Source organism: Allobosea sp. GW822-FHT05A11 (assembly GCF_058800455.1).
Map to the genome: position 1 here is coordinate 225,028 of NZ_JBXAMI010000003.1, position 109,370 is coordinate 334,397.

Annotated in this window: 111 protein-coding genes, 1 tRNA gene, 1 pseudogene and 1 riboswitch (2 of these 114 only partly in view); of the genes and pseudogenes, 58 read left to right on the forward strand and 55 right to left on the reverse strand. The window is 66.8% G+C overall.

Features of this window, described 5'->3' with window-relative positions; translation table 11 throughout:
• Positions 1-134, reverse strand: the 5' end (the start) of a protein-coding gene (locus tag AC1RLU_RS10605; protein ID WP_492795474.1) for a ChbG/HpnK family deacetylase. 700 nt of this gene lie to the left of the window's left edge; the window shows 134 of its 834 coding nt (coding positions 1-134); the start codon lies at positions 132-134; the stop codon falls past the left edge of the window.
• A 194-nt stretch (positions 135-328) separates the two neighbouring features.
• On the opposite strand from AC1RLU_RS10605, the gene AC1RLU_RS10610 reads away from it, so the two are divergent.
• Complete coding sequence (locus AC1RLU_RS10610; RefSeq protein WP_244492697.1) at positions 329-1,360, forward strand: glycosyltransferase family 2 protein; 1,032 nt, start codon at positions 329-331, stop codon at positions 1,358-1,360.
• 6 nt (positions 1,361-1,366) lie between these two features.
• The gene (murJ, locus tag AC1RLU_RS10615) at positions 1,367-2,893 is read left to right on the forward strand and encodes a murein biosynthesis integral membrane protein MurJ (RefSeq protein WP_492795476.1); all 1,527 of its coding nucleotides are present in this window, start codon (positions 1,367-1,369) and stop codon (positions 2,891-2,893) included.
• On the opposite strand, the gene AC1RLU_RS10620 is transcribed toward murJ, so the two are convergent.
• The 4 genes from AC1RLU_RS10620 to AC1RLU_RS10635 form a co-directional block, all read right to left on the reverse strand.
• The gene (locus tag AC1RLU_RS10620) at positions 2,894-3,871 is read right to left on the reverse strand and encodes an NAD(P)H-dependent flavin oxidoreductase (RefSeq protein ID WP_492795478.1); all 978 of its coding nucleotides are present in this window, start codon (positions 3,869-3,871) and stop codon (positions 2,894-2,896) included. It lies immediately after the preceding gene.
• Positions 3,872-3,888: 17 nt separating this feature from the next.
• Positions 3,889-4,761: a branched-chain amino acid aminotransferase gene (locus AC1RLU_RS10625; protein WP_061964739.1), complete on the reverse strand. Its 873-nt coding sequence runs from the start codon at positions 4,759-4,761 to the stop codon at positions 3,889-3,891.
• 126 nt (positions 4,762-4,887) lie between these two features.
• Positions 4,888-5,205 (reverse strand): AzlD family protein, encoded by a 318-nt coding sequence (locus AC1RLU_RS10630; protein WP_091855850.1) that lies wholly within the window; start codon positions 5,203-5,205, stop codon positions 4,888-4,890.
• Entirely contained in the window at positions 5,192-5,923 is a 732-nt protein-coding gene (locus AC1RLU_RS10635) for an AzlC family ABC transporter permease (protein WP_492795481.1), read from the reverse strand. Before AC1RLU_RS10635 ends, AC1RLU_RS10630 begins: the two co-directional genes overlap by 14 nt.
• Before the next feature lie 111 nt (positions 5,924-6,034).
• Between AC1RLU_RS10635 and AC1RLU_RS10640 the strand changes: the two genes are divergently transcribed.
• The gene (locus tag AC1RLU_RS10640; RefSeq protein ID WP_492795483.1) at positions 6,035-6,643 is read left to right on the forward strand and encodes a 4'-phosphopantetheinyl transferase family protein; all 609 of its coding nucleotides are present in this window, start codon (positions 6,035-6,037) and stop codon (positions 6,641-6,643) included.
• A gap of 10 nt (positions 6,644-6,653) precedes the next feature.
• Here the strand turns inward: AC1RLU_RS10640 and AC1RLU_RS10645 are convergent, their stop codons facing one another.
• The 8 genes from AC1RLU_RS10645 to pheS form a co-directional block, all read right to left on the reverse strand.
• The gene (locus AC1RLU_RS10645) at positions 6,654-7,394 is read right to left on the reverse strand and encodes a TerC family protein (RefSeq protein WP_061964747.1); all 741 of its coding nucleotides are present in this window, start codon (positions 7,392-7,394) and stop codon (positions 6,654-6,656) included.
• Positions 7,395-7,422: 28 nt separating this feature from the next.
• Entirely contained in the window at positions 7,423-8,127 is a 705-nt protein-coding gene (locus tag AC1RLU_RS10650; RefSeq protein ID WP_492795484.1) for a TerC family protein, read from the reverse strand.
• Between the two features lie 30 nt (positions 8,128-8,157).
• Positions 8,158-9,234 carry a tartrate dehydrogenase gene (locus AC1RLU_RS10655; protein WP_492795486.1) on the reverse strand — a complete coding sequence of 359 codons (1,077 nt, stop codon included), beginning with the start codon at positions 9,232-9,234 and terminating at the stop codon, positions 8,158-8,160.
• Positions 9,231-10,133, reverse strand: coding sequence for an alpha/beta fold hydrolase (locus AC1RLU_RS10660; RefSeq protein WP_492795487.1), 903 nt, complete (start codon positions 10,131-10,133; stop codon positions 9,231-9,233). Before AC1RLU_RS10660 ends, AC1RLU_RS10655 begins: the two co-directional genes overlap by 4 nt.
• A 237-nt stretch (positions 10,134-10,370) precedes the next feature.
• The gene (gene pheT, locus AC1RLU_RS10665; protein ID WP_492795489.1) at positions 10,371-12,794 is read right to left on the reverse strand and encodes a phenylalanine--tRNA ligase subunit beta; all 2,424 of its coding nucleotides are present in this window, start codon (positions 12,792-12,794) and stop codon (positions 10,371-10,373) included.
• A complete protein-coding gene (locus AC1RLU_RS10670; protein WP_492795490.1) occupies positions 12,791-13,216 on the reverse strand; it encodes an ASCH domain-containing protein in 426 nt (141 codons plus the stop codon). The genes pheT and AC1RLU_RS10670 overlap by 4 nt, the downstream gene beginning before the upstream one ends.
• Entirely contained in the window at positions 13,206-14,387 is a 1,182-nt protein-coding gene (locus AC1RLU_RS10675; RefSeq protein ID WP_492795491.1) for a ceramide glucosyltransferase, read from the reverse strand. The genes AC1RLU_RS10670 and AC1RLU_RS10675 overlap by 11 nt, the downstream gene beginning before the upstream one ends.
• A 28-nt stretch (positions 14,388-14,415) precedes the next feature.
• Positions 14,416-15,498, reverse strand: coding sequence for a phenylalanine--tRNA ligase subunit alpha (gene pheS / locus AC1RLU_RS10680; protein WP_492795492.1), 1,083 nt, complete (start codon positions 15,496-15,498; stop codon positions 14,416-14,418).
• A 122-nt stretch (positions 15,499-15,620) separates the two neighbouring features.
• Here pheS and AC1RLU_RS10685 point away from each other — a divergent pair, with 122 nt between their 5' ends.
• On the forward strand, positions 15,621-16,397 hold the full coding sequence (locus tag AC1RLU_RS10685; RefSeq protein ID WP_492796203.1) for an LOG family protein: 777 nt from the start codon (positions 15,621-15,623) through the stop codon (positions 16,395-16,397).
• Positions 16,398-16,564: 167 nt separating this feature from the next.
• Here the strand turns inward: AC1RLU_RS10685 and rplT are convergent, their stop codons facing one another.
• Complete coding sequence (rplT, locus tag AC1RLU_RS10690) at positions 16,565-16,939, reverse strand: 50S ribosomal protein L20 (RefSeq protein ID WP_061964765.1); 375 nt, start codon at positions 16,937-16,939, stop codon at positions 16,565-16,567.
• A 28-nt stretch (positions 16,940-16,967) separates the two neighbouring features.
• Positions 16,968-17,168, reverse strand: coding sequence for a 50S ribosomal protein L35 (gene rpmI, locus AC1RLU_RS10695; RefSeq protein WP_061964767.1), 201 nt, complete (start codon positions 17,166-17,168; stop codon positions 16,968-16,970).
• 269 nt (positions 17,169-17,437) lie between these two features.
• On the opposite strand from rpmI, the gene AC1RLU_RS10700 reads away from it, so the two are divergent.
• Entirely contained in the window at positions 17,438-18,463 is a 1,026-nt protein-coding gene (locus tag AC1RLU_RS10700; protein WP_061964769.1) for an amino acid ABC transporter substrate-binding protein, read from the forward strand.
• A gap of 61 nt (positions 18,464-18,524) precedes the next feature.
• On the opposite strand, the gene AC1RLU_RS10705 is transcribed toward AC1RLU_RS10700, so the two are convergent.
• A complete protein-coding gene (locus tag AC1RLU_RS10705; RefSeq protein ID WP_113587497.1) occupies positions 18,525-19,733 on the reverse strand; it encodes an MFS transporter in 1,209 nt (402 codons plus the stop codon).
• Positions 19,734-19,835: 102 nt separating this feature from the next.
• Here AC1RLU_RS10705 and AC1RLU_RS10710 point away from each other — a divergent pair, with 102 nt between their 5' ends.
• Positions 19,836-20,432: a TetR/AcrR family transcriptional regulator gene (locus AC1RLU_RS10710; RefSeq protein WP_061965584.1), complete on the forward strand. Its 597-nt coding sequence runs from the start codon at positions 19,836-19,838 to the stop codon at positions 20,430-20,432.
• Positions 20,433-20,491: 59 nt separating this feature from the next.
• Here AC1RLU_RS10710 and infC read toward each other — a convergent pair whose 3' ends face one another.
• Together infC and AC1RLU_RS10720 are read right to left on the reverse strand one after the other, a co-directional pair.
• Positions 20,492-21,034, reverse strand: coding sequence for a translation initiation factor IF-3 (infC, locus tag AC1RLU_RS10715; RefSeq protein ID WP_061965586.1), 543 nt, complete (start codon positions 21,032-21,034; stop codon positions 20,492-20,494).
• Positions 21,035-21,142: 108 nt separating this feature from the next.
• Positions 21,143-22,360, reverse strand: a complete 1,218-nt coding sequence (locus AC1RLU_RS10720; protein WP_492795493.1) for a glycosyltransferase family 4 protein — start codon at positions 22,358-22,360, stop codon at positions 21,143-21,145.
• A 107-nt stretch (positions 22,361-22,467) separates the two neighbouring features.
• Here AC1RLU_RS10720 and AC1RLU_RS10725 point away from each other — a divergent pair, with 107 nt between their 5' ends.
• Positions 22,468-23,244 (forward strand): alpha/beta hydrolase, encoded by a 777-nt coding sequence (locus AC1RLU_RS10725; RefSeq protein ID WP_492795494.1) that lies wholly within the window; start codon positions 22,468-22,470, stop codon positions 23,242-23,244.
• An 18-nt stretch (positions 23,245-23,262) separates the two neighbouring features.
• Here the strand turns inward: AC1RLU_RS10725 and AC1RLU_RS10730 are convergent, their stop codons facing one another.
• From AC1RLU_RS10730 to AC1RLU_RS10755, 6 genes are all read right to left on the reverse strand, one after another.
• Positions 23,263-23,529, reverse strand: a complete 267-nt coding sequence (locus AC1RLU_RS10730) for a BQ00720 family protein (RefSeq protein ID WP_061965588.1) — start codon at positions 23,527-23,529, stop codon at positions 23,263-23,265.
• Between the two features lie 111 nt (positions 23,530-23,640).
• Positions 23,641-24,069 (reverse strand): Hsp20 family protein, encoded by a 429-nt coding sequence (locus tag AC1RLU_RS10735; protein WP_061964777.1) that lies wholly within the window; start codon positions 24,067-24,069, stop codon positions 23,641-23,643.
• A gap of 187 nt (positions 24,070-24,256) precedes the next feature.
• A tRNA-His gene (locus AC1RLU_RS10740) sits at positions 24,257-24,333 on the reverse strand.
• A gap of 150 nt (positions 24,334-24,483) precedes the next feature.
• Entirely contained in the window at positions 24,484-25,356 is an 873-nt protein-coding gene (locus AC1RLU_RS10745) for a phasin family protein (protein ID WP_492795495.1), read from the reverse strand.
• Between the two features lie 96 nt (positions 25,357-25,452).
• Positions 25,453-25,848: a phasin gene (locus AC1RLU_RS10750; protein ID WP_061964781.1), complete on the reverse strand. Its 396-nt coding sequence runs from the start codon at positions 25,846-25,848 to the stop codon at positions 25,453-25,455.
• Positions 25,826-25,999: a hypothetical protein gene (locus AC1RLU_RS10755; protein WP_162260061.1), complete on the reverse strand. Its 174-nt coding sequence runs from the start codon at positions 25,997-25,999 to the stop codon at positions 25,826-25,828. Before AC1RLU_RS10755 ends, AC1RLU_RS10750 begins: the two co-directional genes overlap by 23 nt.
• Before the next feature lie 73 nt (positions 26,000-26,072).
• Here AC1RLU_RS10755 and AC1RLU_RS10760 point away from each other — a divergent pair, with 73 nt between their 5' ends.
• Positions 26,073-29,039, forward strand: coding sequence for a sensor histidine kinase (locus AC1RLU_RS10760; protein ID WP_492795496.1), 2,967 nt, complete (start codon positions 26,073-26,075; stop codon positions 29,037-29,039).
• A 60-nt stretch (positions 29,040-29,099) separates the two neighbouring features.
• Here the strand turns inward: AC1RLU_RS10760 and mgtE are convergent, their stop codons facing one another.
• Positions 29,100-30,467 carry a magnesium transporter gene (gene mgtE, locus AC1RLU_RS10765; protein WP_061964785.1) on the reverse strand — a complete coding sequence of 456 codons (1,368 nt, stop codon included), beginning with the start codon at positions 30,465-30,467 and terminating at the stop codon, positions 29,100-29,102.
• A gap of 334 nt (positions 30,468-30,801) precedes the next feature.
• Between mgtE and AC1RLU_RS10770 the strand changes: the two genes are divergently transcribed.
• From AC1RLU_RS10770 to AC1RLU_RS10800, 7 genes are all read left to right on the forward strand, one after another.
• Positions 30,802-31,464 carry a glutathione S-transferase family protein gene (locus tag AC1RLU_RS10770; RefSeq protein WP_492795497.1) on the forward strand — a complete coding sequence of 221 codons (663 nt, stop codon included), beginning with the start codon at positions 30,802-30,804 and terminating at the stop codon, positions 31,462-31,464.
• A gap of 81 nt (positions 31,465-31,545) precedes the next feature.
• A complete protein-coding gene (locus tag AC1RLU_RS10775) occupies positions 31,546-32,481 on the forward strand; it encodes a DMT family transporter (protein ID WP_244492698.1) in 936 nt (311 codons plus the stop codon).
• A gap of 180 nt (positions 32,482-32,661) precedes the next feature.
• The gene (locus tag AC1RLU_RS10780) at positions 32,662-33,648 is read left to right on the forward strand and encodes a LysR family transcriptional regulator (protein WP_492795498.1); all 987 of its coding nucleotides are present in this window, start codon (positions 32,662-32,664) and stop codon (positions 33,646-33,648) included.
• Positions 33,645-34,163, forward strand: a complete 519-nt coding sequence (locus AC1RLU_RS10785; RefSeq protein ID WP_492795499.1) for a tripartite tricarboxylate transporter TctB family protein — start codon at positions 33,645-33,647, stop codon at positions 34,161-34,163. Before AC1RLU_RS10780 ends, AC1RLU_RS10785 begins: the two co-directional genes overlap by 4 nt.
• A gap of 3 nt (positions 34,164-34,166) precedes the next feature.
• The gene (locus AC1RLU_RS10790) at positions 34,167-35,678 is read left to right on the forward strand and encodes a tripartite tricarboxylate transporter permease (protein WP_492795500.1); all 1,512 of its coding nucleotides are present in this window, start codon (positions 34,167-34,169) and stop codon (positions 35,676-35,678) included.
• A 65-nt stretch (positions 35,679-35,743) separates the two neighbouring features.
• Entirely contained in the window at positions 35,744-36,718 is a 975-nt protein-coding gene (locus tag AC1RLU_RS10795; RefSeq protein WP_492795501.1) for a tripartite tricarboxylate transporter substrate-binding protein, read from the forward strand.
• Positions 36,719-36,959: 241 nt separating this feature from the next.
• Entirely contained in the window at positions 36,960-37,391 is a 432-nt protein-coding gene (locus tag AC1RLU_RS10800) for a DUF1236 domain-containing protein (protein WP_492795502.1), read from the forward strand.
• 105 nt (positions 37,392-37,496) lie between these two features.
• Here AC1RLU_RS10800 and upp read toward each other — a convergent pair whose 3' ends face one another.
• The 6 genes from upp to AC1RLU_RS10830 all read right to left on the reverse strand — a co-directional run bounded on the left by upp (position 37,497) and on the right by AC1RLU_RS10830 (position 44,393).
• Positions 37,497-38,138 carry a uracil phosphoribosyltransferase gene (gene upp / locus AC1RLU_RS10805; protein ID WP_061964799.1) on the reverse strand — a complete coding sequence of 214 codons (642 nt, stop codon included), beginning with the start codon at positions 38,136-38,138 and terminating at the stop codon, positions 37,497-37,499.
• 40 nt (positions 38,139-38,178) lie between these two features.
• A complete protein-coding gene (locus AC1RLU_RS10810; RefSeq protein WP_492795503.1) occupies positions 38,179-39,396 on the reverse strand; it encodes a URC4/urg3 family protein in 1,218 nt (405 codons plus the stop codon).
• A 25-nt stretch (positions 39,397-39,421) separates the two neighbouring features.
• Positions 39,422-40,684 carry a GTP cyclohydrolase II gene (locus tag AC1RLU_RS10815; protein WP_492795505.1) on the reverse strand — a complete coding sequence of 421 codons (1,263 nt, stop codon included), beginning with the start codon at positions 40,682-40,684 and terminating at the stop codon, positions 39,422-39,424.
• Positions 40,685-40,787: 103 nt separating this feature from the next.
• A complete protein-coding gene (locus AC1RLU_RS10820) occupies positions 40,788-40,949 on the reverse strand; it encodes a Thivi_2564 family membrane protein (RefSeq protein ID WP_091855869.1) in 162 nt (53 codons plus the stop codon).
• Between the two features lie 217 nt (positions 40,950-41,166).
• On the reverse strand, positions 41,167-43,476 hold the full coding sequence (gene glyS / locus AC1RLU_RS10825) for a glycine--tRNA ligase subunit beta (protein WP_492795506.1): 2,310 nt from the start codon (positions 43,474-43,476) through the stop codon (positions 41,167-41,169).
• A complete protein-coding gene (locus AC1RLU_RS10830; protein WP_061964804.1) occupies positions 43,476-44,393 on the reverse strand; it encodes a glycine--tRNA ligase subunit alpha in 918 nt (305 codons plus the stop codon). Before AC1RLU_RS10830 ends, glyS begins: the two co-directional genes overlap by 1 nt.
• 256 nt (positions 44,394-44,649) lie before the next feature.
• Between AC1RLU_RS10830 and AC1RLU_RS10835 the strand changes: the two genes are divergently transcribed.
• The 3 genes from AC1RLU_RS10835 to AC1RLU_RS10845 all read left to right on the forward strand — a co-directional run bounded on the left by AC1RLU_RS10835 (position 44,650) and on the right by AC1RLU_RS10845 (position 45,761).
• Entirely contained in the window at positions 44,650-44,919 is a 270-nt protein-coding gene (locus tag AC1RLU_RS10835) for a hypothetical protein (RefSeq protein WP_492795507.1), read from the forward strand.
• 128 nt (positions 44,920-45,047) lie between these two features.
• Entirely contained in the window at positions 45,048-45,299 is a 252-nt protein-coding gene (locus tag AC1RLU_RS10840) for a hypothetical protein (RefSeq protein ID WP_492795508.1), read from the forward strand.
• A gap of 156 nt (positions 45,300-45,455) precedes the next feature.
• Positions 45,456-45,761: a hypothetical protein gene (locus AC1RLU_RS10845; protein ID WP_082617199.1), complete on the forward strand. Its 306-nt coding sequence runs from the start codon at positions 45,456-45,458 to the stop codon at positions 45,759-45,761.
• Here AC1RLU_RS10845 and AC1RLU_RS10850 read toward each other — a convergent pair.
• The gene (locus AC1RLU_RS10850) at positions 45,752-46,537 is read right to left on the reverse strand and encodes a tRNA1(Val) (adenine(37)-N6)-methyltransferase (protein ID WP_492795510.1); all 786 of its coding nucleotides are present in this window, start codon (positions 46,535-46,537) and stop codon (positions 45,752-45,754) included. The genes AC1RLU_RS10845 and AC1RLU_RS10850 overlap by 10 nt on opposite strands.
• The gene (locus tag AC1RLU_RS10855; RefSeq protein WP_091855874.1) at positions 46,530-46,754 is read right to left on the reverse strand and encodes a putative signal transducing protein; all 225 of its coding nucleotides are present in this window, start codon (positions 46,752-46,754) and stop codon (positions 46,530-46,532) included. The genes AC1RLU_RS10850 and AC1RLU_RS10855 overlap by 8 nt, the downstream gene beginning before the upstream one ends.
• A gap of 255 nt (positions 46,755-47,009) precedes the next feature.
• On the opposite strand from AC1RLU_RS10855, the gene AC1RLU_RS10860 reads away from it, so the two are divergent.
• Positions 47,010-47,945, forward strand: coding sequence for a polyprenyl synthetase family protein (locus AC1RLU_RS10860; RefSeq protein WP_492796205.1), 936 nt, complete (start codon positions 47,010-47,012; stop codon positions 47,943-47,945).
• 57 nt (positions 47,946-48,002) lie between these two features.
• On the opposite strand, the gene AC1RLU_RS10865 is transcribed toward AC1RLU_RS10860, so the two are convergent.
• The 3 genes from AC1RLU_RS10865 to AC1RLU_RS10875 form a co-directional block, all read right to left on the reverse strand.
• Positions 48,003-48,878, reverse strand: coding sequence for a 4-(cytidine 5'-diphospho)-2-C-methyl-D-erythritol kinase (locus tag AC1RLU_RS10865; RefSeq protein ID WP_492795512.1), 876 nt, complete (start codon positions 48,876-48,878; stop codon positions 48,003-48,005).
• A 26-nt stretch (positions 48,879-48,904) separates the two neighbouring features.
• Positions 48,905-50,671 carry a tetratricopeptide repeat protein gene (locus AC1RLU_RS10870; protein WP_244511888.1) on the reverse strand — a complete coding sequence of 589 codons (1,767 nt, stop codon included), beginning with the start codon at positions 50,669-50,671 and terminating at the stop codon, positions 48,905-48,907.
• A gap of 472 nt (positions 50,672-51,143) precedes the next feature.
• Entirely contained in the window at positions 51,144-52,823 is a 1,680-nt protein-coding gene (locus tag AC1RLU_RS10875; protein ID WP_492795513.1) for an electron transfer flavoprotein-ubiquinone oxidoreductase, read from the reverse strand.
• Positions 52,824-52,995: 172 nt separating this feature from the next.
• Here AC1RLU_RS10875 and AC1RLU_RS10880 point away from each other — a divergent pair, with 172 nt between their 5' ends.
• The 4 genes from AC1RLU_RS10880 (at position 52,996) to ypfJ (ending at position 57,384) form a co-directional block, all read left to right on the forward strand.
• Complete coding sequence (locus AC1RLU_RS10880) at positions 52,996-53,826, forward strand: uracil-DNA glycosylase (protein ID WP_492795515.1); 831 nt, start codon at positions 52,996-52,998, stop codon at positions 53,824-53,826.
• Between the two features lie 116 nt (positions 53,827-53,942).
• Entirely contained in the window at positions 53,943-55,373 is a 1,431-nt protein-coding gene (locus AC1RLU_RS10885; RefSeq protein WP_492795516.1) for a cytochrome ubiquinol oxidase subunit I, read from the forward strand.
• A gap of 11 nt (positions 55,374-55,384) precedes the next feature.
• On the forward strand, positions 55,385-56,389 hold the full coding sequence (gene cydB, locus AC1RLU_RS10890) for a cytochrome d ubiquinol oxidase subunit II (protein ID WP_492795518.1): 1,005 nt from the start codon (positions 55,385-55,387) through the stop codon (positions 56,387-56,389).
• 107 nt (positions 56,390-56,496) lie between these two features.
• Positions 56,497-57,384 carry a KPN_02809 family neutral zinc metallopeptidase gene (ypfJ, locus tag AC1RLU_RS10895; RefSeq protein WP_113585551.1) on the forward strand — a complete coding sequence of 296 codons (888 nt, stop codon included), beginning with the start codon at positions 56,497-56,499 and terminating at the stop codon, positions 57,382-57,384.
• Between the two features lie 177 nt (positions 57,385-57,561).
• Here the strand turns inward: ypfJ and AC1RLU_RS10900 are convergent, their stop codons facing one another.
• Positions 57,562-57,687, reverse strand: a complete 126-nt coding sequence (locus AC1RLU_RS10900; RefSeq protein WP_274532843.1) for a hypothetical protein — start codon at positions 57,685-57,687, stop codon at positions 57,562-57,564.
• A gap of 149 nt (positions 57,688-57,836) precedes the next feature.
• Positions 57,837-58,322 (reverse strand): hypothetical protein, encoded by a 486-nt coding sequence (locus AC1RLU_RS10905; protein WP_492795519.1) that lies wholly within the window; start codon positions 58,320-58,322, stop codon positions 57,837-57,839.
• A gap of 232 nt (positions 58,323-58,554) precedes the next feature.
• On the opposite strand from AC1RLU_RS10905, the gene AC1RLU_RS10910 reads away from it, so the two are divergent.
• The 4 genes from AC1RLU_RS10910 (at position 58,555) to AC1RLU_RS10925 (ending at position 62,861) form a co-directional block, all read left to right on the forward strand.
• Positions 58,555-59,640, forward strand: a complete 1,086-nt coding sequence (locus tag AC1RLU_RS10910) for a PA0069 family radical SAM protein (protein WP_082617202.1) — start codon at positions 58,555-58,557, stop codon at positions 59,638-59,640.
• A 188-nt stretch (positions 59,641-59,828) separates the two neighbouring features.
• Positions 59,829-60,440, forward strand: a complete 612-nt coding sequence (gene rnhB, locus AC1RLU_RS10915) for a ribonuclease HII (RefSeq protein WP_492795521.1) — start codon at positions 59,829-59,831, stop codon at positions 60,438-60,440.
• A 388-nt stretch (positions 60,441-60,828) separates the two neighbouring features.
• Entirely contained in the window at positions 60,829-62,031 is a 1,203-nt protein-coding gene (locus AC1RLU_RS10920) for a site-specific DNA-methyltransferase (RefSeq protein ID WP_142114944.1), read from the forward strand.
• Between the two features lie 101 nt (positions 62,032-62,132).
• The gene (locus tag AC1RLU_RS10925; RefSeq protein ID WP_492795523.1) at positions 62,133-62,861 is read left to right on the forward strand and encodes a peptidoglycan-binding protein; all 729 of its coding nucleotides are present in this window, start codon (positions 62,133-62,135) and stop codon (positions 62,859-62,861) included.
• A 5-nt stretch (positions 62,862-62,866) separates the two neighbouring features.
• On the opposite strand, the pseudogene mutY reads toward AC1RLU_RS10925, so the two are convergent.
• A pseudogene (gene mutY / locus AC1RLU_RS10930) lies at positions 62,867-63,904 on the reverse strand (A/G-specific adenine glycosylase); the annotation flags it as partial.
• 86 nt (positions 63,905-63,990) lie between these two features.
• Between mutY and AC1RLU_RS10935 the strand changes: the two are divergent.
• The 9 genes from AC1RLU_RS10935 to AC1RLU_RS10975 all read left to right on the forward strand — a co-directional run bounded on the left by AC1RLU_RS10935 (position 63,991) and on the right by AC1RLU_RS10975 (position 72,813).
• Positions 63,991-64,488: a DUF721 domain-containing protein gene (locus AC1RLU_RS10935; RefSeq protein WP_492795524.1), complete on the forward strand. Its 498-nt coding sequence runs from the start codon at positions 63,991-63,993 to the stop codon at positions 64,486-64,488.
• 91 nt (positions 64,489-64,579) lie between these two features.
• The gene (locus AC1RLU_RS10940; RefSeq protein WP_061964837.1) at positions 64,580-65,200 is read left to right on the forward strand and encodes a DsbA family protein; all 621 of its coding nucleotides are present in this window, start codon (positions 64,580-64,582) and stop codon (positions 65,198-65,200) included.
• Positions 65,201-65,368: 168 nt separating this feature from the next.
• Positions 65,369-68,824, forward strand: coding sequence for an AAA family ATPase (locus tag AC1RLU_RS10945; protein WP_492795525.1), 3,456 nt, complete (start codon positions 65,369-65,371; stop codon positions 68,822-68,824).
• A gap of 322 nt (positions 68,825-69,146) precedes the next feature.
• Positions 69,147-69,575 carry an AtpZ/AtpI family protein gene (locus tag AC1RLU_RS10950; protein WP_162260062.1) on the forward strand — a complete coding sequence of 143 codons (429 nt, stop codon included), beginning with the start codon at positions 69,147-69,149 and terminating at the stop codon, positions 69,573-69,575.
• Between the two features lie 42 nt (positions 69,576-69,617).
• On the forward strand, positions 69,618-70,382 hold the full coding sequence (locus AC1RLU_RS10955) for a F0F1 ATP synthase subunit A (protein WP_061964843.1): 765 nt from the start codon (positions 69,618-69,620) through the stop codon (positions 70,380-70,382).
• A 65-nt stretch (positions 70,383-70,447) separates the two neighbouring features.
• Positions 70,448-70,675: a F0F1 ATP synthase subunit C gene (locus AC1RLU_RS10960; RefSeq protein WP_038360954.1), complete on the forward strand. Its 228-nt coding sequence runs from the start codon at positions 70,448-70,450 to the stop codon at positions 70,673-70,675.
• 90 nt (positions 70,676-70,765) lie between these two features.
• Positions 70,766-71,377, forward strand: a complete 612-nt coding sequence (locus AC1RLU_RS10965) for a F0F1 ATP synthase subunit B family protein (protein ID WP_492795528.1) — start codon at positions 70,766-70,768, stop codon at positions 71,375-71,377.
• Positions 71,378-71,388: 11 nt separating this feature from the next.
• Positions 71,389-71,865, forward strand: a complete 477-nt coding sequence (locus AC1RLU_RS10970) for a F0F1 ATP synthase subunit B family protein (RefSeq protein WP_142114938.1) — start codon at positions 71,389-71,391, stop codon at positions 71,863-71,865.
• A 144-nt stretch (positions 71,866-72,009) separates the two neighbouring features.
• The gene (locus tag AC1RLU_RS10975) at positions 72,010-72,813 is read left to right on the forward strand and encodes a dienelactone hydrolase family protein (protein WP_492795530.1); all 804 of its coding nucleotides are present in this window, start codon (positions 72,010-72,012) and stop codon (positions 72,811-72,813) included.
• Positions 72,814-72,819: 6 nt separating this feature from the next.
• Here the strand turns inward: AC1RLU_RS10975 and AC1RLU_RS10980 are convergent, their stop codons facing one another.
• The 7 genes from AC1RLU_RS10980 to AC1RLU_RS11010 form a co-directional block, all read right to left on the reverse strand.
• Positions 72,820-74,079, reverse strand: a complete 1,260-nt coding sequence (locus AC1RLU_RS10980) for a L,D-transpeptidase family protein (RefSeq protein WP_142114936.1) — start codon at positions 74,077-74,079, stop codon at positions 72,820-72,822.
• A 125-nt stretch (positions 74,080-74,204) separates the two neighbouring features.
• Positions 74,205-75,776: an aminomethyl-transferring glycine dehydrogenase subunit GcvPB gene (gene gcvPB, locus AC1RLU_RS10985; protein WP_492795531.1), complete on the reverse strand. Its 1,572-nt coding sequence runs from the start codon at positions 75,774-75,776 to the stop codon at positions 74,205-74,207.
• Entirely contained in the window at positions 75,776-77,116 is a 1,341-nt protein-coding gene (gene gcvPA / locus AC1RLU_RS10990; RefSeq protein ID WP_091855889.1) for an aminomethyl-transferring glycine dehydrogenase subunit GcvPA, read from the reverse strand. Before gcvPA ends, gcvPB begins: the two co-directional genes overlap by 1 nt.
• 160 nt (positions 77,117-77,276) lie before the next feature.
• On the reverse strand, positions 77,277-77,651 hold the full coding sequence (gcvH, locus tag AC1RLU_RS10995; RefSeq protein ID WP_061964856.1) for a glycine cleavage system protein GcvH: 375 nt from the start codon (positions 77,649-77,651) through the stop codon (positions 77,277-77,279).
• 35 nt (positions 77,652-77,686) lie between these two features.
• The gene (gene gcvT, locus AC1RLU_RS11000) at positions 77,687-78,841 is read right to left on the reverse strand and encodes a glycine cleavage system aminomethyltransferase GcvT (RefSeq protein WP_492795534.1); all 1,155 of its coding nucleotides are present in this window, start codon (positions 78,839-78,841) and stop codon (positions 77,687-77,689) included.
• Positions 78,842-79,001: 160 nt separating this feature from the next.
• A riboswitch (glycine riboswitch) is annotated at positions 79,002-79,095 on the reverse strand.
• A gap of 74 nt (positions 79,096-79,169) precedes the next feature.
• Complete coding sequence (locus AC1RLU_RS11005; RefSeq protein WP_492795535.1) at positions 79,170-79,781, reverse strand: hypothetical protein; 612 nt, start codon at positions 79,779-79,781, stop codon at positions 79,170-79,172.
• Positions 79,778-80,287, reverse strand: a complete 510-nt coding sequence (locus tag AC1RLU_RS11010) for an invasion associated locus B family protein (protein ID WP_492795536.1) — start codon at positions 80,285-80,287, stop codon at positions 79,778-79,780. Before AC1RLU_RS11010 ends, AC1RLU_RS11005 begins: the two co-directional genes overlap by 4 nt.
• 359 nt (positions 80,288-80,646) lie before the next feature.
• On the opposite strand from AC1RLU_RS11010, the gene coxB reads away from it, so the two are divergent.
• From coxB to AC1RLU_RS11070, 12 genes are all read left to right on the forward strand, one after another.
• Entirely contained in the window at positions 80,647-81,525 is an 879-nt protein-coding gene (coxB, locus tag AC1RLU_RS11015) for a cytochrome c oxidase subunit II (RefSeq protein WP_492795537.1), read from the forward strand.
• A gap of 19 nt (positions 81,526-81,544) precedes the next feature.
• Positions 81,545-83,167, forward strand: coding sequence for a cytochrome c oxidase subunit I (ctaD, locus tag AC1RLU_RS11020; RefSeq protein WP_091855893.1), 1,623 nt, complete (start codon positions 81,545-81,547; stop codon positions 83,165-83,167).
• 143 nt (positions 83,168-83,310) lie between these two features.
• A complete protein-coding gene (locus AC1RLU_RS11025) occupies positions 83,311-84,255 on the forward strand; it encodes a heme o synthase (protein ID WP_061964866.1) in 945 nt (314 codons plus the stop codon).
• Positions 84,252-84,425 carry a cytochrome c oxidase system small membrane protein gene (locus AC1RLU_RS11030; RefSeq protein ID WP_170843302.1) on the forward strand — a complete coding sequence of 58 codons (174 nt, stop codon included), beginning with the start codon at positions 84,252-84,254 and terminating at the stop codon, positions 84,423-84,425. Before AC1RLU_RS11025 ends, AC1RLU_RS11030 begins: the two co-directional genes overlap by 4 nt.
• Positions 84,425-85,036 (forward strand): cytochrome c oxidase assembly protein, encoded by a 612-nt coding sequence (locus tag AC1RLU_RS11035; protein WP_061964868.1) that lies wholly within the window; start codon positions 84,425-84,427, stop codon positions 85,034-85,036. Before AC1RLU_RS11030 ends, AC1RLU_RS11035 begins: the two co-directional genes overlap by 1 nt.
• 53 nt (positions 85,037-85,089) lie before the next feature.
• Positions 85,090-85,953 carry a cytochrome c oxidase subunit 3 gene (locus tag AC1RLU_RS11040; protein ID WP_061964870.1) on the forward strand — a complete coding sequence of 288 codons (864 nt, stop codon included), beginning with the start codon at positions 85,090-85,092 and terminating at the stop codon, positions 85,951-85,953.
• A 144-nt stretch (positions 85,954-86,097) separates the two neighbouring features.
• On the forward strand, positions 86,098-86,472 hold the full coding sequence (locus AC1RLU_RS11045; RefSeq protein WP_113585700.1) for a DUF983 domain-containing protein: 375 nt from the start codon (positions 86,098-86,100) through the stop codon (positions 86,470-86,472).
• Positions 86,469-87,233: an SURF1 family protein gene (locus AC1RLU_RS11050; RefSeq protein WP_061964872.1), complete on the forward strand. Its 765-nt coding sequence runs from the start codon at positions 86,469-86,471 to the stop codon at positions 87,231-87,233. The genes AC1RLU_RS11045 and AC1RLU_RS11050 overlap by 4 nt, the downstream gene beginning before the upstream one ends.
• A gap of 71 nt (positions 87,234-87,304) precedes the next feature.
• Positions 87,305-88,720, forward strand: a complete 1,416-nt coding sequence (gene thrC, locus AC1RLU_RS11055; RefSeq protein WP_492795540.1) for a threonine synthase — start codon at positions 87,305-87,307, stop codon at positions 88,718-88,720.
• Between the two features lie 77 nt (positions 88,721-88,797).
• Positions 88,798-90,057 (forward strand): M16 family metallopeptidase, encoded by a 1,260-nt coding sequence (locus AC1RLU_RS11060; RefSeq protein WP_244511918.1) that lies wholly within the window; start codon positions 88,798-88,800, stop codon positions 90,055-90,057.
• Between the two features lie 6 nt (positions 90,058-90,063).
• Positions 90,064-90,663, forward strand: a complete 600-nt coding sequence (locus tag AC1RLU_RS11065) for a GNAT family N-acetyltransferase (protein ID WP_061964876.1) — start codon at positions 90,064-90,066, stop codon at positions 90,661-90,663.
• A 77-nt stretch (positions 90,664-90,740) separates the two neighbouring features.
• A complete protein-coding gene (locus AC1RLU_RS11070; RefSeq protein ID WP_492795542.1) occupies positions 90,741-93,680 on the forward strand; it encodes an EAL domain-containing protein in 2,940 nt (979 codons plus the stop codon).
• Between the two features lie 115 nt (positions 93,681-93,795).
• On the opposite strand, the gene AC1RLU_RS11075 is transcribed toward AC1RLU_RS11070, so the two are convergent.
• Complete coding sequence (locus tag AC1RLU_RS11075) at positions 93,796-94,407, reverse strand: YqgE/AlgH family protein (protein ID WP_113585658.1); 612 nt, start codon at positions 94,405-94,407, stop codon at positions 93,796-93,798.
• A 261-nt stretch (positions 94,408-94,668) separates the two neighbouring features.
• Here AC1RLU_RS11075 and AC1RLU_RS11080 point away from each other — a divergent pair, with 261 nt between their 5' ends.
• Positions 94,669-95,532, forward strand: coding sequence for a protein-disulfide reductase DsbD domain-containing protein (locus AC1RLU_RS11080; protein WP_170843303.1), 864 nt, complete (start codon positions 94,669-94,671; stop codon positions 95,530-95,532).
• Positions 95,533-95,585: 53 nt separating this feature from the next.
• Entirely contained in the window at positions 95,586-96,071 is a 486-nt protein-coding gene (locus tag AC1RLU_RS11085; protein ID WP_492795545.1) for a peroxiredoxin, read from the forward strand.
• 435 nt (positions 96,072-96,506) lie between these two features.
• Here AC1RLU_RS11085 and AC1RLU_RS11090 read toward each other — a convergent pair whose 3' ends face one another.
• Entirely contained in the window at positions 96,507-96,845 is a 339-nt protein-coding gene (locus AC1RLU_RS11090) for a hypothetical protein (RefSeq protein ID WP_492795546.1), read from the reverse strand.
• A 172-nt stretch (positions 96,846-97,017) separates the two neighbouring features.
• On the opposite strand from AC1RLU_RS11090, the gene AC1RLU_RS11095 reads away from it, so the two are divergent.
• Together AC1RLU_RS11095 and AC1RLU_RS11100 are read left to right on the forward strand one after the other, a co-directional pair.
• On the forward strand, positions 97,018-97,248 hold the full coding sequence (locus AC1RLU_RS11095) for a hypothetical protein (protein ID WP_492795548.1): 231 nt from the start codon (positions 97,018-97,020) through the stop codon (positions 97,246-97,248).
• A 73-nt stretch (positions 97,249-97,321) separates the two neighbouring features.
• Entirely contained in the window at positions 97,322-97,771 is a 450-nt protein-coding gene (locus AC1RLU_RS11100; RefSeq protein ID WP_492795549.1) for a GNAT family N-acetyltransferase, read from the forward strand.
• A gap of 3 nt (positions 97,772-97,774) precedes the next feature.
• Here the strand turns inward: AC1RLU_RS11100 and rnhA are convergent, their stop codons facing one another.
• Genes rnhA through ispH form a run of 3 tightly spaced genes read right to left on the reverse strand, consistent with a single transcriptional unit; the run spans position 97,775 to position 100,183 of the window.
• Positions 97,775-98,227: a ribonuclease HI gene (rnhA, locus tag AC1RLU_RS11105; RefSeq protein ID WP_142114924.1), complete on the reverse strand. Its 453-nt coding sequence runs from the start codon at positions 98,225-98,227 to the stop codon at positions 97,775-97,777.
• A complete protein-coding gene (locus AC1RLU_RS11110) occupies positions 98,224-99,189 on the reverse strand; it encodes a homoserine kinase (RefSeq protein WP_492795552.1) in 966 nt (321 codons plus the stop codon). Before AC1RLU_RS11110 ends, rnhA begins: the two co-directional genes overlap by 4 nt.
• Before the next feature lie 22 nt (positions 99,190-99,211).
• Entirely contained in the window at positions 99,212-100,183 is a 972-nt protein-coding gene (ispH, locus tag AC1RLU_RS11115) for a 4-hydroxy-3-methylbut-2-enyl diphosphate reductase (RefSeq protein WP_142114923.1), read from the reverse strand.
• Between the two features lie 202 nt (positions 100,184-100,385).
• On the opposite strand from ispH, the gene AC1RLU_RS11120 reads away from it, so the two are divergent.
• The 3 genes from AC1RLU_RS11120 to AC1RLU_RS11130 are packed head-to-tail and all read left to right on the forward strand — an operon-like array spanning position 100,386 to position 104,581.
• The gene (locus AC1RLU_RS11120) at positions 100,386-102,251 is read left to right on the forward strand and encodes a monovalent cation:proton antiporter-2 (CPA2) family protein (RefSeq protein ID WP_091855906.1); all 1,866 of its coding nucleotides are present in this window, start codon (positions 100,386-100,388) and stop codon (positions 102,249-102,251) included.
• On the forward strand, positions 102,248-103,651 hold the full coding sequence (locus AC1RLU_RS11125; RefSeq protein WP_492795553.1) for an MATE family efflux transporter: 1,404 nt from the start codon (positions 102,248-102,250) through the stop codon (positions 103,649-103,651). Before AC1RLU_RS11120 ends, AC1RLU_RS11125 begins: the two co-directional genes overlap by 4 nt.
• A gap of 36 nt (positions 103,652-103,687) precedes the next feature.
• On the forward strand, positions 103,688-104,581 hold the full coding sequence (locus AC1RLU_RS11130; RefSeq protein ID WP_492795554.1) for a DUF937 domain-containing protein: 894 nt from the start codon (positions 103,688-103,690) through the stop codon (positions 104,579-104,581).
• Between the two features lie 86 nt (positions 104,582-104,667).
• Here the strand turns inward: AC1RLU_RS11130 and AC1RLU_RS11135 are convergent, their stop codons facing one another.
• Positions 104,668-105,030 (reverse strand): DUF1127 domain-containing protein, encoded by a 363-nt coding sequence (locus tag AC1RLU_RS11135; RefSeq protein WP_061964908.1) that lies wholly within the window; start codon positions 105,028-105,030, stop codon positions 104,668-104,670.
• Between the two features lie 177 nt (positions 105,031-105,207).
• Here AC1RLU_RS11135 and AC1RLU_RS11140 point away from each other — a divergent pair, with 177 nt between their 5' ends.
• Positions 105,208-106,089, forward strand: coding sequence for a LysR substrate-binding domain-containing protein (locus AC1RLU_RS11140; RefSeq protein ID WP_061964910.1), 882 nt, complete (start codon positions 105,208-105,210; stop codon positions 106,087-106,089).
• Positions 106,090-106,093: 4 nt separating this feature from the next.
• On the opposite strand, the gene AC1RLU_RS11145 is transcribed toward AC1RLU_RS11140, so the two are convergent.
• The 3 genes from AC1RLU_RS11145 to AC1RLU_RS11155 form a co-directional block, all read right to left on the reverse strand.
• Complete coding sequence (locus AC1RLU_RS11145) at positions 106,094-106,273, reverse strand: Flp family type IVb pilin (protein WP_061964912.1); 180 nt, start codon at positions 106,271-106,273, stop codon at positions 106,094-106,096.
• 96 nt (positions 106,274-106,369) lie between these two features.
• Entirely contained in the window at positions 106,370-107,749 is a 1,380-nt protein-coding gene (locus tag AC1RLU_RS11150) for a glutamate--cysteine ligase (protein ID WP_492795557.1), read from the reverse strand.
• A gap of 166 nt (positions 107,750-107,915) precedes the next feature.
• Entirely contained in the window at positions 107,916-108,662 is a 747-nt protein-coding gene (locus tag AC1RLU_RS11155) for a 16S rRNA (uracil(1498)-N(3))-methyltransferase (RefSeq protein WP_492795559.1), read from the reverse strand.
• Positions 108,663-108,867: 205 nt separating this feature from the next.
• On the opposite strand from AC1RLU_RS11155, the gene AC1RLU_RS11160 reads away from it, so the two are divergent.
• Together AC1RLU_RS11160 and ubiA are read left to right on the forward strand one after the other, a co-directional pair.
• Positions 108,868-109,335 carry a hypothetical protein gene (locus AC1RLU_RS11160; RefSeq protein ID WP_061964918.1) on the forward strand — a complete coding sequence of 156 codons (468 nt, stop codon included), beginning with the start codon at positions 108,868-108,870 and terminating at the stop codon, positions 109,333-109,335.
• Positions 109,336-109,353: 18 nt separating this feature from the next.
• Positions 109,354-109,370, forward strand: partial view of a 4-hydroxybenzoate octaprenyltransferase gene (ubiA, locus tag AC1RLU_RS11165; RefSeq protein WP_113585671.1) — the start only. 949 nt of this gene lie beyond the right edge of the window; 17 of the gene's 966 nt are visible here — the first part of the coding sequence; the start codon lies at positions 109,354-109,356; the stop codon falls past the right edge of the window.

Here is a 109,370-nt window from a genome sequence, read left to right on the forward strand (position 1 = left end):
CGGCGCCAATGCGGGCGGTTGGTCATCGCCCCGGTCGCGGTGAGCTTGCCGCGTTCGAGAAGGTCGAGGATGGCGCGGCTGACGCCGTCCGTCAGGGCGAAATCATCGGCGCACAGGATGAAGCCCTTCGCCATCGCGCGTATCGTCCCTCGTTGACCGGGCTCGCGCTATAGCGCGATGCCTTCCCGATGGGAACGCGCCGCCATAAAGTCGCGCGTTTTACCAGGGCAGTTTTACCGTGCCGGACTTGTCGCCCGGCAAGCTTTGCGGTTCTGTGCGTCGCGCCTCGCCAGAGAGGCGTATGCACCCGCAGTTTGAAAGGTCGTTCGTGACGGATATCGGGTCTCAGCCGGTTCAACGTACGCCTCGGGCCTCCCGCTGGCCCGAACTCTCGATCGTCGTGCCCGTGCACAACGAGGCCGATAACCTCGCCCTGCTCGTCGAGCGCCTGCGCACGGCGCTCACCGGGGAGGTCGCGTCCTGGGAAATCGTCTTCGTCGACGATGGCAGCCGCGATGAGACCCTTGCCGTGATCCGCGACCTAAATGCGGCCGACCCGCGCATCAGCGCCGTCTCGTTCAGCCGTAATTTCGGCAAGGAGATCGCGATCGCAGCCGGGCTCGACCATGCGCTGGGCGATGCCGTCATCATCATGGACGCCGACCTGCAGCATCCGCCGGAGACCATTCCCGCCTTCCTCGCCAAATGGCGCGAGGGCTATCTCAACGTCTACGGCCAGCGCACCGACCGCGAAGGCGAGACCCGGATGAAGCGCGGCTTCGCCAAGCTGTTCTACCGCATCTTCGGCTATTTCGGCGAAACCCCCTTGCCCGAGGGCGCCGGCGACTTCCGCCTGCTGGACCGCAAGGCCGTCGATGCCCTGCGGGCGCTGCCGGAGCGCGCCCGCTTCTCGAAAGGGCTCTATGCCTGGGTCGGTTTCCGCTCGGCCGGCGTGCCCTTCCATGTCGCCGAGCGCGAGCACGGCCAGTCCAAGTTCAAATACCGCAAGCTGTTCTCCTTCGCTTTCGACGGCTTGTCCTCCTTCTCGACCGTACCCCTGAAGATCGCGACCTGGTCCGGCGCGATCATCGCGGTGATCGCAACGCTGTCGGCGGTCTATTTCATGCTGCGGACGCTGCTCTTCGGCACCGACCTGCCCGGCTTCCCCTCGCTGATCGTCTCGATCATGTTCTTCTCGGGCATCCAGCTCGTCTCGCTCGGCATGATCGGGGAATATGTCGGGCGCATCTTCGCGGAGGTGAAGCGCCGGCCGCTCTATCTGATCGGCGAGCGCGTCGGCTTCGACGCCCGCACCGTCGACCACCCGCGCGGCGACGCCCTGCCGCCGCTGATCCGCTAGGCCTTCATGCTCAGAAACATCCTGTCGGTCGGCGGCTACACGCTGATCTCGCGCATCACCGGCTTCGTGCGCGACATCGCGCTCGCGGCTGTGCTGGGCGCGGGCGCGACGATGGACGCCTTTTCCGTCGCGCTGCGGCTGCCCAATCATTTCCGGGCGATCTTCGGCGAAGGCGCCGTCAACCAGGCCTATGTGCCGACCTATGCCCAGATCGCCGAGAAGGAGGGGCCGGAAGCGGCCAGCCTCTTCGCCGACCGGCTCTTCACCGTCCAACTGATCGTGCAGGTCGTGCTGCTGGCGCTCGCCTTGCCCCTGATGCCCTGGCTGGTCAGGCTGCTGGCGCCGGGCTTCGCCAAGGACCCGGCGGTGTTCGAGCTCGCGGTCGCGCTGACCCGGATCACCTTCCCCTATCTGCTGTTCGTGACCATGGTCACGTTCCTCGGCGCGACCCTCAATGCCGTCGAGCGCTATGCCGCCTTCGCCGCCGCGCCGATCCTGCTCAATGTCTTCATCGTCGCCGCGCTGGCCGTGCCCTTCCTGTTTCCGAGCGCAGCTCATGCCGCCGCCTGGGGCGTCGCGATCTCCGGCGTGGCGCAATGGATCGTGCTCTATGTCGCCGCCAGGCGGGCCGGCGTGTCCAGCAAGCTGGTGCGGCCGCGGGCGGATGCCGGGGTCCGGCGCTTCCTCAAGATGTTCGGGCCGGCCGTGATCGGCTCGGCCGGCGTGCAGATTTCGATCTTCGCCGATACGATCATCGCCTCGCTATTGCCGCGCGGCGGCTATGCGGCGCTCTACTATGCCGAGCGGCTCTATCAATTGCCGCTCGGGCTGATCGCCATCGCGGTCGGCACCGTCGCACTTTCGGCGATGAGCCGCGCCATCGCACGAGGCGACGATGCGGCCGCCAACCGCGCGCAGAACCGCGCCATCGCGATCTCGCTCGTCGCCAGCGCGCCCTTCGTCGCGGCTTTCGTCGCCGTACCGGAATTGATGGTCGCAGGCCTGTTCCAGCGCGGCGCCTTCGATGCGCAGGCGAGCGCGGCGGCGGGTGCCGTGCTCTTCGCCTATGCGCTCGGCCTGCCGGCAATCGTGATGATCCGCGCGCAGGTCTCGGCCTTCCAGGCGCGCGGGGACACGACGACCCCGATGCTGATCGCGCTCGCGGCGATCGCCTGCAACCTCGCCCTCAAGCTCGTGCTCTGGCGCGACTGGGGCGCACCGGGGCTGGCGCTCGCGACCGCGGCCGGCGCCTGGGTCAATCTGCTGACGCTGTTCGTGCTGGCAAGGCGGCGTGGCTGGACCGAGCCGGACCGGCGCCTGCCGGGCTTCGCGGCGATCGTCTGCGCTGCGGCGGCGATCTGCGGCTTGCTGGCCTGGTGGGGCAAGCCGCTGGCACTGAAGCTCACCGCCACCCTGCCCTTCGAGCCGCTGCTGATGACGGTGCTGCTGGTGTCCGGCGTCGCGGCGATCGTCTACGCCGTGCTTGCGGGCGGGCTGCTGAAGGCGACGGGCCTGCTCAGACTGCTGCGCTGATCAGGTGAGGAAGCGCTTCGCCCCGCCGAGCAAAGCTACAGCCTCCGCCACCATGCGCTCGACGATATCGCCGGCACCGGGAATGTCCGAGATCAACCCCGCGGCCTCGCCGAAGATGACGGCGGCCTTGTCGGGATCACCGGTCATGAAGGCCTCGCGATAGGCAGGCCCCTCGGTGGCAATGGCGTCCTTGAGCGCAGCATCGCGACCAGCCCAGCCGGCGATGAAGGCGTTGTCGGAGACGCGGATATCGAAGGGTTTCGGCCAATCAAGCTGGCGGGCGATATCAGGCAGCGAGGAGCGCACGGTCTGGTCGCCTGTCGCGGCGATGGCCGCGGCATGGTGGCGCTCATGCACCATCGCCTCGCGGCTCGCCCAGAAGCGCGTGCCGGCGAGCACGCCATCCGCGCCGAGCATCAGCGCAGCGGCGAGCCCTCGCCCGTCGGCGATGCCGCCGGCAGCAACCAGCAGCGTATCAGGGCTTTCACGAGCGATGAGGTCAGCCACCTCGGGCACGAAGGGCAGCGTCGCGCGGCTGGCACCATGCCCGCCTGCTTCAGTGCCCTGCGCAACGATGATCGCAGCACCGGCCTCGATGGCCTGACGGACATGGGCGAGCGTCTGGCACTGGCAGATCAGGGGCACGCCCGCCGCTGCGATCTCCGCAGAGAAGGGGCGCGGATCGCCGAAGGAGAGCATCAGGGCGGCCGGCTTGTGAGCCAGCGCCTGCGTCAGCAGCTCAGGCTTCCTGGCCATCGACCAGGTGATGAAGCCGCAGCCGACCTGCGTATTGCCGGCGGCAGCGAATTCCTGCGCGATCCAGCCGGCGTCGCCATAGCCTCCGCCGATAAGGCCGAGGCCGCCGGCGCGGGTGACCGCCGCGGCCAGCGCCCCGCCGCCTGCCAGCGCCATCGGCGCCGACAGGATGGGGTGGGCGATGCCGAGGCGTTCGGTCAGTCGCGTGGCGAGGCGCGCCATGGATCAGGCCTTTCGGCTCAGGCGGCCTTCGGCTTGCTGTGGGCGTAGTCCATATAGAGCTCGCGGGCGCGGCGGAAGAGCGGGCCCGGCTGGAGCGTGCGGTTGTCGATGCGGGTCACCGGCATGCACTTGGAATAGTTGCCGGACATGAAGATCTCGTCGGCCTGCTCGAAATCCTCGTAGCGCAGGCTGCATTCCTCGACCGGGATGCCGCTCTCGCGCATGAGCTTGATGACGCGCTGGCGGGTGATGCCGTTCAGGAAGGTGCCGTTCGGGACCGGGGTCTTCACGACGCCGTCCTTGGCGAGGAAGATGTTCGAGGTCGCGGTCTCCGCGACATTGCCCTGCATGTCGAGCACCAGCGCGTTATCGAAGCCGGCGGCCTTCGCCACCTTCAGCACGCGGGCATTGTTCGGGTAGAGGCAGCCCGCCTTGGCGTCGGTCGGGGCAGTCTCGTAGCTCGGGCGGCGGAAGGCGCCCTTGGTCACCGAGAAACCGGCCGTCGGCTGCGGCATCGCCGCCTCGAACAGGCAGAGCGCGAACTGGGTCGATTCCGGATCTGCCATGATGGTGGAGGGACCATCGGCCTCGCCCCAATACATCGGCTTGACGTAGATCGCGGTGCCCGGCGCGAATTTCTTGACGCCCTCGAACATCTTGCCGACGATGAAGTCCGCCTCGACGGTCGGCTTCAGGCCGAGCGCCGTCGCCGAGCGGTTCACGCGGGCGGCGTGCAGGTCGATATCCGGCGCGACGCCGTCGAAATAGCGGCCGCCATCGAAGACCGAGGAGGCCTGCCAGAGCACATGGCTGCGCGGACCGACGATGCCGGGATTGCCCTCATGCCAAGAGCCATCGAACCAGGTCCACGTCTGAGAATACCATGCCATGACGGCGCTCCATTATAGGCGATTTAACTCAGCCGCACCGTCCTCCCCCTACCGCCCGCCGTCAACATGCCGCGACGCATATCGCGATGACGGGATGTGATGGAAGCGATCGGCCCGCGTGATGGATCAGTAGCCGAGCGCGCGCAGACCGGAGATCGCGGCCATGCCGACAAGCAGCGCCAAGAGCTCGCTGCGCCGCAGGATCATGGTACCGACCGCCGCGAGAAGCGCGAGCGCCGCAGCCCAGCCCAGTCGCTCGATCAGCGGCAGCACCGTCGCCACCACGATCGAGCCCGGCAGGGCCGCAAGCCCGCGCCGGACATGGGGCGTCAGCGGGATGATGCTCATCAGGGCCACGCCGGAGATGCGGCAGAGATAGGTCGCCGCCGCCATCGCGGTGATGGCGATGAGCGGGCCCCAGGTGCCGAGGTCAGGCAGCGTCATCGCGGAACGCCCCCGTGATCGCGCCGGCAAGCGAGCCGACGATGATGAAGGCGTAGCCATCGACCAGCCGGGCCGTGACCAGCGCGACGAGGCCGGCGACGACCCAGGGCACCATGCCGCGCTTGCCGCGCCAGAGCGGCACGATCATCGCGGCGAAGAAGATCGGCATGACCAGGTCGATGCCGTAGCGGCGCGGGTCGCTGACCAGCGCGCCGAGCATGTAGCCGCCACCGGTCGCGATCACCCAGACCAGCCAGAGCGCCAGTCCCGCGCCGACCAGTACGCCGAGATCGCGCCCACCCTCGGCCCGGTAGCGCGTGCCGATCAGCCAGTTGGCATCGGTGAAGAAGAAGAGATGGAAGGCATTGAGTGCCTTGGGATATTTCGCGAACCAGGGTTGCAGCGAGGCGCCCTGCAGCACCATGCGCGCATTGACGGTCGCGGTGACCACGGCGATGCCGGCGATGGCGCCCCATGTCCATTCGGGACGCCACAGCTCCAGCGAAACCAGCTGTGCGACGCCGGCATAGACGAAGCCGCTCATCAGCAAGGTCTCGAACAGGGAGAGCCCCTTCGCAGCCGCGGCCGCGCCGAAGGCGACGGCGAAGACGACGATGCCCGGCATCAGCACGGAGACTTTGCGCAGTCCGAGCATCATCCCGGCTGCGGTGATCGGCGCTTCGCCGGCGGCCGGCGGCATGTTTGGTTCGGCTGACATCTCTCTCCAGAAGCGGAAAGCCCGCTTGAACGTCAACGCGCATGAACAGCGCGGCTGCATGAATTCCGCGCAGGACGCGACAGCATGCGGCGGGAGCACTACAGATGGGCCATGCACTGGTTCGACAACGCCGATGCCATCGCTCCTGCCCTGCCCGCGATCTGGCTCGTCCGGACGGGCGTCAATCCGCGCAACCTGACCGAACGCGCAGCGCTGCGGCGCGGCACCGCGCGGCAGGTGCTGGCGCGCCAGCTGGGTTGCCGGGAAGACGATGTCGTCATCGATCACGACAAGGCCGGCCGGCCGCTCCTTACCCTCCCTGAAACGCCAGGCCTTCACGTTTCGCTGGCGACGCGAGCCGGAGGGGTCGCCATCGGTCTGGCACAGCATCCGCTTGGGGTGGACGTCGAAAGCGTCGAGGCCAGAGCCATTGCGCCGCTCGACCTGCTGCATCCGGACGAGCGGCGGTTTCTGGACGCGACCGCCTCCGCCGTTCGTCCCCTTGCCTTCGCCCGGCTCTGGGCCGCGAAGGAGGCTTATGTGAAGGCGCTCGGCACCGGCTTCGTCCGGCCACCCGAGAGCTTTTGCGTCTCGCTGCCGTCAGAGACGCGCTTCAACGTCTTCGATCCGCTGTCGAGAACGGATCACCAGGGTGAACTCCGTCTCATGAAAAACGGCGGCCAGGATGTCCTGGCCGCCGCTGCGATCGTTCTCGATTGACGCCTGAGGCTCAGCCCGGCTGGTCGGCCGGCTTCTTCTTCAGGACATAGCCGACGATGCAGACGAAGACCGCGCCGATCACCGCCGCCGCGTAGTGCGGCACATTCGCCGGGCCGATGCCGAGCGGGCTGACGTCGGTGGGAACCGGCACCACCCAGGTCGACCAGTTCGCCTGCAGCCAGCGCAGCACCGCGATGTCGCCGAGGATCATCTCGGCCGCGATCCAGCCGAGCAGCGCGGCGCCGAGCCAGACCAGGATCGGGAAGCGCTCGATGATCGAGGTCAGGAGCTGGGCGCCCATGATGATCAGCGGGATCGAGAGCAGCAGGCCGAAAACGAAGAGCTCGACATGTCCGCGCGAGGCGGCGGCAATGGCGATGACATTGTCCAGGCTCATCACCGCGTCGGCGATGGCGATGGTTCGCACGGCCTTCCAGAGGCTTTCGCTCGCCTCGATGTTACCGTGCGCCTCCTCCTCGCCGACGGCGAGCTTGATCGCGATCCAGAACAGCAGGATGCCGCCGATCACCTTCAGATAGGGCACGCCGAGCAGATAGGTCACGACCAGCGCGAAGAGGATGCGCAGGCCGACCGCCGCACTGGCACCGAGCCAGATGCCGACCTTCCTGCGGTTCTCCGGCAGCGAGCGGCAGGCGAGCGCGATGACGATCGCGTTGTCGCCGGAGAGCAGCAGGTCGATCCAGATGATCTGCAGCAGCGATACCCAGAAGGTGGAGGAGGAAAAATCCATCGTTGTTCTTGCCCTTTTTGCCGGATGGTCAGTGGGCCGGATCGGGCCGGCGCGATTTGATGAGGTAGCCGAGGCCGACCACGAGCAGGGCGCCCAGGATCGCGGCCGGGTATTCCAGCTTGTGCAGCAGTTCCTCGCCGAAGCGGGCGATCAGCCAGGGGTCGCTCTCGAACATCTCGCCCGCGACCCAGCCCAGCAGCGCCGCACCGGCCCAGACCAGGATCGGGAAGCGCGTCAGCAGGTTCGTGATCAGCGAGGCGCCGAGCACGATCAGGGGGATCGAGATGACGAGACCGGCGATCAGCAAGGGAATCGAATCCTTGGCGACGGCGGCGATCGCCAGAACATTGTCGAGGCTCATGACGATGTCGGCGATGGCGACCGTCTGCACCGCCTTCCAGAGCTTGCTGCTGGCGGTGATCGAATCCTCGTCCTGACCTTCGTCCTCGACGATGAGCTTCACCGCGATCCAGATCAGCAGGCCGGCACCGACGATGCGCAGGAAGGGCGTGTTGAGCAGCGAGGCGATCAGCACCGTGAAGACGACGCGCAAGACCACCGCGACGCCGGCGCCGAGCGCGATGCCCTTGGTGCGCTGCGCCGGCGCCAGCGCCCGGCAGGCGAGCGCGATGACGACGGCGTTGTCACCCGAGAGCACGATATTCAACAGGATGATCTCGGCCAGCTTGCCCCAGACAAGCGGGTCGACAATGGAAACCGACGACAAATCCATGTCTTCAAACCTTTAAGTTCAAATTCCTGCTCAAAGCGCCTGCTCGACCGCCTTGCCGGCGGCTTCGGTACCCAGCGTGCCGCCAAGATCCCGCGTGCGCGTCCGGGCATCGCCGAGCGCGCGCTCGATCGCGGCCTCGATGCCCTTCGCCGCCTCGTGCTCGCCGAGATGGTCGAGCATCATCGCACCCGACCAGATCATGCCGACGGGATTGGCGATGCCCTGCCCGGCAATATCGGGCGCCGAGCCATGGACGGGCTCGAACAGCGAAGGATGATCGCCGGTTGGATTGATGTTGCCGGAGGGCGCGATGCCGATCGTGCCGGTGCAGGCCGGGCCGAGATCGGAGAGGATATCGCCGAAGAGGTTCGAGGCGACGACGACGTCGAAGCGGTCCGGATTGAGCACGAAATGCGCGGTCAGGATATCGATATGGTACTGGTCGACGGCGATATCCGGATAGCTCTTCGCCATCTCCTTCACCCGTTCGTCCCAGTAGGGCATGGTGATCGAGATGCCGTTCGACTTGGTGGCCGAGGTCAGCTTCTTGCGCGGACGGCGCTGCGCCAGCTCGAAGGCGTATTTCAGCACGCGGTCGACGCCGACGCGGCTCATCACCGTCTCCTGGATGACGATCTCGCGCTCGGTGCCGGCATACATGCGCCCGCCGACCGAGGAATACTCGCCCTCGGTGTTCTCGCGCACGACGAAGAAATCGATATCACCGGGCTTGCGATTGGCGAGCGGACCAGGAACGCCCGGCATCAGGCGGACGGGGCGCAGGTTGACGTACTGGTCGAACTCGCGCCGGAACAGCAGCAGCGAGCCCCAGAGCGAGACATGGTCCGGCACCTGCTGGGGCATGCCGACGGCGCCGAAATAGATCGCGTCATGGCCGCCGATCTTCTCTTTCCAGTCGTCGGGCAGCATCTTGCCATGCTTGGCGTAGTAGTCGCAGGAGGAGAAATCGAACTGGTCGAGGCGCAGCTCGAAGCCGTATTTCTTCGAAGCGGCCTCGAGCACCCGCAGGCCCTCGGGCATGACCTCCTTGCCGATGCCGTCGCCGGGGATCACGGCGATGCGGTAAACGCGGTTGGTCCCGGTCATGCGGTTTCTCCGAAGAAGGCCTTGAACTCCGCGGCGACGAGATCGGGGACCTCCTCCGCGAGATAGTGACCACCCGGCAAGGCATGGCCGCGCACATCCTGCGCACGCTCGCGCCACAAGGCCAGAGGGTCGAAGCATTTCCCGATGATGCCGCGCTCGCCCCACAGCGCCAGCAGCGGACAGGCGAGCTTTCGGCCGCCATCGGCATCGTCATGGGCGATGTCGATCGTCGCCGCCGCGCGATAATCCTCGCAGCTCGCATGGATCATCGCAGGATCGCGGAAGCAGCGCAGATATTCGGCAAGCGCCTCCGGCTCGAACAGACGCATGTCCGAGGCGCGCCGGCTCGTCCAGTAGAAATCCGGATCGCTCTCGATCATGCGCTCCGGCATCGGCGCGGGCTGGATCAGGAAGAACCAGTGCCAGTAGGCGCGGGCGAAGGCATCGGTGGTGTTGCGATACATCTCGCGCGTCGGCGCGATGTCGAGGGTCGCGAGCTTCAGCACGCGCTCGCCATGGTCGAGTGCCAGACGATGCGCGACGCGGGCGCCTCGATCATGCGAGCCGACGAAGAAACGCTCATGCCCCAGCGCGCTCATCACCTCGGCCATGTCCTGCGCCATGGCGCGCTTCGCATAGGGCGCGTGATCGGCGGCGGTCGGCGGCTTGCCGGAATCGCCGTAGCCGCGCAGGTCCGGGCAGATCAGGGTGTAACGCTCGGCCAGCAGCGGGGCGACCCGGCGCCACATGATGTGCGTCTGCGGATAGCCGTGCAGCAGCAGCAGCGGCAGCCCCTCCCCGCCCGTCCGCACGCGAATCCGCGCGCCCGACGTCTGAACGTCGAGCAGGCGAAAACCGGGGAACAGATTGTCCGTGGCGGGACGTTCGGTGAGAACCATAGGACCGCGAAGATGCAAGAATGCGTCAGCGCTTACCCCGAAAGCGCGGGGATTTCGCGCACGGATTATTACACAATCCTGATCAATGGTTGGAAGGACCGATGGCCCGCGGCGTCATTCTCGGGCGCCGCGAAGCGGTGACCCGAGAATCTCCAGCCGAAACGAGCGCGGGAGCCTCATCCGGCACGAGATGCTCGGGTCAGGCCCGAGCATGACGCGCGTTATTGGATGACGCTATCAGCCCCGCAGAGTCGCGCCGTAGCGCTTGCCGATCTCGGCGACGATCTTGCTGCCGACGGCTTCGATCTCGGCCTCGGTCAGCGTCTTCTCGGTCGGCTGCAGCGTGACCGCCAGCGCGACCGACTTCTTGCCGGCCTCGACGCCCGCGCCTTCATAGAGATCGAAGACACCGACATTGGCGATCAGCGCGCGGTCGGTGCCCTGCGCCGTCTTGACCATGTCGCCGGCCGCCACGGCCTTGTCGACGATGAAGGCGAAGTCGCGCGTCACCGGCTGGAAGTCGGACAGCGCGAGCTTCGGCTTGACCTTGGTCGGCTTGGCCTTGGGCAGCGGCAGCGCGTCGAGATGAATCTCGAAGGCGACCAGCGGCCCCTTCACGTCGAGCGCCTTGAGGATCTTGGGATGAACCTCGCCGAAGGCGCCGATGACGCCCTTGGGGCCGAACTGGAGCGTGGCCGAGCGGCCGGGATGGGCCCAGGCCGGACCGCCGGCGACAATCTGGAGACCGCCGGTCGGAATGCCGAGCCCCGAGAGCAGGCCGAGCACGTCCGCCTTGGCATCGAACAGGTCGACGGTCTTGGCGCCACCATCCCAGCGGCGGCCGGTGCCGTCGAGACGGGCACTGCCGCGGCGCAGGCCAGCCGCCGCGATGAGCTGGCCTTCCGGCTCGTCGCTCTTGAAGATCTGGCCGACCTCGAACAGCGCGACATCGGGATAGCCGCGATCGGCGTTGCTCTGTGCGCCACGGATCAGACCCGGCAGGAGCGAAGGCCGCATGTCCGAGAGATCGGCCGCAATCGGGTTGGCGAGCGCGAGCCTGGGCGAACCACCGCCGAAGAGCTTGGCCTGATCATGCGAGATGAAGGACCAGGTCACCGCCTCGACGAGGCCGCGCGCCGCGAGCGTGCGCTTGGCGATGCGCGTGCGCTTCTGCAGCACAGTGAGCACCGGCTTGATCACCTCGCCCTTGATGCGCGGCAGCGGCGTCGAGGCGACGCGATCGAGGCCGGCGATGCGCACGATCTCCTCGACGAGATCGGCCTTGCCGCCGACATCGGCACGCCAGGACGGCGGCGCCACCTTGACGCGGTCGCCAGCGCCCGAGACATGGAAGCCGAGCGAGGTCAGCGCCAGTTTCATTTCCGCCTGCGGCAACTCCAGCCCCGTCAGGCGCTTGACCTCGGACCAGGGGAAGTCGATCGCGCCGGGGCTATCCGGCAGGTCGCCGACGAATTCCATCTCGGACGCTTCGCCGCCGCAGAGCTCGATCACCAGCGCGGTCGCGAGGTCGAGGCCGGGGCGTGTGAAATCGGGATCGACACCGCGCTCGAAGCGATAGCGCGCATCCGAATTGATGCCGAGCGCACGGCCGGAGCGGGCCGTGTTCAGCGGGTCCCAGAGCGCGCTCTCGATCAGCACGTCGGTGGTCGCCTCGCTGCTGCCCGAGGCTTCGCCGCCCATGATGCCGGCAAGCGATTCAACGCCGTGCTCGTCGGCGATCACGACCTGCTCGTCGGTCAGCGTATAGGTCTTGCCGTCAAGCGCGAGGATGGTCTCGCCGGGCTTCGCGCGGCGCACTGTGAGGTTGCCCTTCACCTTGGCGGCGTCGAAGACGTGCAGCGGCCGGTTGCGGTCGAGCGTCATGAAATTGGTGATGTCGACCAGCGCGTTGATGGGGCGTAAGCCCACGGCGCGCAGGCGCGCCTGCAGCCAGTCCGGCGAGGGGCCGTTCCTGACGCCGCGCACCAGCCGCAGCGCGAAGGCCGGGCAGAGCTTCCGGTCTTCCTCGGCGAAATCGAGCGTGACCTTGACCGGGCACGGGAAGGAGCCGCGCACCGGCTGGATGGCCGGCGACTTGAGCTTGCCGATGCCGGCGGCGGCAAGATCGCGGGCGATGCCGGCGACGCCGAGCGCATCGGCGCGGTTCGGCGTCACCGCGATCTCGATCACGGCATCGTCGAGGCCGGCATAGGGAGCGTAGGGCGCACCGACAGGTGCATCGGCCGGCAATTCGATGATGCCGTCGTGATCGTCGGAGAGCTCGAGCTCGGCTTCCGAGACGAGCATGCCGTTCGATTCGATGCCGCGGATCACGCCCTTGCCGAGCGTGACCTTCTTGCCGGGGATATAGCTGCCCGGCGGCGAGAACACGCCCTTCATGCCGGTGCGGGCATTCGGCGCGCCGCAGACGACCTGAACGGGTTCGCCCGCGCCGGTATCGACCATGCAGACGCGCAGGCGATCGGCGTTCGGATGCTGCTTTGCCTCGATGACATAGGCGATGGTGAAGGCGGAGAGCGCCGCCGCGCGATCCTCGATCGCCTCGACCTCGAGGCCGACGCGGGTCAGGGCATCCGTGATCTCCGCAACGGAGGCGTCGGTATCGAGATGCTCTTTGAGCCAGGAAATCGTGAACTTCATGCGTCTACGTCCATCGGGGCGAGCACTTCCACCAGACGGAAGCGTTCGCAAAGCAAGGGCATGTCGGGGCTGAAGACACCGATGCGCCGAAAATAGGTTTCGTGGGCGTCCCGCCAGAAGGCCAGGGAGCGGTCGCCCTCCCCTTCGTCGAAGGCGAAGGCCTCGTCAACTTCGTCGAAGCGCCGCTCGATGAGTTCGAGCGTCTCGATGACGCAGACGGCCCGTCCGGTGCCGTCGAGCACGACCCAAAGCTCGTTCAGCTTCGGGCAATCGGGCGCATCGAGAGTGTTCACCGTCGCGATCTTGCGGCCGCTGACGACCAGCGCCGCGAGTTCGGTCGCCAGCTCCGGACTGTCGCCGAAGGAAAAGCTCGGACAGCCGCGATAGCGCTCCGGCAGGGACGCGGTCAGGTCAACGGCCATCGCGCCCTGCCTGTGCCGGTGCAGCCGGCACCGCATCGTTGAGCTTGTTGGCGCCGTCGGTGCGGATCTTCATGGCGTTGCCGCGCCAGCTCACCTCGCCCCCGACGAAGGCATAAACCCAGATGCCGGGAAAGGCGATGTCGCGCGCCAGCATGGCGAAGGGCGAACGCCAGTTCAGGAACCAGCCGACGCTGGCCGAGAGCACGATATCTCCGGCATACCAGACCAGCAGCACAAGCAACGGCGCCAGCCAGACCGGCAGGCCGAGAGCGGAAGCCCCGAAAGCGGCCAGCAGAGCCGCCAGGAAGGGCGTGGCCAGAATTTCCAGCGCAAAGAAGGGCAGGAAGGTCACGCGCCGGAGCCGCGCCCAGCGGAACTGGCGCTGCACGGCGTCCCTCAATCGGCGCCGGCCGAGCGGCTGCTCGAAGGGCTGGCCGACGAGATGGACCTGCCGGCCGGTATTGCGCACCAGCTTGGTCGAGGCCGCATCCTCGGCGATCTCGGCACCCAGCGCGGCGATGCCGCCGTTCGCGTCGAGGAAGGGCTTGTTCCAGAGCATCGACTTGCCCTGCGCGAAGCCGAGGCCCAGCGCCTCGCCGACATATTGCCAGCGCGCCTGGAAGGCGTTGAGGAAGGCGCATTCGACTTCGGCGCCGAAGCATGCCGGCCGGGAGCCGGCCGGCGTCGAGCAGACCAGACCGGTCGTCGGCTGCCAGGCGGCCAGCATGCGCTGGATATAGTCCTTGGGCATCAGCACGTTGGAATCCGCGAGGATGACCCAGTCGGTCGTTGCTGCCTCCCAGCCGCGCACGCAGTTGTTGAGCTTGGGATTGGCGCTGACGGGTACATCGCCAACGATCAGGCGGATCTTCTCCGCGCCGTGGATGCCGATCAATTCCTCGATCAGCGGGATGATCGGGTCATGCGCGTCGGCGACGCAGAAGATCGTGCTGTAGCGGGGATAGTCGAGTTCGAGACCGGAGACGGCCGTCTCGCGGCTGAAGGCCTCGATGCCGCGCACCGGACGGACGATGGTGACCGGCGGCAAGGTATCGAGCAGGGCCGAGCCTTGCAGGGGCCGGCGTAGCCGCCAGAGCGCGATGGCCTGGCTGACCAGGTTCATCACGACCAGCAGCACGGCGATCGTCGCCGCCCAGCCCGCAGGCGTCATCGCGCCCTCCCCTCTCCGGCCCGTGCCGTCACGAGGAGAGGCCGCCCGTCAGCGTCGGCAGGTCGAGCGGACGGAAGCCGTAATGGGCGAGCCAGCGCACATCCGCCTCGAAGAAGGGGCGCAGGTCCGCCATGCCGTATTTCAGCATGGCGATGCGGTCGATGCCCATGCCCCAGGCGAAGCCCTGATAGATCTCAGGGTCGAGCCCGCAGTTCTTCAGCACGTTCGGGTGGACCATGCCGCAGCCGAGGATCTCCAGCCAGTCGTCGCCCTCGCCGAAGCGGATCTCGCCGCCCTTGCGCGAGCACTGGATATCGACCTCCATCGAGGGCTCGGTGAAGGGGAAGAAGGACGGGCGGAAGCGCATCTTCACGTCGTCGATCTCGAAGAACGCCTTGCAGAACTCTTCCAGAACCCATTTCAGGTGGCCGAGATTGGCCGACTTGTCGATGACGAGCCCCTCGACCTGATGGAACATCGGGGTGTGGGTCTGGTCGGAATCGTTGCGATAGGTCCGGCCCGGGCAGACCACGCGGATCGGCGGCTCCTGCGCCAGCATGGTGCGGACCTGCACCGGCGAGGTGTGGGTGCGCAGCAGCTTGCGCTCGCCATTCTCATCCGGTGCGAAGAAGAAGGTGTCGTGCATCTCGCGCGCGGGATGGCCGACCGGGAAATTCAGCTTGGTGAAGTTGAGGTCGTCGGTCTCGACATCCGGCCCTTCGGCGATGGCGAAGCCCATATCGCCGAAGATCGCGGTGATCTCCTCGATGACCTGGCTGATCGGATGGATGCGGCCGCGCGCTTCCGGACCCTCCTGCACGGGCAGCGACACGTCGACGCGCTCGGAAGCGAGCCGGGCTTCCAGAGCGGCCTCGCCCAGCGCTTCCTTGCGGGCCGCGATGGCGCCCTGAACCCGATCTCGCAGGCCGTTGATCTGCGGGCCCTTCTCCTTGCGCTCGTCCGGCGTCATCGCGCCAAGCGTCTTGAGCAGCGCCGATATCGAGCCGGATTTGCCAAGCGCGGCGATGCGCAGATCCTCGACGGCGGCTTCGTCGGCGGCAGTATCGATCGCGGCGAGGACGTCGCGTTCCAGAATGGCGATATCGGTCATGAATTTAAGTCGCAAGCGTTTGAAGGCGTGGGAACGGGCGCGTTCTAGCGGGAACGGCCGGCTTATGCCAGAGCGAAGCGATGCTTTGCCGAAACGGCTGAGTTCCGTCGATGCCGATGCCGATGCAGGAGGATGCCTTGCCCGATAACACCGCCCAGAAGGATTCGCCGTCCTATCGGCTGGCCGCGCTCGACCCCGACTTCATCCTGGGCGATTCGACCCGCGGCGCCCGCTTCATGCTGGAATACCAGAAGGCGGAGGACCAGCTCAGGGCGCGTGGCGTCGTCTCGACCATCGTCGTCTTCGGCTCGGCGCGGGTGCGCGAGGGCAATCCCTGGTACGAGGCCGCCAGGCAGTTCGGCCACATCGCCTCCGAACGCGGCGGGGCGCTGCAGGATGGGGAGGCCGGCCGCCATCATGTCATCGCCACCGGCGGCGGCCCCGGTATCATGGAAGCCGCGAACCGCGGCGCGACCGAAGCCGGCGCGATCTCGATCGGCTTCAACATCACCCTGCCGCACGAGCAGGAGCCGAATGCCTGGTCGACTCCGGATCTGACCTTCCTGTTCCACTATTTCGCGATGCGGAAGATGCATCTGGCGATGCGGGCCGCGGCGCTGGTGGTGTTTCCCGGCGGCTTCGGCACGCTCGACGAACTGTTCGAGATCATGACGCTGGTCCAGACCGGCAAGATGGGACGAGTGCCGATCGTGCTCTACGATTCCGGCTACTGGAAAGGCCTGCTGAACCTCGATGCGATGGCCGCGGCCGGCTTCATCCGGCCCGATGACCTCAAGCTGTTCAGCTACGCGGATTCGCCCGAGGAGGCTTATGATCGGATCGTCGAAGGCGCCGGCGAAGGCTGGAACCCGCCAAAGAACGGCAGCGTGCAGACGTAACACGCGCTGTGCCGTCATGGTCGGGCCTGTCCCGACCATCCACGTCTTCGCCGGTCAGAGGGTGTTCGAGACGTGGATGCTCGCCACAAGGGCGAGCATGACGTTGGAGCCAAAGAAAAAGGCCGGCGTCACCGCCGGCCTTTTCCAATTCAGCGATGCAAGGCTGCTCAGGCGGCCTTGGCTTCGGCGCCCAGCACGCCCTTGACCGTCTCGACCACGGCAGCGAACGAGGCTGCATCGTCGATGGCCATGGCCGACAGGGTCTTGCGGTCGAGTTCGATGCCCGACTTGATCAGGCCACCGATGAAGGCCGAATAGGTCAGGCCGTGCTCGCGCACCGCAGCGTTGAGACGCTGGATCCAGAGCGCACGGAAGGTGCGCTTCTTGTTCTTGCGGTCGCGATAGGCGTACTGCATCGAGCGATCGACGGCCGCCTTGGCGGCGCGGATCGTATTCTTGCGGCGGCCATAGAAGCCCTTGGCGGCCTTGAACGTCTTCTTGTGCTTGGCGTGGGCTGTTACGCCCCGTTTCACGCGAGCCATGTCATGATCTCCGGAATGTCAGGTGGCGTCAGCCGTTGGGAAGGAAGAACTTCTTCACGTTGGCCGCATCGCCCTCGAACAGGACGGTGGTGCCGCGGTGATTGCGGAGCTGCTTGTTGGTCCGCTTGATCATCCCGTGACGCTTGCCGGCCTGGGCGTACATCACCTTGCCGGTTCCGGTGATCTTGAAGCGCTTTTTAGCGCTCGACTTCGTCTTGATCTTGGGCATTTGAGCTCCTCAATGGTCGTGGCTGCGCGTCTTTCGAACGCGTTGCCAATGTCTTGCTTTCAGGAAGCAAAGCACGATCGCCACGGCAGCCCTTATCAGCCGGGCGATCGAAGGCCGGGCCTATCGCAGAAAATGACCGCTATTGCAAGTGCGAAGCCGGCAATAACCGGTGAGGCTGCCCGGAAAAGCAGCAGCCCTTCGTCTGCCTTCTTCAAACGATCGTCACGCCGTAAGGTCAACAGGCGTGTTCCGCATCTGGAGACAGTTCCGTGAAGAAGCTTCTGCTCAATCTCGCCGCAGGCCTTGCCCTGACGGCCGCCGCCTCCGCTCCCGCGCTTGCCCAGTCGACGCTCGACAAGATCAAGGCGCGCGGCAACATCATCTGCGGGACCAGCGAGGGCGTGCCCGGCTTTTCGCTGCAGGACAATGGCGGGGTCTGGAAGGGCTTCGACACCGATTTCTGCCGTGCTCTGGCGGCGGCGATCTTCAACGACCCGAACAAGGCGAGCTATCTCTCGCTGTCGAGCAAGAACCGGCTCGTCGCGCTGCAGAGCGGCGAGATCGACGTGCTCGCCCGCACCACGACCTGGACGCTCGGCCGCGACATCGGCCAGGGCCTCACCTTCACCGCCGTCAACTACTATGACGGGCAGGGCTTCATCGTGCGCAAGAAGCTCGGCGTGACCAACGTCAAGGATCTCAACGGCGCCTCGGTCTGCGTGGCGCAGGGCACCACGACGGAGCTCAATCTCGCCGATTACGGCCGCACCAACGGCATCAAGTTCGAGACCGTCGCCTTCGCCACGCTCGACGACACCGTCCAGGCCTACGAGGCCGGCCGCTGCGACGCCTATACCACCGATCTCTCGGCGCTGTCGGGCACCCGCAGCCGGCTCAAGGACCCCGAGGAGCACATCCTGCTGCAGCAGGTCATCTCCAAGGAGCCGCTCGGCCCCTGGGTGCGCAAGAACGACGCGGCCTGGTTCGACCTCGTGCGCTGGACGGTCTTCGCCCTAATCAATGCCGAGGAGCTCGGCGTGACCCAGGCCAATGTCGAGGAGATGGCGAAGTCCTCGCAGAATCCGGAAATCCGCCGCATGCTCGGCAGCGAGGGCAAGTTCGGCGAATCCCTCGGCCTCAGCAACGACTGGGTCGTGCGGATCATCAAGGCCGTCGGCAATTACGGCGAGAGCTTCGAGCGGCATTTCGGCGCCAATACCCGCACCTCGCTGCCGCGAGGCGTCAACAAGCTCTGGACCCAGGGCGGCCTGCAATACGCCCCGCCGATCCGCTGAGGTCGGACCGACTGAAACCGGGCCGCTCCTTTTGGGGAGCGGCCCTTGTCGCCGGCGGCTCTCAGGCGGCTTCGCAGACCAGGGTTTCGGCGCGTAGGCCGAGCAGGCGGCTGTAGCCTGCAAGGACCACAAACAGCGCCGCAGCCCCCGCCCCCACCGAGATCCAGAAGCCGCTAGGTGCGCCGAAGGCATCGATCAGCACGCCGGCGGCCGAAGCGCCCGCGGCCATGCCGATGCCGATCCCGGTGATGCCCCAGGTCATGCCCTCGGTGAGCTGGCGCGGCGGCACCAGACGCTCGATCAGGCCCATGGCGATGATGATCGTCGGCGAGACCGCCGCGCCCGCCATGAAGAAGACCAGCGCCAGCGAGGCGAGCCCGGTCACGGCGAGCAGCGGCAAAGTCGTCGCTGCCGCGAGCGCGACCGCCGCGAGGAATTGCGTGGCGAGCGAGGCCCTGAGCCTGAGCGCCCCGAAGACGAGGCCGACGATCAGCGAACCTGCCGCATAGACGGCGAGGACGAGGCTTGCTGCCGCCTTCTGGCCCTGCGCTTCCGCGAAGGCGACCGCGGTGATCTCGGCCGTGCCGAAGATCGCGCCGATCGCGATCATGGCGAGCACGACGACCTGGACGCCGCCGAGCCGGATGACCGAGGTATCCAGTCCTGCGATATCGGCGCGAACCGGGGGCTCGGTCCGCCGCTGGGCGCAGAGCAAGGGCACGCCGACGACCAGGAAGATCAGGGCGGCGAGCGGCCCCGCTTCAGGAAACACGCTGACGCTGAGCCCGATCGCGACGATCGGCCCGACGATGAAGATGACCTCGTCGACCACCGATTCGAAGGCGAAAGCCGTGCGCAATTGCGGAGTGTCGCGATAGAATTCGGTCCAGCGCGCCCGGACCATCGCGCCGATGCTCGGCATCAGGCCGGCGAGCAATGCAAAGACGAAGAGCAGCCAGCTCGGCGCGCCCGCCCAGGTCGCGACCATCAGCCCGCCGAGCGCCAACGCCCCGGCCGCGGCAGCGGGCATCAGCACGCGACGCTGGCCGTAGCGGTCGACCAGACGCGAGACCTGCGGCGTGATCAGCGCGCTGGCGAGCGCGAAGGTCGCGGCCACCGCGCCGGCGATCGCATATTCCCCGCGTCGCTCCGACAGCATGGTGACGATGCCCAGCCCGACCATCGAGGCCGGCAGGCGGGCGATGAAGCCGGCGGAGGAAAAGGCGAAGGCGCCAGGCGCCTGGAAGATCTCGCGATAGGGGTTAGGCATGGCTCGGACCGGATAAGGCGGACATACGCCGCGTATGTCAGTGGGTAATTGCATACGCCTCGTATGTCAATTAACATACGGGGCGTATGTGAAGAGGATATGATGGCCCGCAGACTTCGTGCCGACATGATCGCGGAAACCCGCGCCAGCCTGATCGCCGCTGGGCGCGAGGCGTTCGGCACGATCGGCTATGCGGCAGCCTCGATGGATGAGCTGACGGCGGCAGCCGGGCTGACACGCGGCGCGCTCTATCACCATTTCGGCGACAAGAAGGGCTTGTTCGCCGCCGTGCTCGATCAGATCGATGCGGAGATGACGGTCAGGCTGCGCGCGGTCTCGGCCAGGGCCGAGGATCGCTGGACCGGCTTCCGCGACGAATGCGCCGCCTATCTCGCCATGGCTCTGGAGCCGGAAATCCAGCGTATCACGTTGCGCGACGGGCCGGCCGTGCTCGGCGACCCCTGGAGCTGGCCGATCCAGAACGACTGCATCCGGATGATGACCCGGGGTCTGGACGAGCTCGTCACCGAGGGCGTGCTGGCGCCGCTCGATCCCGAGGCCGTGGCGCGCCTGATCTTCGGTGCGACCCAGCATGCGGCGCAGTGGATCGCGCATGCGCCGGAGCCGGAGGCGGCCCTGAAAAGCGCGACCGACGCCTTCGACGCGATGCTCGACGGCCTTCTGAGCAAGCCGACATGAAAAAGGGCGCCCGAGGCGCCCTTTTTCTGCATCTCGCCTGAGAAGCGATCGCTTGCGCCTCAGCGCGGCGCGAGCACCATCACCATCTGGCGGCCTTCGAGCTGCCAGTCGCTCTCGACCTTGGCAACCTCGGCGGTATCGACCTTGACGCGCTCGAGCACCTTCACGCCGAGATCCTGATGCGCCATCTCGCGGCCGCGGAAGCGCAGGGTGACCTTCACCTTGTCGCCTTCCTCGAAGAAGCCGTGCATGGCCTTCATCTTGACGTCGTAGTCATGCGTGTCGATGCCGGGACGCAGCTTGATTTCCTTGATCTCGATGGTGCGCTGCTTCTTGCGCGCCTCCGAGGCCTTCTTCTGCTCGAGAAAGCGGAAGCGACCGTAATCGAGGATCTTGCAGACCGGCGGAACGGAGTTCGGGGCGATCTCGACAAGGTCGAGACCGGCATCCTCGGCGAGCTTCAGCGCATCGAAGAACGAGACCACGCCACGGTTGGCGCCGGTATCGTCGATGAGCTGAACATCACGCACTCCGCGAATGTCGCGGTTCGAGCGGGGACCTTCCTTGGTCGGGGTCGGGGCAGCGCGGTACGGACGACGAATGGGGTATTCTCCTGTATCTGGCGCGCTTCGCGCCGTTGTTGCAGACACATTGCACAATGATGCGCGTTGTCAATGCATGACACCGCGATGGCGGGCATTCCCGCCGGCTTAGCCTCCGAGCAGCGCGCAGTAGACGTCGAGCGTCTCGGAGACCATCGCCTCCAGCGAGAAATGCCGCTCGACATGCACCCGCGCGCGTCGCGCCAGCGCATCCCTGGCGGATGGCCGGAGCGCCAGCGCCTCGTTCAGGCCGGCCGCGAGAGCCGGAGCATCACCCGGAGGCACGCGCCAGCCGGTTCGTTCACCAGGCTGGGCCTGCGGCGGTGCCAGAACCGTCTCGGGCACGGCGCCGAGATCCGAGACCACGACGGGTGTGCCCATCGCCTGCGCTTCGACCGCAACGCGACCGAAGGCTTCGGGGTCCGTCGAGGGCACCGCGACGACTGCCGCCGAAAGCATCGCCGCCGGCATGTCGCTGCAGTGGCCGACACGCTTCACACGGCCCTCGAGACCGGCCTTGGCGATCAGCGCATCGAGTTCCTTGACGTAACCGTCCCTCCCCTGCGCATCGCCGGCGAGGATGAAGGCCGTATCGGTGTCCCCGCCGTCGCGCATGATGCGTGCGGCCTCGATCAGGACGCGCTGGCCCTTCCAGTTGGTGAGGCGACCGGGCAGCAGCACGATGCGCTGATGCGGTTCGACGCCCCAGGCGTTGCGCAGGGCCTGCACCCGCTCCGCCCCGACCGCAGCCGGCGCGAAGGCGGAGAAATTGGTACCGCGATTGACGACCCTGACGCGGTCGCCAGCGACCGGATGCTTCGCCATGATCAGGCCGGCGGTATAGGCGGAGTTGGCGATGACGACGTCACCGCGCGCCATCACCGAATTATAGAGCGTCTTCACCGTCGAGCGGCTGTTGTAGGAGCCGTGATAGGTGGTGACGAAGGGCAGCTTCAACAGCCTCGCCGCGCCCAACGCGACCCAGGCCGGGGCGCGGGAGCGGGCATGGATCAGCTCCACCCCTTCCTGCTTGCAGAGCAGTGCGAGCTTGCGGATGTTGAGGAGCATCGCGACCGGGTTCTTCGAGGCCGCCGGGAACGGCAGCCAGACCCCGCCCTTGGCCTGCAACTCGGCCACGAGGCGCCCGCCTTCGGTCGCGACCAGCGCACGTGCGCCGGCATCGGTCAGCCCCTTGGCGATATCGACGGCAGTGCGCTCGGCCCCGCCGGCTTCCAGCTCGGGAATGATCTGCAGGATCGTCCGCCCCGCCAGCGGATGCGTTTCGGTCGAAGGCAGTGAAAGGTGGGCACCCGGCTTGAAGGACATTCGCTCTCGGTCTGGACTTTCGTAAACGAGGGCGAATATGCCCCTATCGGTTGCTAGCCGCAGCCTTTAATCGCCGCGGCCGGATGATTCGTCACAGGAGATTTGCCTTGGAGCGCCAGCCGCCGCAATGGCTCGAGGTCGGAGACGGCCCCACGAAGCGCCGCCTCGCCTATCTCCTGCAGGAGGGAACCGGCGCCCCGATCGTCTGGCTCGGCGGCTTTCGCTCCGACATGCGCGCGACCAAGGCCGAGGCTCTGGCGGAGTGGGCCCGCACCAACGGCCGGGCCTGCCTGCGCTTCGACTATGGCGGCCACGGCGAGAGCGATGGCGATTTCGGCAGCTTCACCCTTTCGGACTGGCTCGACGACGCGATCGCTGCGATCGAAAGCCAGTGTCGTCAGCGCCCGATCCTGGTGGGCTCGTCGATGGGCGGCTGGATCGCGCTGCTCGCGGCACGCCGCCTGTTCGGCACACCCATGCAGCCTTCCGGGCTCGTCCTGATCGCGCCTGCGGTGGATTTCTCCGAGGACCTGATGTGGGCGCAGATGCCCGATTCCATCCGCCGGACGATCCTCGACGAGGGCGTCTGGCTGCGGCCTTCGGAATACTCGCCCGATCCGACGCCGATCACCCGCGCCCTGATCGAGGACGGGCGCCGGCACCTGATGTTCGGCGGCGAGATCAAGGCCGGCTGCCCCGTGCATATCCTGCAGGGCATGCGCGATCCCGACGTGCCCTGGCGCCAGGCGCTGAAGCTGGTCGAGCATCTCAGCGGCGACCCGGTCGTGCTGACGCTGATCAAGGATGGCGATCACCGCCTGTCCACGCCGGACGATATCGTGAGATTGCAGTCAGCGGTCGCCGGGATGGCGACCGCGCCCTGAAGATCGGAATGGCCGGCGTCAGTGGACGCTGACCATCCTCAGATCATGCTCCCAGGCATTGGCCGTGGCGGCCTCGCGCGAATCCGTGACGAGGATCGGAGCACCGTCGGCCGAGAGCAGGGTGAAGAGCTGCAAGCCGGACTCGATCTTCGGCGCCTGCGGGAAAATCCGCATCAGCTCGTCCGAGCTCATCGACTTGATATAGGCGACCTCGCCAGCACCGAGCGCGGCGAATTCCGCGGGGGTCAGCGGGTTGGTCTGGATAAGATTGCTGTCCTGTTTCATCGCGCCCTCCTTCAGAGCAGTGCGAATGCGGTTCTGATACTGCGCCTTCAATTATGAACAGATGCGAAAACCGCTGACGCATCCTTCAAAAGCTGGACGGGTCTCCGTCCTCTACTCCCGGCTCATGATATCGATACGCCGGATGAGCCGTTCCGGTTCCGGCCTAACGAGATCAATCGCCAACAGGCCATTCGACAGATCGGCGCCGAGAACCTGCATGCCGTCGGCCAGCAGGAAGCTGCGCTGGAACTGACGGGCAGCGATGCCGCGGTGCAGAAACTGGCGATTCTTGTCGTCGCCCTGGCGGCCACGGATCGTGAGCTGGTTCTCCTCCAGCGTGATCTCGAGCTGTTCCCGGGCGAAGCCCGCGACGGCCAGCGTGATGCGCAGGCGATCGGGCTCGTCCTCCGTCCGGGTCAGCCGCTCGATATTGTAGGGCGGGTAACCCTCGCTCGCGCCCTTGGCGACGCGATCGAGCGCACGCTCGATATCGTCGAAGCCGAGCAGGAACGGGTGAGACAGGCTAGGCGTACGCGTCATCGCTCCAGGCCCTCGAAAGGCGCCTCACAGACATCGGGACCCGCCGCCGGCAGCACCCCGCGGGCGAAAGGCGAACCCTTCCGCTTGAACAAGATATGGCGAAGAGCAGAGGCCGCTTCAAGAGGAGCGGCCGGTAGCCGGCAACCCGTCAGGCGAGGCGGAATTCCGACGATGTCCGGAAGGAGAATGGTACAGCCACCCCGGCTTGAACGGGGGACCTCTAGATCCACAATCTAGCGCTCTAACCAACTGAGCTATGGCTGCCCGTACCGAGGGCTTCGCGACCGGCCGCCGCGGCGGGGTCGTCAGCGGCGCGGACCCTAGTGCCGAGTCTCGGCTTTTGCAACCGCGTAATTCAACTCCCGCTCCGGAAATTCGGCGCAGCGATGGCGCGCGCCGAATCCGGCCGCCGGATCAATCCTTGCGCAGGGCCGCGTTGGCGGTCCGGGCGAGCTCCTTCAGGTGCTCGGCATAGGATTCGTAACTGCGGCGCACCGCCTTGGCCTGCAACGCGATCGCCTCCGAGGCGCTGTTGCTGCGCGCCAGCGTCTGCGCGTCGCCCAGCGTCGCCTCCAGCTCGGCGCAGGCATGGTCGAGCATGCGGGCCTGCAGGGCTCCGAAGGCACGTGCCATGGTCAAGGCCTGGCTCATCGCGGTCGCTGTAACGACGGCAGCCGCTTCGGGCGGGCGCGGCAAGGGCAGCGAATCGAGCGAAGCGGGCTGCGGCGGCGCCTTGGAGGCCGGCGCGGGAGCGGGTTCCGCCGGCTTTGCGACCGGGGCGACCGGCGCAGCCGCGACAGGCGCCGACTTGGCGACGACGGGCTTGGTGACGGCGGGCTTGGCGGGTGCCGTCTCAGCGACTGCTGGCTTGACGAGCGCCGGCTTCACTTCGGCAGCTACAGCCTTGGACACCGCTGCGGCAGGCTTGATGGCCTTCGCGGCAACCTTCGGCCCCGCGACCTTCGCGACAGGCCTCTCGACGCGGATCTTGACCGGCGCCGCCTTCTTCGGGGTGCTCGCGACGGCGGGCTTGGCCAGAGGAGCCGGCTTGGCCACGGGAGCATGCTTGGCCGCTGCGACCGGCGACGGCGCGGGAGCGGTGACCTTGACGGGCTCGGGCTTGGCCGGAGCAGCGGTGACGGCAGGTTGCGCGGGAGTGGCAACCTTCGGCCTCTCGGCTTGCGCGGCAGCGGGTGGCGTCGCGGCGGGTGCAGGCGTCAGCGCCTTCACCGGGGACAGGCTGACCGGAACCTTGGACTTGGTCCGGGTCGGAGCAGGCTTGACCATGGCGGCTCTCCTTCAGCGGCAAACGGCGAAGGCCGGACCCACGCGGTCCGGCCGAAAAAGCGGCATCGGCGCCATCAGGCGCCGAATCAGCAGGCCTCAGCGACCCTTGGTCGCCTTGCTGACGGTCTCGGCGGCCTTGGTCGCGGCATCCTGCGCGGCGGTGCCGAGATCCTTGATCTGGCTCTGGAAGGCGGCGACCTGCGACTTCAGGAAGTCCGACTGGTGCTGCATCACCTCGGTGAGATCCTTCGACTTCACCAGCTTCTGGGCGAAATCGAACGCGGCCGCGACATTGTTCTCGGCATAGGCGATAGCCTTGCGGGTCGCGTCCTGCGTGTTGGCGCGGGCGTTCTCGGCTGAGCCATGGGCATTGTCCACAGCCTTGTGGGCAGCGCCCATGAAGCCGTCAAACGCCTTGCGGGCCTGCTCGACGCTGCGCTCGGCGAACTCGCGCATTTCTGTGGGCACTTCATAAGGCAGCTTGCCGTTCATCGAATCCTCCTGTCGTGTGGTGATCCATCCCTAGATCATTGTGCACTGCAATATCATTGTTGCGCTGCAATGACAACAGCGTGACAATTGGCGACAGCCGCCATGTTAACGCTGTTTCCATGAGAAGCGGGAGAGCGATCTTCGGTTCCATGGATTTGCCGCCGTTTGGGGTCTATTAAGGCTTTGTTAGGCATAACGGGCGCGGATCGAACGAGCAGGCAGGCATGAGCGAGGCCGGAGAGGACTGGGCGAGGTGGAGCATGGCAGCGGCTGAAGACGCAGCCCTTGCAGCCTTTGCAGCCGGCGGCGCCCTGCTGCTGTGGGACCCGGCTGCCGAAAAGCCGCATTTCGCCAATGCCGCTGCACAAGCGCTGCTCGGCGGGCAGACGAGCCTGCCGGCACCGACCCGGCAGCGCCTGAACCTGCTGGCCGGCGGCATGGCCTCCGCCAACGGCATCCGGCTGGAGCGCCTGCGCCTGACCGCAAGCTTCGCCGCGGTTCCCGTCACCTGCGGCAGCAAGCTGGTTTCGCTCCCCGACGGGCGCTCCGTTCTGGCCATCGCCGTGCAGGCCTCCGAGCTGCGCCGCCTCGGCGTCGCCGTTCCGCAGGCCGCCCCCGCCGAAGCTGCGCCGGTCGCCGCCCCCGCCCCGGCTGCGCCCCAGGGCGAGGCCCCTGCGCCCGCCAGGCCGGCCATGGTCCGCTTCCTCTGGCAGAGTGATCGTGAGGGCAGGCTGACCAAGCTCTCCGACAATATCGCCACCCTGACCGGGCAGGCGGCTGCGGCCAGGCTGATCGGCCAGCGCTGGCATGACCTGCTCGGCTCCGTCTTCGCCGACAGCGATGGCGGCCTGATCGACCGTTTCGCCAATCCCGCGACCTGGAGCGGCCATGGCCTGCTGTGGCGCACCGATTCGCCGGGCGAGGCCGCGCCGGTCGAGCTTTCCGGCGTGCCGGTGCTCGATGCCGGGCGCCAGCTCGCGGGCTTCCGCGGCTTCGGCATCGCCCGGCTCAACGAGCGCTGCCCGTTCCCGATGCCCGAGGCGAAGACCGCGGCAGCGGACGCGCAGGTCGAGGCGGAACAGGATGGTGCGACCGCCGAAGCCATTCAGGATGACGATGCGCAACCTGCGGCCGACCTTGCCGCTATGGAGGAAGCTCCAGCCGCATGGCCTGTCACCGAAGACTTGATCGCGGCCACTTCGGCCGACGAGGAAGTCCCGGCGGTCAGCATGTCCGAGGCGGACGATCTTTCGAATCTGCCAGAGGACGACCGCGAGGAGGAGGCAGACGAAGCCGCCGCCTCGATCGATTTGGACCAGCCGCAGGACGATGTTGCGGCAGAGCCTGCTTCCGAAGCGCCCGCTGCACCAGAGCCCGAGCGTCTGCCCGGCAAGATCGTGCCGCTGCGCAACGGGCATCTGACCGCGATCAGACCGGTGCTCGAACCGTCGAAGGCGCATCTGAGCTCGGCCGAGCGCAACGCCTTCCGCGAGATCGCCAAGGCACTGGGCGCGCGACTGGCCGGCGATGACGAGCCGAGCACGCCGCGCCTGCCCCCGGTCGCGCCATTGCAGGTCAAGGACAAGGAAGAGACCCCGGCGGCGAAACCGGTCGCGGAGGCCGAAGCGGCTTCCGCCCCGGCGCGCCATCGCAATTCCCACGCCGACGTGCTCGACCGGCTGCCGATCGCCGTTCTCGTCAATCGCGGCGACGAGGCGCTCTATGCCAACCGCACGCTGCTCGAGCTGCTGGATTATGCCGATCTCGCCGACCTGAAGGCCGGCGGCAAGGTCAGCCGCCTGATCAAGGAAGCCGCCCGCGCCGATGGCGGCACGATGACGCTGCTCGACCGGCTCGGCCATCTCGTCAGCGTCGACGCCGTGCTGTCGAGCGTGAGCTGGCAGGACGAGCCGGCGACGCTGATGGCCTTCCGCCATCCCAATGGCGACGGCAGCGACGTGCCGGTGCTGACGCCGGAAGAGGCTGAAGAAGCCGAGCTCGCGGCCGAATTCGCGGCGGAGGAAGCCGAATCGGCGGCGCGGGTCGAGGCGCTCCGGCTCGATGCCGATGCGCGCGATGCCCGCATCGGCGAGCTCACCGCCATGCTCGACACCGCGACGGACGGCGTCGTCACCGTCGACGATCGCGGCCGCATCCTGTCGCTGAACAAGGCTGCCGAGGCGCTGTTCGGTTACGACCAGCGCGAGGTCACCGGCGAATTGTTCACCCTGCTCTTCGCCAGCGAGAGCCACGCGCCGGCGCTCGACTATCTCGAAGGACTGAAGGGCGGCGGTGTCGCCTCGGTCATGAATGACGGACGCGAGGTGCAGGGCCGCGTGCGGCAAGGCGGCAAGATTGCGCTGTTCATGACGATGGGCCAGATCGCCCATGGCAACGAGCCGCGCTTCTGCGCCGTGCTGCGCGACATCACCGCCTGGAAGAAGACCGAGGGCGAGCTGGTCGATGCCCGCAAGGCGGCGGAGATGGCGAGCGCGCAGAAATCCGACGTGCTCGCCAAGATCAGCCACGAGATCCGCACGCCGCTCAATGCCATCATCGGCTTCGCCGAGGTGATGGCGGAAGAGCGCTTCGGGCCGATCGCCAACGAACGCTACAAGGAATACCTGCGCGACATCCACCAGTCAGGCGGCTACGTCATCAGCCTGGTCAACGACCTGCTCGACCTCGCCAAGATCGAAGCCGGCAAGCTCGATCTCGACTTCGTCAGCGTCAACCTGAACGAGATCGCGCTGTCGACGGTGTCGCTGCTTCAGCCGGAGGCGCAACGCGGCCGCGTCGTACTGCGCTCGGGGCTGTCACCGAAGCTGCCGCCGGTCGTCGCCGACGAGCGCTCGATCCGGCAGATCGCGATCAACCTGCTCTCGAACGCGGTAAAGTTCACCGATGCCGGCGGGCAGGTCATCATCTCGACCGCGCTCGGCGACCAGGGCGAGGCGATCCTCAGGGTCCGCGATACCGGCATCGGCATGGACGACGACGAGCTCCGCCTCGCGCTCGAGCCCTTCCGCCAGGTCCCGACGACGCGGCGCGCCGGCGGCACGGGCCTTGGCCTGCCGCTGACCAAGGCGCTGGTCGAGGCGAACCGCGCGGCGATGGCGATTACCAGCGTCAAGAAAGAGGGCACGCTGGTCGAGATCACCTTCCCGCCGCAGCGCGTGCTGGCGAGCTGATCGAACGGCGACATAGACACTAAAAAGCCCGGGACCGATGTCCCGGGCTTTTTCATTTGGTCAAAGCAGCGTCCCGGTCAGGATGAGCGCCGCCACGCCGAAATAGATGACCAGGCCGGTGACATCGACCAGCGTCGCGACGAAGGGCGCCGAAGCGCTGGCGGGATCGAAGCCGAGCCGCTTCAGCGCGAAAGGCAGCATCGAGCCGGCGAGCGAGCCGAAGGTAACGATGCCGACGAGCGCGCCGCCGACCGTTGCGGCGATCAGCATCCAGTGCGGCCCGTAATCGTAGAAGCCGAGCCATTGCCACGCGACGATCCGGGCGACGCCGATCACGCCGAGGATGCTGCCGAGCGTGAGGCCGGTCGGCAATTCGCGCAGTGCGATCCGCCACCAGTCCTTCAGCGTGACCTCGCGCAGCGCCAGCGCCCGGATGATCAGCGAAGTCGCCTGCGAGCCGGAATTGCCGCCCGAGCTCATGATCAGCGGGATGAACAGCGTCAGCACGATCGCCTTCTCGAGCTCGCCCTCGAAGAACTGCATGACGGATGCGGTCAGCATCTCGCCGACCAGCAGGATCGAGAGCCAGCCGGCGCGCTTGCGGATCATCGCGACGAAGCCGATCTCGTTATAAGGCTGGTCCAGCGCCTCCATGCCGCCGAGCTTCTGCACGTCCTCGGTCGTCTCGGCAATCATCGCGTCGATGACGTCGTCGAAGGTGACGATGCCGATGAGCTGCTCTTCCGCGTCGACGACAGGCACCGACAGCAGGTCGTATTTGGTGATGAGGCGCGCCACCTCCTCGCGATCGATTTCCGGAGTGACGCAGATCGGCTTGTGCGCCGGTACGACCGACTCGACCGGCGCCTCCGGATCGCCGCTGATCAGGCGCCTGAGCGAGACCGCGCGCACCAGCTTGCGCGTCACGGAATCGAGCACGTAGATCGCGTAGACCGTCTCGCGCGAGCGCTCGACGCGGCGGATATGGTCGAGCGTCTGCTGCACCGTCCAGTTCGAGGGCACGCTGACGAACTCGGTCGTCATGATCGAGCCGGCGCTGTGCTCGGGATAGGCCAGCAGCTTCTTGAGATCGGAGCGGGTCTGGCGATCGAGACGCCCGCTGACGCGCGCGCGCGTCTCCTCGTCGAACTCCTGGAAGACGTCGGCCGCCCGGTCCGCCGACATGGCGGAGAGCAGCGCACCGGCGCGCTGGTCGGGCAGCAGCGCCACCGCCTCGGCGGCGGCGGTGAGCTCGGGTTGGTCGAGCACCTCGACGGCACGTTCGAACGGCAGTTCGGCCAGGACATGCGCGATGGTCGCGTCGTCCTGGTCGTTCAACGTCTCGACGATGTCGGCGACGTGTTCCTGCGCCAGCGTCTGGGCCAGCGTCACGGCAAGGAGGTCCGTCGTGGCGGCGGTATCGTTCATGGCTCTATTCCTTGCGATCGGGCCGTCGTGGCCGGATCGCAGGCGAGCCGGGGGACCCGGTCAGGCGCGCGAGGCGGCGGCGGACGGCTTCGACTGTCGGCTGGGACTGTCGCTTGGCATCGGGTCGGGGTTTCCTGTGAGCAGCCGGCCGCAGGGGCCGGAGGCACGAGGCCAATGCACCCGCAAAGCGCCCGCGTCAAACGGTTTTTACCTCGCTCGCGGGCCGATCATTGGCATTGGCCGATGCGGCCTGCCCGGCCTATTGTCTCAGGTGACGAACCGGCGCTTTCAGTCGGCCTCGTCGCCGTCCGCCCTCTCTCGCTGGATTCCGCCGATGTCCCTGACCATCTATGGCTGTTACCGCTCGCGCGCGACGCGCGTCATCTGGCTCGCCAACGAGCTCGGCCTGCCCTTCAACCATGTGCCGGTGATCCAGGCCTATCGCCTGCCCGATCCGAAGGCGCCGGGCGTGCCGCTGCACACCCGCAGCGCCGATTTCCTGAAGATCAACCCGAACGGCCATATCCCGAGCATCGACGACAACGGCTTCAAGCTGCACGAATCGCTGGCGATCAACCTCTATCTCGCCCGCAAGCATGGCGGCCCGCTCGCTCCGAAGGACGCGCAGGAGGAAGGGCTGGCCGTGATGTGGTCGCTCTGGGCCGCGACCGAATGCGAGAGCCATGCGCTCAACCTGCAGTTCCATCTCGCCGCCTATCCGCCGGAGAAGCGCAAGCCTGAGCTGGTCGAGGCTGCGCTCGCCGCCCTACCCGGTCCCTTCGGCGTGCTCGACAAGACGCTGGCCGAGAATGGCGGTTACGTGATGGGCAACCGCTTCACCGTCGCCGACATCAACGTCGCGGAGGTGATCCGCTACGCCAAGCCGGCGACGCAGCTCTTCGACGCCCATCCGCGCGTGAAGGCCTGGCTCGAAGCCTGCCAGGCGCGCCCGGCCTTCCAGGCGATGTGGCAGGCGCGCGACGCCGAAGCTGCCTGAGCGCGCAGAATCCGGGTGGCCGGGCCTTGCCCGGCCGCCTACTGACGCGGGATGACCCGGCCAGCGAGCAGAGCTTCCGCCATGACACCGCCGACCTCCGCTCCCGCGCTGCGCATGGGCCCGTTCGAATGGTTCCTGCTGATCGTCCTGTCGATCCTGTGGGGCGGCTCGTTCTTCTTCAACAAGCTGACCGTTGCGGAATGGCCGCCCTTCGCCGTGGTGCAGGTGCGCGTCGGCCTCGCGGCACTGGCGCTGCTTCTGGTCGTGCGAATCGCAGGCCAGTCGATGGCGGTCGGGCGCGAACTCTGGCTCGCCTTCTTCGGGATGGGCATCCTCAACAACCTGATCCCGTTCAGCCTGTTCCTCTGGGGCCAGCAGCAGATCGCGAGTGGTCTGGCCTCGATCCTGAACGCGACCACGCCGATCTTCGCAGTGCTGGTGATGCATTGCTTCGGCAACGAGAAGGCGACAGGACTGAAGCTCGGCGGCGTGCTGGCCGGCCTCATCGGCGTCGCCATCCTGATGGGGCCTGATGCGCTCAGCGGCCTCGGCTCCAATCTGGCGGCGCAGCTCGCCTGCATCCTCGCCGCGGTCTCCTATGCCTTTTCCGGCCTGCTCGGCCGGCGTTTCAGGGGCGTGTCGCCGCTGGTCGCCGCCACGGGTCAGCTTTCGGCCTCGACATTGATGATGATCCCGATCGTCTTCGTCATGCATCCGCCCTGGACGCTGCCGATGCCGTCTCAGCAGGCTCTTCTCGCCCTCGTCGGACTGGCGCTGATCTCGACGGCGCTCGCCTATCTCCTGTTCTTCCGGATCATGCGCACGGCCGGGCCGAGCAACGTCATGCTCGTCACCTTCCTGATCCCTGTCAGCGCCATCCTGCTCGGCTCCGGCCTCCTGGGAGAGGAATTGCTGCCGCGCCATTTCGCCGGCATGGCTGCGATCTTCGTCGGGCTCGCCCTGATCGATGGCCGCATCGCGCGCATCGCCCAGGCCAGACCCGCCCCAACCGCCTGATCCCGCATATCTTTTCCGGGCCTCTCATCAGCCGGGCGTCCTGACGGCACTCAGCCGAAAGGCTTTGTTGTCAAAAGATTATGAATTTCTGTAGGATCGACACCTTGGTCGGAACCGCTATTGGCGACGGCCACCGATAGAGATATCGCGGCAAGCGATACACGGGACAGGGGACGGCTCATGGATGTGCGGCAACTGCGATGTTTCATCGCGGTGGCGGAAGAGCTGCACTTCGGCCGGGCAGCCGAGCGGCTCGGCGTCGCGCCGCCCGCGCTATCGCGGCAGATCAGCGCCCTCGAAGACGAACTCGGCGTCGCCCTGCTCACGCGTACGACCCGGCAGGTCGCGATGACCCGCGCCGGGCTGATCATGCTCGAGGAAGCCAAGGGCATCCTGGTCAAGATGGAGCATGCCTCGCGTGCCGTGCGGGAGGCCTCGCTCGCTTCGGGGAAGGTGCTGCGCGTCGGCGCGATCGACGCGGCCTCGTCGAGCTTCGTGCCGGAGGCGCTGATGGCCTTCCGCGCCCGCTTCCCCGGCATCGAGATCAAGTTCGTCGAGGCGATGACGGCCGCGCTCGTCCAGATGCTGGAAGCGGGCAAGCTCGATCTCGCGCTCACTCGCCCGCCCCGCAAGCCGACCGACTGCGCCTTCGAGATTCTGCGGGTCGAGCGCCCGATCGTGGTGCTGAACGAGAACCATCCGCTTGCCGCGCGCGAGCACCTGACCATGCTCGATCTCGTCGGCGAGCCCTTCGTGGTGCCGTCCAAGCGCATCCGGCCTTACGCCTACGATCTGGTCATGGCCTATTTCGAGAGCGTCGGCGCGGTTCCCAACGTCACCATCGAGGCGACCGAGAAGCCGGCGATGATGTCGGCGGTCGCGGCCGGGCTCGGCATGGCGCTGGCGCCTGACTGGGTCTCGCGATTGTCCTTCCCCGGCGTGACGATGCGGCGCCTGCGCGGCGCGATGCTCGATCCGCCGCCGCCGGGCGCGCTTGTCGGCGTCTCCTGGCGTCCGCAGCAGAAGCTGCCCTCCCGCGACGACTTCCTCGCGATCCTCAGGGAAAGCGTGACGCTGCTCGACGAACGCCACGTCCTGCCCTTCGTGGCACCGAAACCGCAGAAACGAACCGCCCGCACCGGGTCGCCAATCGGAGAAGCCTCATGAGTTTGAACCAGATAGAGCGGGCACAGGGTCTGCGCGTAAGATCGACGCAGGATCTGGCCGGCGGCCTGTTCATGATCCTGCTGGCGATCGGCGCTTTCTTCTTCTCATGGGAGTTGCCGACGGGCACCCTGCGCCAGCTCGGCCCCGGCATGTTGCCCAAGACCTTCGCCGTGATCTGCGGCGTGCTCGGTATCGTTCTCGCACTGGCCTCGGTGCGCTACCATGGCGAGAAGCTGCAGGGCTGGTCGTGGCGCGCCATCTTCTTTGCATTGGGCGGAGCCTGCCTGTTCGGGCTGACCATCCGTGGCTTTGAAATCGGCCCGATCCAGGTTCCGGCGCTGGGTCTGCTCGTCTCCGGGCCGCTGCTGATCTTCTTCTCCGGCCTCGCCGCGGACGACCGCAAGCTCAAGGAGCTGCTGATCTTCGCGGTGGCGATGTCGGCTGCCTGCATCCTTCTGTTCAAATACGCGCTGAGCCTGCCCATCCCGCTCGCGCCCTGGCTTCTGGGTATCTGAGCGATGATGGAGACGATTTCCCACCTCTCTCTCGGCTTCGGCGTGGCATTGACGCTGCAGAACCTGGCGCTCTGCTTCGCCGGCTGCCTCGTCGGCACGCTGATCGGCGTGTTGCCAGGTGTCGGGCCGATCGCGACGATCTCGATCCTGCTGCCGATCACTTTCGGACTCGACCCGACCGGCGCGCTGATCATGCTCGCCGGCATCTATTACGGCGCGCAGTACGGCGGCTCGACCACTGCGATCCTGGTCAACATCCCCGGCGAGGCAACCTCCGTCGTCACCACGCTGGATGGTCACCAGATGGCCAGGCAGGGCCGCGCCGGCGTAGCGCTCGGCACCGCAGCGATCGGCTCCTTCTTCGCCGGCTGCGTGGCCACTGTCTTCATCGCCGCGCTGGGCGCGCCGTTGACCAAGATGGCGCTGCTGTTCGGTCCGGCCGAGTATTTCTCGCTGATGGTGATGGGCCTGTGCTTCGCGGTCGTGCTGGCGCGCGGCTCGATCCTCAAGGCTTTCTGCATGATCATGCTGGGCCTGCTCTTCTCGACAGTTGGCACCGACCTCGAGACCGGGCAGGAACGCCTGACCTTCGGCGTCGCCTCGCTTTCGGACGGCATCGACTTCTCGGTGCTGGCGATGGGCGTGTTCGGCTTCGCCGAGGTGCTGCGCAATCTTGAGAGCCCCGAGGCGCGCGACGTCGTCAAGAACAAGATCGGCCGGCTGCTGCCGGGCTGGAGCGACATCAAGCAATCCGCCGCGCCCGTGCTGCGCGGCACCTTCATCGGTGGCATCCTCGGCATCCTGCCGGGCAACGGCGCGGTTCTCGGGCCGTTCGCCAGCTATACGATGGAGAAGAAGATCGCCAAGGACCCGTCGCGCTTCGGCAAGGGTGCGATCGAGGGCGTGGCAGGACCGGAATCGGCCAATAATGCAGGCGCGCAGACCGCCTTCATCCCCCTGCTCACGCTCGGCATCCCGCCAAATGCGGTCATGGCGCTGATGGTCGGCGCGATGACGATCCACGGCATCATCCCCGGCCCGCAGGTCATGACACGCAACCCCGAGCTGTTCTGGGGCATGATCGCCTCGATGTGGATCGGCAACCTGATGCTGCTGGTCATCAACCTGCCGCTAGTGGGCGTCTGGGTGAAGCTGCTGCAGGTGCCCTACCGACTGATGTTCCCGGCGATCCTGATCTTCTGCTGCATCGGTATCTACTCGGTAAACAACCAGCCGCTCGACGTCGCCTTCACGGCGCTGTTCGGCCTGTTCGGCTACCTGCTGATCAAGCTCGGCTTCGAGCCTGCGCCGATGCTGCTCGGCTTCGTGCTGGGCAAGCTGATGGAGGAGAAGCTCCGGCAAGCGCTGATCATCTCGCGCGGCTCGTTCTACACCTTCATCGACTATCAGAACCGGCCGATCTCACTGGGCCTGCTGATCGTCGCGGTGCTCGTGCTGGCGATCGCCCTGCTACCCTCCATCGCCAAGAAGCGCGAAGAGGTCTTCACCGAATGACGGGGTTGCCGCCCCGGCGGCCGCCCTCCAGTTTCATTTCACGCAATCTCCAGGGAGGAATACGCATGAAGAAGCTCGCTCTCGGCCTTGCCGCAGCCGCCACGCTGGCTTTCGCCGGCACCGCGCAGGCGCAGGGCTACCCGACGAAGCCGATCACCATGATCGTGCCCTTCGCGGCCGGCGGCCCGACCGACATCATCGCCCGCATCGTCGCCGACAACATGTCGAAGACCCTCGGCCAGCAGATCGTCGTCGAAAACGTCGCCGGCGCCGGCGGCACGACCGGAATCACGCGCGCGGTCACAGCAGCGCCGGACGGCTACACCATCGCGATGGGGCATCTGGGCACCTTCTCGGCGGCGCCCGCCACCTATCCCGGCCTGAAATACGACCCGATCAACGGCATGCAGACGATCGGCCTCGCCGGCGGCACGCCGATCCTGATCGTCGCGCGCAAGAACCTCGAGGCGCCCGATCTCAAGGCCTTCGTCGCCGCCGTCAAGGCCAATCCGGACAAGTTCAACGAGGCCCATGCCGGCCTCGGCTCGGTCTCCTGGACCACCTGCACCCTGCTGAAGGGAATCCTCGGCACGCCGAAGATCAACGCCGTCGCCTATCGCGGCACCGGCCCGGCGCTGAACGACCTCGTTTCCGGCCAGGTCGACTTCATGTGCGACCAGATCGTCTCCGTTGCCGAGCAGGTTCGCGCCAACACGATCAAGGCCTATGCCATCGCCTCGGCCGAGCGCTCGCCGGCGCTGCCGGATGTCCCGACCACCAAGGAAGCCGGCCTGCCGGACTACCAGATCGAGGCCTGGAACGGCATTGCCGGGCCGAAGGGCATGCCGAAGGAGGCCGTGGACAAGCTGGTCGACGCGCTGAACAAGGCGCTCAACGACGAGGGCACCAAGAAGCGCCTGCTCGACCTCGGTACCGTGCTGCCGACCGCCGAGGAACGGACGCCGGCCGGCTTCGCCGCCCTGATCAAGCGCGACGCCGACAAGCTGACGCCGGCCCTCTCGGCCGCATCGAAGCAGTAAACCGACGCGAGACGCCGACGACCATGCGGCGGGCCTTCGGGCCCGCCGTTTGCGTTTCAGGCCCGGCAGCGTCGCTCAGGCGCCGGAGCACGCCTTTGTCATGACCAGGCAAGCCTCTGTTCCTGAAGCTCTTTCTGCGTCCGGTTGCCGAACGTTAACATCTCGTGACCCGCTTTCCGGGAACTGATCGAGCACGTTGCGGTTGTCCTCGCCGAAGGTTCGCTTCGAAAGGAGACATACCATGTTCAAGAAACTTGCTCTTGTTGCCGCCCTGACGATCACCCCGGCGGTTGCCTTTGCCCAGAACCAGCCCTCGGGCGGCGCGGTCGGCGGTGCGACCAGCGGGGCCGCGACCGGCGCAGTCGGCGGCGCCGTTGTCGGTGGCCCGGTCGGTGCGGTGGTCGGCGGTGTCGGCGGCGCCGTGGTCGGCGCGATCATCGGTGATGCGGCCGAGCCGAAGTTCCGCACCTATGTGGTGGAGCAGCGCGTCCCCTCCTACACCTATGCCGAGCCGGTCGCGGTCGGCACGGTGCTGCCGCAGCAGGGCGTCGTCTACCACCAGCTGCCGGCCGACTATGCGCCGAACGCCTCGAACTATCGCTACACGGTCGTGAACGACCGCACGGTGATCGTCGAGCCGCAGACGCGCCGCATCGTGCAGATCATCGAATAACACCGCACACGACCCGAAAGACGGGCGGCTTTAACCCCAGGCCGTCTGTCCTTCAGGCCAGGCCCGCTCCGGAAACGGGGCGGGCCGCTTCGTGTCGGGACGGGCTCAGCGCGTGCCGAACATGCGGTCGCCGGCATCTCCCAGACCGGGGACGATATAGCCGTGGTCGTTGAGCCGCTCGTCGATGGCCGCCGTCCAGATCCGGACATCGGGATGGGCGCCGCGCAGGCGCGCGATGCCCTCCGGCGCAGCCAGCAGGCACATGAATCGCAGATCCCGGGCGCCGCGCTCCTTCAGGCGCTCGACCGCCGCTACGGCGGAATTCGCCGTCGCCAGCATCGGGTCCATCACCACGATCATGCGATCGGCGATATCGGAGGGCGCTTTGAAGTAATATTCGACGGCCTGGAGCGTATCGGGGTCGCGATAGAGCCCGATATGGGCGACGCGGGCGGCCGGGACGAGCTCCAGCATGCCGTCGAGGAAACCGACTCCGGCGCGCAAGATCGGCGCGAAGACCAGCTTCTTGCCGGCAATGACCGGCTGCATCGACTTCTGCAGCGGCGTCTCGATCTCGATCAGTTCGGTCGGCAGATCGCGCGTCACCTCGTAGCAGAGCAGCATCCCGATCTCGTTGAGGAGCTGGCGGAAGCTCTTGGTCGAGCGGTCCTTCTCGCGCATCAGCGTGAGCTTGTGCTGGACCAGCGGGTGGTCGACGACGGTGACGCCGTCCTGGCTCGAAGTCATACGCCGGTTACCCCTCTATCTCTCGGACCTTGGCTTACCCTCAAAATACCGTGCCATCGCTGACGATGGTCAAGGGCGGCCCGCCATCCACACGCTTTTCGCGCGCGATCCGGCGCCCGGCTGCCCAGGTCCCGCCTTCGAGCACCTTGGCGAGCGGAAGTTCTTCGCGCGAGCGCCCGAGACGCTGGCGGATCAGCACCGCGACCTCGTCGAGCAGGGCGACGGTCAGCGCCCGCCATTCCACCACGAGCGGCGACGAGACCTCATGCGCCTTCGTCCGGTCCCCCTCATGCTTCAGCGCGATGACACCGCTGTCGAGAAAGAGCCCGCCATTGCGGTACTCCGGCAGGCCGGTCATCTCGTCGATGTCGACCACGGCGATGCCGGCCCATTGCAACGGCTCGATCAGCGAATAGGTCAGCCATTGCGAAAGCTTGTGGAAAGGCACGAGGCCCTCCGTCGGCTTTCCCGGCGCGATCAGGGGATGGCGCCAGGTGTCGCCGAGCGCGACGCCGGCGACCGTCAGCCGCGACGGCCAGATGCCGCCGAAAGTGCCGAGCACCTCGCCCAGCATATGCGGGGCTCGCAGCGTCCCGGTATCGGCAGCCTTGGCGAAGCGATCGAACAGCGCGCCCGGCCGCGACAGACCCTGCCGTTCCAACTCCTCGCCGAGGCGGTTGAGCAGCGCCGCGCGGCCTTCGAGCGCGAGCAGCGGATTGCCCGGCCCGACCTGGAAGCCGTGCGCCAGCGCGGCCGCATCGAGGCGCTTGAGCCCGGCCGCATCGGCCCGCAAGGGATCGGCTGGATCGCTGGAGAACAGCCCTGCGGCGAACATGTCGAGCGAGGCGAGCGCCAGCCCCTCGGAGCGGCCGATCTCGCGGCCCGTCGCGGCATCGCGATAGCGCCAGTCCGGGCCGGCGCCGGCATCGAGCAGGACACTGACGACGGCGAGATCATAGGCTGCGCGGCCGCGCGCGGCATGGTTTGCGAAGTTCGCCTCCCGGTCGAGCTTCTGCCAGCGATCCTCGCCATCGACGGTGAAATGGCGCCAGCGCGCATGGAAGGGGATGTCGAGCGTCGGATAGTTCGCGCGGATCGTCTCCAGCACATAGTCGGCGCAGGCTTCGAGCCGCTCGGGGTGAACGCTGAAATGCAGGAGCTGGCCGGCGAGGCCGAGCTCCAGCATTTCCTGCGCGCGCTCGCGCACGGCAGCGGGTTTCAACAGGGCGCGGAACGCCTCGGGATCGCGATCGGGCATCGTCAACTCGGTTGGCGTGGCGGAATCAGAACTTGTCGAGGTCGCGGCCGACTGTCGACTTCAGGGCGTTGTCGCCGGGGGCGCCGTCAGGCGAGTAATACCCCGCAGCCTTCTTGGCCTCGATCTCGACGGAGGCGTCGGGCGGGACCAGCTCGGGCGGGATCGCGACGCGCTCGCCGATGGTGATGCCGCTCTCGACCATGGCGTCGTATTTCATGTTCGACATCGACATCAGCCGGTCGATATGCGGTACGCCGAGCCAGTGCAGCACATCCGGCATGAGCTGCTGGAAGCGGGCGTCCTGGACGCCTGCGACGCATTCGGTGCGCTCGAAATAGGTCGCGGCGGAATCGCCGCCCTCCTGGCGCTTGCGGGCGTTGTAGACGAGGAATTTCGTGACCTCGCCGAGCGCCCGGCCCTCCTTGCGGTTGTAGACGATCAGGCCGACGCCGCCGCTCTGGGCCTCCTTCACGCATTCCTCGATGCCATGCGTGAGATAGGGCCGGCAGGTGCAGATGTCGGAGCCGAAGACGTCCGAGCCGTTGCACTCGTCATGGACGCGGCAGGCGATGCGCGCCTTCGGATCGGCAAGGCGCGAGGCCTCGCCCATGACATAGGCGGTGATCGAGCCGATCGGCGGCAGGAAGACCTTGAGGTCCGGCCGCGTGACGAGCTCGGGATACATGCCGCCGGTCTGCTCGAAGAGCGTGCGGCGCAATTCGCTCTCGGTGGTACCGAACCGTTCGGCGATGCCCGGCAGGTACCAGACCGGATCGACCGCGATCTTGGTGACGCTGATATCGCCGGAGGCGTGCAGGATATGCCCGTCCGCAGCGAGGCGATGGGCGCCCATCGCGGCGAGGATCTCAGGCAGGTTGAGCCTGGCCTTGGTGATCGCGATCGACGGGCGGATGTCGATGCCCTCGCCGATCAGCTTGCCGAAATCCTGCGCGACCGTGTGGCCGAACGGATCGAGCGAGACGATCCTCTTCGGGTCGGCCCATTGCGGCTGGGGCAGGATTTCCGCCGTCGGATAGGTGTTTGTCAGGTCCGGCCGCTGCTGCGGGTTCATCGCGCGAGCCGAGATCGCCAGCGCCCGATAGACCGAATAAGAGCCGCCATGCGCGCCGATGACGTTGCGGTCGGCCGGATTGGTGGTCGAGGCGATGATGGGCCCACGCTCGGCGGCGTTGGGAGCGCCCCACTTGATCGGGAAGCGCGTGGCCGCGCCGCCCGGCTCCGGGTGGGAGGTCAGCCTGATATGGCCGTTGCGGTTCGGCGCATTCATCGCGGTCACGTCCTGAAAACGGAAGAAGGCCCCGGGACGGGATCGTCCGGGGCCCTCTGGACCTCATGAAGTCTGAACCAGCGCGGTGGCGCCGTCAATCGCCTTAAAAAACAGCGAGATAGCGCAGCAGCGAGATGATGCCGATCACGATCACGATGATCTGCACGACGTTCTTGATCTGCCCATCGAGCGGCAGCATCCGCACGAGATAGAGCACGAGGCCGATGACGAGAACGGTGATCAGCAGCGAAATCAGAATGGACATGCTTGCAGCCCTTTATCTCGGCCGGTAGCCGGCCCCCCGGAGCCCAGCCGCGACGCATTCGCGGCTTGTCAGCCCCGGCGAGAGAACGTCGCAGGGCGGGGATTGGTTCCGGAGGCGGGTTTGCCGGCGAAAGGGGCTTTCGAAGGAACGCGGAAGCCGCAAACAGAAACCCCTCTCCCGGGTGGGAGAGGGGTTTTCCGCAGTTCCTGCGCTCGGCTCAGCCCGCGATGCGATCGAAATCCGCGACCGCGCGCGTTGCCTGGCGGAGCTGGTTGAGCAGCTTCAGGCGGTTGGCGCGCAGGGCCGGATCGGGATCGTTGACCGTGACCTTGTCGAAGAAGGCATCGACCGCCGGGCGGATTTCGGCGAGCGCGGCCATGGCGCCCTCGTAATCCTCGGCGGCGACGGCGGCCTCGGCCTTCGGCGTCGCTTGCGCAAGTGCTACGGCCAGCGCCTTCTCCTCGATCAGGCCAGCCTCGGCGATGAGATGCAGGTCCGGAGTAGCGGCGAAGGCGCCTTCCCCGTCCTTCTTCTCCTCCGCCTTGAGGATATTGGCGGCGCGCTTGTAGCCCGCGAGCAGGTTCCTGCCGTCCTCGGTGTCGAGGAAACGTCCGAGCGCGGCGACGCGGCGGGTAATGAGGAAAAGATTGCAGCTTCCCGGCGCGATGACGGCATCGATGATGTCGTGCCGGGTGCCGACCTCACGGAGATGAACCCGGAGGCGATCCTGGAGGAACAGGCGCAGATCGTCGCTGATGGCGGGGTCATGCTCATCGACGAGCCGCAGCCATTCGGGCCTCTCGTCACGGCTCGCGGCAATCAGCGCGCGCGCCTGTTCACCGAACATTCCGCTGGTAGCCGCTGCGGACAGGATGGCGCCGAGTTTTTCGGGGGCCGCCGGTGCAGAGCCGATCTGATGACGCAGGAGCTGCACGTCGTTGAAACGGTCGATCGAGAAGTTCAGGCCGTTTTCCAGCACGATCCTGATTACGCCCAGCGCAGCCCGTCGCAGCGCAAAAGGATCCTTGCTGCCGGTCGGCTTTTCGTCGATCGCCCAGAAGCCCGTGAGCAGATCAACCTTGTCGGCCAGCGCCACCGCGACCGAAACCGGATCGTTAGGAACGCGATCGGACGGGCCGACCGGCTTGTAGTGTTCCTCGACCGCGGCCGCGACCGAAGCATCCTCGCCCTGCAGCTCGGCATATTTCCGGCCCATCAGGCCCTGCAGTTCCGGGAACTCGCCGACCATCTCGGTCGGCAGATCGGCCTTGGCGAGCCTGGCGGCACGTTCGGCCTTCTCCGGGTCGGCGCCGACGATCGGGGCCAGTTCCCTGGCCAGAGCCGCGATGCGCTGGACGCGCTCGCCCTGCGTGCCGAGCTTGGCGTGGAAGACGACGCCGAGCTTGTCGAGCTTGGCCATGCGCTGATCCAGCGGCTTGGCGAGATCGAGGCCGAGCTTTTCAGCGCTGTCCTTGAAGGTGTCGAGGTCCGGCAGCGAGCCGCGATCGGTCTGCCAGAAATAGGCGGCGTCCGAGAGGCGCGCACGAACCACACGGCCATTGCCGGCGGTGATCGCCACGCCACCATCGCTGGCGATGAGGTTCGAGACCAGGATGAAGCGATTGGCGAGATCGCCGGTCGCCGGATCGCGCAGCACGAAGCATTTCTGGTTGGCGCGGATCGTGGCGCGGATCGCCTCGCCGGGAATGTCGAGGAAGCGTTCCTCGAAGGAACCCATCAGCACGACCGGCCATTCGACGAGGCCGGCAACCTCCTCCAGCAAGCCCTCGTCCTCGACGAGGTCGAGACCCTGCGCGAAGGCGAGGTTGCGGGCGTCGGTGAGAATGATCTCCTTGCGCCGGTCGGCATCGAGCACGACCTTCGCCTTCTCAAGCGAGGCGACATAGTCCTCCAGGCGCTTCACCGTGATGGGTGCAGGCGCGTGGAAGCGGTGGCCATAGGTCACGTTGCCGGAGACGATGCCGTCGACTTCGAAGGGCACGATCTCGGTGTCTTCGGTCTCGGCGCCGAAAGTGCAGAGGATCGAATGCAGCGGGCGCACCCAGCGCAGGCTCGCGCCAGCGGCCGAGGCCTTGCCCCAGCGCATCGATTTCGGCCAGGGGAAGGACCGGATCATCGCAGGGACGATCTCGGCGATGGCCGCGACGGTTTCCTGGCCGGGCTTCTCGATGATGGCGACGTAAGATTCGCCCTTCTTGGGATCGCTGACGATGGTCGCCTGGTCGAGCGACGAAAGGCCGGCGGCCTTCAGGAAGCCCTGCACGGCGGCATCGGGCGCGCCGACGCGCGGACCCTTGCGCTCCTCGCGGACATCGCGGCCACGAACGGGCAGGCCGGCAATGTGCAGCGCGAGCCGGCGCGGCGTCGCGAAGGCCTTCGCGCCCTCATAGACGAGGCCGCGCTCGACCAGCGCATCGGTGACGAGCTTCTTCAGATCATCGGCAGCCTTGCGCTGCATGCGCGCGGGAATCTCTTCCGAAAACAGTTCAAGCAGAAGATCGGGCATCAGATGGCTCCCCCGCCGGCGGTCTTCAGCCAGGCCGCACCGCAGGCCTTGGAGAGCTCGCGCACGCGCAGGATGTAGCTCTGCCGCTCGGTGACCGAGATCACGCCGCGCGCATCGAGCAGGTTGAAGATGTGGCTGGCCTTGATGCACTGGTCATAGGCCGGCAGGGCGAGTTCGTGGCGGGGCTGGTTGGCGCCAGCGGCCGGTTCGCCGGCGGCGAGCAGGGCCTTGCACTCGGTCTCGGCATCGGTGAAGTGCCGGAACAGCATCTCGGTATTGGCATGCTCGAAATTATGCCGGGAGTATTCCTGCTCGGCCTGCAGGAAGACGTCGCCATAGGAGATGCGGTCCTCGCCATCGAGACCGTTGAAGTTGAGATCGTAGACGTTCTCGACGCCCTGGACATACATCGCCAGGCGTTCGAGCCCATAGGTCAGTTCGCCCGCGACGGGTGCGCATTCCACGCCCGCGACCTGCTGAAAGTAAGTGAACTGGCTGACTTCCATGCCGTCGCACCAGCATTCCCAGCCGAGGCCCCAGGCGCCCAAGGTCGGGCTCTCCCAGTCGTCCTCGACGAAGCGGACGTCATGCAGGCCGAGATCGACTCCGATGGCCTTGAGCGAGTCGAGATAGAGCTGCTGGAGATCCGGCGGCGACGGCTTCAGGATGACCTGGAACTGATAGTAATGCTGGAGGCGGTTGGGGTTCTCGCCGTAGCGGCCGTCCTTGGGGCGGCGCGAAGGCTGGACATAGGCTGCCCGCCACGGCTTCGGCCCAAGCGCGCGCAAGGTCGTCGCCGGGTGGAAGGTGCCGGCACCGACCTCCATGTCGTAGGGCTGCAGCACCACGCAACCTCGCTCGGCCCAGAAGCGCTGCAACGTCAGCAGCAGCCCCTGGAAGGAGCGGGTCGGATCCATCGCCGGGGAAGAAGCCGGGATGGTGGAGTGCGAGAGTGGCGCGGGGGCGGACAAGTGCCAGCAACCTTCCGATTACAAGGGAATGGTGCGGTGATTAGGGTTCGGACCAGTCATGGTCAAGCATGAGCCGGAACCGAAAGCGGACAGGTTTCGTTCATATCGGGTCTGATATCGACAATCCCAACCGCACGGCTCGCGATGTTCGGGGCGAGCATTTGATGACGGGCCGGCGGCTGCATAACCAAGGAGTAAGCCCATGTTGACAACCCGCATCATTGCCGCCGCTTTCGGCGCTGCGACCTTGCTCGGTGCCGCCATGAGCACCGCCCCGGCCTCGGCGGCGCCGATTTCCGCCGGCACGGCGCTGGCTTCCGGCGCCGAAACCGGTCTCGTCCAGCAGGCCTGGCATCGCGGCCGCCCGCATTACGGCCCGCGCCGCCATTACCGTCCGCGCTGCTGGACCGAGTCCCGCCGCGTCTGGAACGGCCACCGCTGGATCAGGCGTTCGGTCCGCGTCTGCCGCTGAGGCGAGCGCATATCCTAAGACGGAAAGGGACGGCGCGGGTTGCGCGCCGTCCGTGCAATAACGCCCGCCATCCGCCTCGGGGATGACGGGTTGGCCCCGCCTGGGCCGGCGGCGCGATGGAGGCCAGGATGTTCCGGACAACGCTTCTTGCTGCCGCGCTGGCGGGTTCTATGGGCGGAGTCGCTCTCGCCGTCTCCCCGGTTGCGGCCGCGCCTGTCGCTGCCGCGGCCGGTCAATCGGCGCAAGCCGGGCAAAGCCTCGTCGAGCAGGCCCAGTATTACGGCCTGCGCCGATACCGGCGCCCACGCTGCTACTGGTCCGACCGCCGCGTCTGGAACGGCTGGCGCTGGGTGGTTCGCCCGGTGCGCATCTGCCGCTGAGCGGCTCCCAAGAATGGCCGCAATGTGGCTGTTGGCTGAAGGCAAGCTGAACGACGCGATTCCGTGCCGTTCAGGTTCGAGGCCCTAATATTCAACTTAAGGACGGCGTTTTCATCCGACGGCAGGGACTGCCGGCGCCATCTCATGGAGGTTTTCATGTTTCGGACACTGATCGTCACCATGGCGACCGCTGGTGCGCTGGGCGTCGCCGGCATCGCCGCTACCCCTGCTTCTGCCGCCCCGATTGCGGCAGCGCCGATTGCGGCCGCGCCCTCGGTCTCGAGCGAAGGCATGGTACAGCAGGCGCAGTATTATTACGGGCCTCGGCGCTATTACGGCCGGCCGCGCTATTACGGCCCCCGCTATTACGGGCCGCGGCGCTATTACGGCCCGCCGCGCTTCTATGGCCCGCCGGCCTATTATGCTCCGCGGCGGTTCTACGGGCCGCGCTACTACTGGTAATCGGGCGTAAGGCGCCCACGACCGCGATGGACCGCGTCGCTCAAGGGTGTCAGCCTGCCATCAGCGCCATTGATCACGAAAGCCGGCAGCAACGCTGCCGGCTTTCTGCTGTTCAGCACGGCCGTGACGATGATGCGGATCGCGGGCCTGTCGGCAAAGGCATGGACCGGGCGGACCGCAACCGCGCCGAAGCCGGTTTCGAGGCCGGCCAGAACTTCGGGCAGCGCCTCGACCCGATGAATAAGCGCGAGATATCCACTCGGCCGGAGCAGGCGCCGGGCCGTCCGCAGCCAGGGCGCGAGCGCTCCTTCGGCGACATGGGCGGCCTTGCGGTTCGGGACAGGCGAGGCCCGGCTGCCGCCCGGGCGATAGAAGGGCGGGTTCATCGCCACCGCGTCGAAGGACGCGGATGCCAGGCCCAGTTCCGACAGAGCCACGGCCCGCGCCGTGACATCGCCGGCGATCGCCGTCACGCGACCCGCCATGTCGTTGAGTCCGGCATTGCGCGCGGCCAGCGCGGCCAGCTCCGGATCGCGCTCCAGCAGCGTGACCTGCAACTCCGGCTGGGCCAGCGCCGCGGCGAGGCCGACCGTGCCGACGCCGGCCCCGATATCCAGCAACGCGCCGCCGCCTAGGTCCGGCAGCGCCGCTGCGAGCAGGACCGCATCGCTGCCGGCGCGGTGGCCCTTGCGCGGCTGGAGCAGCCTCAGCCGGCCATCGAGCAAACGATCCTCTACGATCTCGCCCAGTGCCACGCCCGGTTCGATCTCACTCATCACGCAATTCTGATCCGTAGCCGGCCTCGACCAGCAAAGCCCGCGCACGCCTGCGATCGGCATCGCGCACCAGCAGGCGACGGGGGAAGGCTCCGATCATGCCCTCGAGCGAACTGATATGCTGATCTGCGATCAGGCAGTCGAGATTGGCCGAAGCCAGCAGGGCCTCGACGGCGCCGAGCAGGATAAGGTCGTTGGTGCGCAGGAGTTCGTGCATGGCTCCATGGAGCCCAAGCGCCCGGGTTTGTGCAAGAGCCGTCGGCTTTCGGGCCCCCGTTCACGCAAAGGTGCGGCGTCACGCCGGTTTGCAGGGGCTGGCGTCCCATGCGACGGTTGTGGCATGGCACAAGCGCGCCGCCCGGCGCGGGTATCTGACTCCGGAGTGTCTCCAGTGGGTGTCGTCGTCTCCCTCGAGGAACGGGAATCGAATCAGGCCAGCATCGAGCCGCTGGTCGCGCTGACGCGCGAGGACATGGCCCGCGTCAACGCGATGATCCTGTCGCGCACCGGCTCCGACGTGACGATGATCCCGGAGGTCGCCAACCACCTGATCTCGTCGGGAGGCAAACGGCTGCGGCCGATGCTGACGCTCGCGATGGCCGACCTCTGCGGCTATGCCGGCGATGGCCATGTCAAGCTCGCGGCCTCCGTCGAGTTCATGCACACCGCCACGCTGCTCCACGACGACGTCGTCGACGAGAGCGACATGCGCCGCGGCAAGCTCGCCGCCCGCATGCTCTGGGGCAACGAGGCGAGCGTGCTGGTCGGCGATTTCCTGCTCGGCCAGGCCTTCAAGATGATGGTCGAGGTCGGCTCGCTCAGGGCGCTCGACATCCTCTCCACCGCCGCTTCCGTGATCGCGGAGGGCGAGGTTCTCCAGCTCTCCGTCGCCAAGAACACGGAAACGACCGAGGACGAGTATCTGGCGGTGATCCGCGGCAAGACGGCCGAGCTCTTCGCCGCCGCCTGCGAGGTCGGGCCGGTGATCGCCGGCTCCCCCAAGGCCGATGCCGCCGCCTGCCGCAGCTACGGCCTCAATCTCGGCATCGCCTTCCAGCTGATCGACGACGCGCTCGACTATGGCGGCGTCGCCGCCAAGCTCGGCAAGAACACCGGCGACGATTTCCGCGAGGGCAAGATCACCCTGCCCGTCGTGCTCTCCTTCCGCCGCGGCGACGAGGCCGAGCGCGCCTTCTGGAAGCGCACGCTACAGGACGGCGAGATCCGCGACGGCGATCTGGAGGAAGCACAGGCGATCATGCGCCGGCACAAGGCGCTCGACGACACGATCGCCCGCGCCGAGCATTATGCGCGCATGGCAAAGGACGCGCTCGGCCTGTTCCCGGCCTCGCCGATGAAGCAGGCGCTCAACGCCGCCGTCGATTTCTGCGTGGCGCGGGCGCATTGAGCTGACGCGCCGCCGTCACTGCGAGGAGCGCAATGACGGTCGAGCGGCCCCACCGCTTTAGCTCAGCAGCGTCGGCTTGACCCACCAGCCCGGCCGCTCGCGCTGCAACGCCTTGGCAGCGGCAGCGCTCGATGCGCAATCGTCGAACAGCGCGAAGCAGGTCGCGCCCGAGCCCGACATGCGCGCCAGCCGGCAACCGGGCAACGCCGCGAGCCGGTCCAGGGCCTCGCCGATCACCGGCGCACCCCGCTGCGCCGGTGCTGCGAGATCATTGCTCGTGGTCGCCAGATAGCCCAGCAGATCCGCGGCCGATGCCGGGGCCGCAAGATTCTGCGCGCGCGCTTCCGACGTCACCTCACCCGCCTTGAGACCAAGCGCCCGGAATACGCCCACCGTCTCGACCCCCACGCCGGGATTGACCAGCACGGCGAAAAGCGGCGGCAGCCTGAGCACCGGGCCGAGCTTTTCGCCAATGCCGGCCATCAGCCGCGCGCGCGAATCGAGACAGACCGATACGTCGGCCCCGACCTGCGTCGCGACCTCCCGCAGGATCGGATCGCCCGGAGCGATGCCGTTCAGGCGCGCGAGCAGGCGCAACGCCGCAGCCGCATCGGCCGAGCCGCCCCCGATTCCCGAGGCGACCGGCAGGCGCTTGACGAGATGGAAGCGTCCCAGGCGTAGGCCGGGGCGTGCCGCTGCAAGCGAGCGGGCAGCGCGCAGGACAAGATTGCCGTCATCGGCCGCGAGTCCTTTAGACCGAGGCCCTGCGAGCGTCAGAGAGAGGTCAGCGCCGGGATCGAGCGACAGCGTGTCGCCGACGCCGGCGAAGGCGACGAGGCTTTCAAGCTCGTGATAGCCGTCGGCGCGTCGGCCGAGCACGCGCAGGTCGAGATTGACCTTGGCGCGGGCGCGCGTCGTCAGCGGTGGGGCCACGGCGTCAGGCCGGCGACGCGGAAGCGTCAGCCGCCGTCCTTCTTGGTCTCCTCGACCGCATTGGCCGAAGGATCCTCCATCCCGCGCTCGATCTTGCGCAGGATCTTCTCCAGGTCCTCAGGCTCGGGCTTGAGGTCGCGGGCGTGGTTCCACTGGAACTTCGCCTCGAGCTGGCGGCCGGTGCGCCAGTAGACGTCGCCGAGATGATCGTTGATGACCGGATCGGACGGGCGCAGCTCCGCGGCGCGCTCGATCTCGCGCGAGGCATCGTCGTAGCGGCCGAGGCGATAATAGGCCCAGCCGAGCGAATCGATGATGTAGCCGTCGCGCGGGCGGAGCTCGACGGCGCGGCGCAGCATGTCGAGCGCCTCGTCGAGCTTGAGATGCTTGTCGACCAGCGAATAGCCGAGATAGTTCAGCACCAGCGCCCGCTCGCGGCCGAGCGGATCGGGCAGGAGTTCGAGCGCCTTGCGCAGATCGGCCTCGGCCTCGGGCCAGCGGTTGATGCGCTCGCGGGCGATGCCGCGGAAATAGAACAGGTCCCAGTTGGCGCGGCCGGGCGAGGCGAGCTTGTCGATGGCCTTGTCATAGGCCGCCGCGGCTTCCGCGAATTTCTTGCGCGAGCGATAGATGTTGCCGAGCGCCGAGAGCGCGTCGACATCGTCCGGCCGCTCGGCAATGACCTTGTCGAGATGCTTCACCGCCTCTTCGGGCTTGCCGAGATTTTCCAGGGCCAGGCCGGCCTGAATCTCGGCATTCGGACGCAGCGGCGAGGAGGCCGGCATCTTGTCGTAGACGGCGACGGCATCCTCCGGCTGGCGCGCACGCTCCAGAATGTCGCCGAGCGTCAGGATCGCGAGGTCGTGGCCGGGGTCGAGATAGATCGCCATGCGCAGGTAGAGCAGCGCGGCGGCTTCGTCGCCCTGGCGATTGCCGGCGCTGGCGAGGCCATAGAGCACCTCGGCCGCGCCCTGCTGCGGCGTCGTGATCTGACGCGGCGGCGCATCCTTCTTGCCGACGAGCGCCATGCCCTCGCGGATGATCGGATGATTCGGCAGCAGGCGGTCGAAGGCGGCGTAGGTTTCGGCCGCACCGTTGAAATCGCCGTTGCGGGCCTGGAAGCGCGCCCAGAGATCGACCAGCCGGAGCGTGGTCTTCTCGGCGTCATAGGCGGATTTCAGCCGCTTTTCAGCTTCACCCTTGCGGCCGGCGGCATCGAGAATGAGCCCGGCATGATAGTCGCGGAAAAGATTGTAGGACGCCTCGCCCTTCAGGCGCTCCAGCGTCTCGATCGCTCGGCGGGAATTGCCGGAGCCGAGATAGGACCAGGCTGTGAGCAGCGTCGCGGTGATGTCGGCCGCGCGCCCCCTGCCCCCGCGCTGGAGATGATTGCGCGCCGTCCGGTAGCTCTTCTGCTTGATCGAGCGGATGCCGATGACGAGCTGGGCGAGGCCATTGCTCGGGTCCTGCTGGATCAATTTGTCGGCCGCCCGGAAGGCATCCGGCATGGCACCGTCGGCCAGGAAGGCGACGAAGGCGCGCTCGGTCAGATCGTTGTTCTGCGGGTCTTCCTTGATCGCCTCGCGCAGATAGACGGAGGCCGCACCGAGATCGCGGGAGGCACCGGCGACGATCGCGGCGAGGTAGTTGCCTTCCAGGCTGTCGCCCGGCTCGAGCGTGTCAGCCGTACGCGGCTGCGTTGCGCCCTGGGCAGCGGCCACGGCTGGCAGGAACATCAAAAGCGACAACGCAGCAGCCGTGCCGGAGGCACGCACCTTCTTCAATAATGTCACGACTGCCATTCTCCCTCGGTCCGCAGCCTCACCATCTCGGGGCGCACTCTTCCAGCGGACCGTGATCGCTTCGCGTAGGCTGCCAAGATGGCGGTTTCCGGGCGGACGGGCAAGCCGGCCCCCTCCCGAATGCGGCTCTTTCGTAGCAGCCGCGCAACACTCCCGGAAATCTGCCTGACCAAGCGGTCGAAAGCCGAAAACGGCGATCATCACGCAGGGATATCGGGCCTATAGCTTGTCCGTCTGCAGCTTTCGCAGCGATTCCACTGGGACTGTTCCAATGAAGAAGATCATTCTGAGCATTGCCGCCATCGCACTCCTCGGCGGCTTCGTCGCCGGCTGCGCCAAGGACGAGACCAAGCCGGTCGCCAAGATCGTCCGCAAGGGCTGATCGGCCTCCTGGCCTGACGATAAAGGGCGCGCCGGCCGGCGCGCCCTTTATTGATTCATCGGACAGCGAATCGCCCCGCGATCACATATTCGCGTAGCCCGGCCCGCCGCCGCCTTCCGGGACCGTCCAGGTGATGTTCTGGGCGGGGTCCTTGATGTCGCAGGTCTTGCAGTGGACGCAGTTCTGCGCGTTGATCACGAAGCGCGGATTGGCCTTGGTCTCGGCGTTCTCGTAGACGACTTCGTAGACACCCGCCGGGCAATAGAGTCGCGCCGGCTCGCCATAGAGCGGCAGGTTCTGCGCGATCGGGACCGACGGGTCGGTCAGCTTCAGATGCGCCGGCTGGTCCTCCTCGTGATTGGTCGAGGAGAGGAAGACCGAAGACAGCTTGTCGAAGGAGATCTTGCCGTCCGGCTTCGGATAAGTGATCGGCGTGACCTCGGCCAGCGGCTTCAACGTCGCGAAATCCGGCTTGCCGTGCTTCAGCGTGCCGAAGGGCGACCAGCCGAAAAGCTGGTTCAGCCACATATCGATGCCGCCGAGCCCGATGCCGAGCAAGGTGCCGAACTTGGACCAGAGCGGCTTGACGTTGCGGACGCGCTTCAGGTCCTTGCCGATGGCGCTGTCGCGCCAGCTCGTCTCGATCTCGACGACCTCGTCATGACTGCGCCCGGCCTGCAATGCCGGCACCAGCTTCTCCGCCGCCAGCATGCCCGACAGGATGGCGTTGTGGCTGCCCTTGATGCGGGGCACGTTGACGAAGCCCGCGGAGCAGCCGATCAGCGCGCCGCCCGGGAAGGTCAGCTTCGGCACCGACTGCCAGCCGCCCTCGGTGATGGCGCGCGAGCCATAGGCGATGCGCTTGGCGCCCTCGAAGGTGTCGCGGATCAGCGGATGGGTCTTGAAGCGCTGGAACTCGTCGAAGGGCGAGAGCGTCGGGTTCTGGTAGTTCAGATGGACGACGAAGCCGACCGAAACCAGATTGTCGTCGAAATGATAGAGGAAGGAGCCGCCGCCGGTGCTGTTGTCGAGCGGCCAGCCGAAGGAGTGCTGGACGCGGCCCTTGTGAAACTTCTCCGGCTTGACCTGCCAGAGTTCCTTCAGGCCGATGCCGTATTTCTGGGGCTCGCGGCCTTCATCCAATGCAAATCGCTTGATCGCGATCTTGGAGAGCGAGCCGCGCGCGCCTTCGCCGAGCAGCGTATAGCGGCCGCGCAGCTCCATGCCCCGGGTGAAGCGGTCGGAGACCGTGCCGTCCTTGGCGATGCCCATGTCGCCGGTGGCGATGCCGGCGACCGAGCCGTCCTCGTTGAAGAGCAGCTCGGCGGCGGCGAAGCCCGGATAGATTTCGACGCCGAGTGCCTCGGCCCGCGCGCCCAGGAACTTCGCGACGAGCCCGAGCGAGCCCACGAAATTGCCGTGGTTATTCATCAGCGAGGGCATGCCGAAATTCGGCAGGCGGATACCGTTCGGCTCGGTCAGGAAATAGAAGATGTCTTCCTTGACCTCGGTGGTCAGCGGACGATCGGGATCGTCGCGCCAGTCCGGCACGAGCCGGTCGAGGCCGATGGGATCGATGACGGCACCGGAGAGGATATGGGCGCCGACCTCGGCGCCCTTCTCGACCACCACGACCGAGATGGACTCATCGAGCTGCTTCAGCCGGATCGCAGCCGCCAGACCCGCAGGGCCGGCACCGACGATGACGACGTCATAGTCCATGCTCTCGCGCGGTTCGCTCTGCGCTTCCTTGAGATCCATCCTGCCCTCCGCCTCAGCAGCATGCGCCGCATGATAGTTTATATATGAACTATTTCACCGGGTCGTTCAATGCCGGCTTTCGTCCAGTCTGGAACCCCTCTATCCAAGCGTGCGTTCCATTTTGCAACTGTGTCGGCTCGCAGAGAGGGTTTGCAAGGTATAGGATGCAGCGATGAGCCTGTCCGATGCAGTCAGCCCCGACGCGCCCGATCCTTACGAGCTTTTGAGCTGGTACGCCGAGATGGGCGTGACCGAGGCGCTCGACGAAGCGCCGCGCAACCATTTTTCCGACCCGGCTCCTGCCGGCGAGCGCGGCGACGGGCAGCCGCGCCTGCGCCCGCTACCCGGCCGCCCTGCCGCTCCGGCACGGCCGATGGCGGCTGCGGCAACGGCACCTGACGACGCCACGGTCAGCGCCAAGGCGCTCGCTCGCGAAGCGCGCACGCTCGATGAGCTGAAGGCCGCGCTGGCCGGTTTCGAAGGCTGCGTGCTGAAGGCCACCGCCAAGAACCTGGTCTTCGCCGACGGCAATCCGCAGGGCCGGGTGATGATGGTCGGCGAAGCGCCCGGTGCCGACGAGGACCGCATCGGCCTGCCCTTCGTCGGGCGCTCCGGGCAGTTGCTCGACCGCATGCTGGCCGCGATCGGGCTGAGCCGGAAGGACGACGTCTATATCGCCAACATGCTGCCCTGGCGACCACCGGGCAACCGCACGCCGACGCCGCAGGAAGTGGCGATCTGCCTGCCTTTCATCCAGCGCCAGATCGAGCTCGCCGATCCCGACATTCTTGTCTGCGTCGGCGGCCCTTCCGCACAAGGACTGCTCGGCTTCACCGGCATCCTGCGCTCGCGCGGCAAATGGGTGGAATACGACACCGGCGCGCGGCGCATCCCGGCGATCGCGACGCTGCACCCGGCCTATCTGTTGCGGCAGCCGCTGCAGAAGCGGCTCGCCTGGCGCGACCTGCGCGCGCTGAAGGCGGCGCTCGACGGGAAGAATTGACGCAGCGACGTTGCGCGCAGGCGCGGCACGAGGCAGGCTTGCATTAGATCACATCCAGACACGCCCGAACGGGCGAGGCCCGGCACCGGCGTGACGTGGCCAGACGGAGTTCTGCGATGGTCATCGATGCTTTTCTGCTTTCGCGCATCCAGTTCGCCTTCACCATCTCGTTCCATATCGTCTTCCCGGCCTTCACGATCGGGCTTTCCGCCTATATCGCGACGCTGCTCGGGCTGTGGTTGAAGACGGGCGACCCGAAATTCCACCTGCTCGCCCGGTTCTGGACCAAGATATTCGCCGTCTCCTTCGCGATGGGCGTCGTCTCCGGCATCGTGCTGTCCTATCAGATCGGCACGAACTGGAGCCGCTTCTCTGTCGCGGTCGGCAATATCGTCGGTCCGCTGCTGGGCTATGAGGTACTCACCGCATTCTTTCTGGAAGCATCCTTCCTCGGCGTGATGCTGTTCGGCTGGAAGCGGGTGCCGCCCTGGCTGCATTTTCTCTCGGCGGCGATCGTCGCCGGCGGCACGGCGATGTCGGGCTTCTGGATTCTCTCGGCCAATAGCTGGATGCAGTATCCCGTCGGGCACGAGGTTCGCGACGGCATCGCCTACCCCGTCGACTGGATGAAGATCGTCTTCAACCCGACCTTCCCCTTGCGCTTCGCGCATATGATGACGGCGGCCTATCTCACCACCGCCTTCGTCGTGCTGGCGACCGGCGCGCGCCATCTCCTCGCCGGACACCGAACCGAATCGGCCAAGACGATGGTGCGCATGGCGATCCTGATGATCGCACTGACCGCGCCGCTGCAGGCGCTGATCGGCGATTTCCACGGCAAGCAGACCGCGATCTACCAGCCGGCCAAGCTTGCCGCTATCGAGGCGCATTGGGATTCGGCAAAGCCCGGCGCGCTCGTCCTCTTCGCCTGGCCCGACGAGAAAGCCGAGCTCAACCGGTTCGAAATCTCGATCCCCGGCGTCGCCAGCCTGCTGACGCATGGCAGCATGGATGCGCTGTTCCCGAGCCTCAGGGATTTCAAAGTCGAGGACCGGCCGCCGGTGCTCATCCCCTTCTTCGCCTTCCGCGTCATGGTCGGCATCGGCACCCTGATGATCCTGTTCGGCTGGGCCGGCGCCTGGCTCTGGAAGCGCGGCACCATCTTCGAATCGCGCCGATGGCTCTGGCTCGCCCAGTACAGCTGGCCGGCCGGGTTCGTCGCCATCCTCTCCGGCTGGTTCGTCACCGAGGTCGGTCGCCAGCCCTGGCTCGCCACCGGCGTCCTGCGCTCGAAGGACGCGGTCTCGCCGATCACGACTCTCGAGGTCGCGATCTCGCTGGGGCTGTTCGTCTTCGTCTACTGCGTGGTGTTCACGGCCGGCATCCTCCTGATTAATCGCCTGATCGACAAGGGACCGGACGAGATCAGCCATGAGGACCCGCCCGAGCAGCCATCGAAGCGGACGCTGAAGGCGGCACAGGCGCCCGCCGCGGCGATCTTCGGCGACGGCCATCCCGGCGACGACAAGATCCAGCCGGCGAACTGAGGAGAGCTATTATGGAATGGTATCTCCCCGTGATCTGGGCCGGCGTGATCGGCTCCGCCGTAATGCTCTACGTCATCCTCGATGGCTTCGACCTCGGCATTGCCATCCTGTTCCCGACGACGAAGGACGAGGGCGAGCGCGACCAGATGATGAATTCGGTCGCGCCGTTCTGGGACGGCAACGAGACCTGGCTGGTGCTCGGCGGCGCGGGACTCTGGGTCGCCTTCCCCTATGCCTATGCCATCATCATGCCGGCCTTCTACATCCCGGTGATCCTGATGCTGCTGGCGCTGATCTTCCGCGGCGTCGCCTTCGAGTTCCGCTGGGTGGCCAAGCCCCATCACAAGGTCTGGGATCTCGCCTTCTGGGCAGGCTCGACGCTCGCTGCCTTCGCGCAAGGGCTGATCCTCGGCGGATTGCTCCAGGGCGTGAAGGTCGTTGACAAGCAGTTCGCCGGCGGCCCCTTCGACTGGCTGACGCCGTTCACGGTGATGTGCGGCATCGGCGTCGTCATCGGCTATGCCACGCTCGGCGCGACCTGGCTGGTCTACAAGACGGAGGGGCCGGTGGCGGACCGGGCGCGCCGGCAGGCGAAGGCACTGCTGCTGGGCCTGCTCGCCTTCGCCGTGCTGGTTTCGCTCTGGACGCCCTATGCGCATCCGCGCATCGCCGAGCGCTGGTTCACGCCGTCCAACCTGATGCTGCTCTGGCCGCTTCCGGTGCTGACCGCGATCTGCGGCTACATCGCCTGGAAGCGGCTGCACGGCGCGCATGAGTTCACGCCTTTCGCCCTCACGATCGCGATCTTCGTCCTGTGCTTTCTGGGGCTCGCGGTCTCGAACTATCCCCATCTGGTGCCGCCCGATCTGACGATCTGGGACACGGCAGCGGCGCCGAGCTCGCATATCTTCGTGCTGATCGGCGTCAGCTTCCTCCTGCCGACGATCCTGTTCTACACCGCCTTCGTATACTGGACCTTCCGTGGCAAGGTCAGGATCGACAGCGGCTACCACTGAGTGGAACCCCCGCGGTCAGGTTGCGTTCAGGAGCGGTTTGCAAAGACGACTTGAGTTCCCCGCATCTCCCGGCGAGATTGCGGGGGAACTTCGCCGGGGATGCCTTCATGCAATGGGAAGATTACCGCCAGTCCGATAATCTCGAGGACAGGCGCGGCAGTGGTGGCGGCGGCGGCTTCGCCGGCATGCCAGGCGGGCGCGGCGGCGTCGGCATCGGCACGATGGTGGTGCTCGGCCTGCTCGGCTGGGCGCTCGGCATCGATCCGCGCCTGCTCATCGGCGGCGCCGAACTGATCGGCGGCATCGGCGGGCGCGAGCAGACGCAAGAGACGCGCCGTTCCTCCGGCCCGCCGGAGGACCAGATGGGTCGCTTCGTCTCGGCCGTTCTGGCGCAGAACGAGGACATCTGGTCGAAGCTTTTGCCGCAGCAGGCCAATACCCGCTACCAGCCGCCCCGGCTCGTCCTGTTCTCCGGCGTCGACCGTTCGGGCTGCGGCACCGCGCAATCGGCGATGGGGCCGTTCTATTGCCCGGTCGACAAGAAGGTCTATCTCGACACCTCCTTCTTCCAGGAAATGCAGCGCAAGCTCGGCGGCGGCGGCGATTTCGCCTATGCCTATGTGATCGGCCACGAGGTCGGCCATCACATCCAGAACCTGCTCGGCATCCTGCCCAAGGCCAACCAGATCCGCGAGCGCTCCTCCGAGCGCGACGCGAACGCGATCTCGGTGCGAATCGAATTGCAGGCGGACTGCTTCGCCGGCGTCTGGGCTCACAACGTCCAGGCGATGGGCCGTATCGACCAGGGCGATATCGACCAGGCGATGCGCACCGCCTCCGCCATCGGCGACGACAAGCTGCAAAAGGCGGCGCAAGGCACGGTCGTGCCCGACTCCTTCACGCACGGCTCCTCGGCGCAGCGCATGAAGTGGTTCACCACCGGCTTCCAGTCAGGCTCGATGCAGAGCTGCGACACGTTCCGGAATCAGGTGTAGCGCCTCTCAACGGCGCCGGAGGTGCCGGGGTCGCAGACGGTCATCACCGCCTCGTCCCGCTGGCTGGTCGCTCCGGCCGGGCGTTCAAAACAAATCGGGCCCGAACGGGCCCGCGACTTCCTGAGAATGCCGTGCGGAGGGCTGCATCCAGCCCTCCGCTTGGTTTTCGTGGAGAGGCTAGCTCCAGAATCCTTCCTGATGTTCGCGAGGCGAGAACGTATCTTCGTCCTCCCGTTGTTCCTCGCGCTTGTCCTCGTCGCGCTCCGCTTCGAGCGCAGAACAGGAATCGTGCCGTTCCAGCATGGATCTCTCCTTTCGATGTCTGAGGGAGGTGCTTCAGGCAACCGTCTACATATGAACTTATGCTGCAGCGCACAAGTTCCCGCACGAAATTCGTTTCGCCATGCGCTTCAGGCATATCGCCTTCGGCGGCGCCACATCCCTCCAGGCAGCTAGCCCGCCCGCTCCCGCAGGACCGGCAGCCGCACCGGCGCCCGGTCGAGACGACCGGTCAGCGCGACCGCCTTGGGCATGACAAGCCCCGCCGTGAGCCCGCGACCGGGCAGCGAGAACATGAGCCGTTCGCGCAAGGACGCAAACGCCCCTTCCAGGGGAATCAGGGCCGGCTTTGCCGCCGCGACCAGCAGATGACGCTCCACCGCCTGGACCCAATGAGCCTGCGGCACATCGCCGGATTCGAACAGGACGAGGCGGTCTCCCCGTGCATGGGCTGCGCCTTCCCGCCAGGCTTGCTCATGGCTCGCGCGGAGATAGCGGGCGCCGGTGGCGTCGGCAGCGCGCTCGGTCTCGGGCGCACCGACCGTGTCGACGAGCACCGCATGGCCGAGAAACCCCTCCGCGACCGCTGGAATCAGAACAGCCAGGGTCGCGGCAAGCGCCTGCTGGGAACCATCGCTGCGGATCACGGCCGTGAGCATAAGCGAAATCCTATGCCGCAACGCAGCATGTCACAATCCCGCCCTTGCTTTATGTTCTTGTTATGTTCACTCTACATGAGACCAGAAGGCGTCGATTCCCGGCGCGTGACGCGGTTCGAAAACCATGCCCCAGGCCAGACCCACTTCACGGCCCTTCCCGGCAGCCCAGCCCCTGCGGCGGCTCGACCGGGAGCCGAGCGTCTCGGCGCCGGTCGTCGCACCCGCCGATCCGATGGCCTATATCGGCCATCAGATCGATCCCGACAGGCGGCGCGGACGCGGTGCCACGATCAATCCCGGCGGCCGCTACGAGGCCGAGCAGCGCGTCGCCGAGGACGACGGCTGGGGGTCGCTGGAGGAACTCCCGCCGTTCTCGACCGAGATCGCCTATGAGAAGGCGCGCACCATCATCACGCGCAACGACTCGCCCGATATCTCCTTCGACCGCTCGATCAATCCCTATCGCGGCTGCGAGCATGGCTGCGTCTACTGCTTCGCCCGGCCGACCCATGCCTATCTCGGCCTGTCGCCGGGGCTCGATTTCGAAAGCAAGCTGACGGCGAAGCCCGATGCGGCGGCGCTGCTGGAAAAGGAGCTCTCCTCCCCCTCCTATCAGCCGCGGACGATCGCGATCGGCACCAATACCGACGCCTACCAGCCGATCGAAAGGAAGCTCCGGATCATGCGTCAGATCCTGGAGGTGCTGGCAAAGTTCAATCACCCCGTCGGCATCGTCACGAAATCGGCGCTGGTCCAGCGCGACATCGATATCCTCGCGCCGATGGCGGAGAAGGGACTGGTTAAGGTCGCGCTCTCGGTAACGACGCTCGACCCGAAGACCGCACGCGGCATGGAACCGCGCGCCGCCTCGCCAGCCAAGCGGCTGGAGACGATCCGCAAGCTCTCCGAGGCCGGCATCCCGGTCACGGTGCTGGTCGCGCCGATCGTCCCGGCGATCAACGAGCACGAGATCGAGCGCATCCTCGACGCGGCGAAGGCGGCAGGCGCCGAGGCAGCCGGCTATGTCCTGCTCCGGCTGCCACTCGAAGTGCGCGACATCGTGCAGGAATGGCTGCTGACGCATCATCCCGACAAGCTCAGGCATGTAATGTCGCTGATCCGCTCGACGCGCGGCGGCAAGGACTACGATTCGCAATGGGGCCAGCGCATGGTCGGCTCCGGCCCCTATGCCTGGATGATCGGGCGGCGCTTCGAGATGGCGGCCGAACGCATCGGCTTCAACACGACGCGGCGCCGACTGCGGACCGATCTCTTCGTGAAGCCGGAGAAGGAGAAGGCGCAGTTGAGTTTGTTCTGAGGCGTTGGGCGGCTGCTCTCGCCGTCATGCTCGCCCTTGTGGCGAGCATCCAAGCCTTGGGCACCGCATTGTAGGAAGGAAGACGTGGATGGTCGGGACAAGCCCGACCATGACGATCAAACGCGATTGCGTGGGGCGAGGAAAAGACGGCTCTGGCCCCGCGCTGTGCTCTGCTGCATAACCCCGCCATGCCCGCCGATTTCAACCGCGAAACATCCGCCATTGCCAACGGCCGCTGGCCGCTGGCCGGCATCGACGAGGTCGGACGTGGGCCGCTGGCCGGCCCGGTCGTCGCCGCCGCCGTGATCCTCGATCCCGAGCGCGTGCCTTATGGACTCGACGATTCGAAGAAGCTCTCGACTGCGATCCGCGAGGAACTCTTCGGCGAAATCATGGAACGGGCGCTGGCCGTCTCCGTCGCCAGCGTGACGGCCGTCGAAATCGACGCCATCAACATCCGGCAGGCGACGCTGCTGGCGATGCGCCGGGCCGTGGCCGGCCTGCCGCTGGCACCGCTGCATATCCTGGTCGACGGCAACGATCCGCCGCAATTCGCCTGTTCCTGCGAGGCGATCATCCAGGGCGACGGGCAGATCGCCTCGATCGCGGCAGCGTCGATCATCGCCAAGGTGACGCGCGACCGGATGATGGCGCGGCTGTGCAAGCGCTATCCGGCTTATGGCTTCTCCAGCCATGTCGGCTATGCGACGCCGCAGCATCGCAAGGCGATCACCGCGCACGGCCCCTGCCCGGAACACCGCTATTCCTTCGCGCCGGTGAAGGGCGTGTGGTTCCGGTAGGCCGCGGCCTCGCGCGTCGCTCCTCGGTGGGGAGGAAGCCTCTGTCCGACCTCCGTGACCTCGGCCGTATTTCACTCCGTCATGCTCGCCCTTGTGGCGAGCATCCACGTCTTGAACACCGCCCTTGCTGAAGGAAGACGTAGATGGCCGGGACAAGCCCGACCATGACGGGAAACACGGCTCCCGGACCTCACCGAACGCCCTCGCAAGCTGCCCTTACGGCAGCCTGAGACGTTAACCGCCGTTTACGAATTTCTCTTGATTGCCAATGGGCTAGGCAAAATCTGCAGCCCCAGAATGGGACGCATTTTTTTCAAAGCGGAAACCCGACCTTTACCCTGTCCGACCAAGATCGCCCTCGTTGAAGTTGCGTAACGGTCTTGGTGTCATGGGTGTTTTGCGTACCGGGACCGCCAGTGCTCCCGTCCGGATTCAGGTTTCGCGTACCGGACGGCCTGCACTGGGGGCTCGGATGAAGGCCAAGGGCCTTCCCGAACATATCGGCGCTCCGCGGGAGCTGCCGCTCGATCAGATTCTCGTAGGCGACTGCGTCGCGGCGATGAACGCGCTGCCACCGGCAAGCGTCGACCTCATCTTTGCCGACCCCCCCTATAACCTCCAGCTCGGCGGCGATCTGCGCCGGCCCGACGACAGCCTCGTCGATGCCGTCGACGACGACTGGGACAAGTTCGCCTCCTTCTCCGATTACGACCGCTTCACCCGAGACTGGCTTGCGGCCGCGCGGCGCGTGCTGAAGCCGGATGGGGCGCTGTGGGTGATCGGCAGCTACCACAACATCTTCCGCGTCGGCGCGACACTGCAGGATCTCGGCTTCTGGATGCTGAACGACATCGTCTGGCGCAAGGCCAATCCGATGCCGAATTTCCGCGGCCGGCGCTTCACCAACGCGCATGAGACGCTGATCTGGGCGGCGCGCGGCGAAGCCTCCAAATACACCTTCCATTACGAGGCGCTGAAGGGCGGCAATGACGACCTTCAGATGCGCTCGGACTGGTATCTGCCGCTTTGCACCGGCGACGAGCGTCTGAAGGACGACAGCGGCGCCAAGGTGCATCCGACGCAGAAGCCGGAGGCGCTGCTGGCCCGCGTGCTGCTCTCGGCCTCCAATCCCGGCGACGTCATCCTCGATCCGTTCTTCGGCACGGGCACGACCGGCGCCGTCGCCAAGGCTCTGGGCCGCCATTTCATCGGCCTCGAGCGCGACCCGGTCTACGCCAAGGCAGCGCGCGAGCGCATCGCGGCGGTGACGCCGCTGGCGCCGGAAGCGTTTTCGACCGCGCCCTCCAAGCGTAGCGAGCCGCGCGTGCCGTTCCTCAGCCTGGTCGAGGCCGGGCTGGTGAAGGCCGGCGAGACCGTCCATGACGAGAAACGCCGCCACAAGGCCGTGATCCGCGCCGACGGCACGCTGATCCTCGGCCCGGCCGTCGGCTCGATCCACAAGGTCGGTGCGCTGGCGCAAGGCCTGCCGGCCTGCAACGGCTGGACGTTCTGGCATGTCGAGCGCCAGGGCGGACTGACCGTGCTCGACGCGCTGCGCGGCGAGATCAGGGCGCAGATGGCGGCGGCCTGAACCGCCGGCCTCGCGCCCCCTGCCCTATCGTCATATGTTCGAAGGATGCGCGTTCGCCACCGGCGCGCGCATCCTGAACATAGGACAGCGAGGGCGGCAGCATGGCGACGATCCTCAAGAACGGGTCCCGCGGACCCGAGGTCAAGACGCTTCAGGAGGCGCTGAACGCGAAACTGAAGCCGATCCCGAAGCTCGTGCCCGATGGCCAGTTCGGCACCATGACCCACAACGCGGTCCTGGCCTTCCAACGCAAGAACTGGCTGGTCGAGGATGGCCAGGCGGGACCTGCGACCCAATCCTGTCTCTACGACACCGAGGCCTTCGCGCCGATCCTGCACAATGTTCCCTTCATCGCGCAGCCGACCAACACGACCTGCTGGGCGACCTCGACGGCGATGATGAAGAAATCGACCGTGCCGATCATCATCGCTAGGACGCCGCCGGACATGATCGCCTCCGATGGCGGGCTGCTGAACTCCTCCGAAAGCGACCAGGCGATCGTGACCGGCCAGCGCTATGGCCGCATCCATGGGCTGCGCTGCAACGCGCCCCAGTCCTGGTCGGTCGAGCAGCTCAGGCAGGCGGTGGCCCGTGGGCCGCTGATGTTCGACATGCTCTGGCGTGTCGACGAGTACACGGCCGGTCGCGGCAGCCCCGGCCACATGATCGTCATCGTCGGCATGCGCGGTGACGGCAATCCTGACGGCACCGGCACGACGCTGCGCATCCACGATCCCTGGCCGCCGAACCGCGGCAAGATCTACTCGAAGGGCTATTTCAAATGGTCCGTCGAACTGCCGACGATGACCTATCGCGTCTTCGAGCTATAGAGGCCGGCGCGCTCGACGACCTTCAGCATCAGGCTCGGCAGCGGTTCACCGGCAAGGTTCGCCAACTTGGTGAAACGCATCCCGGCCGGGGCCTGCGTGCGCTCGGGAACGCTGCCGGTGAAGACCGTCAGCTCCAGCGGGAAATGCGTGAAGACATGGCGGACCGGTTCCACGACCTGGGTCCAGCTCAGCGGCAATGGCGCGTCCTGCGCGGCACCGTCGAGTTCGTAATCGGCCCGCCATTCGCTGGTCGGCACCTCGGCCATGCCGCCGAGCAGGCCCTTGGCGGGTCTCGTGCGCAGCAGGATCGCGCCATCCGCACGCGCCAGCACGAAGGCCGCGCCGTAGCGCGTCACTCCGGCCTTCTTCGGCGCCTTGCGCGGAAAACTCTCCTGCATGCCGGCAATTCTGGCTTGGCACGGCTCGCGCCAGGGGCAGAGGCCGCAGGCCGGACTGCGCGGCGTGCAGATCGTGGCGCCGAGATCCATGAGCGCCTGGGCGAAATCGCCCGGCCGATCGTGCGGCAGCAACGCCAGAACCTTCTCGCGAATCAAGGATCGGGCGCCGGGCAATTCGTCCGCGATCGCGAAGAGACGGGTCATCACGCGCTCGACATTGCCGTCGACTGCGGCAGCCGGCCGGTCGAAGGCGATCGCCGCGACGGCGCCGGCCGTGTAGGCGCCGATGCCCGGCAGGGCGCGCAAGCCCTCCTCCGTATCCGGGAAACGGCCGCGATGATTCTCCATCACCGCCTGGGCGCAGGCATGGAGATTGCGGGCGCGCGAATAATAGCCGAGCCCGGCCCAGGCCTGCATGACCTCTTCCGAAGCCGCCTCGGCGAGAGCCTGCACTGTCGGAAAGCGGGCCATGAAGCGCTCGTAATAGGGCTTCACCGCCGTGACCGTGGTCTGCTGCAGCATGATCTCGGAGGCCCAGACGCGATAGGGATCGGGCCGTTCGCCCGCAACCGCACGCCAGGGCAGCGCGCGGCGATGGCGGTCGTACCAGTTGAGAAGATCGGCGGCGCGGGCCTCGGGGGTCATGACCCGGATGTAGCGCAGCCATGGGTGACCGCAAGCGGCTTCATGCACCGCTTGCAGGCGACCGTGCCCGCGCCCACAATAAAGCCATGTCCGCCAAACCCCTCGCAGAGCTGATCGACGACTGCATCGCGCCCGCGCTCGCCGCGCAGGGTTTCGCGGGACGCGCCATCGTCTCGCTCTGGCCGGAGATCGCAGGCGAGCGGCTGGCGGCGCGCTCGCGCCCGCTCAAGATCGACTGGCCACGGCGCCGCCCGGCACCGGGCGAGGCTTCCGAGTCGGCGACCATGGTGGTGCGGGTCGAAAGCGCCTTCGCACTGGAGATGCAGCAGCTCGGGCCGTTGCTGGTCGAGCGCGTCAACACCCATCTCGGCTGGCGCGCCGTCGGCAAGCTCGTGCTCAAGCAGGGGCCGGTCGCGGCGCCCGTCATGTCGAAGCCGGTGCCCAAGCTGGACGGAGCGACGGCTGCTCGCGTCGAGGCTCAGGTTGCCGGCGTCGCCGACGAGGGCCTGCGCGAGGCGCTGGCCCGGCTTGGCCGGGCGGTGGCGCTCAACGCGAAAACGCGAGGCGATGACACGGCTTCGTGAGCAGCGCGGTGCGCGGCAGGATGCGCTCTTGCCACAATCGCACTGACCACTATAGCTCCAAGCGACTTTGACCTTCCGAGGATCTTTCACGATGACGAACAGGCGACAGCTCCTGACCGGCGCAGCCGGCATCGCCGCTGCCGCGCTCGCCGGTGGTAACGCCGCGCGGGCCCAGACCAAGCTGCCCGATGCCGGCCCCCTCGGGGACGTCTGGCTCGGCCCGGCCGATGCCAAGGTCACCATCGTCGAATATGCCTCGATGACCTGCTCGCATTGCGCGCATTTCCACGAGACGACCTGGCCGGAGCTGAAGAAGAAATACATCGACACCGGCAAGGTGCGCTTCACGCTGCGCGAATTCCCGCTCGATCCGCTGGCGACGGCCGGTTTCATGCTCGCCCGCTGCAACGGCAACGACAAGTACGTCCCGATGACGGACCTGCTGTTTGCGCAGCAGCGCAACTGGGCCTTTACCGACAAGCCGGTCGATGCCCTCTCATCGCTGGTGAAACAGGCCGGTTTCACACAGGAATCCTTTGAAGCCTGCTTGAAACGCCAGGACATCTATGACGCCGTCACGGTGGTGAAGGACGGTGGGGCCAAGGCTGGCGTGGATTCGACGCCGACCTTTTTCATCAATGGGCAGAAGCGATCCGGTGCGCTCACGATCGCCGAATTCGACAAGATCCTGGAGCCGCTCCTCGGCAATTGAGCGGAGCGTTTTCGCGCGCGATCCCTTCTCCCCTCGGGGGAGAAGGTGGCAGCGCGAAGCGCTGACGGATGAGGGAAGCACGGGCCGGGCAGCGCGAACCGCCCCTCACCCGTCTGCTACGCAGACACCTTCTCCCCCGAGGGGAGAAGGAAGAATAGCGGCGCGCCCATGCATCTGACGCGCCTCAAGCTCGCCGGCTTCAAGACCTTCGTCGAGCCGACCGAGTTCCTGATCGAGCCCGGGCTGACCGGCGTCGTCGGTCCGAACGGCTGCGGCAAGTCCAATCTCGTCGAAGCGCTGCGCTGGGTGATGGGCGAAAGCTCGTTCAAGAACATGCGCGGCTCGGGGATGGACGACGTCATCTTCGGCGGCTCGAACGAGCGCCCGGCCCGCAACATGGCCGAGGTCTCGCTGACCCTCGACAACAGCGACCGCAAGGCGCCGGCCGCCTTCAACGAAGCCGATGTGCTCGAAGTCACGCGCCGGATCGAGCGCGAGGAAGGCTCGACCTACCGCATCAACGGCAAGGAGGTGCGGGCCAAGGACGTCCAGCTCCTCTTCGCCGATGCCGCGACCGGCGCGCGCTCGCCGGCCCTCGTCCGGCAAGGCCAGATCAGCGAGATCATCTCGGCCAAACCGCAATCGCGCCGGCGCATCCTTGAGGACGCCGCCGGCATCGCCGGCCTGCACAGCCGTCGTCACGAGGCGGAGCTGCGCTTGCGCGGCGCGGAAGACAATCTGACTCGGCTGGAAGACGTGCTCGGCGAGATCGACGGGCAGATCGACGCCCTGCAGCGTCAGGCACGACAGGCCGGGCGCTATCGCAGCCTCGCTTCCGATATCCGCCGGGCCGAGGCGACGCTCGCCGTCATCGCCCTGCACGACGCCCGCGCCCAGGAGGCGCAGGCCACGCATGTGCTGGAAGAAGCGGTGCGCGGCGTTGCCGACCAGACCGGGCTCCAGGCCGAGGCCGCCAGGCGACAGGCCATCGCCGCGCACGAATTGCCGGCCTTGCGCGAGGGCGAGGCGACCGCCGCCGCCGCTCTGGTCAGGTTGAAGCGCGGGCTGGACGAGCTCGAAGCCGAGAACAGGCGTGCCCGCCAGCGCACTGAGGAACTCGGCAAGCGCCTCGCCGAATTGCAGGCCGACCTGTCGCGGCAGGAGAGCATCGGACGGGATGCCTCCGACAGTCTCGCCCGGCTGGCGGAAGAGGATGCCGCGCTCGGCCTGGAAGGCGATGACGCCGGATCGGGCGCCGAAGCTGCAGCGGCGGCGCAACGCGCGGCAGAGGCCGCGCTCGCTGCAGCCGAAGCCGAGCAGGTTACTGCGCAGAGCGCATTGGCCGATCTCGCCGCGCGACGCGGCGCCCTGGAACGATCGCTGCGCGAGGCTCGTGAACGGCAAGATCGGGCCGGAGCCGAACGCGACAAGCTGCGCCGCGAGCTGGAAACCCTCGATGCCTCCGATGCGAAGACGCTGCTCGACAAGCTGCGCGAGGCGCTGATCGCGGCCGAAAAGGCGCTGAAATCCGCCGATGCGGATGTCATTGCGGCGCGCGGCGCCGTCACCTCGACACGCGAGCGTGAAGCTGCACAGCGAGGCCCCCTCGCCGAGGCCGAGCGCCGAGCGCAGCGCCTCGATACCGAGATCGGCACGCTGCGCAAGCTGCTGGCGCCTGCGGCCGGCGATCGCTGGCCGGCGGTCCTCGAAGCGGTCAGCGTCGCCAAGGGCTATGAGGTCGCGCTCGGCGCCGCGCTTGGCGACGATCTCGACGCCTCGACCGAGGCGACCGCCCCCGCGCATTGGGACGATACCGGTGAAGGCCGGGACGACCCCGCCCTGCCTGCGGGCGCCGAGCCGCTGCTGGCCCATGTCAAGGCGCCCGCCGCGCTGTGGCGGCGGCTGGCGCAGATCGGCGTCGTCACGCCCGATCAGGGCGAGGCTCTGCGGCGGGCGTTGAGGCAGGGGCAGATACTCGTATCAAAGGCAGGCGATCTCTGGCGCTGGGACGGCTTCACCAGCGCGGCCGACGCCCCCTCGCCCGCGGCACGACGACTCTCCGAGAAGAACCGCCTCGCCGATCTGGAACGCGAGGCCAAGGCTGCACGGGAAGCGGCTGAGGCCGCACGCCAGGCGCTGGAAGCCGTGAGTGCAGAGGCGCGACAGGCCGCGCAGGGCGAAACCGCAGCGATCGAAGCGGCACGGCAAGCACGGCGAGGCGTCGACCAGGCCCGCGAGCAATTGACTGCTGCCGAGCGCAAGGCGGCAGAAACGCTGGTCAAGCGCTCGACGCTGACTGAGGCGATCAAACGCCTCGGCCAGGCGGTGTCCGAAGCCGAGCAGCAGGTCGCCGCTCAGGAGACGGGGCTTTCCGCCCTGCCCGCCTCCGCCGAACTGGAAAACACCCTGCTCAAGGCTCGCGTGCTCCTTGGCGAAGCCCGCGCCACCGCCTCCGATGCTCGCGCCCGCGTCCAGACGCTGGCCCGCGAAGCGGACTTGCGGACCCGACGCCGCGAGGCCATCGCGGCCGACGTTCGCGCCTGGAAGCAGCGCACCGCCGCCAGCCTGCAAAGCGCCGAGGAGACGCGGCGGCGAATCGACGCCGCGAGCGCCGAGCAGAAGACACTTCTCGAAGCGCCCGATACCTTCCTGACCGAGCGGCGGCGGCTCGTCGCCGAGATCGAGCAGGCCGAGGCAGCGCGCCGGGAGGCGGCCGACAGGCTCGCCGCCGGCGAGACGACCCTGGCAGAGGCTGATCGGCAGGCCCGCATCGCGCTCGAAGGCCTGTCCAGCGCCCGCGAACGACGGGCCTCGGCCGAAGCGCGGCTCGAGGCCGCCCGCCAGCGCGTCGCCGACATAATCAGGCAGATCGAGGATGGTCTCGATACCGGTCTCGACGGGTTGCAATCGATCGCCGGCATCAAGCCGGGCGATCCGCTGCCGGAGCCGGAAGCGGTCGAGCGGCGGCTCGCCAATCTCAAGGGCGAGCGCGAACGGCTCGGCGCGGTCAACCTGCGCGCCGAGGACGAACTGACCGAGGTGAAGGCCAAGCGCGAAGGGCTTGCCGGCGAGCGCGATGACCTGACCGAGGCGATCCGCCGCCTGCGACAGGCGATCGGGGCGCTCAACCGCGAAGGCCGCGAGCGGCTGATCGCTGCCTTCGATATCGTCAACGGCCATTTCCAGCGGCTGTTCGGCGTGCTGTTCGGCGGCGGCGAGGCCGAGCTCAGGCTGGTGGATTCGGAAGACCCCCTTGATGCCGGGCTGGAGATTTTCGCGCGGCCACCCGGCAAGAAGCCGCAGGTGATGACGCTGCTCTCCGGCGGCGAGCAGGCGCTGACCGCGACCGCGCTGATCTTCGCGGTGTTCCTGACCAATCCCTCGCCGATCTGCGTGCTCGACGAGGTCGACGCGCCGCTCGACGATGCCAATGTCGAGCGCTACTGCGACCTGCTCGTCGACATGGCCCGCAATACCGAAACCCGCTTCATCCTGATCACGCACAATCCGATCACCATGGCGCGGATGGAGCGCCTCTTCGGGGTGACCATGGCGGAACGCGGGGTGAGCCAGATGGTATCGGTCGACCTCGCGACGGCAGAGCGCATCCGCGAGGCCGGGTAAAAGCGAGGTGCGCCGTCATGCTCGGGCCTGATCCGAGCATCTCAGACAGAAGGAGGCTCCTAAGGTCTCTCGTCCCGAGATTCTCGGGCCTGCGCTCCGCTCCGCCCGAGAATGACGGCCTGGCTGTTGCGCTGCTTTGATCACGAACGCCTTGGGAAAACCCGCCGGCGCCGCTGAAAAAATGCCACATTCGCTCCCGCAATGCGGCGAGATTGTCGCACTTTGCCAGAATTTATATATATTCCAATGCGTTAGACATTATCCCCCTGTCTTGACAGCGCCGGGGGCTGCCAATAAAGGAGGCCGTGCTGACGACGGCTCGATGCGCGGGTTTGGTCGTGGTTATAGTGGTTTTTCGCGGGATCGCGACGTAAACGCGATCAAGACGGAGGCCAAGACCATGTCCGAACCCGACCCAAACGCCTCAGACTCGGAGTTGCGCGCAAGACTGGGTTCCCTGAAGACCGCGATCAAGCGGGCGGAAGAGAACGAAAAGCCGGGCGCGAGCCCGGTTGGAGAGGACAAGGCGCTTGCGGGCGCGATGTCCTCAGGCTTTCGCGCCGCGACGGATCTCGCAGGTGGCATCATCGCAGGCGCCCTGATCGGGTACCTCGGCGACCGGTGGCTGGGAACCTCTCCGTTCCTGCTGATCGCCTTCATGGTGATCGGAACCATCGCGGGCTTCAGATCCGTCTATCGGCTCGGTTCGCGTCCGACCTCCGGGTCGAAGGGCGGTCCGAAGGACAATTGATCGAAAGGCGGCCATTCAGGCCGCGCGACGAGGAACGAGACCATGGCGGCCGGCGGCGGAATCGATCCGATCCACCAATTCCACATCGCTCCGATCGTGGAGCTGAAGCCGTTCGGCATCGACCTCTCCTTCACCAACACCTCGCTGTGGATGGTGATCGTGCTCGCCGTCGTTTCCGCCATCATGATCTATGGCTCGAGCCAGCGTGCGGTCGTCCCCGGCCGCCTGCAGTCGCTCGCCGAGATGGCTTATGAATTCGTCGCATCGACGATGACGGGCGTGATGGGCAAGGACGGCCTGAAATTCTTCCCGTTCGTGTTCTCGCTGTTCATGTTCGTGCTGGCGAGCAACCTGCTCGGCCTGCTGCCCGGCTCCTTCACCGTCACCAGCCAGATCATCGTCACCGCCGCCCTGGCGCTGCTCGTCATGACGATTGTGGTGGTCTACGGCGTCGTGAAGCATGGCAGCCATTTCTTCGGCCTGTTCGTGCCGTCGGGGGTGCCCGGCTGGCTCCTGCCCTTCATGGTGCTGATCGAGGCCGTGTCCTTCCTGTCGCGCCCGGTTTCGCTCTCGCTTCGTCTGTTCGGCAACATGCTCGCCGGCCATATCGCGCTCAAGGTCTTCGGCGGCTTCGTCGTCGTGCTGCTGGGCTCGGGTGCTGCGCTGAACTACGCCATCGCGCCGCTGCCGCTGCTGCTGGCGGTTGCGCTGACGGCGCTCGAGGTCATCGTCGGCATCCTGCAGGCCTATGTCTTCGCGATCCTGACCTGCGTCTATCTCAACGACGCGCTGCACCCCGGCCACTGAGGCCAGGGGCAGCGCTCGCGAGAGTTCATCCCACCCGTCAAAACCTTCCACACTGGAGAAACACCATGGATCCTGTTGCAGCCAAGTTCATCGGCGCCGGCCTCGCCTCGCTCGGCATGGGCCTCGCCGCCATCGGCGTCGGCACCATCTTCGGCAACTTCCTCTCGGGCGCTCTGCGCAACCCGTCGGCCGCCGACGGCCAGTTCCCCCGCGCGTTCATCGGCGCGGCGCTCGCCGAAGGTCTGGGCATCTTCGCGTTCGTCGTCGCGCTCGTGCTGCTCTTCGTGGTCTGACGCTTTCGTCGACCGCTTTCTCGTCGCGCGTTCGGGCCATTTCCGGCCGACGCGCGACGGTTCCGTATCTTAAGCGCTGAAAGGCACGCTATGCCGGTTCGATCTTCAGGGTTCGCGCGACAAGGATGGCTTCTGGCTGTCGGCTCGTTCGCCACTCTGGCGGCGGGTGCGGCGCAGGCTGCCACTCCGGGCCTGAGCGGCGAGAAGGCTTCCTTCCCGCCCTTCGACCCCGCGCACTTCGCCAGCAACCTGTTCTGGCTCGCCGTCACCTTCGCCGCTCTCTACTGGCTGATGTCCAAGGTCGCGCTGCCGCGCCTCGGCTCCATCCTGGAAGAGCGCGCCGAGACGATCGGCAGGGATCTCGACCAGGCCACGCAGATGCAGGCCAAGGCCGAGGACATGGCGCAGGCCTATGAGAAGGCCCTCGCCGAAGCGCGCAAGAACGCCCAGGGCATCGCCCAGACGGCGCGCGACGCCGGCGCCAAGGCGAGCGACGCCCAGCGTCACGCCACCGAGGCCGAGCTTGCCGCTAAGATGGCGCAGGCCGAGGCGACCATCGCCAAGACCAAGACCAAGGCGATGGGCAATGTGCGCGATCTCGGCAGCGACATCGCCGTCGCCATCGTCGCCAAGCTGACCGGTCAGGCTCCGAGCGCCAGCGAGGCGTCGGCGGCTGTCGACCAGGCCCTGACGCACGGCTGAGGAGAGTTCAAATGGATACTTTCTGGGTCGGCGTCGCGCTCGTTATCTTCCTTGCCATCCTGGTCAAGTTCGGCGTGCCGGGCGCGATCGTGAAGGCGCTCGACTCGCGTGGCGAGAAGGTCGCGCAGGAGCTGGCGGAAGCCCGCCGTCTGCGTCAGGAGGCCGAGAAGCTGCTCGCCGAGTACGATGCCAAGCGCAAGGCCGCCGAGGCCGAAGCTGCCGAGATCGTCTCTTCCGCCAATAGCGAGGCCAAGCGTCTCGCGGCGGAAGCCGAAGCCAAGCTTGCCGACTTCGTCGCGCGCCGCACCAAGGCGGCCGAGGAGAAGATCGCCCAGGCCGAGAGCCAGGCCGAGGCCGAGGTTCGCGCCGCGGCTGCGGAGGCCGCCACCAAGGCCGCCGAGACCATCCTGCGCGGCCAGATGGCCGGCAAGGCTGGTGAAGCCGCCTTCGCGGCAGGGCTGACCGAGGTCAAGGCCAAGCTCAACTGAGCCTTAAGCCGATTGCTCAATCGATCGACGCCGCGCCCGCAAGGACGCGGCGTTTTTCTTTGCCCCTCTCCTGTCGGAATCCCGATGCGGGATGCGGGCCGTCACCGCAATCTGCCGTGCATCGGCGACCCCAGGAGTTTCGAGATGATCGGCCGCCTTGCCCGTGTGCTCATCGCGATCGTCTCCGTCGCTGCGGCAGCAGGCCCTGCGAGCGCCTTCGAAAAGGTCAGCTTTCCGTCGCGCGATTCGGTTGGTCTCGTCGGCTGGCTGGCGCGGCCTGCTGGGGCAGGCCCCTTCCCGGTCGTCATCGGCCTGCATGGCTGCGCCGGGCTCTACAGGCGCTCGGGCGAGATCAATCTCCGCGAGAGCGACTGGTCGGAGCGCCTCAACCGCGCCGGCTATGCCGTGCTCCTCGTCGACAGCTTCGGGCCGCGCGGCATCAAGGCTTTATGCAATGACCGCGAGCGCGCGCTGACGCCGGCTGGCCGTGCGCGCGATGCCTTCGCCGCCATCGACTGGCTGGAGAAACAGGATTTCGCCGCCAAGCAGCCCATCGCTCTGATCGGCTGGTCGAATGGCGGCTCGACGGCTTTGCGCGTCGCGGGCGTGCCTGAGGCCAAGCGCCTGCGCCATGTCATCGCCTTCTATCCCGGCTGCCGCGTCATCCTGAAGCGCGGCTGGCAGGCGCAGACCGATACCGCGATCTTCCAGGGGCTGGCCGACGACTGGACGCCGGCGGCTCCTTGCGAGGAACTGGCCCGCAGCGGCGGGGCACGTTTTGTCGGCTTTCCCGGCGCCTATCACGATTTCGACCATCCGCACCTGAAACTGCGCGAGCGCAAGGCCGCCTATTCCCAGCGGCCCGACGGTATGGTCACGATCGGCAGCGACCCGAAGGCTCGCGCCGAGGCGATCGACGCAGTCATGGCGATCCTGAAGCGCCCCTGAGCGCGCTCAGTTGCTAGCGGTCGCCGTCGCTGCCGGCGGATTGCCCGAGGCTGCTATCGGCGCCGCCACAGGCCTTGCCGGCGGGATCACCGCCGCCTTCGGCTTCGGCTTGCGGGCCTGGATCGTCGAGGTGACGATGCCTTGCGGCGTATCCAATCCATAGATGTCGTCGCGGAACTGAACCTGGCCGTCGGCACCCTGCCAGCCGGTGAGATAGACCCATGCGACCGGGACCGACTTCTTCAGCGTAATGTTCTTGCGCTCGCCCTTGGCAATCTCGTCCTCGATCGACTGGCGGGTCCATTCCGAGCCTTCCAGCAGCCAGGCGGCGAGGTCGCGGACGCCCTCGATGCGGGCGCAGCCGGAGGAGTTGAAGCGCACGTCGTTGCGGAACAGCGTCTTCTTCGGCGTGTCGTGCATGTAGACAGCTTCGCTGTTGGGCATGTCGATCTTGAGCTGGCCGAGAGAGTTGGTCGGCCCCGGCTCCTGCCGGACGTAGAAATAGGGGCTCTTCAGCGTCGCCCAGTTGACGCTCGCCGGATCGATTTCCTTGTTCTCGGCGCCGAGCAGCTTCATGTTCGACTTGGCGATGAAGCCTGGATCCTTGCGCATATGCGGGATGATGTCGGCCTTCACGATCGACATCGGCGCCGTCCAGTAGGGATTGAGGTTCACCGAGGTGATATTGGCCTGGATCACCGGCGAGGGCCGGTCCGGGCGACCGACGATGGCGAGATGGCGCTGGGCGACCGTGCCGTTCTCGACCGCCTCGACGCTGGCGCCGGGGATGTTCACCACGACATAGCGGCTGGCAAAGTTGAAGCCGTTGCCCTTGAGGCGCTCCAGCGTCGCGGTGAGCTGGTTCAGGCGCGATTCGACCGGCGTGTTCATCGCCTTCAGGGTCAGGCGCCCGACCGTGCCCAGATCCGACAGGCCGTGCCGACGCTGGAAGCGCTTCACCGCCTCGGTCACGTTGGCGTCATAGACGTCGCCGGCAATGGCCTCGGACGCGAGATCGCCGCTGGCGAGCAAACGCTGCTTCAGAACAGTGACATCCGGCCCTTGCGAATCCGGCTTCAGCGCAGTGACGCTCGCCGGCACCTTGGGCCAGCCGCCGCGATTGGCGACGTCCTCATGGGCGATCAGCGCCTCGAGCGTGCGGTCATAGGTGTTGGGGCCGTAGCTCGGCTCGTTGGCACGCACGAGCGCCGTCGAGGCCAGCAGAGCCGCAGCCGCAAGAGCGAGGATGGAGGGACGCGCAGACATGAAAACCCCCGGGCCGCAGAGAGCGGCACCGGGGGATCATTCCGCGACATGGTCAAGGAATGCTTAAGAAGCGATCAGCATCCTTCACCATGCTGACGAATGCCGTCAGCATGGCGGGAGGCGCCTTACTCCGCCGCCTGGGCCGGAGCCGGCTTTTCCCATTTCAGCACCGGCGAGCGGGCGGCGCGGGTCTCGTCGAGGCGGCGGATCGGGGCGTGATGCGGGGCGCTGGTGAAGCGCTCCTTGTCATTGCCCTTGGCCGCGATGGCGAGGTCGCGCAGCGTCGCGATGAAGAGGTCGAGCGCCGCCTTTGATTCCGACTCGGTCGGCTCGATCAGCATGGCGCCGTGGACGACGAGCGGGAAATACACCGTCATCGGGTGGTAGCCCTCATCGATCATCGCCTTGGCGAAATCGAGCGTCGAGACACCCGAGCCCTTCAGCCATTCGTCGTCGAACAGTACCTCGTGCATCGAGGGATGGTCCGGGAAGGGCAGCGACATCAGGTCGGCAAGGCCGGCGCGGATATAGTTCGCGTTCAGCACCGCATCCTCGGAAGCCTGGCGCATGCCGTCCGAGCCGTGGCTCAGCATGTAGGCGAGCGCGCGGACATACATGCCCATCTGGCCGTGGAAGGCGGTCATGCGGCCGAAGGGCTTGTTGCCCGCCGGCGCTTCCCCGCGCGACTCGATCAGGTGCGGCTTGTCGTTCTCGACATGGATGAAGGGCACCGGCGCGAAGGGCGCCAGGCGTTCGGAGAGCACGACCGGTCCGGCGCCGGGACCGCCGCCGCCATGGGGCGTCGAGAAGGTCTTGTGCAGGTTGATATGCATCGCGTCGACGCCGAGATCGCCCGGACGGGCCTTGCCGACGATGGCGTTGAAGTTGGCACCGTCGCAGTAGAAATAGGCGCCCGCTTCATGCATCGCCGCGGCGATCTCGACGATCTGCGGCTCGAAGATGCCGCAGGTGTTCGGGTTGGTCAGCATGATCGCAGCGATGTCCGGCCCGAGCAGGGCCTTGACGTCCTCGACCGCGACCGTGCCGTCCGGACGGGCCGGAACCGCCTTCACCGAGAAGCCGATCAGGGCTGCGGTGGCCGGGTTGGTGCCATGAGCCGATTCGGGGACGAGCACGACATTGCGGGTCGCGCCCTCGCCCTTGGCGGCGATGGCAGCCTTGATCGCCATCATGCCGCAGGCCTCGCCATGGGCGCCGGCCTTCGGTGACAGCGCCACGGCCGGCATGCCGGTGAGCGTCATCAGGTAGCGGGCGAGTTCCAGCATCAGTTCGAGCGCGCCGGGCACGCTCGAGGTCGGCTGGAGCGGGTGCACGTCGGAGAAGCCCGGAAGCCGCGCCACCTTCTCGTTGAGGCGGGCATTGTGCTTCATCGTGCAAGAGCCGAGCGGGAAGAGCCCGGTGTCGATGCCGTAGTTCTTCTGGCTGAGGCGCACATAGTGGCGCATCGTCTCGGGCTCGGAGAGGCCGGGCAGGCCGATCTCGCCCTGGCGGGCATGCTTGCCGAGCCGCGACTTGAACGGCGCCGGCTTGTCGATGTCGACGCCGGTCGCCTCGTGATGGCCGATCTCGAAGATCAGCGGCTCGATCTGCTGCAGAGCCTTGTTGCCGGTGAAGGTGAGGTGCTCTTCATGCGAGGCCTCGCCGGCCTGGGTGGGACGTCCCTGACGGTTCAGCATCACAGCACCTCCACGAGCGCTGCCACGAGGGCGGCCCGGTCTTCATCGGTATTCACCTCGGTCGAGGCGATGATCAGCAGGTCGTCGAGCCCGGCCTTGGGCAGGAGCCGCGAGACGGGGACGCCGGCCAGGATGCCCTTGGCGGCGAGAACCTCGACGACCTCGGCGGCGGGCTTCTTCAGCTTCACGGTGAATTCGTTGAAGAAGCTGTCGTTGAGCACCGTCACGCCTTCGACGCCGGCGAGCGCGTCGGCGAGCTTCACGGCATTGGCGTGATTCACCTCGGCAAGACGGGCGAGACCGGTTTGGCCGAGCAGCGTCATGTGGATGGTGAAGGCCAGCACGCAGAGGCCGGAATTGGTGCAGATGTTCGAGGTCGCCTTGTCCCGGCGGATATGCTGCTCGCGGGTCGAGAGCGTCAGCACGAAGCCGCGCTGGCCGGTCGAATCGACCGTCTCGCCGCAGAGCCGGCCCGGCATCTGGCGGATATATTTCGACTTGGCGGCGAAGAGGCCGACATAGGGACCGCCGAAATTCAGGGCGTTGCCGATCGACTGGCCCTCGCCGACGACGATATCGGCGTCCTGCGCGCCCGGCGGCACGACAGCGCCGAGCGAGACGACCTCGGTGAAGACCGCGATCAGGAGGGCGCCATGGGCATGGGCCTTCTCGGCGATCGGCTTGAGGTCGCGCAGGTTGCCGAAGACGTCCGGCGACTGGACGACGACGCAGGAGGTGCTGTCGTCGATCTGAGAAAGGATATCCTCTTGGGCCGAGACGTCGGGCTTCAGGACGACGACCTCGTCACTGGCCATCTCGGAGAGGGTCTCGACGACCGCGGTATAATGCGGGTGCAGGCCGCCGGAGAGCACGGCCTTGCGGCGCTTGGTGACGCGATGCGCCATCAGCACGGCCTCGCCGGTGCCGGTCGAGCCGTCATACATCGAGGCGTTGGCGACCTCCATGCCGGTCAGCGCGGCGACCTGGGTCTGGAACTCGAAGAGATATTGCAGCGTGCCCTGCGCGATCTCGGGCTGGTAGGGCGTGTAGCTGGTCAGGAATTCCGAGCGCTGGATCAGGTGATCCACCGTCGCCGGGACATGGTGCTTGTAGGCGCCGGCGCCGACGAAGAAGGGCACGGCCGAGGCGGCGGTGTTCTTGCCGGCCATCCTGCCGAGGATGCGCTCGACCTCGAGCTCCCCCTTGGCGCGGGGCAGGTCGACCGGGGCCTTCAGCAGCTTGCCGGCCGGCACGTCGCTGAACAGCGCGTCGACATCGGAGACGCCGATCCGCGCGAGCATGTCCTCGCGGTCGGTATCGGTGAGCGGGAGATAGCGCATGGGGTGATTCCGTTTCGGGGTGTCATCCCGTGCGCGCCGCGGCATGGAATGCCGCTGCGCAGACACGGGACCGTGCGACGAGAAGGCGCCTTGTCCGGATGACGGTCCCGCATCTGCGCAGCGGCATTCCATGCCGCAGCGCGTGCGGGATGACGCATCGTCAGAGCGTCTTGACGTAGTTCTGGTACTCGGCCTCGTTCATCAGGGCGTCGAGCTCGCCGGCGTCCTTGATCCTGATCTTCAGGAACCAGCCCTTGCCGGCGGGATCCTCGTTGACGGTGCCGGGCGCGGCTTCAAGCTCGCCATTGACCTCGACGACTTCACCGGAGACCGGGGCGTAGACCTCGGAAGCGGCCTTGACGCTCTCGACCACGGCGGCTTCGCCACCCTTGGCCAGCGCCTTGCCCACGGTCGGGAGCTCGACGAAGACGACGTCGCCGAGCTGGCCTTGCGCGTAGTCGGAGATGCCGACGGTGCCGACGTCACCCTCGATGCGGATATATTCGTGGTCCTTGCTGTAACGGGTCTCGGCCATGGTTTCCTCCTGGCGTCAGTTATCTGGGAAAAGGTTCAGCGCTTGTAGCCGTTGGGCACGAAGGGCATCGTGGCCACGACGGCCGGCAGCGGCTTGCCGCGCACGATCAGGTTGAGCTGCGTACCCGGCGCCGAATGGGCCTTGGCGACATAACCCATGGCGCAGGGGCCGTTGAGCGTCGGGCCGAAGCCGCCCGAGGTCACGACGCCGATCACCTCGCCCTCGGGCGTCGCGATCTCGGTGCCCTCGCGAGCCGGCGCGCGGCCTTCAGGCTTCAGGCCGACGCGGATGCGCGAGACGCCTTCCGCCAGCTCGCGCTGGACGCGCGCCGCGCCGGGGAAACCGCCCTCCTCGCGGCGGCGCTTCTGGATCGACCAGTTGAGCGCGGCCTCGATCGGCGAGGTCGTGGTATCGATGTCATGGCCATAGAGGCACAGGCCCGCTTCGAGGCGCAGCGAATCGCGGGCGCCCAAGCCGATCGGCTTGACGTTGCCGTCAAGCAGCAGCGTGTCCCAGATCTCGCCGATCCTGTCGGCGGCGGCGGAAATCTCGTAGCCGTCCTCGCCGGTATAGCCGGAGCGGCTGACATTGGCCTTGATGCCGGCGACCTTCATGGTGCGCGAGGTCATGAAGCCCATCTCGGCGGCTTCAGGCGCGATCGCGGCAAGTGCGGCCGCCGCGCCCGGCCCCTGCAGCGCGATCAGGCCGCGATGCTCGGCACGGACCAGCTTCACATTGGACGGCAGGCGGGCCTCGATATGGGGATAGTCGGTATCCTTGCAGGCGGCGTTGACGACGACATAGAGCGCGCCGTCCTCATCGGGATCGATCGAGCGCGTCACCATCAGGTCGTCGAGGATGCCGCCCTCCTCGTTGAGGAGCTGCGAATAGCGCTGCTTGCCAGGGCCAAGATTGACGATATCGGCGGGAATCAGCGCTTCCAGCGCCTTCGCCGTCGTCTCGTGATCGGGGCCGATCAGGAAGCACTGGCCCATATGCGAGACGTCGAAGAGCCCGGCCTTCTCGCGCGTCCAGTTATGCTCGGTCAGGATGCCGCTCGGATACTGCACCGGCATGTCGTAACCGGCGAAGGGCACCATGCGGGCACCCAGTGCGACATGGCGCGAATGGAGCGGGGTCTTCAGCGGCGCAGCCGCGCCGGCGGTATCGGTAGTGACCTCGGCAGCCATGGCATGCCCCTTCCAGAATCGAGCGCAAGCCCCGGACGATAGTGTCCGGGACGCGCCCCCTCTGTCTTGGGACCTGAGAGATTTCCCCGCCGGCCGCGAAGCCGGACGAGTTACACCCTTCGGTGGGCGGACATTGCTGTCCGCCGCTTTCCAGAGCGCCAAATCCCCAGCGGCCCTTTTGCCTGAGCGTTTCCGGGGCGGTTGCGCCTTCGGCGCCGGGCCCTGACGGGTCCGGTCTCTCCCGCGGGGATATGCGGCTTCGGCACAGATACAAGACGCGCCGTCTTAGTCAATCGGCGCGCCGTCGTCTTTCACGGCAAAACCGGCTTTACCGGCGGCGCTTGCGCGACGGCGCAGCAGGCCCGCCACCGCCAAGGCTGACGAAGATATCGACGTCGCCCTGACCGGCCGGCACCATGATGCCTTCCTCGACATGGGTGAAATCGACGCCGCCCTGGCCGGACGGGACCGTGCCGCCGACACGCGCGCTGCGCTTGCCGAGGACGGTGGTCCCGCGCATCACGGTGGTGGTCAGCGTGGCGCCGTAGTTGCCCGGGCTGCCGGCCGGGCCGAGCAGCACGCGTCCCTCGACGCCGACCTTGAGCCGGAAGGTGCCGTTGCCGGTCGCATTGCATTCGCGCGCGACGTTGGTGATCGAGATCTGGTAGCGCAGGCCGCTCGAATCCTGTCCGGACTGGGCGCGGATCGCGGCCCCACCTTCGGAGACGATGACCTCCGGGCAGACCAGTTGCTGGTCCTGGTTGTCGTCCGTCGGCAGCGGGTCCGGGGCCGGCCGCGTCGCGGACTGGAACATGACGATGTTGCCGAACGTCTGCATCGCGCCCGGCTGCCCCGACGACGACGAACCGCAGCCGGCCAGGCCGAGGCAGAGCAGCGGCAGGGCGAGCCAGCGGCCCTGGCGAAGAGTTTGATCGATCACGGCAGCGCCTCCACACCCGGGCCGAAGCCATTGAGGGAAATGGGCACGCCCACCCCCTCCTCCGGCGTCTGGAATACGATGAAAGTCGCGCTCTTGCCGCCCTTGAGCTGGCCGAGCAGGGTATCGTCCATGACGACCTCCGCCACGCAACCGGTGGTCAGGCAGCGCACGAAACCGGCGCGGCCGATATCCTTGTCGTCGATCTTGAGGCCGAGCCCCGAGGGCAGGAGCACGCCGAGCGGCGCGACGACGCGCAGGAGCCGGCTCTTCTGATCCGCCGTCTTCAGCACGATGACGAGGAGCGTGAGATTCGGCCGGTCCTCGGCCGCGACGTTCTGGACGAGCGCGCATTGCTCGGTTTTGGCGCCCGGCGGCACCTCGCAGCGCATCTGCCAGTCGCCATGTGTCGAACGCACTGCGCCCTGCGCGAAAGCGGAGCCGGCGGCGAGGCTCGTCCCCATGAGCGCCAGCGCCAGCGCGCCTGCCGCCCCGATGATCCTCATCATCCCTGCCATCCCTTCCAAACCGGACTCAGAAACCGCAGCTGAAGCGCAGAATTCAGGCAAAACGCCGACCGCACCAAAGAATCCTGCCGTCTCTCACCATAAACCGCGTTGGGACCATGGAGGTCCGGTCCTGTCAAGGCGCGATGGCGGTTCGCAGCCAAGGTCAAGGCCTCGTGCGATTATGCCGCACGGCCGTTGGGGGCAGTCTTCATTGTCCCTCTGGCGCAAGCGTGATCTTTGATTTATCGCAATCTCGAAGAATGAGGCGACTTCGCGGTCGCCCCTTCATGCATGGAGCCGCAACAGGGACCGAAGCCGGTCGGCTCCCATGCAGGTCGATTGAGGAGCATGTGGGATCGATGCGTTTTCTGAGCAGGACCTTTGCAACAGCGGCCGTCACGGCCCTTGCCGCCGCCGCGCTGGCGAGCGTCCCGGCGCTTGCCGGCACCGGCATGCCCACCGACTGGCAGATGAACCTGCAGGGCGCGGTCACGCCCGTCGCCGAATTCATCCACTGGTTCCATGACTGGCTGAACATCATCATCACCATCGTCACGCTCTTCGTGCTGGCGCTGATGATCTATGTCGTTTTCCGGTTCAACGAGAAGGCGAACCCGGTCCCGTCCAAGACGACGCACAACGCCCTGCTCGAAGTGTGCTGGACCGTGATTCCGGTCCTCATCCTCGTCGTCATCGCGATTCCCTCCTTCCGCCTCCTCAAGCTCCAGCTCGAAATCCCGAAGGCCGACATGACCCTGAAGGTCACCGGCAAGCAGTGGTACTGGTCCTATGAATACGTGCAGGACGGCGGCAATTTCGGCTTCGATTCGCTGATGCTGGACGAGAAGGCCCGCGCCGAGGCGATCGCCAGCAACAAGATCGCCGCCGCCGAGGCCCCGCGCCTGCTCGCCGTCGACAACGAAGCGATCGTGCCGATCGGCAAGACCGTCCGCGTCCAGGTCATCGGCGCCGACGTCATCCACAAGTTCACGGTTCCGTCCTTCGGCATCAAGATCGACGCCATTCCCGGTCGCCTGAACGAAACCTGGTTCAAGGCCGAGCGCGAAGGCATCTATTACGGCCAGTGCTCGTTCATCTGCGGCCAGAACCACGCCTATATGCCGATCGCGTTCCGCGTCGTCAGCCAGGAGCGCTATGCCGCCTGGCTCGCGGAAGCGAAGCAGAAATTCGCAAATGCCGAAGACGCGGGCAGCAAGTTCGCTGCCGCGTCCAAGTAAGTCGCCGAGGAGAAGAACGATGGCAACAGCGGCTCACGCTCACGGCCATGACGAGGCCCATCACGACCATCCGACCGGATGGCGCCGGTGGCTCCTGTCGACCAACCACAAGGACATCGGCACGCTCTACCTGATCTTCTCGATCATGGCGGGGCTCGTCGGCGGCTTCCTCTCGATCATGATGCGCATCGAGTTGCAGCAGCCCGGCCTGCAGATCTTCGCCAACGGCCAGAGCTACAACGTCTTCGTCACCGGCCACGGCCTGATCATGATCTTCTTCATGGTCATGCCCGCCGTCATCGGCGGCTTCGGCAACTGGTTCGTGCCGCTGATGATCGGCGCACCGGACATGGCCTTCCCGCGGATGAACAACGTTTCGTTCTGGCTGCTGGTCGCCGCCTTCATCCTGATGATCATCTCGATGTTCATGGAGGGCGCGCCCGGTGCGCATGGCGTTGGCACGGGCTGGACGGTCTATCCGCCGTTCTCCACGACCGGCCACCCCGGCCCGTCGGTCGATTTCGGCATTCTCTCGCTCCACCTGGCCGGCGCCTCGTCGATCCTCGGTGCAATCAACTTCATCACCACGATCCTGAACATGCGCGCGCCCGGCATGACCATGCACCGCATGCCGCTGTTCGCCTGGGGCGTGCTGGTCACGGCCTTCCTGCTGCTGTTGTCGCTGCCGGTCCTGGCGGGCGCCATCACCATGCTGCTGACGGACCGCAATTTCGGCACGACCTTCTTCGACCCGGCCGGCGGCGGCGACCCGATCCTGTACCAGCATCTGTTCTGGTTCTTCGGTCACCCCGAAGTGTACATCATGATCCTGCCGGCCTTCGGCATCGTCAGCCACATCGTCTCGACCTTCTCGAAGAAGCCGATCTTCGGCTATCTCGGCATGGCCTACGCCATGGTCGCGATCGGCGTCGTCGGCTTCATCGTGTGGGCTCACCACATGTACACGGCCGGTCTGTCGCTCAACACGCAGCGCTATTTCGTGTTCGCGACGATGGTGATCGCGGTGCCGACAGGCATCAAGATCTTCTCCTGGATCGCGACGATGTGGGGCGGCTCGATCCGCTTCACCGCGCCGATGCTCTGGGCGATGGGCTTCATCTTCCTGTTCACCGTCGGTGGCGTCACCGGCGTCGTGCTGGCCAATGCCGGCGTCGACCGCTCGCTGCACGCGACCTACTACGTCGTCGCGCATTTCCACTACGTGCTGTCGCTCGGCGCCGTGTTCGGCATCTTCGCCGGCTTCTACTACTGGTTCCCGAAGATGAGCGGCTATGTGATCCCCGACTGGATCGGCCGCCTGCACTTCTGGATCGCCTTCGTCGGCGCCAACGTGCTGTTCTTCCCGCAGCACTTCCTCGGGCTCGCCGGCATGCCGCGTCATTATGTGGACTATCCGGACGCCTTCGCGCACTGGCATTTTGTGTCGTCGATCGGCTCCTACATCTTCGCGTTCGGCCTGCTGGTGTTCTTCTACGGCATCATCGTCGCCTTCGCGAAGAAGCAGCTCGCCGGTGACAATCCCTGGGGCGAAGGCGCGACGACGCTGGAATGGACGCTGCCCTCGCCGCCGCCGTTCCACCAGTTCGAGACGCTGCCGCGTATCACCGGCTCGGACCACTGATATCCAAGGCGGCGGGCCTTTCCGGCCCGCCGCCGCCCTTCCCCCGAGCGCCGCGCGGCGTTCCGGAGACGGGCGGCAACCACCGCCGCGTAGACCCAGCGCCCACGGGCGCCGTTCACAAGAGTACGAAGACGATTCGACTGATGTCTGCTGCGTTCGAAACCCGCACCGAGAGCCTGACAGCCTCCACCGGCGAAGCGCGTGACTTTTTCGCGCTGCTGAAGCCGCGCGTGATGTCACTGGTCATCGTGACCGCGCTGACCGGCATGGCCACCGCGCCGGGCTCGGTGCATCCCGTGCTCGGCCTCGCCGCCTTGCTGGCGATCGCGGTCGGCGCCGGCGCGTCGGGCTGCCTCAACATGTGGTACGACGCCGATATCGACGCGCTGATGAGCCGCACCGCCAAGCGGCCGATCCCCTCGGGCCGCGTCCTGCCCTCCGAGGCGCTGGCCTTCGGGCTGACGCTGTCGGTCGGCTCGGTTCTGGTGCTCGGCCTCGTCACCAATGCGCTCGCCGCAGCGATGCTCGCCTTCACCATCTTCTTCTACGCCGTCGTCTACTCGATGTGGCTGAAGCGCTGGACGCCGCAGAACATCGTGATCGGCGGCGCCGCCGGCGCCTTCCCGCCGATGATCGGCGAGGCCGTGGTGACCGGCAATTTCGGCTGGCACTCGCTCGTCCTGTTCGCGATCATCTTCCTGTGGACGCCGCCACATTTCTGGGCGCTGGCGCTGGTGAAGTCCGGCGATTATGCGCGCGCCGGCATTCCGATGATGCCCAACGTCGCCGGCCCGGCCGCGACCCGCCGGCAGATCGTGCTCTATTCGCTGATCATGGCGCCGGTCGCCGTCCTGCCCGCGCTGATGGGTTTCGGGGGGCTGCTTTATCTCGCCGTCTCGGTTTCGACCGGGCTCGTCATGATCGCATTGTCGATCCAGGTCTGGCTGCGGAGCGAAGGCCCGGCCGCGACCAAGGCCTGCTGGTCGCTGTTCGGCTTCTCGATCCTCTATCTGTTCCTGCTGTTCGCCGTGCTGATCGTCGAAAACGGCTTCGGCCTGATGTGGGCCCTGCCGAAGGTGCTGGGATGAGCGACCAGCGTCCTCAGCACTCCGCTCCCGCTGCGTTCTCGCCCGAGGACATGGCGCGCCGCCGCCGCCGCTCCATCGCGCTGGCGTTGGTGCTCGGCGGGCTCGTGATCTTCTTCTTCGCGGTGACGCTGGTGAAAATCGGCCCCGCCGTCCTGAACCGGCCGCTGTGATGACCGATCCCGTTCTCCAGCCGCGCAAGGGCAATCCGGCGCGCACCGCACTGATCTGCACCGGCATCGCCTTCGGCATGCTCGGCGCGTCCTTTGCCGCGGTGCCGCTCTACGACCTGTTCTGCAAGGTCACCGGCTTCGGCGGCACGCCGATGACCGGAACGGCCGGCGCCGGCAGGATCCTCGACCGGACCATGTCGGTGCGCTTCGACGCCAATGTCGCGCCGGGGCTGGGCTGGAAATTCGAGGCCGAGAGCCCGGAGATCAAGGTCCAGGTCGGCGCGACCCAGACCGTGTTCTACAAGATGACGAATCGCTCGGACCGCACGGTCACCGGCATCGCGACCTACAATATCGCTCCCGAAAAGGGCGCGGCCTATTTCGTCAAGATCCAGTGCTTCTGCTTCACCGAGCATACGCTGAAGCCCGGCGAGAGCTTCGAGGCGCCGGTGGTGTTCTATATCGACCCCGAAATCGCTGATAATCGCGAGCTCGACGGGGTCCACGCCATCACGCTGTCCTATACCTATTTTGCCTCCAAGTCGGGCCAGCCCGTCGCGGAGGACAAGGCCGGCTCCGTCAAGGGTGACGCGGGCAATCCGAAACTGTAGAACGCGCTAGAGCAGAAGCGCGGACAAAAAGCCGTACGCGGAGACTGAATACGATGGCCGGGGCCCATACGAAGCACCACGACTACCACCTCGTCGATCCGAGCCCGTGGCCGCTCGTCGGCGCCGCCAGCGCGACGATCATGGCGATCGGCGCGGTGATGTGGATGAAGGCGCTGCCGGTCGGCGGCATGCATATCGGCCCGCTCGTCTTCGGCGCCGGTCTGCTCGGCGTGCTCTACACCATGCTCGCCTGGTGGATGGACGTGGTGCGCGAGGCCGAAAAGGAAGGCCACCACACCCGCGTCGTCCAGATCCATCACCGCTATGGCATGATCATGTTCATCGCCTCCGAGGTGATGTTCTTCGTCGCCTGGTTCTGGGCCTATTTCGACGCGAGCCTCTTCGTCGGCGAGGAGATCAACTATCTCCGCTACGACTTCACCGGCGGGCACTGGCCGCCCAAGGGCATCGAGACCTTCGACCCCTGGCACCTGCCGCTGCTCAACACGCTGATCCTGCTGACCTCGGGCACGACGGTGACCTGGGCGCATTACGCGCTGATCAACAATGACCGCTCAGGCCTGAAGCAGGGGCTGTGGCTCACCGTGATCCTGGGCATCCTGTTCACGATCTGCCAGCTCTACGAATATTCGCACGCCACCTTCGCCTTCAGCGGCAATATCTACGGCGCCACCTTCTTCATGGCGACCGGCTTCCACGGCTTCCACGTCTTCATCGGCACGATCTTCCTGGCGATCTGCCTGTACCGGGCCTATCTCGGCCACTTCAAACCGGAGCAGCATCTCGGCTTCGAGTTCGCCGCCTGGTACTGGCACTTCGTCGACGTGGTCTGGCTGTTCCTCTTCGCCGCGATCTACGTCTGGGGCGCCGGCGCGCACGCTGCCGCCGCGCACTGACCTTGCGCTCCACCGCGCTCTCGCGGTCAACGTCTGACGAGAGGCGGCCGCGAGGCCGCCTTTCCTGTTTCTGTCCTGTGATTGTGCATCGGCTTTCCCGAAAACCGCGTTTCACGTTTCAGGCCGATGCTCTGGGAGGCTGCGATGGCCAATTCTGAACCCACCCTCCCCTCTCCCTATGCGACGGGCCTGGCGGGGCGCTGCCCGCGCTGCGGCGAGGGCGCGCTGTTCGACGGCTTCCTCAAGCTCAAACCAAGCTGCAATGCCTGCGGGCTCGACTACAAGTTCGCCGATTCGGCCGATGGCCCGGCCGTGTTCATCATGCTGATCGCCGGCTTCGTCGTGCTCGGCGCGGCGCTCTATGTCGAGATCGCCTATGAGCCGCCGATCTGGCTGCACCTGATGATGTGGCTGCCGCTGGCCATCATCCTGTGCGTCGGCCTGCTCCGGCCAATGAAGGGGCTCGCCGTCGCCCTGCAATATGCCCACAAGGCCGAGGAAGGCAGGCGAGAGCCGTGACCGCCACGTCGACACCCGCTCCGCGCAAGCCCCGGCTGTTCCTGCTGACGCTGCTGACCATCGTCGGCACCGTCGTCCTGTGCGCGCTCGGCGCCTGGCAGCTCGAGCGGATGGATGAGAAGCACGCCTATATCGACCGCCTCCAGCAGCAGGCAGCCGGAGCCCCCGCCCCGATGCCACCGAGCGCCGACTGGGCGAAGCTCGATCCTGCTGCGCTCGACCTGACCCATGTCGTCGCCAGGGGCAGCTATATCGACGGGATCGCCGGCGTGCGCACCACGATCGCCGCCGGCCCGCCCGGCAGCCGGCAGCTCTCCGGCTTCGGGCGCTGGATCTTTCAGGCGTTCAAGCTGGAGGATGGCGGCGTCATCCTGGTCAATCGCGGCTTCGTGCCGGAGGGCCGGCTCGGCCAGATCGGCCCGGCCAGCGGGCCCGATACGATCAATGGTTTCCTGCGGGCTCCGGAGGCGCGCAACAGCTTCACCCCGCAGGATCTGCCGGCGATCCGCGAATTCTACACGCGCGACCCCGCCGCGATCGCAGCCTCCCTCGGCCAGCCGCCGGCGCCGTTCTACCTGGAAGCGGCGCGCGAGGGCGACGGCATGACGCCGCCGGCCGGCGTCGATGTAGGCGAGCTGATCGGCCGCATTCCGGACAACCACCTGCAATATGCGCTGACCTGGTTCGGGCTGGCGCTGACGCTGCTCGGGGTGTTCGCCGCCTTCGTCTGGCAGGCCCGCAAGGGCGCGGCGGCAAGCTGAGCGCGCAACCCTTTTGCCGAATGCGCCGGACCGGCCTATAGCATCAGGCTGAGATCATCGAGGCCAAGACCGTGCTGCATGTTTCCACCCGGGGCGAAGCCCCGGCGCTCAGCTTTTCCGACGCATTGCTGACCGGGCTCGCCCGTGACGGCGGGCTTTATCTGCCGCAGAGCTGGCCGACGCTCTCCGCCGCGGAGATCGCCGGCTTCGCCGGCAAGCCTTATACGAGCGTCGCCGAGCGCGTGCTCGGCGCGCTGAGCGATGGCGACATCGAGAGCGGGGCGCTTTCGGGCATGATCCGCGAGGCCTATGCCGGCTTCCGCCATCCGGCCGTCTGCCCGCTGACCCAGATCGGCGACAATCTCTTCGTGCTGGAACTGTTCCACGGCCCGACGCTCGCCTTCAAGGACGTGGCGATGCAGTTGCTCGGGCGCCTGATGGACCATGTGCTCGGCCAGCGCGGCCAGCGCGCCACCATCGTCGGCGCGACCTCGGGCGATACCGGCGGCGCCGCCATCGACGCCTTCAAGGGGCTGAAGAGCGTCGACGTCTTCATCCTCTATCCGGAAGGCCGCGTCTCGGACGTGCAGCGCCGGCAGATGACCACCGTCGATGCCCCGAACGTCCATGCCATCGCTGTCGAGGGCACCTTCGACGACTGCCAGAATCTCGTGAAGGCGATGTTCAACCATCACGCCTTCCGCGACGAGATCGGCCTGTCCGGCGTCAATTCGATCAACTGGGCGCGCATCGCAGCGCAGGTGGTCTATTACTTCACGGCGGCCGTCTCGCTCGGCGGGCCAGGCCGGAAGGTCTCCTTCACCGTCCCGACCGGCAATTTCGGCGACATCCTCGCCGGCTGGGTCGCCAAGCAGATGGGCCTGCCGATCGAGCGGCTGGGCATCGCGACCAACAGCAACGACATCCTGGTGCGCACGCTCGAAACCGGCGCCTACGAGATGCGCGGCGTCGCGGCGACCACCTCGCCCTCGATGGACATCCAGATCTCTTCGAATTTCGAGCGGCTGCTGTTCGAGGCGCATGGCCGCGACGGCGCTGCCGTGCGCCGGCTGATGCAATCACTGCAGCAATCCGGCCGCTTCGAGATCGCGGGCGAGGCGCTCCAGCGCATCCGCAGCGAGTTCGACGCGGCCTCGCAGAGCGAGGACGAGATCGCGGGCGAGATCAAGAAGAGCTGGAGCGAGGCCGGTTACCTGCTCGATCCGCATACCGCGATCGGTGTCGCCGCCGCGCGGCAGGCGCTGAAGCGCGATTCGACGACACCGATGATCGTGCTCGGCACCGCCCATCCTGCCAAGTTCCCGGCGGCGGTGAAGGCGGCAAGCGGCATCGAGCCGGCGCTTCCGGCCCATCTTGCCGACCTGATGGAGCGCAAGGAACGGATGACGCCGCTGCCCAACGATCTCGGCACGATCGAGGCCTTCGTGCGCGAGCATGCGCGGGCCGTGCGCGGAGCGGCAGCGTGAGCGCGGCTGTTCCTAACGAGACCACCGAGTTCGCCGCCCCCGCGCGACCGGAAGGACCTCACGATCCCGATGTCGCGCTGACTGCCCTGCCCTCCGGCCTGCGCGTCGTGTCGCAGCGTATGGACCATGCCGCGACCGTCTCGCTGGGCATCTGGATCGGTGCGGGCTCGCGCGATGAAATGCCTGATGAGCATGGGCTTGCCCATCTGCTCGAGCATATGGCGTTCAAGGGCACGGCGCGCCGCAGCGCGCTCGCAATCGCCGAGGAGATCGAGAGCGTCGGCGGCGATCTCAATGCCGCGACCTCGGTCGAATATACCTGCTACACCGCCCGCGTGCTCGGCTCCGACCTGGGCCTGGCCGTCGACATCCTCGCCGACATCATCACCTCGCCATCGCTGACCGAGGAAGAACTGAAGCGCGAGAAGGGCGTGATCCTGCAGGAGATCTCGGCCGTCCAGGATACGCCTGACGATCTCGTCTACGATCGCTTCCTGCAGGCCGCCTTCCCGGACCAGCCGATCGGCCGGCCGATCCTCGGCACCGCCAAGACGGTCAAGGGCTTCACGCCTGGCGCGATCCGCGCCTATCTCGCCCGCAACTATCATGCCGGCAACATGGTGCTCGCAGCGTCGGGCGCCGTCGATCATGACGAGCTCGTCGCACTCGCCAGCCAGCATCTGTCGAATCTTCCGGCACCGCCGGCCGCGCCTCTCACGCGCGAAGCCGGCGAGTACCGCGGCGGCGAAGCGCGCATCGGCAGCGACGAGGAACAGGTCCATCTCGTGCTCGGCCTGCCCGGCCTGCCCTTCACCGGCGGCACGCATTACCCGCTCCAGATCTTCGCCTCGGTGCTCGGCGGCGGCTTGTCGTCGCGCCTGTTCCAGGAGGTGCGCGAGCAGCGCGGCCTCGCCTATGCGATCGATGCCTTCCACTGGCCCTTCTCCGATTGCGGCGTCTTCGGCATCGGCGCCGGGACCGCTCCGGAGGATGCGGGCGAACTGATCGAGGTCGCTCTCGGCTGCCTGCGCCAGGCTGCGGAAGACGTCAGCGAGGCCGAGGTCGCGCGTGCCCGCGCCCAGATGAAGGTCGGGCTGCTGGCTTCGCTCGAGAGCCCCGGCGGCAAGCTCGAGCAGATGGCGCGGCAGGTTCTGCTCTTCGGCCGGGCGATCCCGCGCGAGGAGCTCGCCGCCCGGCTCGATGCCGTGACGCTCGAGGATGTGCGCGCCGCCGGCCGCTCGCTGTTGGGCCACCAGCCGACGATCGCGGCGGTCGGCCCGACTCAGGGACTGCCGCCGGCCAAGCGCCTGCGCCACGCGGCCCGGGCTGCGGACTGAACCGCAATGGCGCTCTTCCGTTTCCCGAGCGAGCCGCCAAGCCGCCCGCTGATCCGGACGCCGAATCTCTATCTGCGCGCACCGCAAGCCGGCGACCATGCGGCCTGGAGCGCGCTGCGCATGGAAAGCCGGGAATTCCTGGCGCCGTGGGAGCCGACCTGGAACGAGGACGACCTCACCCGCACCTCCTTCCGGCTACGCGCCAAGCGCGCGGCCCGCGAAATCTCGACCGACGAGGCCTATTCGCTCTTCATCTTCGAGACGCATACGGAGACCCTGCTCGGCGGGCTGACCCTCGGGTTGGTCCGGCGCGGCGTCGCGCAGGCCTGCACGCTCGGCTACTGGATGGGGCGGCGCCATGCCGGCAAGGGCCATATGACGGAGGCCGTGCGCGGCGCCGTGCGCTTCGCCTTCTCCGATCTCGCCCTGCACCGGGTCGAGGCGGCCTGCCTGCCGAACAACGAGCCGTCGCGGCGCCTGCTCGAACGGGTCGGTTTCCGGCATGAAGGGCTGGCGCGCGCCTATCTCAAGATCAACGGAAACTGGGCCGATCACCTGCTTTACGGCGTGCTGGCCAGCGACGTGCCGCCCGGAAACAGGCCGTGATCGCCGCGGTTGATCACAGGCCAGCTCCGCCTTGCCCTTGCCATCAGCGGCCGATAGGGCTTTTCGTTAAATTTCGAATGATCGCTTCCCGCCTGAGAGCCGAGCACAGCTTGTCCATTTTCGAGCGCATCTTCCGGGCCGGCCTCGCTCTGGCCGGCCTTGTCCTGTGGTTCTGCGCGACTGCCCTGCCGGCCCAGGCCGTCGAGGCAGTCCGCGTTCCCGTCGATGCCCCCGTGATCGACCTGACCCATGTCGTCGAGCGCAACAAGTCCGACGGCGACGTCATCCAGATCTCCACCGCGCCGGGGCCGGACGGCATCGTCAGGCGTATCGCCGTCAAGGCCCGCGAGGCCGGCGCGCGACCGGACTGGATCGTCTTCGCGCTCACCAACGATTCGGACGAGCAGATCGACCGCCTGCTGGTCGCGCCCTTCCACCGGCTGATCGGCTCCGGTGTGATCTGGCCTGATCTCGGCGACAAGCGAATCGAGGCGGTGACGGCGAGCCAGGGCCTTGCGCCCGATCGCGAGCCCAGCCCCGATGCCGACATCTTCCTGATCACGCTCGACCCCGGCACGACCGTGACCTTCGTCGCCGAGCTGAAATCGCCGAACCTGCCGCAGCTCTATCTCTACGAGGCCGAGGCCTATCGGCAGAAGACCAACGGGCTGACGCTCTACAAGGGCATCATCATCGGCATCGCCGGCCTGCTGGCGCTGTTCCTGACCATCATCTTCGTGGTCAAGGGCGCGGTGATCTTCCCGGCCGCGGCAGCACTGGCCTGGGCAGTGCTGGCCTATGCCGGCCTCGATTTCGGCTTCTTCCAGCGCCTGTTCCCGCTGACGCCGGCGATCGAGCGAATCTATCGCGCCGGCGCCGAGGTGGTGCTGGCGGCGACGCTGCTCGTCTTCCTCTTCGCCTATCTCAACCTGTCCCGCTGGCATGTGCGCTACGGCCATGTCACGGCGATCTGGATTCTCGGCCTTGCCGGGCTGATCGGCCTGGCCGTCTTCGACGCGCCGATGGCGTCCGGCATCGCGCGCATCTCGATCGCGGCGGTGGCGGCGATCGGCTTCATCCTCGTCGTGCATCTGGCGACGCATGGCTACGAGCGGGCGGTGATGCTGATCCCGACCTGGTTCCTGCTCGCCGTCTGGGTGACCGCCGCAAGCTTCACGGTGACCGGGCAGTTTCAACGCGATCTCGTCGCGCCTGCCTTGTTGGGCGGCCTCGTCCTGATCGTGCTGCTGATCGGCTTCACCGTGATCCAGCATGCCTTTGCCGGCGGCGCGATCTCGCAGGGTCTGGTCTCGGATACGGAGCGCCGGGCGCTTGCGCTCTCCGGCTCTGGCGACCTCGTCTTCGACTGGGATGTCAGCTCCGACAAGGTCTTCGTCTCCCCGCAGATCGAGGCGCTGCTCGGCCTGCCCAAGGGCTCGCTCGAAGGCTCGGCCGCCCGCTGGCTGGAGCACATGCACGTCGCCGATCGCGACCGCTATCGCGTCACGCTCGATGCCGTGCTGGAGCAGCGCCGCGGCAAGCTCAATCTCGACCTGCGCCTGCGCGCCGCCAGCGGCGCCTATCACTGGGTCAACGTCAAGGCGCGCCCGGTGATCGGCTCGGACGGCGAGGTCATCCGCGTCATCGGGACGCTCACCGATGTCACCGAGCAGCGCACCGCGCAGGAGCGGCTGCTGCACGACGCTGTCCATGACAATCTGACCGGCCTGCCCAACCGCAAGCTGTTCCAGGACCGGCTGGGGGCGATCTTCGGCTTCACCCGTGCCGACGACAATATCCGCCCGACCGTGCTGGTCATCGATGTCGACCGTTTCAAGCAGGTGAACGAGTCGGTCGGCTTCTCGGCCGGCGATTCGATCCTGCTGACGCTGGCGCGCCGTCTCGGCCGCCTGCTGCGCGCACAGGACACGCTGGCCCGCATCGGCGGCGACACCTTCGCCATGATCCTCGTCTCGGAGCGCGATCCCGAGCGCATCCTGGCGCTGGCCGAGCTGGTGCGCCGCGCCGTCTCGACGCCGATCACCTACGCCGAGCGCGAGATCGTGCTGACGCCCTCGATCGGGCTTGCGCTGTTCGATCCGGCGCCGGCCTCGCGCAAGGAAGACGCGCTGAAGAACGCCGAGCTCGCCATGGCTCATGCCAAGCGTCAGGGCGGCAACAAGATCGAGGTCTTCGTGCCGGCGATGCGGACCGACCGCAACGACCGGCTCGCGCTGGAAAGCGACCTGCGCCGGGCGATCGAGCGCGGCGAGATCCAGGTCGTGTACCAGCCGATCGTCCGGCTGGAGGACCGCACCATCGCCGGGTTCGAGGCGCTGGTGCGCTGGGACCATCCGCGCGAAGGCCGATTGATGCCGCAGGACTTCCTCGCCATCGCCGAGGAAACCGGGCTGATCGTCGATCTCGGCGTCTATGTCATGGACAAGACCGCGCGCGAACTCGAAGCCTGGCAGGCGGCCCTGGAGGTCGATCCGCCGATCTTCGCCAGCGTCAACGTCTCCAGCCGGCAGTTGTTGCGCCACGACCTGCTGCACGACGTGAAGACCGTGCTCGGCCGGCGGCGCGTGCTGCCGGGCACGCTGAAGCTGGAGATCACCGAGAGCCTCGTCATGGAGAACCCGGAATATGCCGCGCAGATGCTGCAGCGCATCCGCGATCTCGGCGCCGGCCTCTCGCTCGACGATTTCGGCACGGGCTATTCCTCGCTGTCCTATCTGCAGCGCTTCCCGTTCGACACCATCAAGATCGACCAGAGCTTCGTGCGCCAGATGGGCAACGGCCGCCCGCCGGTGATCCTGCGCTCGATCGTGCAGCTCGCCGCCGACCTCCACATGGATGTCGTCGCCGAGGGCGCGGAGAGCGAGTCGGATGCGATCGAGCTCTACCAGCTCGGCTGCCAATACGCGCAGGGCTACATCTTCGGCCAGCCGATGACGGCGGCGGAAGCACGCCGGCTGATGGGTGCCGCGGCTGCGGCGGCGACCGAAGCGGCTTGATCAAGGCGTCATGCTCGGGCTTGACCCGAGCATCTCGGGACGGAAAAGCGCCTACCCTGCCTGAGATTCTCGGGTCTTTGCTTCGCTCCGCCCGAGAATGACGGCCCGCCGGAACTCAGGCATGCCCGGCCTCGCGCGACAGGAACGCCGGGTCGATGCCGATCTTGTTCAGCGCCCGGCTGTACTTGGTCTCGACGCCCTCGTCGAAGAGCAGTTCGGGATCGGCAGCGCAATGCAGCCAGCCATTGGACTGAATCTCGGCTTCGAGCTGGCCGGCGGCCCAGCCGGCATAGCCCAGCGCCAGCACCGCATTCTCCGGCCCGTCGCCATTGGCGATGGCGCGCAGGATGTCCAGCGTCGCCGTCAGGCAGATGCCTTCGTCGATCGGGAGGGTCGCCGATTCCAGAAAGAAATCGGCGCTATGCAGGACGAAGCCGCGCTTGGTCTCGACCGGGCCGCCGCGCAGCACCTGCATCCGCTCGGCCCGGCTCGGCAGCCGGATCAGCTCCTCGGAGGGAATCACGTCGAGCTGGACGAGCAGCTCGGGGAACTTCGTGTCGCCCGCCGGTTTGTTGACGATGATGCCCATCGCCCCGTCCTCGGAATGGGCACAGACATAGACGACGCTGCGGCTGAAGCGCGTATCGGCCATACCCGGCATCGCGATCAGGCATTGCCCGTCGAGATAGCTGCGGCCAGCGGTGCGCGATTGTGAGCCGATCTTCATGAGGTGCATGCTAGAGGCTGTCGGGGAGGGTCGGCAAGGCTTGGCTTGCAGCCGCGCCCTGTCGAAGGGCGCACAGGCCGTAGCATTGCCGCCCGGATCACGTTCGCGTGCGCGTGTGCCATCGCGACGGTCGGCGTTCGCACTATCGCGATTGTGCCCCAATCCTGCGCAAGGTTCGGGGCGTGTCACATGGGCACGGACCGGCGGAGGATGACAGGTTTTGTTCGCTTTTCAGGGTCGCAATCGGTAAAGGCTGGACCCGTGAACCGCATTCTTCCCCTGCTCGCCCTGCTGCCCCTGGCGCTCGGCTCCGCTGCTCGCGCCCAGGAGGCGATGACCGAGGCCGCCACCTCGCCCTGGTCGGCGAGCGAGCACGCGAAGCTGCGCCTGATCGCCGGCCCGACCACCGCGACCGGCAAGCAGCGTGTCGGCGTCGAGATCGCGATGTCGCCGGGTTACAAGACCTATTGGCGCAGCCCCGGGCAGTTCGGCGTGCCGCCGGCTTTCGACTGGTCGGGCTCGACCAATATCGGCGGGCTCGACGTGCGCTGGCCGGTGCCGGAGCGTTTCCAGGATTCGGCCGGCTACTCCATCGGCTATGCCGGCGAGGTCGTGATCCCGATCTCGGTCCAGCCCGTCGATCCGACGCGGCCGGTGCTGGTCGTGCTCAAGCTCGACTATGCCGTCTGCGAGAAAATCTGCATTCCCGCCAAGGGCGAGGCGAGCCTGTGGCTCGAGCCCGGCGTGACGATGGTGACCTCGCCCCGCCTCGAAAGCTACGAGGCGCGCGTGCCGGTGCCGGCCAAGCCCGGAACCCACAAGGAGAAGATCGCGATCATCGAGGCCGGGCCCGATGACAGCGTGGTCGATCCGGGCCTGCGGCTCGTGCTGCAGCCGCCGCCGGAAGGCCGCATCGAGGACGTTTTCGTCGAGGGATCGGGCATGTGGTCCTTCGGCAAATCCCGCCTGACGGCGCAGGCGGACGGGACGGTCGTCGCCCAGATCCGGATCGACGAGCGGCCGAAGGGCGCGGCTGGTCCGACCCCGCTGATCTTCACCGTGCGCGGCACGCCGCGGCCGATCGAGACGCGGCTGGAACTCGACATCCCCGCCGGCAAGCCCTAATCCGTCAAGCCGGGCGGCCCGGTTGGCCGCAGGCTTCACGGAGAGACAGGCTCATGACCATCAAGGTGGGTGACAAGCTTCCACAGGCGACGTTCCGCGTCATGACCGCCGACGGCCCTGCCGCGCGCACGACCGACGACCTGTTCAGCGGCAAGAAGGTGGTGCTCTTCGCCGTTCCCGGCGCCTTCACCCCGACCTGCCACCGCAACCATCTGCCGGGCTATCTGGAGAAGGCGGCCGAGATCAAGGCGAAGGGCGTCGACGCCATCATGGTGACCAGCACCAACGACGTCTTCGTCATGGACGCCTGGTCGAAGGCGACCGGCGGCACCGGCGTGATCGAGTTCCTCTCGGACGGCAATGCCGATTTCGCCAAGGAGATCGGCCTCTCGATGGACGGCTCGGGCTTCGGCCTCGGCACCCGCTCGCAGCGCTACTCGATGCTGGTCGAGGACGGCGTGGTGAAGGAGCTCAATGTCGAGGAAGCCGCCGGCAAGGCGGAAGCCTCCGGCGCCGCGGCGATGATCGAGAAGCTCTGAGCCTGAGGACACGGAAACAGATTGGAGCCCGCGCAGCCGCTGCGCGGGCTTTTTTGTTGGCTGGCCGGATAGGGTAAATGTCTGCAAAGGGTCGGAAGCGGACGTTGAAGCAAGTCACCCGAAGAGCGTCAACGCGAACGCGTTTAATAGGCACAAAAGGCCAGCAAACGTTGCGGCCATGGCTAGAGCGGGCACCAAGGTAGCGAAGTTTCCAGCGCCGAATCCGGACGGATAGCGACGTGCGAAGTGGCGGGTGACAACTAGCATCAGGATCGCACAACCGATCAGTGTTGCGCCGAGAATATTGTATGCGTGGGCTGTCATGGCCTCAGTTGTAGCAGCGCCTCACTGGCATTCTGGTGGGATGCTACCGTTGTCCGAGGTAGGTCCGCAACGGGTCGGAAGCAGGCATTCGCTGTCCAGGCCGCGAATAGCTCAAAACTCTTCCGTGCCTTCAAGGACGATTTTTACGTAGGCATCGTCATCTGGAAGCAGCTCTCTGTCATCCCACTTCTCAAGTTCCACAGATGTTGCGCTATGCACGAAGACGTGGAAGGGGTGATAGCGGTCATTGATAGCGAAATTGGCCTGGAAACGCCTGTATCTCAGCTTTCCAAGATCCAAGGGGGTAATGAGTTCAATACCTAGGTAGAACTGGAGATCGTAACCTGTTCTGTCGCGGAACTGCGTGCCAGTCTTCTCGATGTCAATTTGATCCGACGAAGCGTCTCGCAATGCCAGCCGAATTGCATCCATTTCGCAGCGCCTGATCACCCGCCTGCCTCCAATTGAACTGCTCAGGCAGTTGCGATATTCGGCTTTGAATTACCCGGCAGAAGCCGTTGCGCCAAGTCCGCTATGGGTCGAAAGCGGACCTAGCTTTTGACATTGCGAGGCGTGCGCTGCCTCTTAAAATGCTCCATTTCTCTGACGCATGGGGGAGCACATGCCGTTTCAAGGCTTCGTTGTCGAACCTGCGGAGTTGGCAAAATTGGCTGGCGCTTTCGATGCAGCTTGGATGGCGGTGAACAGCGTCAACACTGTCGGCGGCCAGCAGCAGAAGCGGGCGAGAGCCCGCTTGGCGGCCATCATTCTCGATCTTTGGAGGGAAGATCCCGCTCAGGCTTTGAGCGCCAGCGCTGTCGAGCGTTTCCTGGCATCAGACCAGATCAACTGATCGATCCGATCTGCGCTTGTCATGAGACAAGCCGCGAAGCCCCGGCTAGCTTCCGGATCGGAGGAGAACACCGATGGCCGAGATCACCATTCGCCCGCTTGCCGCGACCGACCGAGAGGCCTGGACGCCGCTCTGGCATGGCTACCTGACCTTCTACAAGGCGACGCTGCCGCCGGAGATCGACGCGATCACCTTCGGGCGCCTGACCGGCGGCCAGGAGCCGATGGGCGGCTTCCTCGCCTTCGAGGGCGACAAGGCGCTCGGAATGGTCAACTGGGTCATCCACCGCACGACCTGGAGCGAGAAGCCGATCTGCTATCTGCAGGACCTATTCACCGTGCCGGAATCGCGCGGCACCGGCGTCGGCCGCAAGCTGATCGGGGCCGTGAACGAGATGGCGCGGGCGAAGAACTGCTACCGCGTCTACTGGCAAACACATGAATCCAACCTGCAGGGGCAGGCGCTCTACGACAAGGTCGCCGACAAGTCGGGCTTCATCGTCTATCGCCAGCCGCTGGGCTGAGCCTCAACGACCGCCGCTCTTGAACGGCGCCATACCGGCTCGCGCCAGCGCGTCGGCGCGCTCGTTCATCGCGTCGCCGGCATGGCCCTTGACCCATTTCCACTCGATCTTGTGGCGGCCGAGCGCCGCTTCGAGGCGCTGCCAGAGCTCGGCGTTCTTGACCGGCTTGCGGTCGGCCGTCTTCCAGCCGTTCTTCTTCCAGCCATGAATCCAGCCGGTGATGCCCTGCCGCAGATACTGGCTGTCGGTGTGCAGCGCGACCGTGACCGGCCGCTTCAATGCCTCCAGCGCCGCGATCGCCGCCATCAGCTCCATCCGGTTATTGGTGGTCTGCGCCTCGCCGCCGGACAACTCCTTCTCGACGCCGTTGAAGGTCAGGATGGCACCCCAGCCGCCGGGACCGGGATTGCCCGAGCAGGCGCCATCCGTCCAGACTTCGACCGTATCAGCACTCACCGCTTCAGCCCGTATTCGCGGGCATCGGCGACGCGCTGGTGGAAGGCAAGCTTGCGGTCGTATTCGAGCGGATCATGCGGCTTCACCAGCGCGCCGGCCGGCACGTTCAGCCAATCGACCAATCGCGTCAGCAGGAAGCGTAAGGCACTGCCGCGGCAGAGCTGCGGCAGCGCCTCGACCTCCGCCTCGTTCAGCACCCGCACGCTCTCGTAGCCGGCCAGCATGGCCTGGCCCTTGGTCAGGTTGAACGAGCCGTCGGCCTCAAAGCACCAGGAGTTCAGGCAGATTGCGAGGTCATAGGCATAGGCGTCGGTGCAGGCGAAATAGAAGTCGATCAGGCCCGAGAGCCTGTCGCCGAGGAAGAAGACGTTGTTGGGGAAGAGATCGGCGTGGATCACGCCGCGCGGTAAGTCTTGTGGCCAGCCCGCCTCATGCACGGCGGTCTCGGCCGCGACGCGGCGCGCGAGACCGGGCGAGACCTTGTCGGCGTCAGTGCCGGCCTGCTCGGCCAGCGGGCGCCAGCCGGGAACGGAGAGCGCATTCACCCGCTCCATCGGGAAATCGGCCCCGGCCTGATGCAGCAGCGCGAGGCCGCGGCCGAGCTCCTGGCAATGCGCGGCGGTCGGCCGGCGCACCGAAAGACCGTCGAGGAAGGTGACGATCGCGGCCGGACGGCCCGCGAGACGGCCGAGCATCTCGCCACGGCTGTCGCTGACCGGCTGCGGGCAGATCACCCCGCGCGAGGCGAGATGCTGGATCAGACCGAGGAAGAACGGCAGGTCGTCCGGATTCACCCGCTTCTCGTAGAGGGTGAGGATGAAGGACCCTTGCGTGGTGCGGATGAGGTAGTTCGAGTTCTCGACGCCCTCGGCGATGCCCTTGGCGGAGAGGAGTTCGCCGATGCCGTAGCGCGCCACGAAGGCGGCCATCTCGTCATCGGGCACTTCGGTATAGACGGCCACGATCGTACTCTTTTTGCTGGAATTACTCGGCCGCGTCCGGCGTCGCCTCGCCGCGCAACTCGCGCGGCAGCGGGAAGAAGACGTTCTCGTCGGCGGTCGAGACGGTCTCGACACGAACCTCGTAGCGCGCGGCAAAGGCGTCGATGATCTCCTCGACCAGCACCTCGGGCGCGCTCGCGCCGGCGGTGATGCCGAGGCTGCGGATTTGGCCGAAGACCGACCAGTCGATCTCGTCGGTGCGCAGGACGAGCCGCGCCACCGGGCAGCCGGCACGCTCGGCGACCTCGCGCAGACGCTGCGAATTCGAGGAATTGGGCGAACCGACGACGATCAGCCCGTCGACCTGCGGCGCGACGCGCTTCACCGCCTCCTGGCGGTTGGTCGTGGCGTAGCAGATATCTTCCTTGTGCGGGGCGATCAGCTCCGGAAAGCGGGCCTGCAAGGCCTCGACGATGCCGCGGGTGTCGTCGACCGAAAGCGTGGTCTGGGTGACATAGGCAAGCGGCTGGCCTTCCGGCGCCTGAAGCGTCGCGACGTCCTCCAGCGTTTCGATCAGGGTGATCGCGCCCTCGGGGAGCTGGCCCATCGTGCCGATCACTTCCGGGTGGCCGGCATGGCCGACGAGCAGGATATGGCGGCCGCGCTTGTGATGAACCTCGGCCTCGCGATGGACCTTGGTGACGAGCGGACAGGTCGCGTCGATGGCGAAGAGGTTGCGCGCCTTCGCCGCCGCCGGCACCGCCTTGGCGACGCCATGGGCCGAGAAGATCACCGGCCGCGTTTCGTCGGGCACCTCGTCGAGCTCGGCGACGAAGACGGCGCCTTTCCGCTTCAGGGATTCGACGACGTATTTGTTATGGACGATCTCGTGGCGGACATAGACCGGCGCGCCATGCAGCGCGAGCGCCTTCTCGACGGCGTCGATGGCGCGCACGACCCCGGCGCAGAAGCCGCGCGGGGCGCAGAGCAGGATGTCGAGCGGCGGCTTTGTCACGCGCAGAGGAAACTCCAATCGGTCCGCGTCTTCTTTCGGCGCGATCGGCGCGATGTCAAGGAAGCGAAGCGGCGCAGGTCGGGCGGCCATGTGCCGATTGCCTCTCGCAGGATCGCCCGCAAACCCCTAGATACGGTGGCGGCCCGCCACGCCGAGCGCCGCGCCGGACCGCCAAGCCCGTTCCCAAAGCCCCGAGTCCCGCATGGCCGACGTCGCCTCGCATGCCAGCTATCTCCCGCCGATCCTAACCTTCTGCGCCGGGGCGGTGATCGCCGTCCCGCTCTTCCGCAAGCTCGGCCAATCGGCGGTGCTCGGCTATCTCGCGGCCGGCATCGTCATCGGCCCCTCGATCCTCGGCGTGATCAAGGATCCCGACGCGATCCGCGGCACCGCCGAGATCGGCGTCGTGCTGCTGCTCTTCCTCGTCGGCCTCGAATTGCAGCCTTCGCGACTCTACTCGATGCGCAAGGACATCCTCGGTTCCGGCCTCGCACAGATGGCGCTCAGCGCCGGCGGCATCGGCCTCGCCGGCTGGTATTTCGGCCTGTCCGCTGCGGGAGCGGTCGCCGTCGGCGTGGCGCTCGCGCTCTCCGCGACCTCGATCGCGCTGCAATTGCTGGAGGAGCGCGGCGACGGCAACGAAACCTATGGCCGGCGCACCTTCTCGATCCTGCTGTTCCAGGACATGGCGATCGCGCCGGTGCTGGCGCTGCTGCCGCTGCTCGCCACCACGAGCGGTCACGAGACCGGCAGCCCGATGATGGCGCTGGCGAGCCTCGGCATCGCGCTCGTCGCCCTCGTCCTGATCGTGCTGGCCGGGCGTTACGTGATGAACCCGTTCTTCCGCATCCTCGCCCATACCGGCGCGAAGGACGTGATGACGGCTGCCGCGCTGCTGATCGTCCTCGGATCGGCGCTGCTGATGGAGCATGTCGGGCTCTCGATGGCGATGGGCGCCTTCCTTGCGGGCGTGATGCTGGCCGACTCGCATTTCCGGCATGAGCTGGAAGCCGATATCGAGCCCTTCCGCGGTGTCCTGCTCGGCCTGTTCTTCATGGCGGTCGGCATGTCGCTCGACCTCAAGCTCGTCGCTGACAACTGGATGCTGCTAGCGCTCGCGGCCCCGCTGCTAGTGCTGTTCAAGATCGCGGTCGTGACCTCGATCCTGCGGCTGTCCTGCTCGTCCTGGCTCGAGGCGATCCGGGCCGGCGCCCTGCTCTCGCCGGCCGGCGAATTCGCCTTCGTGCTCCTGCCGCTCGGCCTAGCGAACGGGCTGCTGACCGCTCAGCAATCGGCGATGATCACGGCGCTTGCCGCGATCAGCATGCTGCTCGGCCCCGTCGTCGCCAAGCTGATCGATGCCGTGCTGCTGGCCCGCATCGCGCCCGCGACGATGGACGAAGACTATGACGGCGTCGGCGACAGCCCGGTGATGGTGATCGGCTTCGGCCGCTTCGGCCAGATCGTGACGCAGGCGCTGCTGCTCCAGCATATCGACGTCACGGTGATCGATTCCGATGTGGAGCGCATCCGCTCGGCGGCGCAGTTCGGCTTCAAGATCTATTACGGCGACGGCACCCGCCTCGACGTGCTGCGCGCGGCGGGCGCCGGCAAGGCTCGCGTCATCTGCATCTGCGTCGACGACAAGCAGGCGGCACTGCGGATCGTCGAGATGGTCAAGGCCGAGTTCCCGAGCGTGCGCCTGCATGTGAGAGCCTATGACCGCATCCACGCGATCGAGCTGATGAAGGCGAATGTCGATTTCCAGATGCGCGAGACCTTCGAATCAGCGCTCGGCTTCGGTCGGGTCACACTGGAAACCATGGGCCTGACCCGCGATGAGGCCGATCTGGTGATCGACCATGTCCGCGACCGCGACGCGCAGCGCATGGAGATCCAGTTCCACGAGGGGCTCGCCGCCGCGATCAACCGCGTGCCGCGCGTCTCGCCCGAGCCGCTCGTCCCGCCCAAGGCCAAGTCGAAGCCGCTTACGCCTGAAACGCGGCAGGTCATCGAGGATGGTGGTGCCGAGGTCGCCGTCGGCGGCGTTGGGGAACCGGAACGATGAGCCAGGCTTCGGCCCGGCCACAGGCCGTCTTCCTCGAAGGTCCGTTGATGCGCCATGTCGCGGTGATGACCGCGACGAGCTCGGTCGGCCTGATGGCAGTCTTCGTCGTCGACCTGCTCTCGCTGCTCTATGTCTCCTGGCTTGGACGGCCGGAAGCGACGGCGGGCGTCGGCTTCGCCACCATCGTGCTCTATCTGATGGTTTCGGTGAATGTCGGCCTGATGATCGCCGTCACGGCACTGACCTCGCGCAGCATCGGCGCGGGCGATCGACCGGCGGCACGGCGCATCGCGGGCTCGACCATCGCCCTCTCGGCGCTGGTGGCGCTCGTCATCTCGCTTGCGGCGCTGCCGCTGCTGCCCTGGCTGCTCAGCTTGCTGGGCGCGCGCGACCAGTCGCACGCGGTCGCCCTCTCCTTCCTCCATATCGTGCTACCGTCGAACGTCCTGATGGCGATCGGCATGGGCCTTTCCGGCATCCTGCGGGCGATCGGCGACGCCAGGCGGGCGATGTTCGTGACGCTCGGCGGCGGCATCGTCACGGCGGGGCTCGACCCGCTATTGATCTTCGGCTTCGGGCTCGGGCCGGACGGCGCCGCGATCGCGATCGTGCTGGCGCGGATCATCATCTGCGCCATCGGCTTCCACGGCTGCGTTGTCGTGCACGGCATGATCGAGCGGCCGCGCCTCTCCTTCATCCGGCAGGACAGCGCCCGGACCTTCGCCATCGCTGGGCCAGCGATCCTGACCAATCTCTCGAACCCGATCGCCAATGCTGTCTTCGCCAGCGTCGTCGCCCGATTCGGCGATGCAGCTGTCGCTGCGCTCGCGATCATGGACCGGCTCGTCCCGGTCGCCTTCGGCGTGCTGTTCGCGCTGTCGGGCGCCGTCGGACCGATCCTCGGCCAGAACTGGGGCGCCGGGCGCTTCGACCGAATGCGCCGGGGCCTGAGCGATGCGGCGATCTTCGCTGGCGCCTCCGTGCTCGTCTCCTGGGCGCTGCTCTTCGCCTTCCGCGGCGCCATCGTCTCCGCCTTCCACGCGACGGGGCTGACGGCGGAGCTCGTGCTGTTCTTCTGCCTGATCGCCGGGCCGATGTGGATTTTCGTCGGCATGCTCTTCGTCGCCAACGCCGCCTTCAACAATCTCGGCATGCCGCTCCTGTCGACGCTGTTCAGCTGGGGCCGTGCCACCCTGGGCACGATGCCGCTCGCGTTCCTCGGCGCGCATCTCGCCGGGCCGAAGGGCGCGCTCGCGGGCTCCGCACTGGGGGCCGTGGCCTTCGGCGTCCTGGCGCTGGTCTTCGCCTTTCGCGGGATCACAAGGCTGGAGCGCAAGGCCGCGGAGCGCCGTGCCGCAATCGATTTGCCAGGCAAGGACACCCTGCTATCGTCGCCCTAGGCTGGAGATCAAAAGGCCGGCCGGGGAGAAGCGTCGATGATGAACCTGTTCGATATCATGCAATCGGCCCAGAGCGGGCAGGCGCTGCCGAACCTCGCCCAGCAATATGGCTTGAGCCTGCAGCAGACGCAGGCCGCGCTCGACGCCCTGCTGCCAGCCTTCTCGATGGGGCTGCAGCGGCAGACGCGAGACCCCTACGCCTTCGGGTCGCTCGCCCAGATGATGACGGCCTCGCCCTATGCCCGCTTCTTCGAGGCAGGCGGCTACGGCATCCCGGCCGGCGCCCAGAATGCCGGCAACGACGTGCTGAGCCAGCTCTTCGGCTCGCGCGAGGTCAGCCAGGCCATCGCGGCGCAGGCGGCCGCGACCAGCGGCGTCTCGCAGGCGATCCTCAAGCAGATGCTGCCGGTCATCGCCGCGATGCTGATGGGCGGCCTGTCCAAGACGTCGAGCAACGAGGGCCTGGGCGGCATTCTCGGCCAGTTCGCCGAGATGATGCGCGGCCAGATGCCGGGCATGCAGCCGGCGCCGCAGCAGCCGCAGATGCCCGGAAATCCGTTCGAGGCGATCCTCAAGGGCATGTTCGGACAGGCCGGCGGCCAGCAGCCGCAGCCCAGTCCGCAAGCCGCCCCATCCGACCCGTTCGGCGGCGCGCTCGGCCAGATCCTTGGCGGCATGTTCGGCGGCATGGCACCGCAGCCCGATTCCGAACCGGCGCCCGCTCCGCGCAGCGCGCCACGACGTGCGCTCGCGCCGGAACCCGAGCCCGAGGATGCCCCACCTTCGTCCTCAGCCTCCGGCCCCGGCTCGATCGGTCTCGATGCGCTCAACCAGATGTTCGAGCATGGCCGCCAGATCCAGGACGACCATCAGAACGCGCTGAAATCGATCCTCGACGCCATGCTCGGCGGCGGACAGGGCCGTCGCTGAGGCGGATTCGGCTCTTCACCTGCTGAAGACATAAAAAAGGGCGGAAGCACGAAGCTCCCGCCCGCAGGAACGCTGACGCCAAGGGGTCAGGCGCAGCGTGCAACCGCAATATCGGCCTTCTTCGCCAGCATCGGCGTCGAGCCGGCATGGCGCAGGGCATGCTCGCGCCGTGCGGCGGCGAGATCCGACGACGTGCGCGAGCGCTCCGCCAGCACGGCGGACGGATCGTCCAGCCAGGATGCCGCCAGCGCGCCATCGATATCCGAGCGGACGAGGCCGATATCCTTGAGTCCTCGCTCGTCGAGCTCAGCGGAAAGACGCATCACCTCACGGCGATGGGCGAGCGCACGCACGAGTTGAACAGCCCCGGCAAACCCGATGGTGGCAACACGCGTGACGCCGGCCGAAACGGTCGAGAGCGACTTCGCGGTGATGGTCATGAGCAGCATGACAGCCTCCTTGGCGGTGCGGAACGTTGATCTGGGTTTCTCCCCCTGCCCGGACGCGCCATTGACAGGGAACTTCGGAGAGCACCCAGACCCTAGCGAAGCTCTGGTCATCAGCCAAACGAATGGTTATGATGTCTCGCAACACTGATATTGATGGACAGTGGACGGGGATCGCCAATGGCCCATGTGCTCGACGCCGATCAGCTCAAGACCTTCGTCGCCATCGCCGATACCGGGTCGTTCACGCGCGCCGCCGAGATCGTCTTCAAGACGCAATCGGCCGTTTCCATGCAGATGAAGCGGCTGGAGGAGCGGGTCGGGCGTCCCCTGTTCGGGCGCGACGGCCGCCATGCCAAGCTGACCGAGGATGGCGAGCGACTGCTCGACTATGCCCGCCGGATCGTGCGCCTCAATCTCGAATGCGTCGCCTCCTTCGCAGATGCCGACCTGAAGGGCCGCATCCGCCTCGGGGTGCCCGACGACTATGCCGACCGTTACCTGCCGGAAATCCTGGCGCGCTTCGCCCATTCCAATCCGCGGGCCGAGGTCACGGTGGTCTGCGAGCCGACGCCGATGCTGGCGGAGCGGATCGCGACCGGCGATATCGACCTCGCGATCATCACCCATGTCGAAAGTCGCAGCCAGGGCGAGATCATCCGCATCGAGCCGCTGCTCTGGGTCACCTCGGCACGTCACAGCGTGCATGAGGAGGATCCGCTGCCGCTGGCGCTGGGGCGACCGACCTGCAACTGGCGCCAGGCTGCAGTCGATGCGCTGGAATCGAAGGGGCGCCGCTTCCGCGTGCTCTATGCGAGCTGGAATTCCACCGCGGTCGGCGCCGCCGTCCTGGCCGGACTGGCGATCTCGGTCCTGCCGGAGAGCGCGGTGAGGCCGGGCATGCGCATCCTCGGACCGTCCGAAGGTTTCGCGACCTTGCCCTCATGCAAGATCGGCCTGCTGCGGACCCGCTTCGATCCGTCGGTGCTGTCGAACGCGCTGGCCGAGCACATCATCCAGAGCCTCGACAACCTGGCGAGCTTCAAGACGGCGGCCGAGTAGAGTCTCAGGGCACCTTGATCGCGTCGGCCGCTGCCAGCAGGAACGAACTGATCTGGTTCCCGTAGAAGGTGGCCGACGTGATGATCGTGATCGAGACGAGGCCCGCGATAAGGCCATACTCGATCACGGTCGCGCCGCGCGCGTCGCGAGCAAACTCGAGAAAGCTGGCCTTGATCCGCCCCATGCCGCTAGGTTAGTGGGGACCTTCATCCAACTCGTTAATTTCCGAGGCAAAATCCGCTCGAAACGGCAGTTTTCGAGCGGAAAATCTGGTCAGGCGTCAGAGGGCCATCTCGGTCAGCACGGGCTCGACCTTGCCGTGCCAGGCATTGCGGTAACGCTCTTCCAGAGCCTGCGCCAGGTTTCGGCGGCGCTCCAGAATCCCGTGCAGCGGCGCAAGGAAGCGGGTCTCGTCCTGACCGGCGGCACTCTTGAGCGCCCGGCGGGCCAGGCCGGCGCGCGACAGCTCCACAACCTCGGCGGCGATCTCGATGAGCTTGCGCCCGCCGATGTTCGCAGCCAGCCCTTCGCGCGGGACGGCATCGCGCAAAGCCTGCCGTTCCTCCGCGCTCCACCCCTTGACGAGGTCCCAGGCCGCATCGAGCGAGGTCGCATCATAGAGCAGGCCGACCCAGAAGGCCGGCATCGCGGTCAACATGTCTGCCGGGCCGGCATCGGCGCCGCGCATCTCCAGAAAGCGCTTCAGCCGGACCTCGGGAAACAGCGTCGAGAGGTGGTTGGCCCAGTCGGACATGGTCGCCTTCTCGCCCGGCAGCTGCGGCAGCCGGCCGGCCAGCAGGTCGCGGAAGGAGGCACCGGCGACGTCGTGATAGGTATCGTCGCGCTTGACGAAATACAGGGGCACGTCGAGAGCCCAGTCGACATAGCCCTCATAGGACATGCCCTCGTCGAAGGCGAAGGCGAGCATGCCCGACCGGGCATTGTCGGTATCGCGCCAGATCTCGGAACGCATCGACTGGAAGCCGTTGAGCTTGCCGTCGAGGAAGGGCGACGATGCGAAGAGGGCGGTGGAAAGCGGCTGGAGGGCCAGCGAGACCCGGAGCTTGCGGACCATGTCCGCCTCGCTGCCGAAGTCGAGATTGACCTGCACCGTGCAGGTCCTGAACATCATGTCGAGACCCATCGTGCCGACCTTCGGCATGTAGTTCGCCATGATCTTGTAGCGCCCCTTCGGCATCACCGGCGTCTGCGCACGGGTCCAGAGCGGGGACGCGCCAAGGGCGGCGAAGCCGATATCATGCGGAGCGGCCACGGCCTTGACGTCGGCGAGATGAGCCTGAAGTTCGGCCTCCGTCTCATGCAGGCTCGCCAGCGGCGCACCCGACAATTCGAACTGCCCGCCCGGCTCCAGCGAGATCGCCCCGCCGCCATCCGGTCCGGCCAGCCCGATGATATGGCCGGCATCGACGATCGGCTCCCAACCGAGCCGCTGCTGCATGCCTTCCAGAAGAGCCCGGATGCCGCCGGCGCCGGCGCGGCCTTCATAGGGGACGGGCGCGAGATCGCTCCGATAGAACGGGAATTTCTCGTGCTCGGTGCCGATCCGGAAGGAGGAGGCCGGTTTCTCGCCGGCGGCGGTCCAAGCAATCAGTTCGGCCTTGGAACCGATCGGGGTCGAATCGGACACGTCGCGAGCCATGGGCGCTCCGGCAGATGGGCAAACAACCAGCCCCGCGCCGAAGGCGCGGTCAAAGCCGGCAGAGGATGGACAGACATATGCGAGCGCCGGGCGCTCGACAACGACCGGAACCGTGCATTCGCGCAAAGGCGCCCGGCGCTGGCGGCAGGTCTTGGCACCCTCCCGATCAGGCCCTCGGCCAATCGCCGAGCACCGCCTGCACCAGCGCAAGCGCAGCCACCGCGGCCGTGTCCGCCCTCAGGATGCGCGGGCCGAGCGAGATCGGCAGCGTGTTGGGCCGCGCCTGGATCAATTGCCGCTCGGCTTCGTCGAAGCCGCCTTCGGGACCGATCAGGACGGCGATCGGCGCGGGTCCATGCGCCGCCAGCGCCGCAACCGGGCTCGCCTGAGCCATGCCCTCGTCGCAGAAGATCAGCAATCGCTCCGGCGCCAGACTTGAGAGCGCCGCTTCGAGCGGACGCTCCGGCTCGATCCCGGGCAGGCTCAGGATTCCGCATTGCTCGGCCGCCTCGACGGCGTTGGCGCGCAGCCGATCGAGGTTGAGCCGCGAAACCTGGGTGCGGCGGGTCAGGACGGGCTGGAGCAGGCCCGCCCCCATCTCGACCGCCTTCTGCGCCATGTAGTCGAGCCGCGCATGCTTCAGCGGCGCGAACAGGTAATGCAGGTCGGCGGCGGGCGGCTGCGGCCTCGTCTGTCTGACCAGTTCGAGGCTCGCCTGCTTGCGCCCTTCCGGCACGAGGCGCGCCAGCCATTCGCCGTCGCGCCCGTTGAAGACGAGCACCGTGCCATCGACCCGCAATCGCAGGACATTGAGGAGATAATTCGCCTGCTCGCGATCGAGCGGCAGAATCGCCGCCGGTGCGAAGGAGTTGTCGATGAAAAGCCGGTGCCGGGCGAAATCGGGAACGGGCATGGGCGCGAGCGGCTCCGGGAATCGGTGGTAATGTCGAGAGCGACGTGAAAAACGCCACAATCACCTTGTAGCAGGCAGCGCTTCCCACAAGGCCACCATAGACTCGCAAGAGTCGTTGGCGTTAACAGCGCCTGCTGTTAAGGACGTATTTAACGATCGGCCGGGCGGGCCGGCAATCCGGAGTAAGGACACCATGCGGCGTTGGATGGCTTCAGGCGTTATCGCGGTGCTCGGCCTTGCCGTGGCTCCGCTCCTGTCGGCTGCACCCGCAAGCGCGCAGGTCTCCGGCTGCGAGCAGATCCAGAAGCTGCTCGGCGAGCGCCAGTCGATCGTCGCCAAGCTCACGGCCTCCCAGAAGGCCAAGAAGAAGATGACGCCGCAGGAAGCCTGCAGCGCCTTCGGCCGCCTCGCCAATAATGGCGACGCCGCGATCAAGTTCGCCACGGCCAACCAGGACTGGTGCCAGATTCCCGCATCCTTCATCGAAGGCATGCAGACCGACAACAAGAAGGTTTCCGGCTTCCGCGCTCAGGCCTGCAACGCCGTGAAGCAGCAGGCCGCCATGCAGCGCCGCGCCCGGCAGCAGGCGCAGAGCGCCAGCCCCTTCGGCGGCGCCGATTCCATCACCAGCGGCGCCGGCGGCGGGATGCGCGTCCCGCAGGGCGCGCTCTGACCGGCGCCCCCCGGCGCCATGCCCGACCCGGCTCC

What these genes read in the sequence shown, in the direction of transcription:
- murJ (WP_492795476.1), top strand. Translation starts at nt 1,367, where the DNA reads ATGCTCAGAAACATCCTGTCGGTCGGCGGCTACACGCTGATCTCGCGC.
- AC1RLU_RS10620 (WP_492795478.1), bottom strand. Translation starts at nt 3,871, where the DNA reads ATGGCGCGCCTCGCCACGCGACTGACCGAACGCCTCGGCATCGCCCAC.
- AC1RLU_RS10625 (WP_061964739.1), bottom strand. Translation starts at nt 4,761, where the DNA reads ATGGCATGGTATTCTCAGACGTGGACCTGGTTCGATGGCTCTTGGCAT.
- AC1RLU_RS10630 (WP_091855850.1), bottom strand. Translation starts at nt 5,205, where the DNA reads ATGACGCTGCCTGACCTCGGCACCTGGGGCCCGCTCATCGCCATCACC.
- AC1RLU_RS10635 (WP_492795481.1), bottom strand. Translation starts at nt 5,923, where the DNA reads ATGTCAGCCGAACCAAACATGCCGCCGGCCGCCGGCGAAGCGCCGATC.
- AC1RLU_RS10640 (WP_492795483.1), top strand. Translation starts at nt 6,035, where the DNA reads ATGCACTGGTTCGACAACGCCGATGCCATCGCTCCTGCCCTGCCCGCG.
- AC1RLU_RS10645 (WP_061964747.1), bottom strand. Translation starts at nt 7,394, where the DNA reads ATGGATTTTTCCTCCTCCACCTTCTGGGTATCGCTGCTGCAGATCATC.
- AC1RLU_RS10650 (WP_492795484.1), bottom strand. Translation starts at nt 8,127, where the DNA reads ATGGATTTGTCGTCGGTTTCCATTGTCGACCCGCTTGTCTGGGGCAAG.
- AC1RLU_RS10655 (WP_492795486.1), bottom strand. Translation starts at nt 9,234, where the DNA reads ATGACCGGGACCAACCGCGTTTACCGCATCGCCGTGATCCCCGGCGAC.
- AC1RLU_RS10660 (WP_492795487.1), bottom strand. Translation starts at nt 10,133, where the DNA reads ATGGTTCTCACCGAACGTCCCGCCACGGACAATCTGTTCCCCGGTTTT.
- pheT (WP_492795489.1), bottom strand. Translation starts at nt 12,794, where the DNA reads ATGAAGTTCACGATTTCCTGGCTCAAAGAGCATCTCGATACCGACGCC.
- AC1RLU_RS10670 (WP_492795490.1), bottom strand. Translation starts at nt 13,216, where the DNA reads ATGGCCGTTGACCTGACCGCGTCCCTGCCGGAGCGCTATCGCGGCTGT.
- AC1RLU_RS10675 (WP_492795491.1), bottom strand. Translation starts at nt 14,387, where the DNA reads ATGACGCCTGCGGGCTGGGCGGCGACGATCGCCGTGCTGCTGGTCGTG.
- pheS (WP_492795492.1), bottom strand. Translation starts at nt 15,498, where the DNA reads ATGACCGATATCGCCATTCTGGAACGCGACGTCCTCGCCGCGATCGAT.
- AC1RLU_RS10685 (WP_492796203.1), top strand. Translation starts at nt 15,621, where the DNA reads ATGCAGGAGGATGCCTTGCCCGATAACACCGCCCAGAAGGATTCGCCG.
- rplT (WP_061964765.1), bottom strand. Translation starts at nt 16,939, where the DNA reads ATGGCTCGCGTGAAACGGGGCGTAACAGCCCACGCCAAGCACAAGAAG.
- rpmI (WP_061964767.1), bottom strand. Translation starts at nt 17,168, where the DNA reads ATGCCCAAGATCAAGACGAAGTCGAGCGCTAAAAAGCGCTTCAAGATC.
- AC1RLU_RS10705 (WP_113587497.1), bottom strand. Translation starts at nt 19,733, where the DNA reads ATGCCTAACCCCTATCGCGAGATCTTCCAGGCGCCTGGCGCCTTCGCC.
- AC1RLU_RS10710 (WP_061965584.1), top strand. Translation starts at nt 19,836, where the DNA reads ATGGCCCGCAGACTTCGTGCCGACATGATCGCGGAAACCCGCGCCAGC.
- AC1RLU_RS10720 (WP_492795493.1), bottom strand. Translation starts at nt 22,360, where the DNA reads ATGTCCTTCAAGCCGGGTGCCCACCTTTCACTGCCTTCGACCGAAACG.
- AC1RLU_RS10730 (WP_061965588.1), bottom strand. Translation starts at nt 23,529, where the DNA reads ATGAAACAGGACAGCAATCTTATCCAGACCAACCCGCTGACCCCCGCG.
- AC1RLU_RS10735 (WP_061964777.1), bottom strand. Translation starts at nt 24,069, where the DNA reads ATGACGCGTACGCCTAGCCTGTCTCACCCGTTCCTGCTCGGCTTCGAC.
- AC1RLU_RS10745 (WP_492795495.1), bottom strand. Translation starts at nt 25,356, where the DNA reads ATGGTCAAGCCTGCTCCGACCCGGACCAAGTCCAAGGTTCCGGTCAGC.
- AC1RLU_RS10750 (WP_061964781.1), bottom strand. Translation starts at nt 25,848, where the DNA reads ATGAACGGCAAGCTGCCTTATGAAGTGCCCACAGAAATGCGCGAGTTC.
- AC1RLU_RS10755 (WP_162260061.1), bottom strand. Translation starts at nt 25,999, where the DNA reads ATGGAACCGAAGATCGCTCTCCCGCTTCTCATGGAAACAGCGTTAACA.
- AC1RLU_RS10760 (WP_492795496.1), top strand. Translation starts at nt 26,073, where the DNA reads ATGAGCGAGGCCGGAGAGGACTGGGCGAGGTGGAGCATGGCAGCGGCT.
- mgtE (WP_061964785.1), bottom strand. Translation starts at nt 30,467, where the DNA reads ATGAACGATACCGCCGCCACGACGGACCTCCTTGCCGTGACGCTGGCC.
- AC1RLU_RS10770 (WP_492795497.1), top strand. Translation starts at nt 30,802, where the DNA reads ATGTCCCTGACCATCTATGGCTGTTACCGCTCGCGCGCGACGCGCGTC.
- AC1RLU_RS10775 (WP_244492698.1), top strand. Translation starts at nt 31,546, where the DNA reads ATGACACCGCCGACCTCCGCTCCCGCGCTGCGCATGGGCCCGTTCGAA.
- AC1RLU_RS10780 (WP_492795498.1), top strand. Translation starts at nt 32,662, where the DNA reads ATGGATGTGCGGCAACTGCGATGTTTCATCGCGGTGGCGGAAGAGCTG.
- AC1RLU_RS10785 (WP_492795499.1), top strand. Translation starts at nt 33,645, where the DNA reads ATGAGTTTGAACCAGATAGAGCGGGCACAGGGTCTGCGCGTAAGATCG.
- AC1RLU_RS10790 (WP_492795500.1), top strand. Translation starts at nt 34,167, where the DNA reads ATGATGGAGACGATTTCCCACCTCTCTCTCGGCTTCGGCGTGGCATTG.
- AC1RLU_RS10795 (WP_492795501.1), top strand. Translation starts at nt 35,744, where the DNA reads ATGAAGAAGCTCGCTCTCGGCCTTGCCGCAGCCGCCACGCTGGCTTTC.
- AC1RLU_RS10800 (WP_492795502.1), top strand. Translation starts at nt 36,960, where the DNA reads ATGTTCAAGAAACTTGCTCTTGTTGCCGCCCTGACGATCACCCCGGCG.
- upp (WP_061964799.1), bottom strand. Translation starts at nt 38,138, where the DNA reads ATGACTTCGAGCCAGGACGGCGTCACCGTCGTCGACCACCCGCTGGTC.
- AC1RLU_RS10810 (WP_492795503.1), bottom strand. Translation starts at nt 39,396, where the DNA reads ATGCCCGATCGCGATCCCGAGGCGTTCCGCGCCCTGTTGAAACCCGCT.
- AC1RLU_RS10815 (WP_492795505.1), bottom strand. Translation starts at nt 40,684, where the DNA reads ATGAATGCGCCGAACCGCAACGGCCATATCAGGCTGACCTCCCACCCG.
- AC1RLU_RS10820 (WP_091855869.1), bottom strand. Translation starts at nt 40,949, where the DNA reads ATGTCCATTCTGATTTCGCTGCTGATCACCGTTCTCGTCATCGGCCTC.
- glyS (WP_492795506.1), bottom strand. Translation starts at nt 43,476, where the DNA reads ATGCCCGATCTTCTGCTTGAACTGTTTTCGGAAGAGATTCCCGCGCGC.
- AC1RLU_RS10830 (WP_061964804.1), bottom strand. Translation starts at nt 44,393, where the DNA reads ATGGATCCGACCCGCTCCTTCCAGGGGCTGCTGCTGACGTTGCAGCGC.
- AC1RLU_RS10835 (WP_492795507.1), top strand. Translation starts at nt 44,650, where the DNA reads ATGTTGACAACCCGCATCATTGCCGCCGCTTTCGGCGCTGCGACCTTG.
- AC1RLU_RS10840 (WP_492795508.1), top strand. Translation starts at nt 45,048, where the DNA reads ATGTTCCGGACAACGCTTCTTGCTGCCGCGCTGGCGGGTTCTATGGGC.
- AC1RLU_RS10845 (WP_082617199.1), top strand. Translation starts at nt 45,456, where the DNA reads ATGTTTCGGACACTGATCGTCACCATGGCGACCGCTGGTGCGCTGGGC.
- AC1RLU_RS10850 (WP_492795510.1), bottom strand. Translation starts at nt 46,537, where the DNA reads ATGAGTGAGATCGAACCGGGCGTGGCACTGGGCGAGATCGTAGAGGAT.
- AC1RLU_RS10855 (WP_091855874.1), bottom strand. Translation starts at nt 46,754, where the DNA reads ATGCACGAACTCCTGCGCACCAACGACCTTATCCTGCTCGGCGCCGTC.
- AC1RLU_RS10860 (WP_492796205.1), top strand. Translation starts at nt 47,010, where the DNA reads ATGGCCCGCGTCAACGCGATGATCCTGTCGCGCACCGGCTCCGACGTG.
- AC1RLU_RS10875 (WP_492795513.1), bottom strand. Translation starts at nt 52,823, where the DNA reads ATGGATCTCAAGGAAGCGCAGAGCGAACCGCGCGAGAGCATGGACTAT.
- AC1RLU_RS10880 (WP_492795515.1), top strand. Translation starts at nt 52,996, where the DNA reads ATGAGCCTGTCCGATGCAGTCAGCCCCGACGCGCCCGATCCTTACGAG.
- AC1RLU_RS10885 (WP_492795516.1), top strand. Translation starts at nt 53,943, where the DNA reads ATGGTCATCGATGCTTTTCTGCTTTCGCGCATCCAGTTCGCCTTCACC.
- cydB (WP_492795518.1), top strand. Translation starts at nt 55,385, where the DNA reads ATGGAATGGTATCTCCCCGTGATCTGGGCCGGCGTGATCGGCTCCGCC.
- ypfJ (WP_113585551.1), top strand. Translation starts at nt 56,497, where the DNA reads ATGCAATGGGAAGATTACCGCCAGTCCGATAATCTCGAGGACAGGCGC.
- AC1RLU_RS10900 (WP_274532843.1), bottom strand. Translation starts at nt 57,687, where the DNA reads ATGCTGGAACGGCACGATTCCTGTTCTGCGCTCGAAGCGGAGCGCGAC.
- AC1RLU_RS10905 (WP_492795519.1), bottom strand. Translation starts at nt 58,322, where the DNA reads ATGCTCACGGCCGTGATCCGCAGCGATGGTTCCCAGCAGGCGCTTGCC.
- AC1RLU_RS10910 (WP_082617202.1), top strand. Translation starts at nt 58,555, where the DNA reads ATGGCCTATATCGGCCATCAGATCGATCCCGACAGGCGGCGCGGACGC.
- rnhB (WP_492795521.1), top strand. Translation starts at nt 59,829, where the DNA reads ATGCCCGCCGATTTCAACCGCGAAACATCCGCCATTGCCAACGGCCGC.
- AC1RLU_RS10920 (WP_142114944.1), top strand. Translation starts at nt 60,829, where the DNA reads ATGGGTGTTTTGCGTACCGGGACCGCCAGTGCTCCCGTCCGGATTCAG.
- AC1RLU_RS10925 (WP_492795523.1), top strand. Translation starts at nt 62,133, where the DNA reads ATGGCGACGATCCTCAAGAACGGGTCCCGCGGACCCGAGGTCAAGACG.
- AC1RLU_RS10935 (WP_492795524.1), top strand. Translation starts at nt 63,991, where the DNA reads ATGTCCGCCAAACCCCTCGCAGAGCTGATCGACGACTGCATCGCGCCC.
- AC1RLU_RS10940 (WP_061964837.1), top strand. Translation starts at nt 64,580, where the DNA reads ATGACGAACAGGCGACAGCTCCTGACCGGCGCAGCCGGCATCGCCGCT.
- AC1RLU_RS10945 (WP_492795525.1), top strand. Translation starts at nt 65,369, where the DNA reads ATGCATCTGACGCGCCTCAAGCTCGCCGGCTTCAAGACCTTCGTCGAG.
- AC1RLU_RS10950 (WP_162260062.1), top strand. Translation starts at nt 69,147, where the DNA reads ATGCGCGGGTTTGGTCGTGGTTATAGTGGTTTTTCGCGGGATCGCGAC.
- AC1RLU_RS10955 (WP_061964843.1), top strand. Translation starts at nt 69,618, where the DNA reads ATGGCGGCCGGCGGCGGAATCGATCCGATCCACCAATTCCACATCGCT.
- AC1RLU_RS10960 (WP_038360954.1), top strand. Translation starts at nt 70,448, where the DNA reads ATGGATCCTGTTGCAGCCAAGTTCATCGGCGCCGGCCTCGCCTCGCTC.
- AC1RLU_RS10965 (WP_492795528.1), top strand. Translation starts at nt 70,766, where the DNA reads ATGCCGGTTCGATCTTCAGGGTTCGCGCGACAAGGATGGCTTCTGGCT.
- AC1RLU_RS10970 (WP_142114938.1), top strand. Translation starts at nt 71,389, where the DNA reads ATGGATACTTTCTGGGTCGGCGTCGCGCTCGTTATCTTCCTTGCCATC.
- AC1RLU_RS10975 (WP_492795530.1), top strand. Translation starts at nt 72,010, where the DNA reads ATGATCGGCCGCCTTGCCCGTGTGCTCATCGCGATCGTCTCCGTCGCT.
- AC1RLU_RS10980 (WP_142114936.1), bottom strand. Translation starts at nt 74,079, where the DNA reads ATGTCTGCGCGTCCCTCCATCCTCGCTCTTGCGGCTGCGGCTCTGCTG.
- gcvPB (WP_492795531.1), bottom strand. Translation starts at nt 75,776, where the DNA reads ATGCTGAACCGTCAGGGACGTCCCACCCAGGCCGGCGAGGCCTCGCAT.
- gcvPA (WP_091855889.1), bottom strand. Translation starts at nt 77,116, where the DNA reads ATGCGCTATCTCCCGCTCACCGATACCGACCGCGAGGACATGCTCGCG.
- gcvH (WP_061964856.1), bottom strand. Translation starts at nt 77,651, where the DNA reads ATGGCCGAGACCCGTTACAGCAAGGACCACGAATATATCCGCATCGAG.
- gcvT (WP_492795534.1), bottom strand. Translation starts at nt 78,841, where the DNA reads ATGGCTGCCGAGGTCACTACCGATACCGCCGGCGCGGCTGCGCCGCTG.
- AC1RLU_RS11010 (WP_492795536.1), bottom strand. Translation starts at nt 80,287, where the DNA reads ATGATGAGGATCATCGGGGCGGCAGGCGCGCTGGCGCTGGCGCTCATG.
- coxB (WP_492795537.1), top strand. Translation starts at nt 80,647, where the DNA reads ATGCGTTTTCTGAGCAGGACCTTTGCAACAGCGGCCGTCACGGCCCTT.
- ctaD (WP_091855893.1), top strand. Translation starts at nt 81,545, where the DNA reads ATGGCAACAGCGGCTCACGCTCACGGCCATGACGAGGCCCATCACGAC.
- AC1RLU_RS11025 (WP_061964866.1), top strand. Translation starts at nt 83,311, where the DNA reads ATGTCTGCTGCGTTCGAAACCCGCACCGAGAGCCTGACAGCCTCCACC.
- AC1RLU_RS11030 (WP_170843302.1), top strand. Translation starts at nt 84,252, where the DNA reads ATGAGCGACCAGCGTCCTCAGCACTCCGCTCCCGCTGCGTTCTCGCCC.
- AC1RLU_RS11035 (WP_061964868.1), top strand. Translation starts at nt 84,425, where the DNA reads ATGACCGATCCCGTTCTCCAGCCGCGCAAGGGCAATCCGGCGCGCACC.
- AC1RLU_RS11040 (WP_061964870.1), top strand. Translation starts at nt 85,090, where the DNA reads ATGGCCGGGGCCCATACGAAGCACCACGACTACCACCTCGTCGATCCG.
- AC1RLU_RS11045 (WP_113585700.1), top strand. Translation starts at nt 86,098, where the DNA reads ATGGCCAATTCTGAACCCACCCTCCCCTCTCCCTATGCGACGGGCCTG.
- AC1RLU_RS11065 (WP_061964876.1), top strand. Translation starts at nt 90,064, where the DNA reads ATGGCGCTCTTCCGTTTCCCGAGCGAGCCGCCAAGCCGCCCGCTGATC.
- AC1RLU_RS11070 (WP_492795542.1), top strand. Translation starts at nt 90,741, where the DNA reads ATGATCGCTTCCCGCCTGAGAGCCGAGCACAGCTTGTCCATTTTCGAG.
- AC1RLU_RS11075 (WP_113585658.1), bottom strand. Translation starts at nt 94,407, where the DNA reads ATGAAGATCGGCTCACAATCGCGCACCGCTGGCCGCAGCTATCTCGAC.
- AC1RLU_RS11085 (WP_492795545.1), top strand. Translation starts at nt 95,586, where the DNA reads ATGACCATCAAGGTGGGTGACAAGCTTCCACAGGCGACGTTCCGCGTC.
- AC1RLU_RS11095 (WP_492795548.1), top strand. Translation starts at nt 97,018, where the DNA reads ATGCCGTTTCAAGGCTTCGTTGTCGAACCTGCGGAGTTGGCAAAATTG.
- AC1RLU_RS11100 (WP_492795549.1), top strand. Translation starts at nt 97,322, where the DNA reads ATGGCCGAGATCACCATTCGCCCGCTTGCCGCGACCGACCGAGAGGCC.
- AC1RLU_RS11120 (WP_091855906.1), top strand. Translation starts at nt 100,386, where the DNA reads ATGGCCGACGTCGCCTCGCATGCCAGCTATCTCCCGCCGATCCTAACC.
- AC1RLU_RS11125 (WP_492795553.1), top strand. Translation starts at nt 102,248, where the DNA reads ATGAGCCAGGCTTCGGCCCGGCCACAGGCCGTCTTCCTCGAAGGTCCG.
- AC1RLU_RS11130 (WP_492795554.1), top strand. Translation starts at nt 103,688, where the DNA reads ATGATGAACCTGTTCGATATCATGCAATCGGCCCAGAGCGGGCAGGCG.
- AC1RLU_RS11135 (WP_061964908.1), bottom strand. Translation starts at nt 105,030, where the DNA reads ATGCTGCTCATGACCATCACCGCGAAGTCGCTCTCGACCGTTTCGGCC.
- AC1RLU_RS11140 (WP_061964910.1), top strand. Translation starts at nt 105,208, where the DNA reads ATGGCCCATGTGCTCGACGCCGATCAGCTCAAGACCTTCGTCGCCATC.
- AC1RLU_RS11145 (WP_061964912.1), bottom strand. Translation starts at nt 106,273, where the DNA reads ATGGGGCGGATCAAGGCCAGCTTTCTCGAGTTTGCTCGCGACGCGCGC.
- AC1RLU_RS11150 (WP_492795557.1), bottom strand. Translation starts at nt 107,749, where the DNA reads ATGGCTCGCGACGTGTCCGATTCGACCCCGATCGGTTCCAAGGCCGAA.
- AC1RLU_RS11155 (WP_492795559.1), bottom strand. Translation starts at nt 108,662, where the DNA reads ATGCCCGTTCCCGATTTCGCCCGGCACCGGCTTTTCATCGACAACTCC.
- AC1RLU_RS11160 (WP_061964918.1), top strand. Translation starts at nt 108,868, where the DNA reads ATGGCTTCAGGCGTTATCGCGGTGCTCGGCCTTGCCGTGGCTCCGCTC.